The 115343-nt window shown below is 48.2% G+C and carries 101 protein-coding genes, 3 rRNA genes and 1 pseudogene (2 of these 105 cut by a window edge); 27 read left to right on the top strand and 78 right to left on the bottom strand.

Features of this window, described 5'->3' with window-relative positions; translation table 11 throughout:
- The 5 genes from MKX63_RS10020 to MKX63_RS10000 all read right to left on the bottom strand — a co-directional run.
- Positions 1-694: the 5' portion of a glycoside hydrolase family 88/105 protein gene (locus MKX63_RS10020; RefSeq protein WP_341016823.1), read on the bottom strand. It extends 416 nt beyond the left edge of the window; the window shows 694 of its 1110 coding nt (coding positions 1-694); the start codon lies at positions 692-694; its stop codon lies beyond the left edge, outside the window.
- 48 nt (positions 695-742) lie between these two features.
- Entirely contained in the window at positions 743-1618 is an 876-nt protein-coding gene (locus MKX63_RS10015) for a carbohydrate ABC transporter permease (protein ID WP_341016821.1), read from the bottom strand.
- Positions 1619-1639: 21 nt separating this feature from the next.
- Positions 1640-2608: an ABC transporter permease gene (locus MKX63_RS10010; protein WP_445321824.1), complete on the bottom strand. Its 969-nt coding sequence runs from the start codon at positions 2606-2608 to the stop codon at positions 1640-1642.
- A gap of 113 nt (positions 2609-2721) precedes the next feature.
- Positions 2722-4284 carry an extracellular solute-binding protein gene (locus MKX63_RS10005; RefSeq protein ID WP_341016819.1) on the bottom strand — a complete coding sequence of 521 codons (1563 nt, stop codon included), beginning with the start codon at positions 4282-4284 and terminating at the stop codon, positions 2722-2724.
- 717 nt (positions 4285-5001) lie between these two features.
- Entirely contained in the window at positions 5002-5262 is a 261-nt protein-coding gene (locus tag MKX63_RS10000; protein ID WP_341016818.1) for a hypothetical protein, read from the bottom strand.
- A gap of 92 nt (positions 5263-5354) precedes the next feature.
- Here MKX63_RS10000 and MKX63_RS09995 point away from each other — a divergent pair, with 92 nt between their 5' ends.
- Both MKX63_RS09995 and MKX63_RS09990 read left to right on the top strand, forming a co-directional pair.
- Positions 5355-5606, top strand: a complete 252-nt coding sequence (locus tag MKX63_RS09995; RefSeq protein ID WP_341016815.1) for a CopG family transcriptional regulator — start codon at positions 5355-5357, stop codon at positions 5604-5606.
- A gap of 140 nt (positions 5607-5746) precedes the next feature.
- Positions 5747-6019: a DUF6809 family protein gene (locus tag MKX63_RS09990; protein WP_341016814.1), complete on the top strand. Its 273-nt coding sequence runs from the start codon at positions 5747-5749 to the stop codon at positions 6017-6019.
- Between the two features lie 513 nt (positions 6020-6532).
- On the opposite strand, the gene MKX63_RS09985 is transcribed toward MKX63_RS09990, so the two are convergent.
- The gene (locus MKX63_RS09985; RefSeq protein ID WP_341016811.1) at positions 6533-6898 is read right to left on the bottom strand and encodes a hypothetical protein; all 366 of its coding nucleotides are present in this window, start codon (positions 6896-6898) and stop codon (positions 6533-6535) included.
- Positions 6899-7059: 161 nt separating this feature from the next.
- Between MKX63_RS09985 and MKX63_RS09980 the strand changes: the two genes are divergently transcribed.
- From MKX63_RS09980 to MKX63_RS09970, 3 genes are all read left to right on the top strand, one after another.
- Positions 7060-7320, top strand: coding sequence for a hypothetical protein (locus MKX63_RS09980; RefSeq protein WP_341016810.1), 261 nt, complete (start codon positions 7060-7062; stop codon positions 7318-7320).
- Between the two features lie 506 nt (positions 7321-7826).
- Positions 7827-8111 carry a hypothetical protein gene (locus tag MKX63_RS09975; protein ID WP_341016809.1) on the top strand — a complete coding sequence of 95 codons (285 nt, stop codon included), beginning with the start codon at positions 7827-7829 and terminating at the stop codon, positions 8109-8111.
- 142 nt (positions 8112-8253) lie between these two features.
- Positions 8254-8565, top strand: coding sequence for a Fic family protein (locus tag MKX63_RS09970; RefSeq protein WP_341016808.1), 312 nt, complete (start codon positions 8254-8256; stop codon positions 8563-8565).
- A gap of 321 nt (positions 8566-8886) precedes the next feature.
- Here the strand turns inward: MKX63_RS09970 and MKX63_RS09965 are convergent, their stop codons facing one another.
- From MKX63_RS09965 to MKX63_RS09935, 7 genes and pseudogenes are all read right to left on the bottom strand, one after another.
- Positions 8887-9246 carry a type II toxin-antitoxin system RelB/DinJ family antitoxin gene (locus MKX63_RS09965; protein WP_341016807.1) on the bottom strand — a complete coding sequence of 120 codons (360 nt, stop codon included), beginning with the start codon at positions 9244-9246 and terminating at the stop codon, positions 8887-8889.
- Positions 9247-9575: 329 nt separating this feature from the next.
- The gene (locus MKX63_RS09960) at positions 9576-9818 is read right to left on the bottom strand and encodes a hypothetical protein (RefSeq protein ID WP_341016806.1); all 243 of its coding nucleotides are present in this window, start codon (positions 9816-9818) and stop codon (positions 9576-9578) included.
- Entirely contained in the window at positions 9818-10642 is an 825-nt protein-coding gene (locus MKX63_RS09955; RefSeq protein ID WP_341018690.1) for a hypothetical protein, read from the bottom strand. The genes MKX63_RS09960 and MKX63_RS09955 overlap by 1 nt, the downstream gene beginning before the upstream one ends.
- 84 nt (positions 10643-10726) lie before the next feature.
- A pseudogene (locus MKX63_RS09950) lies at positions 10727-10825 on the bottom strand (hypothetical protein); the annotation flags it as partial.
- Positions 10826-11092: 267 nt separating this feature from the next.
- The gene (locus MKX63_RS09945; protein WP_341016805.1) at positions 11093-11482 is read right to left on the bottom strand and encodes a GNAT family N-acetyltransferase; all 390 of its coding nucleotides are present in this window, start codon (positions 11480-11482) and stop codon (positions 11093-11095) included.
- Positions 11483-11565: 83 nt separating this feature from the next.
- On the bottom strand, positions 11566-12483 hold the full coding sequence (locus MKX63_RS09940; RefSeq protein WP_341016804.1) for a DUF4037 domain-containing protein: 918 nt from the start codon (positions 12481-12483) through the stop codon (positions 11566-11568).
- Entirely contained in the window at positions 12405-13934 is a 1530-nt protein-coding gene (locus tag MKX63_RS09935) for an extracellular solute-binding protein (protein ID WP_341016802.1), read from the bottom strand. Before MKX63_RS09935 ends, MKX63_RS09940 begins: the two co-directional genes overlap by 79 nt.
- A gap of 185 nt (positions 13935-14119) precedes the next feature.
- Here MKX63_RS09935 and MKX63_RS09930 point away from each other — a divergent pair, with 185 nt between their 5' ends.
- Positions 14120-16459, top strand: a complete 2340-nt coding sequence (locus tag MKX63_RS09930) for an AraC family transcriptional regulator (RefSeq protein WP_341016801.1) — start codon at positions 14120-14122, stop codon at positions 16457-16459.
- Here MKX63_RS09930 and MKX63_RS09925 read toward each other — a convergent pair.
- The 4 genes from MKX63_RS09925 to MKX63_RS09910 all read right to left on the bottom strand — a co-directional run bounded on the left by MKX63_RS09925 (position 16434) and on the right by MKX63_RS09910 (position 20675).
- The gene (locus tag MKX63_RS09925; RefSeq protein ID WP_341016800.1) at positions 16434-17198 is read right to left on the bottom strand and encodes a hypothetical protein; all 765 of its coding nucleotides are present in this window, start codon (positions 17196-17198) and stop codon (positions 16434-16436) included. The genes MKX63_RS09930 and MKX63_RS09925 overlap by 26 nt on opposite strands.
- A gap of 66 nt (positions 17199-17264) precedes the next feature.
- Positions 17265-18020 (bottom strand): VOC family protein, encoded by a 756-nt coding sequence (locus MKX63_RS09920; protein ID WP_341016798.1) that lies wholly within the window; start codon positions 18018-18020, stop codon positions 17265-17267.
- Between the two features lie 130 nt (positions 18021-18150).
- A complete protein-coding gene (locus tag MKX63_RS09915) occupies positions 18151-19980 on the bottom strand; it encodes an APC family permease (RefSeq protein ID WP_341018592.1) in 1830 nt (609 codons plus the stop codon).
- Positions 19981-20258: 278 nt separating this feature from the next.
- Positions 20259-20675, bottom strand: coding sequence for a MarR family winged helix-turn-helix transcriptional regulator (locus MKX63_RS09910; RefSeq protein WP_341016797.1), 417 nt, complete (start codon positions 20673-20675; stop codon positions 20259-20261).
- Positions 20676-20807: 132 nt separating this feature from the next.
- On the opposite strand from MKX63_RS09910, the gene MKX63_RS09905 reads away from it, so the two are divergent.
- On the top strand, positions 20808-21281 hold the full coding sequence (locus MKX63_RS09905) for a DUF2798 domain-containing protein (protein WP_341016796.1): 474 nt from the start codon (positions 20808-20810) through the stop codon (positions 21279-21281).
- Between the two features lie 154 nt (positions 21282-21435).
- Here MKX63_RS09905 and MKX63_RS09900 read toward each other — a convergent pair whose 3' ends face one another.
- The 4 genes from MKX63_RS09900 to MKX63_RS09885 form a co-directional block, all read right to left on the bottom strand.
- Entirely contained in the window at positions 21436-22887 is a 1452-nt protein-coding gene (locus tag MKX63_RS09900) for a glycoside hydrolase family 32 protein (protein ID WP_341016795.1), read from the bottom strand.
- Positions 22888-22950: 63 nt separating this feature from the next.
- Positions 22951-24570 (bottom strand): extracellular solute-binding protein, encoded by a 1620-nt coding sequence (locus MKX63_RS09895; RefSeq protein ID WP_341016794.1) that lies wholly within the window; start codon positions 24568-24570, stop codon positions 22951-22953.
- Between the two features lie 18 nt (positions 24571-24588).
- On the bottom strand, positions 24589-25470 hold the full coding sequence (locus MKX63_RS09890) for a carbohydrate ABC transporter permease (RefSeq protein WP_341016792.1): 882 nt from the start codon (positions 25468-25470) through the stop codon (positions 24589-24591).
- A gap of 12 nt (positions 25471-25482) precedes the next feature.
- Positions 25483-26421, bottom strand: a complete 939-nt coding sequence (locus MKX63_RS09885; RefSeq protein ID WP_341018591.1) for an ABC transporter permease — start codon at positions 26419-26421, stop codon at positions 25483-25485.
- A gap of 335 nt (positions 26422-26756) precedes the next feature.
- On the opposite strand from MKX63_RS09885, the gene MKX63_RS09880 reads away from it, so the two are divergent.
- The 4 genes from MKX63_RS09880 (at position 26757) to MKX63_RS09865 (ending at position 29873) form a co-directional block, all read left to right on the top strand.
- A complete protein-coding gene (locus MKX63_RS09880) occupies positions 26757-27797 on the top strand; it encodes a LacI family DNA-binding transcriptional regulator (RefSeq protein ID WP_341016791.1) in 1041 nt (346 codons plus the stop codon).
- A 29-nt stretch (positions 27798-27826) separates the two neighbouring features.
- Entirely contained in the window at positions 27827-28786 is a 960-nt protein-coding gene (locus tag MKX63_RS09875; RefSeq protein ID WP_341018589.1) for a carbohydrate kinase family protein, read from the top strand.
- A gap of 257 nt (positions 28787-29043) precedes the next feature.
- Entirely contained in the window at positions 29044-29742 is a 699-nt protein-coding gene (locus tag MKX63_RS09870; protein ID WP_341016789.1) for a DUF6710 family protein, read from the top strand.
- A gap of 5 nt (positions 29743-29747) precedes the next feature.
- Complete coding sequence (locus tag MKX63_RS09865; protein WP_341016788.1) at positions 29748-29873, top strand: hypothetical protein; 126 nt, start codon at positions 29748-29750, stop codon at positions 29871-29873.
- 296 nt (positions 29874-30169) lie between these two features.
- On the opposite strand, the gene MKX63_RS09860 is transcribed toward MKX63_RS09865, so the two are convergent.
- A complete protein-coding gene (locus MKX63_RS09860) occupies positions 30170-31141 on the bottom strand; it encodes a LacI family DNA-binding transcriptional regulator (RefSeq protein WP_341016787.1) in 972 nt (323 codons plus the stop codon).
- Between the two features lie 139 nt (positions 31142-31280).
- On the opposite strand from MKX63_RS09860, the gene MKX63_RS09855 reads away from it, so the two are divergent.
- The 4 genes from MKX63_RS09855 to MKX63_RS09840 all read left to right on the top strand — a co-directional run bounded on the left by MKX63_RS09855 (position 31281) and on the right by MKX63_RS09840 (position 36851).
- A complete protein-coding gene (locus MKX63_RS09855; RefSeq protein ID WP_341016786.1) occupies positions 31281-32693 on the top strand; it encodes a glycoside hydrolase family 1 protein in 1413 nt (470 codons plus the stop codon).
- 562 nt (positions 32694-33255) lie between these two features.
- Entirely contained in the window at positions 33256-34728 is a 1473-nt protein-coding gene (locus tag MKX63_RS09850) for a hypothetical protein (protein ID WP_341016785.1), read from the top strand.
- Positions 34729-34743: 15 nt separating this feature from the next.
- Complete coding sequence (locus MKX63_RS09845; RefSeq protein WP_341016783.1) at positions 34744-35430, top strand: response regulator transcription factor; 687 nt, start codon at positions 34744-34746, stop codon at positions 35428-35430.
- Positions 35431-35432: 2 nt separating this feature from the next.
- Positions 35433-36851: a sensor histidine kinase gene (locus MKX63_RS09840; RefSeq protein WP_341016782.1), complete on the top strand. Its 1419-nt coding sequence runs from the start codon at positions 35433-35435 to the stop codon at positions 36849-36851.
- A 26-nt stretch (positions 36852-36877) separates the two neighbouring features.
- Here the strand turns inward: MKX63_RS09840 and MKX63_RS09835 are convergent, their stop codons facing one another.
- The 11 genes from MKX63_RS09835 to MKX63_RS09785 all read right to left on the bottom strand — a co-directional run bounded on the left by MKX63_RS09835 (position 36878) and on the right by MKX63_RS09785 (position 50017).
- Positions 36878-37351 (bottom strand): OsmC family protein, encoded by a 474-nt coding sequence (locus tag MKX63_RS09835; protein WP_341016781.1) that lies wholly within the window; start codon positions 37349-37351, stop codon positions 36878-36880.
- Positions 37352-37407: 56 nt separating this feature from the next.
- Entirely contained in the window at positions 37408-37992 is a 585-nt protein-coding gene (locus tag MKX63_RS09830; protein WP_341016780.1) for a DUF421 domain-containing protein, read from the bottom strand.
- Between the two features lie 72 nt (positions 37993-38064).
- Positions 38065-38862: a dihydrodipicolinate synthase family protein gene (locus MKX63_RS09825; RefSeq protein ID WP_341016779.1), complete on the bottom strand. Its 798-nt coding sequence runs from the start codon at positions 38860-38862 to the stop codon at positions 38065-38067.
- A gap of 29 nt (positions 38863-38891) precedes the next feature.
- On the bottom strand, positions 38892-39602 hold the full coding sequence (locus MKX63_RS09820; protein ID WP_341016778.1) for a type 1 glutamine amidotransferase: 711 nt from the start codon (positions 39600-39602) through the stop codon (positions 38892-38894).
- Positions 39603-39729: 127 nt separating this feature from the next.
- Positions 39730-40827 (bottom strand): hypothetical protein, encoded by a 1098-nt coding sequence (locus MKX63_RS09815; protein ID WP_341016777.1) that lies wholly within the window; start codon positions 40825-40827, stop codon positions 39730-39732.
- A 103-nt stretch (positions 40828-40930) separates the two neighbouring features.
- Positions 40931-42304 (bottom strand): sensor histidine kinase, encoded by a 1374-nt coding sequence (locus MKX63_RS09810; protein WP_341016776.1) that lies wholly within the window; start codon positions 42302-42304, stop codon positions 40931-40933.
- Between the two features lie 2 nt (positions 42305-42306).
- Positions 42307-42966, bottom strand: a complete 660-nt coding sequence (locus tag MKX63_RS09805) for a response regulator transcription factor (RefSeq protein WP_341016775.1) — start codon at positions 42964-42966, stop codon at positions 42307-42309.
- A 982-nt stretch (positions 42967-43948) separates the two neighbouring features.
- Positions 43949-44065: ribosomal RNA gene (rrf, locus tag MKX63_RS09800) — 5S ribosomal RNA — on the bottom strand.
- Between the two features lie 147 nt (positions 44066-44212).
- A 23S ribosomal RNA gene (locus MKX63_RS09795) occupies positions 44213-47138 on the bottom strand.
- A 236-nt stretch (positions 47139-47374) separates the two neighbouring features.
- Positions 47375-48935 (bottom strand): 16S ribosomal RNA (locus MKX63_RS09790).
- Together the 16S, 23S and 5S rRNA genes form the textbook arrangement of a ribosomal RNA operon.
- 197 nt (positions 48936-49132) lie before the next feature.
- Positions 49133-50017 (bottom strand): hypothetical protein, encoded by an 885-nt coding sequence (locus MKX63_RS09785; protein WP_341016774.1) that lies wholly within the window; start codon positions 50015-50017, stop codon positions 49133-49135.
- A 387-nt stretch (positions 50018-50404) separates the two neighbouring features.
- On the opposite strand from MKX63_RS09785, the gene MKX63_RS09780 reads away from it, so the two are divergent.
- Positions 50405-51718, top strand: coding sequence for a hemolysin family protein (locus tag MKX63_RS09780; RefSeq protein ID WP_341016772.1), 1314 nt, complete (start codon positions 50405-50407; stop codon positions 51716-51718).
- A gap of 49 nt (positions 51719-51767) precedes the next feature.
- Complete coding sequence (locus tag MKX63_RS09775) at positions 51768-52844, top strand: hemolysin family protein (RefSeq protein ID WP_341016771.1); 1077 nt, start codon at positions 51768-51770, stop codon at positions 52842-52844.
- 54 nt (positions 52845-52898) lie between these two features.
- On the opposite strand, the gene MKX63_RS09770 is transcribed toward MKX63_RS09775, so the two are convergent.
- Together MKX63_RS09770 and MKX63_RS09765 are read right to left on the bottom strand one after the other, a co-directional pair.
- On the bottom strand, positions 52899-53669 hold the full coding sequence (locus tag MKX63_RS09770; RefSeq protein ID WP_341016770.1) for a dioxygenase family protein: 771 nt from the start codon (positions 53667-53669) through the stop codon (positions 52899-52901).
- A gap of 13 nt (positions 53670-53682) precedes the next feature.
- Positions 53683-54336 (bottom strand): alpha/beta hydrolase, encoded by a 654-nt coding sequence (locus MKX63_RS09765; RefSeq protein ID WP_341016769.1) that lies wholly within the window; start codon positions 54334-54336, stop codon positions 53683-53685.
- Positions 54337-54495: 159 nt separating this feature from the next.
- Here MKX63_RS09765 and MKX63_RS09760 point away from each other — a divergent pair, with 159 nt between their 5' ends.
- On the top strand, positions 54496-55047 hold the full coding sequence (locus MKX63_RS09760) for a helix-turn-helix domain-containing protein (RefSeq protein WP_341016768.1): 552 nt from the start codon (positions 54496-54498) through the stop codon (positions 55045-55047).
- A gap of 50 nt (positions 55048-55097) precedes the next feature.
- Here the strand turns inward: MKX63_RS09760 and MKX63_RS09755 are convergent, their stop codons facing one another.
- The 5 genes from MKX63_RS09755 to MKX63_RS09735 form a co-directional block, all read right to left on the bottom strand.
- The gene (locus tag MKX63_RS09755; protein ID WP_341016766.1) at positions 55098-55826 is read right to left on the bottom strand and encodes a Type 1 glutamine amidotransferase-like domain-containing protein; all 729 of its coding nucleotides are present in this window, start codon (positions 55824-55826) and stop codon (positions 55098-55100) included.
- A 296-nt stretch (positions 55827-56122) separates the two neighbouring features.
- Positions 56123-57835, bottom strand: a complete 1713-nt coding sequence (locus MKX63_RS09750) for an NERD domain-containing protein (protein WP_341018587.1) — start codon at positions 57833-57835, stop codon at positions 56123-56125.
- A gap of 14 nt (positions 57836-57849) precedes the next feature.
- Positions 57850-62067 (bottom strand): sacsin N-terminal ATP-binding-like domain-containing protein, encoded by a 4218-nt coding sequence (locus MKX63_RS09745; protein WP_341016765.1) that lies wholly within the window; start codon positions 62065-62067, stop codon positions 57850-57852.
- A gap of 133 nt (positions 62068-62200) precedes the next feature.
- Positions 62201-63934, bottom strand: a complete 1734-nt coding sequence (locus MKX63_RS09740) for an ATP-dependent helicase (protein WP_341016764.1) — start codon at positions 63932-63934, stop codon at positions 62201-62203.
- Positions 63934-65790, bottom strand: a complete 1857-nt coding sequence (locus MKX63_RS09735; RefSeq protein ID WP_341016762.1) for an ATP-dependent nuclease — start codon at positions 65788-65790, stop codon at positions 63934-63936. The genes MKX63_RS09740 and MKX63_RS09735 overlap by 1 nt, the downstream gene beginning before the upstream one ends.
- A 276-nt stretch (positions 65791-66066) precedes the next feature.
- On the opposite strand from MKX63_RS09735, the gene MKX63_RS09730 reads away from it, so the two are divergent.
- Entirely contained in the window at positions 66067-67122 is a 1056-nt protein-coding gene (locus MKX63_RS09730) for a helix-turn-helix domain-containing protein (RefSeq protein WP_341016761.1), read from the top strand.
- 168 nt (positions 67123-67290) lie between these two features.
- Here the strand turns inward: MKX63_RS09730 and MKX63_RS09725 are convergent, their stop codons facing one another.
- Positions 67291-67869, bottom strand: coding sequence for a hypothetical protein (locus MKX63_RS09725; RefSeq protein WP_341016760.1), 579 nt, complete (start codon positions 67867-67869; stop codon positions 67291-67293).
- The gene (locus MKX63_RS09720; protein WP_341016759.1) at positions 67827-68153 is read right to left on the bottom strand and encodes a hypothetical protein; all 327 of its coding nucleotides are present in this window, start codon (positions 68151-68153) and stop codon (positions 67827-67829) included. Before MKX63_RS09720 ends, MKX63_RS09725 begins: the two co-directional genes overlap by 43 nt.
- A gap of 1165 nt (positions 68154-69318) precedes the next feature.
- Between MKX63_RS09720 and MKX63_RS09715 the strand changes: the two genes are divergently transcribed.
- Positions 69319-69792, top strand: coding sequence for a toll/interleukin-1 receptor domain-containing protein (locus tag MKX63_RS09715; protein ID WP_445323493.1), 474 nt, complete (start codon positions 69319-69321; stop codon positions 69790-69792).
- A 734-nt stretch (positions 69793-70526) separates the two neighbouring features.
- On the opposite strand, the gene MKX63_RS09710 is transcribed toward MKX63_RS09715, so the two are convergent.
- Both MKX63_RS09710 and MKX63_RS09705 read right to left on the bottom strand, forming a co-directional pair.
- Entirely contained in the window at positions 70527-71333 is an 807-nt protein-coding gene (locus tag MKX63_RS09710) for a TrmH family RNA methyltransferase (RefSeq protein ID WP_341016757.1), read from the bottom strand.
- 31 nt (positions 71334-71364) lie between these two features.
- Positions 71365-72024 (bottom strand): potassium channel family protein, encoded by a 660-nt coding sequence (locus MKX63_RS09705; protein WP_036700269.1) that lies wholly within the window; start codon positions 72022-72024, stop codon positions 71365-71367.
- A gap of 196 nt (positions 72025-72220) precedes the next feature.
- Between MKX63_RS09705 and MKX63_RS09700 the strand changes: the two genes are divergently transcribed.
- Complete coding sequence (locus tag MKX63_RS09700; RefSeq protein ID WP_036700271.1) at positions 72221-72457, top strand: small acid-soluble spore protein SspI; 237 nt, start codon at positions 72221-72223, stop codon at positions 72455-72457.
- A gap of 122 nt (positions 72458-72579) precedes the next feature.
- Here MKX63_RS09700 and MKX63_RS09695 read toward each other — a convergent pair whose 3' ends face one another.
- From MKX63_RS09695 to MKX63_RS09635, 13 genes are all read right to left on the bottom strand, one after another.
- Complete coding sequence (locus tag MKX63_RS09695; protein ID WP_340751756.1) at positions 72580-74166, bottom strand: peptide chain release factor 3; 1587 nt, start codon at positions 74164-74166, stop codon at positions 72580-72582.
- Between the two features lie 343 nt (positions 74167-74509).
- The gene (gene zwf / locus MKX63_RS09690) at positions 74510-76060 is read right to left on the bottom strand and encodes a glucose-6-phosphate dehydrogenase (protein ID WP_341016755.1); all 1551 of its coding nucleotides are present in this window, start codon (positions 76058-76060) and stop codon (positions 74510-74512) included.
- Positions 76061-76268: 208 nt separating this feature from the next.
- Complete coding sequence (locus tag MKX63_RS09685; RefSeq protein WP_341016753.1) at positions 76269-77075, bottom strand: YwmB family TATA-box binding protein; 807 nt, start codon at positions 77073-77075, stop codon at positions 76269-76271.
- 142 nt (positions 77076-77217) lie between these two features.
- Positions 77218-77877 (bottom strand): response regulator transcription factor, encoded by a 660-nt coding sequence (locus tag MKX63_RS09680; RefSeq protein ID WP_341016752.1) that lies wholly within the window; start codon positions 77875-77877, stop codon positions 77218-77220.
- Positions 77878-77892: 15 nt separating this feature from the next.
- A complete protein-coding gene (locus MKX63_RS09675; RefSeq protein ID WP_341016751.1) occupies positions 77893-78927 on the bottom strand; it encodes a sensor histidine kinase in 1035 nt (344 codons plus the stop codon).
- A gap of 39 nt (positions 78928-78966) precedes the next feature.
- The gene (gene liaF, locus MKX63_RS09670; protein WP_341016750.1) at positions 78967-79614 is read right to left on the bottom strand and encodes a cell wall-active antibiotics response protein LiaF; all 648 of its coding nucleotides are present in this window, start codon (positions 79612-79614) and stop codon (positions 78967-78969) included.
- Positions 79615-79837: 223 nt separating this feature from the next.
- Positions 79838-80545 carry a PspA/IM30 family protein gene (locus tag MKX63_RS09665; RefSeq protein ID WP_036700284.1) on the bottom strand — a complete coding sequence of 236 codons (708 nt, stop codon included), beginning with the start codon at positions 80543-80545 and terminating at the stop codon, positions 79838-79840.
- Positions 80546-80548: 3 nt separating this feature from the next.
- The gene (locus tag MKX63_RS09660; protein WP_341016749.1) at positions 80549-81028 is read right to left on the bottom strand and encodes a PspC domain-containing protein; all 480 of its coding nucleotides are present in this window, start codon (positions 81026-81028) and stop codon (positions 80549-80551) included.
- A 4-nt stretch (positions 81029-81032) separates the two neighbouring features.
- Entirely contained in the window at positions 81033-81710 is a 678-nt protein-coding gene (locus tag MKX63_RS09655) for a PspA/IM30 family protein (protein WP_341016747.1), read from the bottom strand.
- A 47-nt stretch (positions 81711-81757) separates the two neighbouring features.
- Positions 81758-82060, bottom strand: coding sequence for a LiaF transmembrane domain-containing protein (locus tag MKX63_RS09650; protein ID WP_341016746.1), 303 nt, complete (start codon positions 82058-82060; stop codon positions 81758-81760).
- Positions 82061-82303: 243 nt separating this feature from the next.
- Positions 82304-83257 carry a helix-turn-helix domain-containing protein gene (locus MKX63_RS09645; RefSeq protein ID WP_341016744.1) on the bottom strand — a complete coding sequence of 318 codons (954 nt, stop codon included), beginning with the start codon at positions 83255-83257 and terminating at the stop codon, positions 82304-82306.
- A gap of 28 nt (positions 83258-83285) precedes the next feature.
- Positions 83286-84257: an EamA family transporter gene (locus MKX63_RS09640; RefSeq protein WP_341016743.1), complete on the bottom strand. Its 972-nt coding sequence runs from the start codon at positions 84255-84257 to the stop codon at positions 83286-83288.
- Positions 84254-84859, bottom strand: coding sequence for a GbsR/MarR family transcriptional regulator (locus MKX63_RS09635; protein ID WP_341016742.1), 606 nt, complete (start codon positions 84857-84859; stop codon positions 84254-84256). Before MKX63_RS09635 ends, MKX63_RS09640 begins: the two co-directional genes overlap by 4 nt.
- Positions 84860-85082: 223 nt before the next feature.
- Here MKX63_RS09635 and MKX63_RS09630 point away from each other — a divergent pair, with 223 nt between their 5' ends.
- From MKX63_RS09630 to MKX63_RS09605, 6 genes are all read left to right on the top strand, one after another.
- The gene (locus tag MKX63_RS09630; RefSeq protein ID WP_341016741.1) at positions 85083-85964 is read left to right on the top strand and encodes a carbohydrate ABC transporter permease; all 882 of its coding nucleotides are present in this window, start codon (positions 85083-85085) and stop codon (positions 85962-85964) included.
- A gap of 36 nt (positions 85965-86000) precedes the next feature.
- Positions 86001-86843 (top strand): carbohydrate ABC transporter permease, encoded by an 843-nt coding sequence (locus MKX63_RS09625; RefSeq protein WP_341016740.1) that lies wholly within the window; start codon positions 86001-86003, stop codon positions 86841-86843.
- Between the two features lie 34 nt (positions 86844-86877).
- On the top strand, positions 86878-88227 hold the full coding sequence (locus MKX63_RS09620) for an ABC transporter substrate-binding protein (protein WP_341016739.1): 1350 nt from the start codon (positions 86878-86880) through the stop codon (positions 88225-88227).
- A gap of 118 nt (positions 88228-88345) precedes the next feature.
- Positions 88346-89293 carry an HAD family hydrolase gene (locus MKX63_RS09615; protein ID WP_341016738.1) on the top strand — a complete coding sequence of 316 codons (948 nt, stop codon included), beginning with the start codon at positions 88346-88348 and terminating at the stop codon, positions 89291-89293.
- Positions 89290-89631, top strand: coding sequence for a DMT family transporter (locus tag MKX63_RS09610; RefSeq protein ID WP_341016737.1), 342 nt, complete (start codon positions 89290-89292; stop codon positions 89629-89631). The genes MKX63_RS09615 and MKX63_RS09610 overlap by 4 nt, the downstream gene beginning before the upstream one ends.
- A gap of 39 nt (positions 89632-89670) precedes the next feature.
- A complete protein-coding gene (locus MKX63_RS09605; protein ID WP_341016736.1) occupies positions 89671-90597 on the top strand; it encodes a metallophosphoesterase family protein in 927 nt (308 codons plus the stop codon).
- A gap of 89 nt (positions 90598-90686) precedes the next feature.
- Here MKX63_RS09605 and MKX63_RS09600 read toward each other — a convergent pair whose 3' ends face one another.
- The 21 genes from MKX63_RS09600 to MKX63_RS09500 form a co-directional block, all read right to left on the bottom strand.
- Positions 90687-91514, bottom strand: a complete 828-nt coding sequence (locus MKX63_RS09600; RefSeq protein WP_445321873.1) for a MetQ/NlpA family ABC transporter substrate-binding protein — start codon at positions 91512-91514, stop codon at positions 90687-90689.
- 52 nt (positions 91515-91566) lie between these two features.
- The gene (locus MKX63_RS09595) at positions 91567-92229 is read right to left on the bottom strand and encodes a methionine ABC transporter permease (protein ID WP_209994116.1); all 663 of its coding nucleotides are present in this window, start codon (positions 92227-92229) and stop codon (positions 91567-91569) included.
- Positions 92222-92983, bottom strand: coding sequence for a methionine ABC transporter ATP-binding protein (locus tag MKX63_RS09590; RefSeq protein ID WP_341018585.1), 762 nt, complete (start codon positions 92981-92983; stop codon positions 92222-92224). The genes MKX63_RS09595 and MKX63_RS09590 overlap by 8 nt, the downstream gene beginning before the upstream one ends.
- A 443-nt stretch (positions 92984-93426) precedes the next feature.
- Positions 93427-94974 (bottom strand): response regulator transcription factor, encoded by a 1548-nt coding sequence (locus MKX63_RS09585; RefSeq protein WP_341016734.1) that lies wholly within the window; start codon positions 94972-94974, stop codon positions 93427-93429.
- Positions 94975-94977: 3 nt separating this feature from the next.
- The gene (locus MKX63_RS09580; protein WP_341016733.1) at positions 94978-96801 is read right to left on the bottom strand and encodes a cache domain-containing sensor histidine kinase; all 1824 of its coding nucleotides are present in this window, start codon (positions 96799-96801) and stop codon (positions 94978-94980) included.
- A gap of 86 nt (positions 96802-96887) precedes the next feature.
- The gene (locus MKX63_RS09575; RefSeq protein ID WP_341016732.1) at positions 96888-98435 is read right to left on the bottom strand and encodes a response regulator; all 1548 of its coding nucleotides are present in this window, start codon (positions 98433-98435) and stop codon (positions 96888-96890) included.
- Positions 98436-98899: 464 nt separating this feature from the next.
- The gene (locus MKX63_RS09570) at positions 98900-99139 is read right to left on the bottom strand and encodes a hypothetical protein (RefSeq protein ID WP_341016731.1); all 240 of its coding nucleotides are present in this window, start codon (positions 99137-99139) and stop codon (positions 98900-98902) included.
- Between the two features lie 247 nt (positions 99140-99386).
- Positions 99387-99944 (bottom strand): hypothetical protein, encoded by a 558-nt coding sequence (locus tag MKX63_RS09565; RefSeq protein WP_341016730.1) that lies wholly within the window; start codon positions 99942-99944, stop codon positions 99387-99389.
- The gene (locus MKX63_RS09560) at positions 99944-100192 is read right to left on the bottom strand and encodes a hypothetical protein (RefSeq protein ID WP_341016728.1); all 249 of its coding nucleotides are present in this window, start codon (positions 100190-100192) and stop codon (positions 99944-99946) included. Before MKX63_RS09560 ends, MKX63_RS09565 begins: the two co-directional genes overlap by 1 nt.
- A gap of 89 nt (positions 100193-100281) precedes the next feature.
- Positions 100282-100665: a hypothetical protein gene (locus MKX63_RS09555; protein WP_341016726.1), complete on the bottom strand. Its 384-nt coding sequence runs from the start codon at positions 100663-100665 to the stop codon at positions 100282-100284.
- 94 nt (positions 100666-100759) lie between these two features.
- Positions 100760-101113, bottom strand: a complete 354-nt coding sequence (locus tag MKX63_RS09550; protein WP_341016725.1) for a hypothetical protein — start codon at positions 101111-101113, stop codon at positions 100760-100762.
- A gap of 22 nt (positions 101114-101135) precedes the next feature.
- Entirely contained in the window at positions 101136-101783 is a 648-nt protein-coding gene (locus MKX63_RS09545; protein ID WP_341016724.1) for a hypothetical protein, read from the bottom strand.
- Positions 101784-101898: 115 nt separating this feature from the next.
- Complete coding sequence (locus MKX63_RS09540) at positions 101899-103134, bottom strand: IS110 family transposase (protein WP_341016722.1); 1236 nt, start codon at positions 103132-103134, stop codon at positions 101899-101901.
- A gap of 218 nt (positions 103135-103352) precedes the next feature.
- The gene (locus MKX63_RS09535; protein WP_341016721.1) at positions 103353-103637 is read right to left on the bottom strand and encodes a hypothetical protein; all 285 of its coding nucleotides are present in this window, start codon (positions 103635-103637) and stop codon (positions 103353-103355) included.
- A gap of 134 nt (positions 103638-103771) precedes the next feature.
- Entirely contained in the window at positions 103772-104677 is a 906-nt protein-coding gene (locus MKX63_RS09530; protein ID WP_341016720.1) for a hypothetical protein, read from the bottom strand.
- A 134-nt stretch (positions 104678-104811) separates the two neighbouring features.
- Positions 104812-105444: a helix-turn-helix domain-containing protein gene (locus tag MKX63_RS09525; protein ID WP_341016719.1), complete on the bottom strand. Its 633-nt coding sequence runs from the start codon at positions 105442-105444 to the stop codon at positions 104812-104814.
- 152 nt (positions 105445-105596) lie between these two features.
- On the bottom strand, positions 105597-105932 hold the full coding sequence (locus MKX63_RS09520; protein WP_341016718.1) for a hypothetical protein: 336 nt from the start codon (positions 105930-105932) through the stop codon (positions 105597-105599).
- A gap of 16 nt (positions 105933-105948) precedes the next feature.
- On the bottom strand, positions 105949-111297 hold the full coding sequence (locus tag MKX63_RS09515) for an RHS repeat domain-containing protein (protein WP_341016717.1): 5349 nt from the start codon (positions 111295-111297) through the stop codon (positions 105949-105951).
- Positions 111298-111592: 295 nt separating this feature from the next.
- Complete coding sequence (locus tag MKX63_RS09510; RefSeq protein WP_341016716.1) at positions 111593-112537, bottom strand: RHS repeat domain-containing protein; 945 nt, start codon at positions 112535-112537, stop codon at positions 111593-111595.
- Between the two features lie 279 nt (positions 112538-112816).
- Positions 112817-114109 (bottom strand): group II intron reverse transcriptase/maturase, encoded by a 1293-nt coding sequence (ltrA, locus tag MKX63_RS09505; RefSeq protein WP_341016714.1) that lies wholly within the window; start codon positions 114107-114109, stop codon positions 112817-112819.
- A gap of 642 nt (positions 114110-114751) precedes the next feature.
- A protein-coding gene (locus tag MKX63_RS09500; RefSeq protein WP_341016713.1) for an ADP-ribosylglycohydrolase family protein crosses the window boundary here: on the bottom strand, positions 114752-115343 show its end. The gene runs 812 nt beyond the window's last position; 592 of the gene's 1404 nt are visible here — the last part of the coding sequence; the start codon falls outside the window, past its right edge; its stop codon occupies positions 114752-114754.

The raw sequence follows: 115343 nt of genomic DNA, 5'->3' as shown, positions 1-115343 counted from the left end.
GGCCCGGATCAGTCGCCGGCAGTTCATCCAGGAACTGGGAGACGGCAAGCCCGTACCAGCCAAGTGAACGGCTCCAGAACTCCGGCGAGCAGCCGGTGGCGGGATTCGCCCACGGCATGCGGCGGCTCTCATCCCAGGCATGGTAGAGCAGGCCGGTCGCCTCGTCCTTCATATATTTGCGCATCAGGCGCTCCTGGTGCAGGACCTCGGCCCGCAAGGCATCGTCTCTATACGAATTCGCGTACTTCAGCGAGAACACCCCGGCCATGTACAGCCCGTCCAGCCACATCTGGTTCGGATATTTGTCCTTATGCCAGTACCCACCCTCTGAGGTGCGGTTCAGTGTCAGCAGCAGATGGCGCAGCTTGACCGCCGCCTCCCGGTATTTGCGCTTGCCGGTCCGTTCATACAGCGTGAAGAGCAGCAGCCCCGCCTGTACGGCATCCAGCTCATCCCGGGCAAAGTCGAAGTTCCCCTGCTCATCCACCAGATCATCCACATACTGCTTAATATACTCGATATAGCGGTCCTCCCGGAGCGTCTTCCACAGCAGCTCCATCCCGCACAGGAACACGCCCTGATGATAATGCCAGCGGTGCGCAGGCGGGAGCTCTCCCGCCTGATACGTATCCATCAGTGAATCACAGGCCTTTTGCGCCCATTCGATCGGTGTTTGCGGCAAACTGCCTATCATCGTAATACCCCTTTCATCTTGTCAGAATAGCCCGCCCGTCCCAAGGAATCAGCCCTTCATCGAGCCCAGCATCGCACCCTTGGCAAAATGCTTCTGCAGGAACGGATACACCATCAGAATCGGCAGCGTAGCGACCACGATAACGGCCATCTTGATCGTCTGATCCGGCGGCGGAACCGTACCGTCCAGTGTCGCACTGTGATCCATCCCGCTGGCCAGCACGACAATCTGCCGCAGCAGGACCTGTATCGGCCATTTAGCGCTGTTATCCAGATAGAGAATGGCGCTCATATACGTGTTCCAGTACGTTACGGCGTAGAACAGAGAGATCGTCGCAATCGCCGGTAACGACAGGGGCAGCACGATTTTGAACAGAATCCCGAAGTCATTGCAGCCGTCAATCTTGGCCGACTCCTCCAGCCCCTCCGGAATGTTCTGGAAAAAGTTCTTGAGGATAATCATATTAAACGCACTGATCGCAGAAGGAAGAATCAGCGCCGCATACGAATCGATCAGCCCCAGCTCCTTCACCACGAGGAACGTAGGAATCATTCCCCCGTGGAACAGCATCGTGAACACCACCAGGAAGTTGAACACCCGGCGGCCGTCCAGATCCTTACGGGAGAGACCGTAGGCCATCAGCGCCGTGATGAACATACTGAACAGCGTACCTACCAGTGTGACTCCAATCGATACCCCCAAGGCTCTGAAGATCGTATTTGTGGAGAAAATAAATTTGTACGCCTCCAGGCTCCACACCTTCGGAATCAGCACAAACTTGTTGGCGGCCAGCTCGGCGCTGGTCGTGAAGGAGCCGGCCACCACGTGGATGAACGGAAGCACCGTTACCAGCGCGATCAGGGCAAGCAGTATAAAGTTGACGGCAGAGAATAGTCTGCCGCTGAATGTACGGTCTTCTACCATTTAAATTCCTCCTGCGGCATTTTAATAAACGCCTTCTTCTCCTATTTTTTTGGACACCTTGTTGACGGTCATGACCATAATCAGGCCCACAATCGACTTGAAGAAGCCGATAGCTGTACTGTAGCTGAACTGCCCTTGCCGCAGACCGGCGGTGTAGACATACGTATCGATAATTTCCGCAACCTCGCGGTTCATGGAGTTGAGCAGCAGGTAGACATGCTCGAAGCCCAGATCGAGAACGGAACCGATTTTCAGAATAAACAGGGTGATGATCACTCCCCGGATGGCCGGAAGCGTAATATGCCAGACCTGTCTGAGCCGTCCGGCTCCATCCATGCGCGAAGCTTCATAGAGCCCCGGATCAATCGCCGCAATGGAAGCCAGATAGATAATCGTGCCCCAGCCTGCTTCCCGCCAGATGACCTGAAGGATATACATCGGCCGGAACCAGCCCGGACTCAGCAGGAAATTAATCTTGGCGAAGCCGAAGTATGCCAGCAGCTCGTTGATAATCCCCCCGTCCATCGTCACCATGACGAAGGAGATCGAGACGACGATAACCCAAGACATGAAGTGCGGCAGATACACCAGGGTCTGGAAGAATCTTTTGAAGAAGGTGCCTCTGAGTTCATTAAGCATCAGGGCCAGAATAATCGGAATCGGAAAATAAATCAGAATATTCATCCCGAACAGAATCAGCGTATTCGCCAAAATATTCAGGAAATCAGGCTCGGTGAACAGCCGGCTGAAATGCTTCATGCCCACCCATTCGCTGCCGGTAATCCCTTGGTAAGGCTTGTAATCCTGGAAGGAAATAATCAGTCCGTACATCGGCAAATACTTGAAGATAATGAAATACAGCACGCCGGGGATCAGCATGACATAGAGCAATTTGTTGCGCCACAGCCGCTTCTTCAGCTCACTGCTGCTCTTATATTTCTTCGGCATGGGTTCGGGAACTACGCGGGGCGGGGCGGTTACTTCCTGCATGATTCTCTTCCTTTCTCTGTAAATTATTCGGTAGTGGAAAAAAGGCTGCCGGAACGCTAACCCGGGGCAGCCCTCTTCCTGTTCAGTCCGCTGTTATAGCGGCTGTGTTTTGCTTATTTTTTGTACGCGGCATTATATTCTTCGATGATCTTCGCCCCGCCCCGGCTCTTCCAGTTCTCGACTTCCTTCTCGAAGCCGGCCTTATCCAGCTGACCGTACATATATTTGTAAGTGGCATCCGCAATAATCTGCTGCAGCTCTACGCCCTTGGACGTATAGGTTGCCGAATCGAGTGCCGCCGTAGGATCTGCGACCCCGTATTTCACGTTCTCCAGTACCAGCTCCTCTGCATGAATCCGGCCCGGCAGCACGTTCAAGCTCTGGTACATACCGTTCGTTTCGTATTCGCCGATGACGCTGTCCTTGAAGCCTTTGACTTCGCGTTCGATCAGCTCTTTATTGTCGGTTGCCTTGGCCTTGCCGTCCACGACGGTGTAGTGTGTGCCTTCAATACCCCAGTACATCAGGTTCGATACTTCAGGAGTCATCATGTAGTCGAAGAATTTCAGAATCTTCTTCAGCTCTGCTTCATCCTTCACCGCCGATTTCGGGAACAGCACTACGTTGTTATAGCCGGGAATCATCCACTGGGCGAATTTGCCGTCAGGTCCAGCCACCATGCTGTGCGTATCCAGTACGGCATCCGGCACGTTCTTGATCAGGTCCTTGTTCAGGGAATCGATGTCCTGCATCGAGCCGCCGATATACAGCCCCGCCTTACCGCTGGTGAACATATTGACCGCATCCGTCTTACTGGTTGCCGCGAAGTCCTGGTTCATGTAACCGCCTTCGCGCAGCTTTTTGAAGAAGTCCATGGTGTCGATGTATTGCGGAAAAGTGAACTCCGGCGCAAGCTGGCCGTCCTTCTCCGCCCAGTTGTTCGGCGTGCCGAACCAGGAGGAGACCGTCTTGAACGCACCGTACACCAGCTCATTGCGATCCACAACGCCGATGGTATCCTTTTTCCCGTTGCCGTCCGGATCTTGTTCGGTAAAAGCCTTGGCCATCGCGAACAATTCATCTGTGTTGGCCGGCGCCTTCAGACCCAGCTTATCCGCCCAGTCCTTGCGGTAAATAATCCCTTGGCGGGCCAGCGGACGGCCGATGTACAGGGTATACAGCTTGCCGTCTACCTTGGTGTTGTTCAGGATCTCCGGCTTCAGCTTGTTCAGGTTCGGGAATTCGCTGAGCAGCGGCCCGATCTCCCAGAACTGTCCGTCCTTGATCGCTTCCTTCATCTGCAGGAAGGTCGTCTGGTTCTTCAGGTACGTCACCTGCGGCAGGGAGCCGGTGGCGAACGAGGAGTTCAGCTTCTCTTCATACGTGTCAGCCGGGAAGAATTGATAAGTCAGCTTTGTATTCGTCAATTTCTCCACTTCATTCTTGATCGTATCGGGCGGAGTATCTGTCGTATTCAGCGGCAGCATAATCTTGATCTCTGTCGGCTTCTCCGGCTCTGCGGTGGCCGGGTCTGTGGTTGCGGTGGTGTTCGTCCCGGCGCTGGCGCCCGGGTCTGTGGTAGCTGCCGCCTCTTTGTTGTTGTTACCGCCGCAAGCGGACAACATGCTGAGTGTCAGCAGCGAGCTTAGGAGCAGGGTGAAGGATTTTTTCGTCATTCCTTTTTGACCTCCGTTTAACTTGTATTGGTTACAAGCCTCACATTACGCTCTGCACTGGATTACGAAAACAATCATTTGCTCATAAAAGCAGGCGGGGCGCGGGGGTGTGGGTTAATGATTATCGTGTGATGGGGGGATAGGCATTGAAAGCTACTGCGTGGGAGTGGCGGTGGCATGGCGGGCACGGGACTACGTGAGCTTACCGGGTGCGGCGGGGGGGGCGGGACTGTGTTGCGGGCGGGTGCGGCGGCGGGCGGGACTGCGTGAGCTTTGGACTTCCGGCCGCTGTTAGGTTTGGATTTCCTGATTCGGACCGCTAGTTGCGGTAGAAATCCAAACCTAAAGGCGGACGCTACCGCTCCTCCAGTTCCAAACCTCCCTCCGTCCCTTTCTGCCGCTCCAGGGGTGGGCCCTTTCAATGCATATCCTTGAAAGGGGGCAAAGGAAATAGCCCCGCTGCTTCGCGCGGCGGGGCCGTGTTGGGAGAAAACGCTGATTAGTCTGCTATTACTCAAAATCCTGCACAAATTACAACATTCCGCTCGTAAAACTAACCATAATCAAAAAATGTTGCAGAAAAGGCAGCATTCTTTCTCTTCTGACCCGCCCAAAGAGAAAATTCCTGCATTTCGTGCAAGATTCCCTTGTAGTGTCCTGATATGGGCAATTCAGAGATGCATTATCTGCAACATTTTAAGCGCATCTTCATGAGAACTACTTTCCTCTTACAGTTTTCTTTATATAACTCTTCGCTTCAGCCAAGGTTAATTGTGTAGATATAACGGATACGTTTAATTCTTCTTGAGTTGTTTCATTGTATAGTGATTTTTCACCCAATGAATCAAGATCTCCAATTAATTTGTTTCCTAAGGAAGGGAGTTTATTTTGAACCTCAATGATGGAAAAATAATTGTCTTCAGTCTGTACAGCAAAAAAACCTAACCGTCTATACTCTACATAGACTTGACCTCTCATTAACCCAATCCTCTCCCTTTACCATTATTCTTATCTTGTTCTGCACTTTTATTATTGTTAGCTTCATTTTTCGGCTGAAAAATAGATCAATCATGAAGGAACTCATTGACTTTTTGTTGCCACATAAATATACTTATCATGGACACAAAAAGTGGGGTGAAGCGATGTCGTCCAAAAAGATGGGCCGTCCACTATCTGACAATCCCAAAAGCGAATTGATCCGGGTACGTGTCGATCAAGAGATTTTAAGCAAGCTTGATGCTTGCACCGAAAAGCTCCAAACGACCCGTTCCGATGTTATCCGCAAGGGAATTGAAAAGGTGTTTGACGAGCTCCAAAAATAAAGAAGGAAGCAGCGTAAGTCCCGAGAAGAACACCGCTACTTCCTATCCCGCAACCGCTTGGATAAGCAGACTGCATAAATATCCTACCATGTGCAGGAATCTCATTCAAGCGGTGTGATGAACATAATGGGAGGACAAACATGAAAACAATTCTGGAAGCCCTGTACCATGGGAAGCTTCAACCCAATATGACTATTGTGCCGTCACATCCAGAATATCGTTTCGCATGCAAACAGGTGGCAGCAGAGACACAGCAATGGCGTGAACGGTTGGGTGAGGAAGTGTTTAGAGAGCTGGAGGAATATTTGGACTTGTGCGACAGCGTGAACAGCATGCATGTGGAAGCTGCCTTTCATCATGGGTTCAAGTTGGGAGCAAATCTATTAATTGAAGTAATGAGTAATCGGGCATGAGCCGCGAGGATATATCATTTGTATCTCAGATTAGTCCAAGAAGATCATTACCTCATGGTTAAATCTCTAGAATAAAGGGCTGGATAAAACCCAGCCCTAATCATCAAACCGTTCTAGGTTTTAACATTTCGCATATTGATGGGCTGAGATTAGGTAAAAATTCTCTAATTTAGAATACCATCCATCAGAACATCAAAACATTATTGATAATTAGATACTATAACCAAAGAGAAAGCTTAAATAGATCCAGGAACTGAAACTGTGCTTGAATTACCCGGTGCAAGGGTCAGCCACCCCTGATTTATTGTACGAATTCTTCCTGTCATCTTTGTCCGATAATATCCATCAGAAACATCAGTGAATTGTGCTTGATTTTCTTCAAAATTAGAGTATCCACCTTCGGTTAAGAAGAGCCTTGTCTCTCCGTTTGCCCATAAATGCAGAACTCTTTTGGAGCACCATATTAAGATCCACTTTTGACACTTGTGTATCTGGTTCGAAGGTTACCTTCCATCAAGAATAAACAGTACGATAAGTAGCGCTAATTGAAATATCAAGCCGCCCGTAGGAAACTGCACCAGCTTTTAAACTGTAACTTGGCTCATTGATTTTATCAGTGGTTTTGTTTTGGATAAGTTCAGATTCCTTATAAAAGTAGAGGGTTCTGGTTTCGCCGCCTTCAACAAATGTACCAGATGTTATAGTGGTCCTACCCTCTTCATCCACACTGTGATGAAGAGCTTCGCTAGAGTCCTTAGAAGTTGTTAAAGGCGCAAATTCACTTCCTGGATTTATCGTTCCGTTATTATCAGCAAAGACTGAAGACGAAATGGACAAAGTCAATATTAGTGAAAATAACACAGTAAACATCTTCTTCAAATCTACCACTCCTTGATTGAAATTTTAGATACTGGCCAGTAATCTCATTAAAGTATAGATTCCAATATATGGAATTACAAGAGATTTACGATTTTTTATTACAAAATTATATATTTTGTGCTAAATTATTCTTATAATTTCCACAGGAGGCTCTTCAAATTATGGACAATAAATTTCGCTTTTCGAGTAAAAAAATATACTTTTCCATATCAGATAATCTAGTATTAGTGATGGAAGCTTCCAAAAATAAAGAATACTCGCTTTCCGATGTTTGGGATTACACTACCCTATATTCATTAGATGTTGGTACCTCTTTTGAGGATTTCTATCATAAGAATGCTACTGAAGTTGGAGGTTACTTTTTTAAGGAATCAGATATAGAAGATATCTTTCGTTTAATTAAAAGTGAATCCCCTTGGTAAAGTTGAAATAATGCACTTACCCATATATCCGAATTTTACAACATACTTATTATAAAAAAGACTGGTTACGACGCATGGACAAGTTAGTGGAGTATAGCTTTGTTTATAAGACTATCGATTAATTCCGTTGCTCTTTGTCTCAGATCAACTTTCTTTAAGAGTAAAGAAACAAACTACTTAAATGGCTCTAAATTGATCTGAGAGGCATGTTTTGGTGACTTAAGTTGAACAATGAACGCTCCAAATTAAATAATCGACAGTCTATTTATGACTTGTTCAACACCGATTTGGCGGAACACTCAAACCCGATTTTTCGTTCAAGTTTTTTTCTACATATGGCACGATAAAAAGATGTCAATGATCCCAGCCTACTAAGCAAATTTCGCAAGTCGTGGCTTAATAGATATGAAGTTGCTCGATTTATTCATAGATGTAATCGACTACAATACAATTAGCTTTAAACCCTTGATATTGCTGAGTCTTAAAGTGTAAAAGGTGGAGTAATAGTGACTTACGTATTTGCATATAAACATTTCGACAACGCAAAAGACAGGTTAGTGTATCAGCCGAAAATAAATCCTTTTGATTATGAGATTCAGCAGCTTATTTTAGAAGCGGAGAGGAATATAGGTGCATTAGCAAGACTCGGCTTAAAAAGCCATCCTTTAACGTCCACTATTTTAATTAACTCTTTGGTTAAGACAGCTCATTTCACTACCAAAATCGAACAAAACAAACTGGAATTCAAAGAGGTTGAACAGCTTTATCAAAATTACAAAAAAATCCAATGACGATTAAACAAAAAGCTCACCTTAAATCCAACCCTTGACTTTTCAGATATGGATGAGTCTGTACCAAAGAAAATACAATATATTTTAATGAAAGAATTGACCGGTTATCCCGAAGGATATAGAAATATTCCAGTAGCTCCTCATGATGGTGATGGACATGTCACATGTCAGTTATCAGCCCCCAGCCTTTACTGAGGTTCCGCGTCTCATGCAGGCTTACTTCGCTTGGTTGTATACCAGCGTAACCGGATACAGTAACCCGTATGATACTACAAATGCTGATTTTAACAAAAAACTCCATCCACTCATCATTTCTGGGATAACTCACCATCTAATTGGCTATATCCATCCTTTTCCTGACGGTAATGGAAGAACCGCTCGTGCATTTTCTACCTTGGTCGGGTTGATTCATAGTGATTTAGCCACCATCAAGGATGCATTTAGTGTTGAGTAATTCTTCGATAAAAGAATTGAAGATTACTATGATACGCTGATGGAGGCCACACAAGGTAATTTAAAACCATTCATTGTTTTTTATCTGGAGTGCGTTAACGCATCACTTACGAAGGTTCTTAGACAACTGCAGCATTACGATAAAATCAAACATACTCGTGAATTGCTGGGCAAAGGACATGCCAAAACGATGTTTGAATGGATTAGCAGGATGGAGGATGGTGAGGTTTTCCATAGACAATTATTTGATAATACACTGGATGCCTCCTCCTCAAGTATTGCGAAGAATATTTCAAGACTTAAAGAATTGGGCGTAATTAAATCAGGCAGGGGCCGCGGAGAATATATCGTCTGTATCACGGATTAGTTCCATAGCTAAGCCCCACCGCTGAAGCGGCTTGGCCTTCTTTTGCATCAACAGCTCTATTCTGGGAATAGCACTTTGGATACGATATACTAAGCGGCTGGTGTCATCAATGCGACGACTCCATTTGACGTTGGACGGGTTATAGAAAGGATCAGTCTGAGTTGTGATTTCAAAAGGAATTCCACCTTGACGTAGTGACTGTCTAACAAAGATATTGATCGCCGTTGTCATGTTTAATCCCAAATCTGAAAAAAGCAATTCCGCTTCTTTTTTCAAGTCTTCATCAATGCAAATATTGATATTGGTTTGAGCCATTCTCAACACCTCTTTCGTTACTGAAAAATCCCACCACAACAATCTGTAGCAGGACTTTAAGTTGAGCTTATAGGATGATACTGTTCTAAGGGTTCGAGGAATTAATCAGCCTTCCCCGTGATTGAATAATGAAATTCCAGGAGAGCTAGGTACGTTTGGCCCTACAACAATTGGTACTAAAACAATGCTAAGAACCGTAAGAAGTATAACGACCCTTTTCTTCATGAGAATCTCCTCCCAAAATTAGTTAACCGTCACCATGAGTATATAAAGTTATGCCAGAGGAAATCGGTATGCTTGGTACTGTCACAATTGGTACGAAAATAATACTAAGAACCGTAAGAAGTATAACTGCCTTTTTCTTCATGAGAATTCCCTCCCAAAAGTAAAGTTTGATACTGTTCTTTTATCTCTTGACTGGCAATATTTCTAAACCTTTCAAATAGAGTTACACTTTCCAGTATATACTTCTCATTGTTTATCTGCTGGAAATTTTCTATTGTTTTTAACAACAAATCGAAACCTTTAGGATAATCGCCTTTGTGCAAATGGTAAAATGCAAGTTCATACATTAATGTAGCCCGCCGATCAAGTGCCAACTTCCGGTTACTTTATGCTTCTCTATATAGATTTTATATCGTTCAATAATTTCCTTTTCCCCGCTCCAAAGCCTTGCTAGACAAGTATTGGCTTCTGACCACTCCATAAACAGACTCTTCCAATGCTCAGCCTCATCCCCCTGCTCTCTCACCCATCTTAAATCAGCATAACGGCTTATGTAGCCCAAAGCTCCCTCATAGTTCCCAAGCTCATCACAAACATTCCCGCGCAACAAATCACTGTATGCAATGTAGAAAAACAGCGGTCTGCCGGGGAGCTTCGCGGGTTCTGTTGCTCTGTGTTCTTGCCGGACCTTAAGGTCATACTGTATTCTAGCCTTATGCCCCATCTTGGCAGCACATTCATCGACCTTGTCCCAGCGCTGTAAAGACCGGTATGTATTGGCGAGTTCCTTCAGTGCATCGAGCTGATCAACTTCATCAAGCCGTTCAACAAAAGGCTCAAATTGGTTCGCTGCCCACAGGTTCCGGTTTTGGTCATCGCTGAGTGAGATGGTAAACAGCCTGAAATGACATAGCGCCAACCGTTCGGAATGCTGGTAGCGTTCGGCTTCAGCAACAATCTCGTAGATAGCAGCAGCAGCTTCCTTTTTCCCGGCTTTGAAGAGTTCTTCTGCACTATCAAACAACAATGGAGCGTACATCAGATTGTCCATAATATGGCGGGCCAGGCGCTGAATACTGCCCAATTTGTTCAGGTCAGCACAGCGGAGCAATAGCGGTCCAATCCTTCTCCAGTCTGAGGAACCACGGATAATATAATCATCGATATACAAGTCATAGAAGTATCCTTTCTCCTGTCCCATAGCCTCGGTAATCCGATCTAGCTGCTGCATCGCAATAGGCCGGTGTCCGCGAAGAATATTGCTGAGTGTCCCCGAATGAAGCTGAGAACGCTTGGCAAATTCCGTAATCGATAATCCTTTCTGCCGCAAATACTCCTCCAGTTCCGATAACATCGTAGTCGTTGCCTGCAAATCCTAACCACCCTTCCTCTTTAATTTGTATTTATAGAATAAAATCCCTTTTATGTTATACAAAATATACCAGTGGTCGATTCATTAATCAAGTACTAATTATGTATTTTTCCTAAAATTTAAAATTTTGGCATTAAGGTTGCCACTATTGGTACAATGGCCATCCTGCTCAATTTCATGAATAGAGTTATGAATAGTTTCGGGCACAAAAAAAGACCTTGAGGATTCACTCAAGGCCTAGAAAAATGCTCACATCATATAACCCAAAATAATATCCCCGTTGTCCTCAAACTCCCCAGTCTCGGTGAATCCCACACTCTTATAGAGCTTATTAGCCGCTAGATTAATCGGGATATGCGATACCCTGATCTGTGTGCAATCCTCGCGGCTGCTCAGCATCTTAATTACCTCTTTAATTGCTGCTTTCCCATACCCTTTGCCCTGAAATCTTCCGTCAATCATAAATCTCAGAATCCAATAATAGCCGTCTGTATATCTCTCATTATCAAACAGAATAAATCCGACCATCTCTTCTTCATTGAAAATGCCGTAGGGTACAGAGGTAGGTTCGTTGGTCGCATGTACAAGTGAGTCGGCATTACTTGCCACCATGCCCAGTTGCCCGGCGCTTACGCTCAATTGAGTGCACTCCTGTTCCAAGTCAGGGGTTATCTTATGTAATTGAATATTCACAGTGTAATCAATCCTCCATAATGTCTGATCTAAAATGCACTAAAAATATGAAACGGTTTTTGAAAAATCATACTGTAGTTGTCAATACACTCTAATTCAATCGAATCATGCTTAATCATAAATTGCTTTATATTTTCATGGACTTTCATAAACTCTTTATAATCATCTTCTTCACAATGTGATGCAGCTATTTTATCAAGAGCATCTCTTAACCCAAAATCCTTTTGTAAATTAACTAATCCCGCTGATAACCATTTCGTTGGATAAAAATATTGATTATTTAGGACATATACCAGCCTGAGCATTGCTTCTATTGCTCTATATTGATAGATCCGTCCTTCAATTATATTGTTTCTTTTCAATGCTTCGCAGAAATTGTACTGTCCACTGTCATTAATTGTAACCCATAGACCACGAATAATCTTCTTTTTAATCTCATCCGGATAGCATTCAACCTTTTTTTGCGATAATGCCAATACTCCTCTTGGGTCCCACACTGGAATAGCTCTCATAATATTGTTTAACGCATAAGGATCAAACTCATTCCAGAATCTATCCATTTCATCATTCATAAGGAGATCAAATTTCCAATACGCTCCGCTAAACCCATAGGATACTCGTACTCCTTGATGCCAGTATGTTTCCCCTGTAAAAAGTTCTCTGATTCTTTGACGGATATCCCCATCAATATCCATGTCGATATAATAATCTAAATCAATATCCGATTGTTCATCACAGAATCCATATGCAACCGAACCTTCAATGAAAATCATCATATTATTGACAACCTGTTCAGAAATCAATCGGAGTTTAGGAAGTATTGCAGTTTCGAAATGTTCCTTACCCTTTCTTACAAACTCATTCTGCCTCACTCCTCCACCCCCCGCTCCCTCGCCGCCGCCTCCCCATACTCCTGAATAATCAGGCTGCCGCCGCTGGCGTTCCATTTCTCGACCTCTCCGGCGAAGCCGGCGGCGTCGATATTGCCGAGAATATAGTTGTAGGTGGCGTCTGTGATGATGGCGGAGAGCTCGGCGTTCTTCTCGTCATAGGTCGGCGAGGTTAGCGGCACCGTGGGATCATCGACCAGGAACTGCTCGTTATCCCGGCTGAGCTGGTCGGCCAGGGCGGTGAGCTGCTCCTTTTGTGCGACCTCCTTGATATGCGGGTTGCCTACATCGGCGATCATCAGGGAATTGAGCGGATTGACCTCATACACCCGCAGCTGGGATGTCTCTTCGGGAAGAATCACCTTCCCCTCCCCGTCCAGCTTATAGTGGCGGCCCTCGAAGCCGTAAGCCATCAGGTTGGCGACATCCTCATCCATTGTGCGGTCGAAGAATCCGAGCACCTGCTTCAGCTCCTGCTCGGTAGCAATGGCTTTACGTGAAAAGAGGTACAAGCCGTTGTACTTGGGTATGGACCATACCTTATATCCGTCCGGACCCTTAATCCGGTTAGTCAGCGTCAGCTCCGCCTTGGGGTTGATCACTTTGGCCTCAATGGATAGCCGCTGCACGTCCGTCATGCTCCCGATGAAAATCCCCGCCGTTCCCCGGATGAACTTGTCGCGCTGTACCTCTTTGCTGGTCAGGGCGAAATCCTGGTTAATGATCCCCTCCTTGTATAATTTGCGCATGAAATTCATCGTGTTCATATATTCAGGCGTGGCGAATTCCGGAATGAACTGTCCATCTTCAATTGTCCAGTTATTTGGCGTGCCGAAATAAGAGCTTAACGTCTTGAATACCCCGTACACCAGATCGTTACGGTCCACCAGCCCGAGGGTATCTGCCTTGCCGTTGCCGTCCGGGTCATTCATGGTGAACTGCCTCATCACCTCATACAGCTCCTCCAGTGTTCCGGGCGGACTGAGGTGCAGCTTCTCCAGCCAGTCCTTGCGGATAATAATGCCCTGCCGGGAGGCCGGTCTTTCCGTATAAAGGCCATAGATTCCGCCGTCCACCGAGGTCTGCTTAAGAATCGCCGCATTCAGCTGACTGAGATTTGGAAATTCCGCCAGATAGGGACCAATCTCCCAAAAAGCGCCGGAGCGGATCATATTCTTGACCGGATTATAATCGGTGAATTTCACGAACGTCACTTTGCCGAGGGAGCCGGTGGTCAGTGCGGTATTCATTTTGTCGGTGTAGACGCCCTCCGGCACCCAGGTAATATCGAGCTGAGTCCCGGTCAGTCTCTCAATCTCGTCGATCAGCTCCGCCGAAGGCGTCTGCGGAAAATGCAGCGGTGCCAGAATTGAGATCGGAGCCGGGGCACCCGCTGAATCGGAACGCTCAGACTCTCCCCCGCTGCAAGCGCTTAACATCATGAACGATAAGAACAGGATGAAGCACCCTGCCAGAGTATTCTTCCTGCCCGTTAACCGGTTGAACATTCCATAACCCCCTGAAGCGTATTATTTATCTGCTCTAGAAGCCTATCTATTGAATAATGTAGCTTATGTATGAATGATTAGAGAAAATGATTATTGCGGTACCAGATGATTATTGTTATTATCCTTCGTGATGCATACACTTAAGACAGTGATTTCCCTATTTCATGCAAAGGTGCTGAACTCTGTTGAAACGTCTTAGCTTTCTCAGTAAATTAACTATGTTTGCGTTCGCCATCAGCATCCTGCCGGTGCTGTTCATTGGCTCGTTCTCCTACTTCACATCCTCCAGCGAAATTCAAAAAAATGTTAACGAAAGCAAAAAGGAACTCATTTTACAAATCACCTCAAATGTAGAGCATAAGCTGAATACTGTCAACCAGACCTTGAACCAGGTCGTCAACTCTTCGGTGCTGAAGAAGGCGCTGAACAACCCGCTGAATGAAAACGATTTCATTTTATATAATGACATCCGCAATGAGATCCGTAATATGCAGTCCTTCGATACGCGGCTGGAGGATGTCATCCTGCTCAACCAGCGACAGAACTGGATGATTAAGAATTCCGGACTCTATCGGCTGAATGAATACCGCAATTACGAACAGCTCACTAACCTGATGAATGTGGAGGGCTCCTCCTCCTGGGTACTGAACCCCTCCTCCCTGTTCTACAGCGAAGAGAGCATTAATGTGACGGGCTGCAATTACAGCATCAGCCTGATTAAGAAGCTGCCGACGACCAAGCTGCAGAAATACGGACTGGCTCTGGCCAACATTCCGGCCTGCAGTCTTCAGGACTTCATTAATCCCAATATGCAGCCGCTGGACAGTATTATGGTGCTGGACAAAAGCGGACGGATTCTGCTGCATCCGGACCGCAAGCTGATCGGAGAGCCGGCCACAGCGGCCGGATTCACGGGTTTCCAGCAGATCGCCTCTGCCGCCGAGCCGTCGGGACAATTCAAGACCAAGCTTAATGAAGCCGATTATTCAATCACCTATATGCGTTCCCAGCTGAACGGCTGGATCTATCTGTCGGCCACCTCCATCAAGAGTCTGACCCGCGAATCGGGCAAAATCGGCACCTACACGGTATTCGTCTGCACGTTCATGCTGCTTTTGTCTGTGCTGCTGGCGTGGCTGGGCTCCCGGCGCATGTACACGCCTATCGAACGGCTGCTCACCCAGATTGGACTGCGCCGTCCAGGTCTGCGGGCAGGGCGTACGGATGAATTCCAGCTTATCGGCGAGCAGGTGCATTCCTTGTTCCAATCGAAGTCACAGCTGGAGAAGGAGGTCAGCCAGCATCTCGGACAGGTGCGGACCTTCTTTCTGATTCAGGCATTCGGAGGCAATCTGAGAAGACGCGAGCTGATGGAGGAGCTGGAGCAATACGGGTACGGCAAGCAAGTTGAGGAGTGGAAGACGATGGCTGTCATTACGCTGAGCATCGACTTCTCCGAGGAGAACAGCTATGAGAAAAAGGATCTCAATCTGCTGTTATTCGCTGCGCATAATATGACTCAGGAGCTCGTCTCTGCGCAGCACAGGCTAACCCCTGTGATGATGGGCCATGCCCTGACTGTCGTCATCGGCAGTGAGGATGAGAGCACGGAAGCTTTTCACCGGAGGCTCTATGCGCTTACGGAGAAGCTCCAGCAGGAGATTAACGGGGTCCTGAAGCTGCAGGTCAGCATTGGGCTGAGCCTGCCGTTTCATTCGATTGACAAAATGTCCATTGCCTACCGGGAGAGTCTGGAAGCACTAAAGCACCGGATTACTCTGGGCAAAGGCATCATTATCCAGTACGAGAATATTAACTCCGGCAAGCACTATCTTAATCTCAACTATCCGACCCACACGGAAAATGACCTGATGGATGCCATCAAGCTGGCGGACAGCGATAAGGCGAAGGAGCTGCTGCATAAGCTGTTCAAGTGTATTTTTGCATTGGGACTGTCGCCGCAGGAATATCAGATTCCACTGACCCGGCTGCTGAACAATACGCTCATTATGATGCAGGAATCGGGAATTACGCTGAATCAGATCTACCACGCGGGCGGCTCCCTGTTCGAGGAGCTGACCGATCTCCATATCGTGGCTGAGATTGAGGACTGGTTCTGGACCATCGTGATCCAGCCGGTTATCGTTATCTTCCACAGCAGGCAGAACGCCCAGTATCATAACATCTCCGAGAAGCTGATCGACATCGTCCAGCATGAGTATGACCAGGATCTGACGCTGGAGGAGTGTGCTTCGCGGCTGCATTATAACGCCAATTATATCAGCAGTGTGTTCCGCAAGGAAACGCAGTATTATTTCAGTGATTACCTGACCATGTACCGGTTCAAAATGGCCAAAAAATGGCTGGAGGAGACCGATATGCCCGTGAAGGATATCGCCTCCCGCCTGAGATACAACAATTCACAGAATTTCATCCGTTCCTTCCGCAAGCAGGAGGGGATGACCCCCGGCCAGTACCGGGACAGCTTCCACACGAAGCTTAGAGCGGTCCCGGGCGATGAGTAGGCGCCTTGCCTTCAGGCGGAGCCTTAAGCTTGCGAAGCTTTCTTTTTCTGATAAACCATGTTAGAAGTACAGCCAGAATAAGCAAGATAACGCCTGCTGTAATCGCAATATTCCTGATATCCGGTACATAGACGACCAGCCGGATCGGCTCGGAATCCGCAAGGGACACATGCCAGGTTAACGTGTTGCCGTCTTGCTCAGCCGCATTATTAGCCCCGTATAAATCATAGGGAATGGTCAATTTGAAATCGACGGAGAAGCTGCCCATAAGCAGCCGGACCAGAGACTTCGGAACATTCAAGCTGCCCAGACCGTCGATAATCTCATCGGAGTAGGCGTTCAGCTTCGGCTGGGCTACAACGTCGTATTTGGTATACAGCCACCTGTCACTCTGTCCTACTTCAGCCTCCACAATATCAAAGCCGCTGCTGCTGTTCTTCAATTCCTCCATGGAGGCGTAGGATTTCTGAAATTGGTATTCGGTGGATTTGCCGCTTGCTGTCTTCTTCAGCTCTATGCCTGCAGCTGCCAGCCGCTCAGAGAGCAGATCCTCCACCTTGCCGCTGACCAGCTTCTCTGCCCGGGCGTCCAGCATAAGACTGAAGGCCAGATCCAGGGAGCCGTCCTTCTTCACGGTCATATGAGCCGTGCCTTGCGCGCAGCCTGTAAGCAGCAGGACAAGCATGAGCATAATCAGTATTGCCTTGATTCTGGTACCGTTCAATCTGCGTTTCTTCAACCTCTGTCCCTCCATCCGCTGACTGTTGCTGGTGACTTAACCGTGTCTTGCCGGGCGAAGTCCCGCTCACTCTGAATTGCGGATCTGCAAATCGCCAACCCTCATTGTCTTGCCGGCGTGCTCTGCACGATTGCAGTCCATGAGCACTTCTACTCCGTATGTACTTGTACCCGATTCCCGGAACCGTATCACCTGTGAACCCAAATGAATGTTCAGAGTATCTCCCTGCTGCTCGCAATCAGGGAACAGGGCATGAATGATCTCCAAGTCCTCCAGCGTTAAGGTCCCCTCAACCGTCACCTCTGCAATCCCCACGATATCATTCTCTCTGCTATTCGGTACCATGTACTGCTCCATGAAATGCCTTGATTTCTCATCGTTCATCTGCTGCAGGAAGAACTGAAACGGCACTCCCTTGAAGGCAGGAAGATAGCTGTTACGCCAAGGCATCGTCCGGGTCAAAAGATTAAAAAACCAGCGGAATCGCAGCGGCTCCGGCGCGGTGATCTCGATATTCAGCGCCTTCAGCCTCTGATATGTCGCATCAATATCGTCTACTTCCAGAGCGAAGCCGACTAGCCCCCGGTGACCTTTCAGATAACGGGTAGTCCACTCGCTGATCCATCCGCCGCCGTCTCTGGTTTTGATTCGGACAAGCTCGAAGTATTCCCGGCCGATCCACAGATTGGATACCTTGAAGCCTCTTGTTCCCTTCCCCCATTTGGGCTTATACGGCAGTCCCATGGCCTCGATCTGCCTGATAACCTGTTTATCCTCCTGCACAGATGCATCCACATTAACAACAAGGTGATCAATTTTCAAGCTAACTCCGCTCCTGTCTGCTGATATCACTCAGAGTCAGCTTACCACATCCTTATAATTGGATAAAAGCACAGAAAGCCCCCAGCCTGCGGATATCCGTAAGCTGGAGGCTTCCCTGCGCATCATCCTGTTATTTTTTCAAATGATAAGGGACGGTAGTGATGATTACATTGCGCCGGTACAGCAGATGCGTGCGGATCAGCAGACTGGACTGGTTATGCAGAATATTATGCCAGCCCTTCTTCGGTATGAATTGAGGGACGATGACGGTAACCTGATAATTCGACTCGCTGGCCTTGCGCTGAACCGTATCAATGAACTTGGATAGTGGATGAATGATGCTGCGGTAAGGCGAATACAGCGTCACCAGCCGCACCTCCGGATGGAATTTCTTCCACTTCTCTTCGAAAATAGCGTCATCCTCCCGCTCGAACGGGATGTGGACAGCGATAATCTGCTGCGCGCCCAGCGACTTGGCGTACCGCAGGGAATTCTCCACCACATGGGTGATACCAGCCACCGGCAGGATGATGATATTCCCCTCAATCGCCAGCGGCGGCTCCCCGCAGGTGGTTACCCGCAATTGATCAGCCACCGATTCATAATGCTTGTAGATGCGGTAGAAGAACAGAATAATCAGCGGCAGGAAGACCAGCACCGGCCAGACCTGCGTGAATTTGGTCAGGAAGAACATCATGGTAACAACGAAGCTGATCAGCGCCCCAATCGCATTAATGATCAGCTTGGGCAGCCAGCCCTCCGGCCTGTGGCGGAGCCATTTGACGATCATGCCCGTCTGCGACAGAGTGAACGGGATGAATACCCCGACTGCATAGAGCGGAATAAGATGCTCCGTCCGCCCCTCAAAGGCAATAATCAGAATAATCGACAGGATGCCCAGACTGAGAATTCCGTTCGAGTACCCCAGCCGGTCGCCGCGCACGGTGAACATCCGGGGGATGAATTTATCCTTCGCCAGATTCACAGCCAGCAGCGGAAACGCGGAATACCCGGTGTTCGCCGCCAGAACCAGAATTAAGGCTGTCGTTCCCTGCACGACATAATACATGAAGCTACGGCCAAAGACATGCTCGGCAATATCGGACACCACCGTGACCTGTTCGCGCGGAGCAATGCCGTAATAATAGGCCAGGAAGACGATGCCTGAGAATAACAGTGCGAGCAGAATCCCCATCGCCGCCAAGGTTTTGGCTGCATTATTCGGTGCTGGTGCCTTGAAATTGGGAATCGCATTCGATATCGCCTCTACCCCCGTCAGCGCCGAGCTGCCCGAGGAGAACGCCCGCAGCAGCAGGAATAGGCTGATCCCGGCCACCGGCGTTCCCAGTGAGGAATGAAGCTCTGCCGGTACTCTTCCGGTCAGCACATTGAACAGCCCCAGCCCGATCATAATGAACATCGCCAGGACGAACAGATAGACCGGATACGCAAGGAAGGATGCCGACTCGGTGACCCCGCGCAGATTAAGTGTCGTGATCAGCAATACGAAGATGATGGCAATAAGCACATTGTAAGGATGCAGGCTCGGAAATGCTGAAGTGATTGCATCCGTTCCCGCAGAGACACTGACCGCTACGGTTAGTATATAATCGACGAGCAAGGAGCCCCCGGCAATCAGACCCGGATATTTGCCCAGATTCTCCTTGGATACGACATAAGCCCCGCCGCCCTGGGGATAGGCGAAGATGATCTGCCTATAGGAGAGTATCAGGGCCAGCAACAGCACCAATACCCCGCCTGCAATCGGAATGGAGTACCAGAATGCGGCTGTACTTACCGTGATCAGCACCAGCAGGATCTGCTCCGGACCATAAGCCACAGAGGACAAGGCGTCCGAGGACAGAATGGCCAGGGCCTTGGTTTTGTTAAGCTTCTGTTCTTCCAGCTGATTGGACTTCAGCGGCCGTCCGATCAGGAACCTTTTTACCGAAGACATCATCATCACTCACCGACTTTTTTTAAGTTATATTACCCCTGATGTACGAATACAATCTGGACCTTTAACTGGATACATACACTATTTTTGCTGCCGTTCGATACTACATTAATTCTTTTATCACCATCTGTATATATGCAGATATCCTAGACAAACACCAAACCATGAATAATAAATGTAATCCGCCGAAAGACACAGCAAAAAGGACCAAGCAGGCTTTCCGCTCCGTCCCATTTGCTTATTTCAGCTTTTTTTGCTATATTCAGCCATTTTCAGCCGTCTCAGAGCCAGTCCTGTATAAGCAGCGTCCGCAGCAGCTCCGCCTGCTCCCTGCCAATCCGGGCCGTGATTTCGTCCTCAATCTTCTGCTTGATCTCCAGCATACTCCGGCAAGCCGCTGTCCCCTTCGCAGTGAGCACGATAGGCTTGTCCCGGCTGTTCCCTTCCTTAACAGCTGTATTTACATAACCTTCGGCCAGCAGATGGTTGATCGTCTTCTGTGTCCCCTGGCGGGAAATGCTGATCAGTCTGCTGATCTCTGAAATGGATAGAATGCCGTGTTGCTCCAGCATCGCCAGAATATGCGTCTCCGTCTTATTCAGCGGCTCGCCGCTCATCTGGTTCACCTTGTCCCGCAGCACCTTATGCTTTTCGCTAATCATATCGACCAGATTCAATCCGCTTATGTATTCATTCATTTACAAGACCTCCATGATAGAAATGCAGTTGCGGTACCCCTTGCCCATATTGTCAACCAGGTTGACAATAATCCTTCCTGCTGCTACTATAAGTGAAGTTTGAAAAACCTACATTTAAGGGAGTTCTGTAACATGGGCAGTAACAAAAAAGAAGCTTTAATTTTCACCAGTATGATGTGTTTTTGCATGGTTGTCTTTATGTCTTTTTACAATGTGATTATAGCGAACGGATTCAACAGCAGACTGTTTATGGATGTGGCTGCGGGCTTGCTCCCGGCACTTGCCGTTGCCCTGTTCTGCGATATTGTGGTGGTAGGCAGAATTGCCAAAGGGCTGGCCTTCAAAATAGTGAAGCCGTCCGCACCCCAGATCCGCAAAGTACTGACGATCTCGTGCTTCATGGTCTGCGGCATGGTCATCCTCATGTCTCTATACGGCACACTAGCACACTTCGGATTCGGGGGCAACTTCTTCCGGCATTACTTCTCCATCCTGGGGCTTAATTTCATCTGCGCCCTGCCGCTCCAGCTGCTGGTGGCCGGTCCGCTGATCCGCTTCCTGTTCAGCCGGATGTTTCCGGTCCGTACAGCAGCACCGGGCATCTAAGGCTGACTGAAACCAGCTCCCCACATTCCCGTATACGTGCATGTCCGTGAGGCCATGGCTGCGGTGTTCCCGCCACACCAACAAGGGTGTTCCGCCAGCCATGATCTCACGGCTGTGCGGAACACCCTTGTCCCGGGTTCATCCTATTGATTATTTATTCCATGAAAGACAAGCGTCCCTCCCGCAGCCGTACACTGCCGCCCTTAGCATAAAAGCTCAGGCCCGAGCAGATGCCTCCGGGGAAGATCAGGCTGGTGATGGCGGCGAGGCCGTCATTAACGAATACCTCCACCGAACAGGTATCCAGCAGGATACGCAGGTTCTCCAGGCTGCCAATTCCTATGGCGTACTGGGGATCGGGGAATATCTCGGAGAAGCCGGTCTCGCCGGACTGATCTCTGCGCAGGGTGAAAGTACCTTCGGCAGCGGAATAGACGAGCTCGGTATACTCGGTAGCGGTATGATGAATAATAAGACCGAATTCTTCCGCTTCGTTGTCCGCAAGCGCAAGCCGCAGCTCCAGGGCTGAATCCTTGCACTTGATATCCTGGGGCTCGCCCGGTATCAGCAGCATCTCCGGCAATGTCCCAGACTCTGCCGCAAAGTAACGGTCAAGCTCCGCTACCGGATGCTGGCGGATCAAGGTCCTGCCTTCTGCATTCTGCAGCGTCAGCACCCGCGGAATCGTCATCGCGCCGCGCCAGCCCTGGCTTGGAATCTGATTGGCATATCGCCAATTATTCATCCAGCCGATGAAGATCCGCCGCCCGTCCGCTGCCGGAATACCCGAGAAGCTGACCCCGGCATAATTGTCTTTGCCGTAATCCAGCCAGCGGATATCGCTGTGCTCAGGCGTGAAGACGGAGCCGTCGAACCCGCCGACGAAATATTGCGTCCGCGAGCCATATCTCTGCCCGCTGTTATCACCGATGCTGACCAGCAGCACCCACTTGCTGTCTTCTGTCCCTTCCACCGGGAGCTGGAACAGGTCCGGGCATTCCCATACTGCATCATGCGATCCTGCACCCTCGCCGAATTCACTCTCCAGGCTCCACTCCCGCAGATCCGGCGAGGAGTAGAACGTGATCGTCTGATCCGTCGCCAGCACCATCATCCATTTCCCGTAGGCCTCGGACCAGAACACCTTCGGATCACGGAAGTCAGCCTTGGAAGGATGCGCCAGCACCGGGTTACCTGCATACTTGCTCCAGGTCCGGCCATTGTCATGACTGTAGGCCAGGCTCTGTCTCTGCACGGAAGGCGACGTCTCCGTCGGCTCCAGATGACTGGTATAGATGGCAACGATACCCGGCTTCTCCGGGAACAGTCCACTCGTGTTCTTCCAATCTACGACTGCGCTGCCGGAGAACGCATAGCCGTGATCGTCCGGATACAGCGCAATGTCCAGCTCCTCCCAGGTGATCAGGTCCTTACTTACAGCATGACCCCAGTGCATAGGCCCCCAGATGGAGGAATGCGGATGATACTGATAGAACAAATGATATTCCCCTTCGAAGTACACCAGTCCATTCGGATCATTCAGCCAATGCTGCCCCGGCGTAAAATGCAGCGCCGGCCTGTGTATGGTTCTCCCGATAATCTCCACTCCATTACCACCTTTATCTGTTTATAGGTTATCTGTTCTTCATGTGCTGCAGCTAGTGCAATCTCAGCCCTTGTTCTTAAGGTAGCTGTCATATCCGGCCTGCTTGATCTCCAGCCATTTGTCCAGCCCGAGTCTGGACAGCTCTGCCTGATAATCGTTCCATTCCTCTTCCACTTTACCTGTCTTGGTCCATTCCGCACGCTTGCGGTTGACATAAGCGAACAGGTCCGTCTCGATATTCGTGAGCGTCTTCTGATCCTCCAGCGAATAGAAGACACGCGGGAAGTTATTATCAGCCTTCATATAAGGTACAAGTCTCTCCTTCATGAGGTCCAGCCGCCAAGCGGCATCATCCGGCTTCGTGGTCACCTTACCGTAGTATTCATCCAGAATCGCCAGCGGTCCGCCGATGCTGGTCTTTTGGCGCAATTCAACCGGGGCCGCGCCTTCCAGCGGCAGATGCTTCAGCATTTTGGCCGATTCATCGTATTCAAAAATATTCTGCTGCGTCTCATCCCCATACGTTCCCCAGTTATCCTCCACCGACTGCTGCGGCTCATAGAGCTGGTCAATCCACTTGGCGGTAAGCTCCAGATTCTTATTCGAGCCTGTAATCACCATCCGTCCGCGGTCAAAGCCGAAGTTATTCGTCCGGGTCACATTAACCTCTCCGTCCGGCCCGGCAAGCGGCTGCATCAGATCATATTTATCATTGAAGCCGGTAATATTGGATTTATCCCACTGGAAGTAGACGCCGTAGCGTTCACTCTGCCCTTTGGCCAGATAGGTATTGTAATCCTGTTCGAACGCCTCTTCATCGATCAGATCGAGCGCATACAGCTCGTTCAGATACTTAATGCCCTCTTTATATCCGTCCTGGCCCGCGGTGAAGACCACTTTGCCGTCATTGGTAACCACCGTGTGATCGCCGTTATCCCCAGGACCGAACGAGCCGAACAGGAAGTTCATATCCTCATTGCTGTTATTCAGCACAAAAGACAGGGGAATCTCATCCTTCTGGCCGTTCCCGTTCGGGTCATCATTCTTGAAGGCGACCAGCACCTGCTTCAGTTCCTCCGTCGTGGTTGGCATAGCCAGTCCCAGCTTCTTCAGCCACTCCACATTGATCCACGGCATCCCGTTGACCGAATGAATGCTCTCCTTGCCGGAGCCCAGCTCCTCTATCCATGGAAAAGCATAGATATGCCCGTCCTGCGCGGTCATCATCGATTTGTACTCCGGCGCGGCAGCCAGCACCTTCTGCAGATTCGGCATGTATTTCTCAATCAGCTCCTCCAGCGGCACAATCGTTCCGTCCTTGCCCAGGGTCAGCAGATCATAATCCGAGTAAGCAGCGTCGATGATCGCATCCGGCAGGTCGCCGCTGGCTACAGCCAGATTTCTTTTCTCGATAAAAGCGTCGTTCGTGTAATTGGTGAAATCGATGTGGACCCCGGACTTCTCCTCCAGCCGCTTGTAGATCAGCTTCTCGTTCGGATCGGCAGGCGCCAGCGCGGAGCTCTGAGACATGAAATGCAGCGATACCTTCTCTTTAAGCGGCAGCGTCACGTTCTCCAGCTTATAATCCTTAGAGGCCGAGGAATTACCGTCTCCGCCGCCGCAGCCCGCAAGCACGGAAGCCGAGAGTGCCAGCACAGACAGGGTTTGCAATGATTTTTTCATATGAGATTCCCCCTATTATTATTTAATGGAGCCGACCATAGCACCCTTCTCGAAGTACTTCTGGAAGAACGGGTACATCACAATAAGCGGCAGGCTGGAGATGACGATCGAAGAATACTTGATCATTTCAGACAGCTTCTTCAGCTCCGCCTGGGCCAGTGCATCGGCAATCATGCCGGGCTGCACCTGATTCTGAATCAGGATCGAACGCAGCACCAGCTGCAGCGGGAACAGCCGCGAATCGTCCAGATAAATCATGGCATCGAAGTAGGAGTTCCACTGCCCCACGAAGGCATACAAGGCCAACACGAAGATAATGGGCTTCGACAACGGCAGGACAATCCGGAAAAAAATACCCAGATCCGAAGCCCCGTCAATACTCGCCGCCTGAAACAGCTCCTTGGGCAGACCCTGGAAATAGGTCTTCGCCAGAATAATATTGAACACGCTGATCGCCCCCGGCAGAATCACTGCCCACACCGTGTTCAGCATCCCCAGATCCTTCACGACCAGATAGGTCGGAATCAGACCGCCGCCGAAGAACATCGTAATCAGGAAGAAGATCATCACCGGCCGCTTCCCGGCCAGCCCCTCAATAGACAGCGGATACGCCGCGAAGACGGAGAAGAATACCGTAGCCAGCGCGAAGGCGGCAGAGTAGAACAAGGCGTTGAAGAAGCCGCGGATCATCGCGTCGTTGCTGAGAATCCGGACATAGCCTGTAATCGTCCAGTCCGACGGCGCAATAGCCAGCCCCTTCGTAATGAGCACATTCGGTGTTAAGAAGGAGGCCAGCACGACGTATACCAGCGGGAACAGAATGACCAGGATGAACAGGCCAAGCAATAGATAAGTGACAACAAGCAGAATCCGGTCCTTCCCGGAATATTGAATATCCATACTTTCCTCCTTTTAATACAGCCCTTCCCCTTCGTTCAGCCGCTTGACGACCGTATTGACGAAGACCAGCAGGATTACGTTAATGACGGAATTGAATAATCCGATAGCGGTGGAATAGGCATAATCGCCCGCCTGCAAACCCACCTTGTAGACATAGGTGGCAATAATCTCCGAGGCAGGAGTGTTGAGCGCTGTCTGCATCAGGAAGGCCTTCTCATAGCCGATGGACATGATGCCGCCTGCGGCAAGGATGAACAGCACGGCCATCACCGGCCGGAGCGCGGGCAGATCGATGTGGCGGATGCGCTTCAGCAGGGAAGCGCCGTCAATCGTCGCCGCATCATGAAGCTGCGGATCTACACCCGCCAGCGTAGCTACATAGATAATCGAGGACCAGCCTGCTGTCTGCCAGATGCCTGACAGAATATACACGCTGCGGAAGTAAGCAGGATCACTCATGAAGGACACCGGCTTCCCTGTAAAAGCAGTAATAAGCGCGTTCACCACCCCTGTCGGCGACAGAAAGACAAACAGCATCCCTGCGACAACCACGACCGAAATAAAGTTAGGCGCATACACAATCAGCTGGATGTTCTTCTTCAGCTTCGCGCTGCGGATCAGGTTCAGCATAAGCGCCAGCACAATCGGCACCGGAAAACCCAGAATCAGCCCGTAGGCGCTTAATTTAAGCGTGTTCATTAGAATATCGTAGAAATTCGGCGAGGAGAGGAACCGCTGGAAGTGCTCGAAGCCCACCCATGCGCTGCCCATGATGCCTTTGCGCGGGCTGAAATCCTTGAAGGCTATCATCGCGCCGTACATTGGAACGTATTTGAATATAACCGTGAGAATTACAGCTGGAGCCAAGAATAAATACAGGATATAATTCCGGCGCATATAGCTTAGCCACGACCTATGCCTGGTGAGCCCTGTTCTCCCGGGTTGAGCCATCGGATTTGCCAATCTTCTTCCCCCTTCTTAATTTTTTGCATTCGCCCCTAATGAATAGGTTTTCATTTTTACATTTGACCATGTTTTGCATTTACAATTTATCAGAGAATCTGACAAGAAGTCAATGCATTTTGTGCAAAAAAATAAATAAATTCGTGCATTATACGATGCAAATGTAACAAATACATATAAAACAAGCATTCACTAGTTATTATTCACTTGAATATGTAAATATAATTTGTGCATTTGTAAAATTACGTTGTCAATTTTGCTGATATGCTATATATTAGGTAACAGAGACTACAAATATGGGGAATTAAAGGTGGAACACAGTGATGAAGAAAGCCAAGGTCACCATTCAAGACATTGCCGATGCCCTGGGAATCTCCAGAAACACGGCCTCCAAGGCATTGAACGGCGCAGAGAGCGTTCCTCCAGAGACCCGGGAGAAGGTACTCAGCAAGGCCGCCGAGCTTAAATATAAACAATTCTCTTATATGGAGACCGCAGGCAGCCCCTCCGAGCAGCAGGGCAATATTGCCCTCCTGACCAGCAACCTGCCCAACAGCTCTCACTTCGGCTCCCAGCTGCTCAGCGGACTGGAGAAGCGCATCAGCACAGAGGGCTACACCCTGTCCATTTATTTTGTCCGGGAGAACGATATTAACGCCATGGCTCTGCCCGGTAATTTCGAGCCCTCTAATGTGGACGGGATTATCTGTATTGAAATGTTCAATACGGAGTACAGCGGGCTGATTACCGGCCTCGGTATCCCCACGATCTTCATCGACTGCGCGGCGGACATTGTCTACCCTGAGCTGAAGGCGGATCTCTTGCTCATGGAGAATGAACACAGCGTGTATGCGATGACCCGTAAGCTGATAGACCACGGTGTGCAGAGCTTCGGATTCGTCGGCGATTATAACCACTGCCGCAGCTTCCATGAGCGGTGGACCGGCTTCAACCGCGCCCTCTCCTCAGCCGGTATCCCGCTGGATCCCGAATCCTGCATTGTCGGCCAGGACAAGGATTACCTGCTGGAGGCGAACTGGATGGATCAGCAGCTGGAGGCGCTCGGCCAGTGGCCCTCCGCCTTCATCTGTGCGAATGACTTCATTGCCATCAGCGTGATGAAATCGCTTAAGAACAGAGGGGTCAAGGTACCCGAGCAGGTAGCGGTCTGCGGCTTCGATGACGCTTCGGAATCGCGGGTCATCGAGCCTCATCTCTCGACCGTACATATCTACAGCAGCCATATGGGGATTGTCTCGGCTGAGATGCTGCTCTCCAGAATCAAGGACCCGGCCCGGCCTTATCAGGTCACACATGTCGCCACTGACGTTCTATTCAGAGACTCTACTCCCGTTCCGAACTAATTCCGCAGGAGGTTACTATCGTGCAATCCATGAATACAGTCCTTTGTGTGGGCGAGCTGCTCATTGATTTCTTCTGCACCGAGGCGGACGTAAGCCTGACTGAAGGACGTCATTTCACCAAGCAGGCGGGCGGGGCACCAGCGAACGTAAGTGCAGCCATCGCCCGGCTCGGCGGTCACTCCGCCTTCCTCGGCAAGGTCGGAGCCGATCCCTTCGGCCTCTTCCTGAAGCAGACGCTGGAAGAACAGAGCGTAGACACCTCAATGCTGCTGCTTGATCCCGCAGCACCAACTACACTGGCTTTCGTCTCACGGTCAGCCAGCGGGGAACGCGATTTTGTGTTCCACCGCGGGGCAGACCAGCTGCTTAGGCTCGAAGAGCTTGACCGGGCAGCTGTACAGGACGCTTCCATGCTTCACTTCGGTTCGGCCACTGCCCTGCTCGCCGAACCCTTCCGCGAAGTGTATATAACGCTAATGGATGATGCGAAGGCGAATGGGCAATTCATCTCCTTCGACCCCAATTACCGGGGCGACCTGTGGGCCGGCCGGCAGGAGGAATTCATTACGCTGTCCAGAGACGGTATCTCCAAGGCCGATCTGGTGAAGGTCAGCGACGAGGAGCTGCAGCTGATTACAAGCCAAGCGGACTGCAATGCTGCCCTCGATCTGCTGCATGAATGGGGAGCCAGAGCAGTAGCTGTTACTCTAGGCAAAGATGGCACCCTCATCTCCTCCCCGGACTCCCGGTTGCTGGTCCCAAGCATTACCATAGAGTCCATCGATTCCACCGGTGCCGGCGATGCCTTCATCGGAGCACTGCTCTGCCGGATCAGCCAGCTGGCCCATCCGGCAGAGTTCACCCGCAGCGCGGAGCTGCAGCGGGACTTCGTCACCTTCGCCAACCGGGTGGGGGCGATCGTCTGCACCAAGATCGGGGCGATTGCTGCGCTGCCGACACTGGACGAGGTCCAGGAGTATGCCGGGTAAGCTCAGGAGCTTAGATGTATCGGTATCTGGTCTTGGTACCTTAGTATTACAAAAGGTGTTCCTTAGCCGTCTGATTGCAGACGGCCAGGGAACACCTTTTTGTGTAGTAAGCTTTATTGCTGCCAGGACCGGTGCCGGAGAACCGCTGTGGAGTCGCTGCTAAACCAATCTTTACCTGCTGTTTTCATCACAGACACAGGAGCTTGGCACGTAATATGATAAGCACAATATCATACGACTGAAGGAGCAGTAGGTGCATGAGTGCGAAACAAGAATTCGATAATCTCATGGCGTTTGCCAAGGATTTAATCAATGAGAATCTCGGCTTTTATTACGATATTAATTATGGCTACTTCCAGCCGGAGACCCACCCGGTTGTGGACTTCATCCGGCTGATCGGCAGACGTATCCAGAGCCAGCTTATGCTGATGCCCGCGCTCTACGGGGAGGTTAATCAGATGGAGCGGATGTTCTCGGACAACCTGTTCTTTGATGAATGGGCCGAGGTTACGCTGGATGGACGGAGCTTCCACTTCCTGATGCGGCAGATCGACAATAGCAGCAGGATCATCAACCTGGCACGTGACCTGGTCTTCCCCTCCCCCTGGGTTCCCCGCAAGCTGCGCGACAGCCTGATCCGCATCGGTGAAGGCACCCTGAACGGAAGCTGGCGGCAGGATAAGGATCATCAGGTTACCCTATGGCTTCCTCTCGGCATTTCCTTCGTGGAAGGCTCAGGCCATCACTCCATAACGGCGGGAATCGCCAAGGGCGAAGGGGAGCTCTACCCCACCTCAGTGTATGACATCAGTCTCATCTATGATCACGTGTACACCGACGGCAGGTATTACTACAGAACGCATGATCATTCGATCATCTCCGAGGTTCATTTCGTGGAATGTGCCGCCATCTTTGAGATCGGCCGGATCATGGCGGCGCAGAAGATTATTTTCTGAGGAACATGCTGCGGAAGGAGATCTTAACAGTGGCGGTGGGGATGATGATGGCGGTGACGATGGGTAGTGACGGTGGCGATGTGGTGGTGGTTATTCCGGAAATAATTGGATTCCCCACACTTGCTATGTAGTTATTAGCAAGCGAACCCTTCGGGACTCAGGTGCGCTTAATTGCCGCAACAAGCAGGACTTCACGAGGCTTGCGGACTCAGATGCAGCTATTTACTGAGCTTCAGCCGAATTCCGTCCAGCAATGTTGTGATAAACGCACTGGAGTCCTTTGCCCGGACAAACTACGCAGAATTCAGTAAATAAGCGCGCTGGAGTCCGCAACTCCTCCCCTTATCTCTTGGGATTATGGCCCATGTACTGAGCCAAATATTATTTTCTATGCATCCTCCTGTTAAATCGAACATTCTCGGCGTTTTTAAGTAGTAGTTCTCTCCACCAGCTGAAATTCCAGCGGCTCCTGCTCCGCCTCTCCCCCCTTCAGCTTACAGAGAATCAGATGCAGCGCATTCTGTGCCTGTGCAGCGATCGGATTATCAATCGAAGTGATCCCTAGCGTATGGGCCAGCTCCGTGTTGTCGAAGCCGACCACCGCCAGCTCCTCTGGCACCTTCACCTTCAGTCTTCGGGCTTCGCTCAGCACCCCTGCCGCGACCATATCATTGGCGCAGAGGATGGCATTCGGAGGCCCGCCTGGAATCATCAGCAGCCTGCGGATCAGCGCCTCACCCTGCCGGATGGAAAAGATCCCTGTATGCGACCATTCCGGGTTCACCTCCAGATGATAGTTGCGGGCAGCATCCCGGTAGGCCTGTATCCGCCCGGAGGTATTCATGCTGGCCGGCCGGCCCCAGGCATTGGCAATCCGCGTATACCCCTTTTCAATCAGATGTTCAAGCCCGAGCATATATCCGTCATATTGATTCATGGCTACACTCTGAATCTCAGGAAGCTCCATCCGCTGCCAGGAGACAATCGGCCCGTATTTGCAATAGGAGCCCAAGAGCGCCTGATCGTTAACGCAGGTACTGATGACGAGCGCATCGACTCTTTTGCGCCGCATATCCTCGAAGGCTTGCAGCTCTTTGGCCGGATCGCCACCGGAGGTATAGATAATCGTCTGATATCCGTGCCGGCTCGCAGTCTCCACGAAGCTGTTCAGGAAGGGCAGCATCACCTCGTTGATCCCCTCCGTCACCATCCCGATCTGCATGGTCTCCCCTCTGGACAAGGAGATGGCATTGCCGTTCGGCACATAGTCCAGCTCTTCCATGATCTTCAGAATGATCTCCCGCGTTGCCTGGCTCACATGGGGAGAACGATTCAGTACTCTCGATACCGTAGCTTTGGAGAATCCCGACAGTTTAGCGATTTGATCCAGATTCGACATGATGGCTCTCCTTACATAAATTTTCATCTTTATAATAATACTTGACATGTAACGCGTTACAGCATTTAGCATGGAATTATAGGACCTATGAACAGCTTACCATATCTGAATCCATAACTAATAAAAGGCGGGATTATCGATGAATACACCATTTCCTGAAGGCTTCCTGTGGGGCGGCGCAGTCGCTGCGAACCAATTGGAAGGCGCATACAACGAGGACGGAAAGGGCCTGTCCACCCAGGACGTAGCTCCACAAGGAATCAAGGGCCCCATCACCGAGGTGCCTACCGAGGATAATATGAAGCTGGTCGGCATCGACTTTTACCACCGGTACAAGGAAGATATCAAGCTTTTTGCCGAAATGGGCTTCAAGGTCTTCCGCACCTCGATCGCCTGGTCCCGGATCTTCCCGAACGGCGACGAGCTGGAGCCTAATGAGCAAGGCCTGCAATTCTACGACGACCTGTTCGATGAATGTCACAAATACGGTATCGAGCCGCTGGTGACCCTCTCCCACTACGAAACTCCGCTGCACTTGTCCAAGCAGTATGACGGCTGGGTGAACCGGCAATTAGTCGGTTTCTATGAACGGTATGCCCGAACGGTATTCACCCGCTACAAGGACAAAGTCAAGTATTGGCTGACCTTCAACGAGATCAACTCCATCCTGCACGAGCCGTTCATGAGCGGCGGGATCTATACACCTAAGGACAAGCTGAGCAAGCAGGATCTGTATCAGGCCATTCATCACGAGCTGGTTGCAAGTGCCGTTGCGGTCAAAATCGGACATGAGATCAACCCGCAGGCCCAGATCGGCTGTATGATTCTAAGCATGCCTACGTACCCGCTCACACCTAACCCGGACGATGTCATTGCGGCCATGAAGTCAGAGCATATGAACTATTTCTTCGGGGATGTGCATGCCAGAGGCGTGTACCCTGGATATATGAAACGTTACTTCAGAGAGAATGGCATTGAGATTCACATGGAGCCTGGAGATGCAGACATTCTTAAGCATACCGTTGACTTTATCTCATTCAGCTACTATGTGAGCATCTGTGAGACTGGAGATCCCAGCAAACGCACCCAGGAAGGCAACCTGTTCAGCGGAGCGGCCAATCCATACCTGAAGGCCTCCGAATGGGGCTGGCAGATCGACCCGCAGGGTCTGCGCTATGTACTCAATATGTTCTATGACCGTTACCAGAAGCCTCTGTTTATTGTGGAGAATGGACTCGGGGCCAAGGACGAGCTGATTACCGGCGAAGACGGCGTGCCGACCGTGAATGACAACTACCGGATCGAGTACCTGAATGACCATCTGGTGCAGGTTGGCGAAGCCATCGAGGACGGCGTTGAACTCATGGGCTACACTTCATGGGGCTGCATTGACCTGGTCAGTGCGTCAACCGCACAGCTCAGTAAGCGCTACGGCTTCATCTATGTGGACCGCCACGACGACAATACCGGAACCCTGGAGCGTTACCGCAAGAAATCCTTCCACTGGTACAAGGAGGTTATTGCTACCAACGGGCAGAGCCTGCGGCGCTGAGGCGAATAGAATAGCCATGACAATACAGGTTGTCCCGAAAAGCCTTACAAAGGCTGATTGGGACAGCCTTTTTTTGCATATGGAAAGATAACATCTTGCGTTCTTCATGGCTTCAGATACAGGCTGCAATGCCCATTCCGCCCAGCCTGGATTAGACTGTAGGAATGGTAGCGACAGCGGCCCATTCCGCCGTCTTTGCCTGCCCCTCCCCCGATAACTGAAGATATCAATTTCAGTTGAATACGCCATTAACAAAAAGCGGGAAGGAGCGGAGGGGAAATTTGGAACTGTAGGAGCGATAGCGCCCGCCTTTGTATACGGATTTCAACCGCAAACAGCGGCTTGAATCAAGAAATCTGTATACAACAGCGGCCGAAAGTCCAAATGTTCACCGCAGTCGACGAGTTTAAGCTTTGCGTTTCTGTCATTTCATCTCATATTCCATCTCATATTCCATCTCATATTTATATCTTCACTTATCCCCCTTTACCATTTTGAAACTAATTCCCCAAAAGGTTAGGATATACTAGCCACAGATGAATCCTAAGGAGCGTAACCTGTAATGAACAAATATACCTTCGGCCTTAGCAGCCTCTTATTCTTAAGCCTGATCGCCTCCGGCTGTGGCACCATGAAGACGCCGAGTGATCTGCTTCAAGCCCCGTCACAGGGGAGTAACGACGGCAATCTTACCGGAATCGTCCGATCCTTTCTACCGGCCAACGCGCATTTAACGGTACCCATCCACTCGGCATCCGGCAGTGCGATTCAATTACAGGACCTGGACAAGGATGGGCAGGAGGAACTCCTGGCTTTCTACAAAACAGACAAAACCGATTATGAAATCAACACCCTCCTCCTCACACAGCAGAACGGCAATTGGACCAAGCTGGCTAACCTTACCGGGGTGGGCAGCGAATTAAATGAAGTGTCCTTCACAGATGTTACCGGTGACGGAGCGGAGGAGCTGCTGCTCGGATACGGCGGCGGAGAGGGATTAAGCAAAGAGCTGGCGGTCTACAGCCTAAGCGGCGGCAAGCTGAACGAGCTGCTTAAGCAGCCTTACGACCAGCTGGTCCTTGGCGACCTGACCGGGAGCGGGCATACCGACATTGCCTTGCTTCAGAGCACCTACACCACGGATAACATCCGTGAGACACATCTCCTGCTGCTCCGGCTCAAGGACGGTACGCTGCAGACTTTATCCGACCAGAGGCTGGACGGTAATGTGATCGAAGCCCAGTTCGGCAAGGCATCCCCTACACGGGACGCAATCGTCATCGATGCCGCCATTGGCGCACATGCTTCCTATACTTCACTTCTGATTTGGGAAAAAGACAGATTTACTGATATACTGGCAACAGATGATTATCAGCGTAACGCGCTCGCTGCAAGCAAGGATCTGGTGCTGTCTCCGCCAGCTGTCTCTCCTGACCTGCTTGGCAGCAGCAGTATTGCAATCAAGGACTACCCGCAGTCCAGCCTGGATGTGAACAATGACGGGATCTTGGAGTTCGGCTTCCTGGTACCGCCTGCCGGTACGCAGAGCATGGCTCCCTTGGCGACCCCATTCATCACCAAATATTATCAGTGGGACGGACAGTCCCGCCTGACCTTTGTGCAGGAGCAGTTCGACCGCTGGGGCTTCAACTTCCATATTCCCAAGTCCTGGGCGGGCCAGACCCTGCTGGAGGTTCCGGGAGAATCACCGCAGCCATGGGAGAAACTCCAGTTCAGCTATAAGAATGCCGGATCTGCTGTGACGGCTCCGCTGCTTGAGCTTCGCCTGCTGACGAAGAAGGCCTGGGCTGCCGCAGAGGTCCAGCTGAAGGCTGAGAATAGAGAATATACGCTGCTGTATGAGCAAGGGATCTCTAATAATGACACGGAGCCTACCCTGTTCGTTGCCGTAATGCCCGCAGCGGATGCCGCCGGCAAGCTGCAAGGTGCCGATCTGCAGAATTATAATCAGCTGAAGCTGACACTGGATGAAGTCGTTCAGCTGGCCGGCACACCCCAGAAGCCCCGGCAATAAGAAGGAGAGCTGTTCATGAAAGTGCTGATACTGGAAGACGAGAAGCCGATCCGTGATCTGCTGTGCATCAACCTTAAACGGGCAGGCTTCGAGATCGCGGAGGCTTCTACCGGTGAAGAGGCGCTGAGCATTGCCCGGGAGCAGAGGGATTTCGACATCGCGATTCTCGACCTGATGCTGCCCGGACTCAGCGGGTTCGAGGTGTGTACGCTGCTGCGGGCACAGTTCCCCCGGCTGGGAATCATTATGCTCACCGCCAAAAGCCAGGAAATCGACAAGGTCATGGGCCTGGAATCCGGCGCAGACGACTATGTGGTCAAGCCCTTCAGTCCGGTGGAGCTGGTCGCCCGGGTGCGCTCGCTTTACCGCCGGATGTATCCTGGAGAAGCGCTGCCGCAAGAGAATCTCATCGAGCTTCCGCCTTTTATTCTGATGCTGGATGAACGGAAATTATTGAAGGACGGGCAGGATATCCCGCTGACCCCAACCGAGTTTATGATCGTTAAGCTGCTGATGGAGCAGCCGAACAAGGCCATGAACCGGGACGATATTCTAACCGCCGTATGGGGGCAGTACTTCATGGGGGATCTTAAAATTGTAGATGTGAATATCAGCCGAATCCGCCAGAAGATCGGACAGGAGTCCTCCGGGCCGCAGTTCCTTGAGACGGTGTGGGGATTCGGATATATTTGGAGGGGCTAATCGTGCTGAAGGGAATCAGGTCCAGACTTATCGTCTATATTACCCTTATGCTGCTCCTGATCGTGCTGCTGCTGGAGGGGGTGTTCATTGCCGCTGTCCACTACTATTATCTGGGCAGTGCGATGGAGACATTGAATACAAGGGCCACGACTTCAGCGACCTTTTTCAATAAGTATCTGGAGAGCTACAGCTTGAATGAACGGGCGCGTTATATTCTGGAGAATCTCTCCCCTGAGGAGAGCAGTAAGGTGGAAGTGCTGACTCCTGCCGGGCAAGTGGTCATTAATTCCTTCGGCTTCTCCAGTACAGAGCAGGTGAATACCCCTGATGTCAGAGCAGCTCTGTCCAGCGGCAAAGGAAGCTTTCAGAGCATCAAGCCGGTGAACGGGGAACGAATTATGGCGGTCTCTATCGCGCTGAAGGAGTCGGGGAGCACAATTGGCTTGCTGCGTTACTCGGTCTCGGCAGAGCCTTTATATCATGTTATTGTGCGGATCGCACTCAATGCAGCCGTCATCGGGCTGCTCGTCATTGGATTCGGCTTCATGCTCAGCCTGATTATCGCCAAACGGATCGTAGGGCCGATCCAGCAACTGACCGGGGTCGCCAAGGAAATGGCCACCGGTAATTTTGCCGTCCGGGCAGAGAGGCGGTATGACGATGAAGTCGGCACCCTTGCGGTAACGCTGAATTATATGTCGGAGGAAATTCTCAAGAGCGAGAAGCTCAAATATGATTTCATCTCCTCCGTCACCCATGAGCTGCGGACCCCGCTTACCTCCATCAAAGGCTGGGGGGAGACTCTGCTGGTCGGTGATTTGTCGGACAGGCAAGAGACGCTCCAGGGTCTTGAAGTCATGACCGGGGAGACAGACCGGCTGATCGGCCTGGTGGAGGATCTGCTCGACTTCTCCAAGTTCCAGGCCGGAGAGATCCGCATTGTACGCCAGCCATATGATCTCAGAGGCCTGCTGGAGGATCTGCTGCTGCAGTTCAGATACCGGGGACAGACGAAGCAGATTCGCCTATATGCCGACCTTCCCGATCAGCCGCTGCCGGTGGACGGTGATTTTAACCGGTTGAAGCAGGTCTTCGTCAATTTGTTGGATAATGCGTTCAAGTTCACCCCTGCGGGGGGTGAGATCCGTCTTACCGCAGTGCTGGAAGGTGAGCGGATAACCGTCACTGTTGCTGACAACGGCGAAGGCATCGAGGCTGCGGATCTGGCACAGCTTGGCACCAAATTCTTCAAAGGCCGCTCCCGTCAATCCGGCAGCGGCCTGGGCCTCGCCATCTGCAAAGAAATTATCGGGCTGCATGACGGGCAGCTGCGGATCGAGAGCGAATTCACCGAGGGAACCACGGTAATTGTAGAGCTGCCGCGCTACGAGGTGGAGCAGCATTTTGCCTCAACAGAGTAGCTCTAGCTTTGTATTCCGCTGTGCTTCTATGACTCTATCCGGGCTTGTCCGTTCTCACAAGCAATTTCCACTACTGGCTTAGCTTCTATAACGACGTTCCCGGCCACGGCTCTGGAGATCATGCATGAGACTTCAGCCTTATGTGCCAACCGCTCTGCCAGCTTGAGCTGCGCCGGTGTCGCATCAGCCTGAAGCAGAATGCTGGGCTTATGCACGATCCGCTCGTACGTAAACACATTATTCGTGACATCTACTGTCGCCTCAGACGCCAGAGTCAGCCCCTCTGGAACAATCTCCGAACGCTCCAGCATCGCGGCCAGGGTAATCAGGTAACAGGTCGCTGCTGCGCCCAGCAGCATCTCGTCCGGGTTCGTGCCGGTTCCCGGTCCGCCCATCTCCTGCGGAATCGATATGACCGTACGCAGTCCTCCTGCATCTATATGCCCTTCGCTGTTACGCCCTCCATTCCATACCGCCTTCAGGTGAAAAGGATGCTTCATCTCATTACTTCCTTTCTTTCTTTTCTGCTTAGCATAATTTACAGCCGTTCTTACCTCTACTGCAACTTAATCTCCTCAAAAAGCCCCGTCTGCGGATCAGGCTGATCCAGATATGCAGCCTCGTTCGCCGGACCGCTTCCGCCCAGATATTTAGCAAAGAGCGCCTCTACCTGAGCCATAGTGACCGGCTTTGCGGAATCCTGCAGTTCATATCCCAGCTGGCCGTTAGGCTCAATCGTCGCCGTTTTAACATCGCTGAGCCTGGAGATGCCCTGTCCCCGCAGGCTCATCTCCAGCTCATCGACGGTTAACCTCAGCTTCCTCAGATTCTTAGGCTGAAGCTGTCCCTCCGCAATAACAATAACCGCAGGCCCCTTAATCAGCCGCTCAAAAGCATTCCACCGTACCTGCAGCCATTCCACCACGATTAATACAGCAATGAAGACTGCTGCTGCCACTATGGTAATCAGGATACTGTGATCCGCTATCGGCTGCACAATAATGGTTCCTATCGAGATCATCGCGATCGTCGTTGGAATGGTCATTTGCGAGATAGATTTCCGTCCGGCAAGCCGAAGCACCAGCATTCCAACTACAATCAGGACCAGCGCCTTCCATATTTCACTCCAGATTTCATGCATAGCCAGGTCTCCTTTGATAGGGTTGATTCCAGCTATTTTTTGTCATTTAGGAGATTAATATTCATTGTAGGATTAGAGAAGGGGTGCCCGGCAGACACCCGCTTGAATGCCTATGCTGTTGTAATGCTGTTTGATGTTAATTAGGGCATGGCCGTTGAACACCCGGGAGACCCGCTCTTCGATGGGACCAGCCTCCACCTGTTCCTGCCGCAGCAGCCGCTCCACTGCGGCCTTGATCTCCCGGGGGTATATATTTCCAGCCACACTGGAGAGACCATTGCAAGGGCCTGAGTCGAAATTCTCCACAAGCTTCATATCCCCCGCAGCAAAAAGAATGAATTCCTCCGGGTACTCCACCCCCGCATGCCGCTGCAAATCGCCTGTTTCCTTATACCCTACAATGTTCGGATAACGGCGGATTAATGTGTACAACGACTCCGGGGTCAGATCGAATCCGGTTCTTCCCGGATTATTATAGAGAGCAACAGGCTTAGAGGTGTGACTAAGCAGCTCCTCCACATAAGCGATTGCCTGCTGCTGCGTAGGCCGGATGTAGGGCGGGAAGCCAATCATAATGGCATCCATCACCGATGTCTCCAGCGCCTGCACCAGCGTTACCGCGTCCCGGGTTCTGATAGCTGAAGCCCCGAAGACCAGCTCTATCCCTTGGAATCGCTGCTGATTGAAGTACTCAATGATCTCCAGTCTCTCCCCGATACTCATCGAATGCTGCTCACCGGTGCTTCCTGAGATAAGCAGCGATTCGATACCATTCTGCTTCTGGTAGGCGACAATGGCTTCGAATCCTTCTACATTCAGACCTTCATCCTTATGAAAAGGCGTAGGGATCGCTACATTTAATCTTTTCATATTACACTCCTTACTGTTAGTAGCTGTACTTAAGAAGTTCTGGACAAATACTTCTCTTCCATCGCATCCAGGAGTATGAACAGCAGGGTATTAGACGCTATTATTCGCTCTGCCTGATCTGTCATTTCGGACGGTGCTTGAATATACTCGCCAGGCTCCAGCTCTCCGGCACAATTTGTAATGATTTTGCGGATGCTGGATTCATTAACCTCCAGATGGAACTGCAGGCCGACTACATAATCCTCATATTCATAACACTGATGGGCACAGCCCAGGCTGGAAGCAAGCCTCCTCGCTCCGGCAGGCAGACTGAAGGTATCTCCATGCCAGTGAAACGGCACCCATTGCTCCGGGAACCCTTTGAAAAAGGCAGAAGCCTGCGCATCTCCCGTTAGCCTGACAGGGAACCAGCCGATCTCCTTCCACTTGTTAGGGTAGACCTCTCCGCCGATTTGTTCAGCAATAAGCTGCGCCCCCAGACAGATTCCCAGCGTCAGCTTATGCGAGTGGATCGCTTCTTTAATGAAGGCTTTCTCTGCCGTCATCCAAGAGTATAGTGCTTCATCATATACTCCCATCGGGCCGCCCATCACCACGAGCATATCGAAATCCCGGATAGCAGGCAGAGCCTGACTCTCATACAGCCGTGTTGTTGTTAGCTCATGCCCCTTGACCACTGCCCAACCTGAGATTTCCTCCGCCGCTTCAAACGGAACATGCTGCAAGCAATGAATTCTCATGCACTCCACCCGCTTTACATTTTTTATACGATCATCTTCTATCTACAATGTAACAAAAAATCCTGATGAATCAAGAAATACTTGATCATCAGGACAAATTCACTTCTATAACCGCTCAGCTTCCTGCTTATTTAGCCTTATCGGCAGGCTCATAGATCAGACAACGCAGCTGCTTACCCGGATAGCGTAATTCCGCATTATATTTGCTGCCGTCTTCCAGTAACACATCCACGGCTACCATTCCGCGTTTATTGTTTTTCTCGGTGTCCGTCAGATACGCCTTCACTATCTTTCTTTTCTCTCCCTGCTTGTCCTTTACAATCCGGGTGGCTTCCTTTATCCAGCTGTCATCCTTCTTCACGGCAGCCGCTGTTGCCGCATCGATAGGGGTTCTTTTAATAACAGAGTTAAAGGCTGTCGTATCTACCACCACCCCGGTGTCCGGATCAATCCGCACATCATATTGCCAGTATTCCTGGCCTTGTCCACGCAAAGTACGTGACTTATATGGAGCGGAGTGAACTGTCCAATAGGAAGGCCTGCCAAAATTATAGTCCGGTTGAATCAGCATAACATTTGTTTGCAGCTTGGATACATCGGCATCGAACAGCTTGCGCACACTTTCAGCTGCCCTCGCCTGTACTTCAGCCTGGCTGAATTTATCCGGTACGGCAACGGGAGGGGCAGTTATATTACGTTTGGAGGCCACAAGATTAAGCCGGTAGTACCAGTCAATCATTTGCAGCATCTCTTCATCCGTCCAGGTGTGCTCCGGTTGATGGTACGTATTGTTCTTTATATCGAAATACACCTCTCCTTGCCCCGCCTGTAGCGGCAATGGCTTCTGTGGCCGCACACCATCATACACATACTGATCCTCCAGCACCAGCCAGCGGTTGGTCTCCGCTTCGGTCATGTTCCGGCCTGAACTGTGGGGGTCACCCGGAAGCTCCATATAGTCGTAGATTTGCTGTATCTCTTCCTCTGTCATCTGCTCCAGCAGCAGATCATCATTTACGGTAGACACCGGCACGGCTGCCTCCACCTTCAGTACAGGAATAGCGTCTTCAGCCGGACTTGCCTTAGCATTTACCTGGGTCGCCGTACTGTACTTCGCGATGACTGCCGAGTTCGCCAGACTGGGGACAAGAAGTCCGCTGAATGCGAACATACCGCCTGAGCATAGAACAACTGCCATAGTAACAGACCACTTTTGCTTGTTCAATTGTATGACCTCCATCGGGATTCAGAATATGAACTCTTTCCATAGCTTAATCCCGGGATATTATAGAGTAGAGGAGCAGTTGTTATGGAGTTGTAAAATAGCTTCACAAAGTTGAGCTTAAAAAAAGGCGGATGCGCGTTCCCTTCCCGGGAGCAGATAGCAGCTCAATTCTGGCCTGATGCGCTTCAGCAATCTGGCGGCATAGAGACAGACCCAGACCTGCATGGCCATAGGCCCGCGAACGTGAAGGATCTGCACGGTAGAACGGCTCAAACGCCCGCCTGCTCTGCTCTTCTGTCATTCCGCTTCCGCTATCCTGTACTTCAAGCACCCCTTCTCCGTCCTGCTGATAGGCCAGCACACGGATCGTCTGCCCTGGCGGGGACACCGGAATTGCATTTTCGATCAGATTCACCAGTAAAGCCGCCAGAAGATCAGCATCTCCCCATAAGGCAGGAATGGAGCTATTCATCTCCAGCAGTAATCCGTTATCTGTCACCCTCTGTTGCTCAGTCTGGGCCACAGTGTCAAATAGCGAAGCTACGTCTACCTCTGCCAACACCAGCGGTTGATGCCGCAGAACGGACAGATCCAGCAGTTTAAAAGCCAGATTCTTCAACCTCACCGTCTCACTTAAGATATAATGGCCTGCCTTGATCTGATCCTCCCGGTCGATATTCGCCGTAGTCAGCAGCTCTGCGAATCCCTGCATACTGGTCAGCGGTGTCCGCAGCTCATGGGCCAGATTATCGACCATCCGCTGCTTGTCCTCGGCCATGTCCGATAGATCGGTAATCCGCTGCTCCACCACCGAGGCCATCCGGTTGAAGTTTACGGCCAGCTCCCCGAATTCATCCCTGCTGTTCAGCTCCACACGGTTGGAATAATCGCCTTCAGCAATCGTCTTCGTCGTCTCTGACAACAGCTTGAGCGGCTTGGTCAGATGCCGGATCAGAAGGTAGAGCAGCACCACAAGAAGCGGTCCCACAATCCAGTTAATCATTACAAAAAAACGGTTAAGCTCCTCCTGCTGGGCATACAGCTCGCTGATATCACGATTATAGGCCAGCTCCAGATGCTGATAGGGGGCCGGGAGCGGCATCGCTAACGTCATGATATGTGCTTCCAGTGCTGCACCCGTCTCTTTCTGACCGGAACTCCCCCCGTCCTCAATGGGATAGAGCAGCCTCCCATTCTCCCGCAGCTCTAATCCTATTCCCTGTTTGCGGTAATGCTGACCATAAGATTGAGCCACTCTCAACAACAGTGCCGGGTTGAGCGATACTCCTCTTGCCCGAATCGAATCCAGATTCTCATAGATATTATTCATAATTAGCAGCTGCTCGCTGGCCGCACGATTGCTCTCACTGGCCATGTTCAGCTGCCAGCTTTTTTTCATCACCATTACGACACTTACATCAAGGGCTGCTATAAAAAGAACCAGCACAGCAAGCAGAATCTTATGCCAGAACCGCATGGCTAGACCTGAACTTCCAGCCGGTAGCCCAGCTTGAACACGGTTTTGATCCGTTCTTCCCAGCCCAGCTTTTTACGCAGCTGCCGGATATGTACATCCACAGTACGGGTATCACCGGCATAATCATAGCCCCAAGCCAGCTCCAGCAGCTTCTCTCTGGAAAGAGCAATATTCCGGTTACGGATCAGCACTTCAAGCAGCTCGAATTCTCTGGCCGTCAGATCCACTGGCAGCTGATCCACCCAGACCTGACGCTCTGTGAACCGGACTTCAACCCCATCGCATATATAAGCAGAAGCGGCCTGCTCATTCCTCCGCAACACGACATTAATCCGGGCCAGCAGCTCCAGAATCTCAAAAGGCTTAATAATATAATCATCCGCCCCCAGCTCGAAGCCCCTGATCCGGTCAGAGAGTGCACCCCGGGCTGTAATCAGAATCACCGGAATCCGCAGTGGCGCAATCTGCTCCATCACCCCGAACCCGTCCAGACCGGGAAGCATGACATCCAAGAGAACCAGATCCGCACGTTCCTTCTCCAGCATGTCTGCTACCTCCGAGCCGCTATAGGCTTTGGCATACGTATGTCCCACCAGCTTAAGGTTCATAGTTATTAAATCATTAATCGCCTGTTCATCCTCAACAACAAGTATATGAGCCATCTGTAGAATATCCTCCTAACTTCTGTAGCCACGAGGTGACTGTTCATAGGTAACCTAATCTTAATCATACCAGATTCCATAACATCCATAACCTTTAAGCCGAACCTGACCTTACCCACCCACCTGCCAAAAAGTCCTGACGAATCAAGAACTGCTTGATCGTCAGGACTACTTTGTTCATAGTACATAAACTTCCCGTTTATTTTCTCATATCGGCGGGCTCATAAATGAGGTAACGCAGCCCAGTCCTTGTCCCCGCATGGTCCGCTCCTTGTAGGGTGAGAAACACACCCACTATTGGGGAGGAAAGCCAAATCACGGTTTTCGCAGACTAGTGGATATTTCCAGCTTGGACACATCCGCACCATAAAGCTTACGTACACTTTCAGCCGCACGCATGATAAATTCAGACTCGCTATACTTCTCAGGAAAAACAGGTTTGTCCGGATAGCGTAGAGAGGATACATAACCCTGCCGAAACGAATAACCCCCCGGCACATAACAGGACAACTATAGAAAAACAGACCACATTTTCTTATTCAATAGGATAACCTCATTAGGAATATAGTACTTTCTCTACCACTATCCTACTCTCAACATGTTATAAAATAGAGTAACAGTTGTTATGGAGTTGTAAAAAGTAACAGGACCGGCAATGACTCGATCCAGATTGGAACCAAGACGGCTTCTACAGCACGCAAATGGAAAAAAGTATCTTATTGCTTAAGTTTCCGACAGACGGACCGAAGCAAGTGGACAAACAACAACTATTTCTGCGTGCGAACTCTTCTTTGGCTGAAATCGAATCTATTAAGTGTTGTTTTTCCAACTCCTGTCCCTGCATCGGTCATTTGCTTATCAGCAAGTGGATAAAATCTAACTATCGGCCGTAACCGTTATATCGTTGCTTATCTGGCTGCGCCCAGGCTTCTCCGGAAAATACAAAAAGACCACTATCAGAAAATCAACAGTGGTCTTAAGTGCTTGGCAACGTCCTACTCTCCCAGGACCCTTCGGTCCAAGTACCATCGGCGCTGGAGGGCTTAACGGTCGTGTTCGGGATGGGTACGTGTGGAACCCCTCCGCTATCGCCACCAAACGGGCATTTGAATATCAAATGCTATTATTCAGGTCTCAGCATCGCCAAATGCTGAAAACAAATTTTCTTTACCGAGCTACTTGAGCTCCATAAATTACAATTTGATTCCTGAAAACTGAATCCGAAACAAATCTGCGTGATCGAAATTTGGATAAGCCCTCGACCGATTAGTATTGGTCAGCTCCATGCATTGCTGCACTTCCACCTCCAACCTATCTACCTCGTCGTCTTCAAGGGGTCTTACATACTGGGAAATCTCATCTTGAGGGGGGCTTCACGCTTAGATGCTTTCAGCGCTTATCCCGTCCGTACGTAGCTACTCAGCCATGCTCCTGGCGGAACAACTGATGCACCAGCGGTACGTCCATCCCGGTCCTCTCGTACTAAGGACAGCTCCTCTCAAATTTCCTGCGCCCACGACAGATAGGGACCGAACTGTCTCACGACGTTCTGAACCCAGCTCGCGTACCGCTTTAATGGGCGAACAGCCCAACCCTTGGGACCTACTTCAGCCCCAGGATGCGATGAGCCGACATCGAGGTGCCAAACCTCCCCGTCGATGTGGACTCTTGGGGGAGATAAGCCTGTTATCCCCAGGGTAGCTTTTATCCGTTGAGCGATGGCCCTTCCATGCGGTACCACCGGATCACTAAGTCCGACTTTCGTCCCTGCTCGACTTGTAGGTCTCGCAGTCAAGCTCCCTTATGCCTTTGCACTCTGCGAATGATTTCCAACCATTCTGAGGGAACCTTTGAACGCCTCCGTTACTCTTTAGGAGGCGACCGCCCCAGTCAAACTGCCCGCCTGACACGGTCCCCGTACCGGGTTACGGTACCAGGTTAGAACCTAGATACGATCAGGGTGGTATCCCAACGGCGCCTCCACAGAAGCTTGCGCTCCTGCTTCAACGGCTCCCACCTATCCTGTACAGATCGTACCCAAATTCAATATCAAGCTGCAGTAAAGCTCCATGGGGTCTTTCCGTCTTGTCGCGGGTAACCTGCATCTTCACAGGTATTAAAATTTCACCGGATCTCTCGTTGAGACAGCGCCCAAGTCGTTACGCCATTCGTGCGGGTCAGAATTTACCTGACAAGGAATTTCGCTACCTTAGGACCGTTATAGTTACGGCCGCCGTTTACTGGGGCTTCGGTTCACAGCTTCGGATTGCTCCTAACCGCTCCCCTTAACCTTCCAGCACCGGGCAGGCGTCAGCCCGTATACTTCGCCTTACGGCTTCGCACAGACCTGTGTTTTTGCTAAACAGTCGCTTGGGCCTTTTCACTGCGGCCCCCTCGGGCTATTCACCCTACCGAGGCACCCCTTCTCCCGAAGTTACGGGGTCATTTTGCCGAGTTCCTTAACGAGAGTTCTTCCGCGCGCCTTAGAATTCTCTTCTCGCCTACCTGTGTCGGTTTGCGGTACGGGCACCTTCTCCTGACTAGAGGCTTTTCTTGGCAGTGTGAGATCATGACCTTCGCTACTGTAATTTTCGCTCCCCATCACAGCCCAGCCTTACGGTGTGCGGATTTGCCTGCACACCAGCCTCACTGCTTAGACGGACATCCATCAGTCCGCGTCACTACCCTCCTGCGTCACCCCATCGCTCATAGCGGATTACGGTGGTACAGTAATTTCAAACTGTTGTCCTTCGACTACGCCTGTCGGCCTCGCCTTAGGTCCCGACTTACCCTGAGCGGACGAGCCTTCCTCAGGAAACCTTGGGCTTTCGGCGGATCAGATTCTCACTGATCTTTTCGTTACTCATACCGGCATTCTCACTTGTGTAGTGTCCAGCGCTCCTTACGGTACACCTTCAACCCCTACACAACGCTCCCCTACCCCAGATGCAAAGCATCTAGCCATAGCTTCGGTGGTGTGTTTAGCCCCGTTACATTTTCGGCGCAGAGTCACTCGACCAGTGAGCTATTACGCACTCTTTCAATGGTGGCTGCTTCTAAGCCAACATCCTGGTTGTCTGTGCAACTCCACATCCTTTCCCACTTAACACACACTTGGGGACCTTAGCTGATGGTCTGGGCTGTTTCCCTTTTGACAATGGATCTTAGCACTCACTGTCTGACTCCCGGCAAGAAGGTAATGGCATTCGGAGTTTGACTGAGCTTGGTAACCCTTGCGGGCCCCGCACCCAATCAGTGCTCTACCTCCACCACTCCATTCACCGAGGCTAGCCCTAAAGCTATTTCGGGGAGAACCAGCTATCTCCGAGTTCGATTGGAATTTCTCCGCTACCCCCACCTCATCCCCGCATTTTTCAACATGCGTGGGTTCGGGCCTCCAGTGCGTGTTACCGCACCTTCACCCTGGACAGGGGTAGATCACACGGTTTCGGGTCTACGTCCACATACTCAGTCGCCCTATTCAGACTCGCTTTCGCTGCGGCTCCGGCTTCTCACCTTAACCTTGCATGTTAAACGTAACTCGCCGGTTCATTCTACAAAAGGCACGCCATCATCCATAAAGAGGACTCTGACTTTTTGTAAGCACACGGTTTCAGGTTCTATTTCACTCCCCTTCCGGGGTGCTTTTCACCTTTCCCTCACGGTACTGTTTCACTATCGGTCGCCAGGTAGTATTTAGCCTTAGCAGATGGTCCTGCTGGATTCATACGGGGTTTCACGTGCCCCGCACTACTCGGGATCCGTCTCGGAGAGAATACCATTTCGGCTACAGGGCTTTTACCTCTATCGCGGGCCTTTCCAGACCTCTTCGCCTACCCTATTCCTTTGTAACTCCATGTGAGACGTCCCACAACCCCAAGAGGCAAGCCCCTTGGTTTAGGCTGTTCCGCGTTCGCTCGCCGCTACTGACGGAATCACTATTGTTTTCTCTTCCTCAGGGTACTTAGATGTTTCAGTTCCCCTGGTCTGCCTCTGCGTATCCTATGTATTCAGATACGAGTAACTGCGAATTACCACAGCTGGGTTTCCCCATTCGGACACCCCCGGATCAAAGCTTGCTTACAGCTCCCCGAGGCAGTTTCGTTGTTCGCCACGTCCTTCGTCGGCTCCTGGCGCCTAGGCATCCTCCGTGTGCTCTTAGTAGCTTAACCAATGTGTTTTCCGTTAGGAAAATCACTTAGCATCACTAAAATATTGAAACTTGTTTACACAAGTTCAGCTTAAAGGAATGTTCTAAAACGCAAATTCGTTTCGGTATCCAGTTTTCAAGGATCAAGTTTCTTGCGTGAGAGTTTGAGCTCTCAAAACTGACCAACGAGTGAGTAACTAGCCGACCGGCTAGATTTAAGATTTGAATGTTTCCGTTGCAGGAAACGATTCTCCATAGAAAGGAGGTGATCCAGCCGCACCTTCCGATACGGCTACCTTGTTACGACTTCACCCCAATCATCTACCCCACCTTCGGCGGCTGGCTCCCTTGCGGGTTACCCCACCGACTTCGGGTGTTGTAAACTCTCGTGGTGTGACGGGCGGTGTGTACAAGACCCGGGAACGTATTCACCGCGGCATGCTGATCCGCGATTACTAGCAATTCCGACTTCATGCAGGCGAGTTGCAGCCTGCAATCCGAACTGAGACCGGCTTTGCTGGGATTGGCTCCACCTCGCGGCTTCGCTTCCCGTTGTACCGGCCATTGTAGTACGTGTGTAGCCCAGGTCATAAGGGGCATGATGATTTGACGTCATCCCCACCTTCCTCCGGTTTGTCACCGGCAGTCACTCTAGAGTGCCCAGCTCAACCTGCTGGCAACTAAAGTCAAGGGTTGCGCTCGTTGCGGGACTTAACCCAACATCTCACGACACGAGCTGACGACAACCATGCACCACCTGTCTCAACTTTCCCCGAAGGGCACCTGATGCATCTCTGCTTCGTTAGTTGGATGTCAAGACCTGGTAAGGTTCTTCGCGTTGCTTCGAATTAAACCACATACTCCACTGCTTGTGCGGGTCCCCGTCAATTCCTTTGAGTTTCAGTCTTGCGACCGTACTCCCCAGGCGGAGTGCTTACTGTGTTAACTTCGGCACCAAGGGTATCGAAACCCCTAACACCTAGCACTCATCGTTTACGGCGTGGACTACCAGGGTATCTAATCCTGTTTGCTCCCCACGCTTTCGCGCCTCAGCGTCAGTTACAGCCCAGAAAGTCGCCTTCGCCACTGGTGTTCCTCCACATATCTACGCATTTCACCGCTACACGTGGAATTCCACTTTCCTCTTCTGTACTCAAGTCACCCAGTTTCCAGTGCGACCTCAGGTTGAGCCCAAGGTTTAAACACCAGACTTAAATAACCGCCTGCGCGCGCTTTACGCCCAATAATTCCGGACAACGCTTGCCCCCTACGTATTACCGCGGCTGCTGGCACGTAGTTAGCCGGGGCTTTCTTCTCAGGTACCGTCACTCCGGCAGCAGTTACTCTACCGGACGTTCTTCCCTGGCAACAGAGCTTTACGATCCGAAAACCTTCATCACTCACGCGGCGTTGCTCCGTCAGGCTTGCGCCCATTGCGGAAGATTCCCTACTGCTGCCTCCCGTAGGAGTCTGGGCCGTGTCTCAGTCCCAGTGTGGCCGTTCACCCTCTCAGGTCGGCTACGCATCGTCGCCTTGGTGGGCCGTTACCCCACCAACTAGCTAATGCGCCGCAGGCCCATCCCCAAGCAGCAGATTGCTCCGCCTTTCATTCTCTCCTCAGGAGAAGAAAGAAATTATCCGGTATTAGCTACCGTTTCCGGTAGTTATCCCAGCCTTGAGGGCAGGTTGCCTACGTGTTACTCACCCGTCCGCCGCTAAGTCTGAAAGGAAGCAAGCTTCCTCTCAAACTCCGCTCGACTTGCATGTATTAGGCACGCCGCCAGCGTTCGTCCTGAGCCAGGATCAAACTCTCCAAATTGGTATTTAGAAAGAGCGATTGCTCATTTTGAAACATCTGACGAGAATTGTTACATCCTCTAATTTGGATCTCACCGAAGTGATCTCCAGATACTCACTCGTTGTTCAGTTTTCAAAGATCAAGCTCGTTGTCAGCGCCGCTCACCGCGTCACCAGCAACTTTTATAATATAACATGGATCAAACAACTATGCAACTATTATTTCAAAAGTTTCTGCTGAAGCAATACCATCAGCTCTTCCGCAGTATCCCAAACCAGAGGACGTATCTCCTGAAGATGTATCCTTAACAGATCTGCCTCATCGCTTCTGACCGTCCAGATTACCGGAATGTTCAGCCCAAGCGCATAGCCCGCTGCCAGATACACCTCAGATGACTGGCCTGTGAGGTCCGCAATAACCAGCTTGCTGTCCGCCACAGACTCCAGGGAATTCGTAGCTTTGCTCCTGCTGGCAAGCAAACGGGGTAAATAGCCAAATTGCTCGATTTTGGCCCAAAGCTTGTCCTGCCATTCCGCCTGCAGCTTCTCATCATCCGGCAGAAGAACCAGGCATTGTTGTAAAATCCGGCCGCCTGCGATTGCAGCAGCTTCCTCCCACCCCATAGGGGTCAAAGAGAAGTTCATACCTTCCCGGACTAACAGCTCCTCATTTTGCAGCCTGTCAATAATATAGACCAGCTCCTGCAGATTGGGAGAGTACGTCAGATTGTAGCTGCGGGACAGGGGATGAATAACCACCGGCTCCCCAGGGCCACCGCAATGCCTATGCAGATACTGCAGCAGCCTGTTTCCTTTATCCTCAGCAGTTGCCGGAATACCCGGGGCATTCACAATCTCCTCCAGATCACTGAACGCAAGGACCACCTTCCCGCCACAATCCATTTTTTCGCGGATATAGCCTGAGATCAGATGCAGCATGTCCCGCTTCTGCTGGAACGAGAGCGCAAGAATCGATTCATAACTGTCTCTAAGCAAGCTGTAGCTTCCCCCAGGAGAGCAGGAGCAGTCGAAATATTGATCATACTCACCGTCTGCTGCAATGCGGACAATCTGATCGCAGAATGCACAATGTTTCTTTTGCATAACCATCACCTCTTCAGAATAGCAGTCTCCCTACCTTACCAAGAATGGATGGAAAAGTGGACCGGAAATTCCTTCCTCCCCATACAGCGCTTAGCGTTTCTTCACCTAATAGGTGCCGGCAAGCGGGCGGGACATCAGATGGGTCTCCGAATTCCGCAAAATGCAAACCATGACGTGAAACTGGATGGTTTACACGCTTTTATGTTATACTCCTTCGTATATTTAGGTGGGGAGGTGAACAATAAATGGGAAGGCGATTTTGCAAATGGATTGTGCTCATGAATTGATTCACTTCTCAAGCGGCTGTTCATGTCCATCGTTAAGTTCTATAGGATATGCAATCTAACCATAACTTGGAGGTGAATCCCTCTTCATGAGGGGGAAAGCTTGGACCTAATAACGATCACTAATTTAATTATTCTTGCCATATTAATTGTTTTAACCGCTTTTTTTGTAGCTTCGGAATTTGCGGCCGTCAAAATCCGCATGTCGCGCATTGAACAATTGATTGATGAAGGAAATAAGAAAGCCGTCATTGCCAAAAAGGTTGTCGGTAATTTGGACTATTATCTTTCCGCCTGCCAGCTTGGAATTACCGTTACAGCCCTTGGTCTGGGGGCGATCGGTAAACCAGCCGTGGAACGCATTCTTTACCCGGTCTTTGATTTCTTTAACTTGTCCGGCGCAACCGCTTCCGTTGCTTCCTATGCCATTGCGTTTATTTTTGTTACCTTCTTACACGTCGTTGTAGGTGAAATGGCACCCAAGACGCTGGCGATCCAGTTTTCTGAAAAGATGACGCTGCTGCTCTCTCCCCCACTGTACTGGTTCGGCAAAATTATGCATCCTTTTATCGTTGCCCTAAATGGAACTTCCCGGGTTATTCTGCGCCTGTTTGGAGTAAAACCCGCCGGACATGAAGATCATTATTCAGAAGAGGAGCTTCGGATCATTATGGCTCAAAGCTTCAAAGGCGGGGCGCTGAATGAAACAAAGCTGGAATATTTAGATAATGTATTTGCTTTTGATGAACGTATCGCCAAAGACATCATGATTCCAAGAACTGAAATGGTAGCTTTGGATTACGCAATGTCGTATGAAGAGATCATAAGTGTCATTGATTCCAATAATTATAGCCGTTACCCGGTCACCCAGGATGGAAACAAGGATATCATTCATGGTGTGGTGAACATCAAAAAAATGCTTCCCCACATTATCGCCGGCCGGGAGCGTCATCTGAAGGATTTTGTACGCAGCCTCCCCATTGTAGCGTCGACGACTCCTATTAAGGAAGCTATGCTCAAAATGCAGCAGGAACAGATGCATATGGCCATGGTTGCTGACGAATATGGAGGTACAGCCGGAATCCTGACCTTAGAGGATATTCTGGAGGAGCTTGTAGGCGAAATCCGCGACGAGTTTGACGCAGATGAACTTGCTGATATTCAGCTTATCGGCGAGCAGATCTATAGGATCAATGGACGTGTCTTGCTTGAAGAGATTGAACAGCAGTTTGGATTAGTCTTTGAGGACAGGGATGGCATAGATACTATCGGAGGCTGGATTCAATATAAGGCCGGCAATCCCGTGACCCCGGGGTATGAGCTTCAGGATGGCGGTCAACACTGGGTCATTACTGAAATGGATAACCTGCAGATCAAGCAGATTGTTCTTACGAGAGCAGTAGAGCAATCTTCATAGCGTATAATTATAACTTTTGGAGGTGAATCCCTCAGCCGGAGGGAAAAATTTGGACGGAGTCATTACATTAAACTTAATTCTGGTAGCTGTCTTTATTGGCCTTACCGCTTTCTTTGTAGGCGCTGAGTTCGCTATTCTCAAGGTACGTATGTCCCGGATTGATCAACTGATCACTGAAGGCAACAAGAAAGCGGTGACCGCCAAAATGGTTGCCCGCGATTTAGATTACTATCTATCCGCTTGTCAATTAGGGATTACAATAACCGCTTTGGTGCTCGGTGCGCTGGGTGAGCCTACCGTTGAACGGGTTTTGCATCCGCTCTTTGACCAAATGGGTGTTCCAGCCGCCTTGTCTACCGTCTTATCTTATCTGATCGCCTTGTCAATCATCACCTTCTTGCATGTAGTGATTGGAGAGCTTGCCCCCAAGACACTGGCGATTCAATTTGCTGAAAAGATGACCTTACTGCTTGCTCCTCCGCTCTATTGGTTCGGCAAAATCACCTATCCGTTCATCGTTGCCCTGAATGGATCTGCAAGACTGTTGCTCCGTATTTTTGGAGTGAAGCCTGCGGGGCATGAAACGGTGCACTCTGAAGAAGAGCTGAAGTGGATTGTGGACCAGAGCTTTGAGAGCGGAGAAATCAACAAGACGGAACTCATCTATTTGAATAACATCTTCGCTTTTGATGAACGCAGACTTAGTGAGATTATTGTGCCCATTGAAAAAGTGGTAACTGTACAAATGGGAATGCCCGTCGATAAGTTAATTGAAGTAGTGGGTGAGCATGACTACACCCGTTACCCCGTTGTAAGTCCAAATGAAAGCGAACCGTTTACGGGTTACATTAATACCAAAGAAATGTTGACCAGTATTGCAGCAGGACGAAGCGCGGACTGGCAAAAATTCGTGCACGAGATTCCAACATTTACGGAGACTGAGAACCTGCGGGATGTATTGTTGCGCATGCAGCACACCAGGGTCCATATGGCAAAAGTGACGGACAGCACCGGCAAGACTACCGGCATTGTGACCATGGAGGATCTTCTGGAAGAGATTGTTGGCGAGATTCGTGATGAGTCGTTGAATATCAATGTTCCTCCGCCTCAGAGAGAATTGAATTAAAGAAGCAGCATTTTACAAAAAAGGGCCTTTTCAAGGCCTTTTTTTGTATGCAGCTTAATTAAATTGCCAGCAGCTCAAGCTAAGGTTGCCATACTGATAACTCCGGTGAAGCAGCTGCGCATTACGCCCCGGGTCTCCCGCTCCCATAGCGATGAACAGCGGAATAAAGTGCTCACTCGTCGGGACCGCCATCTCCGCATAGGGAGCAAGCTCATCATATTGGAACAACGCTGCTGTATCCCACGCTTCCAGCTTCTCCTGAATCCAGTGATCGAACTGCTCGGCCCACCCGTTAACGTCCTCCGAATTCCAGTTCAACCTCCGCAGATTATGAACGGTTCCCCCGCTGGCGATAATAAGCACATCCTGTTCACGCAGCGCCGCCAGTGCCTTGCCGATCTCATACTGTTGTTCATTAGGCAGATCTCGATTCACAGACATCGCCACAACCGGAATGTCCGCCTCCGGATAGAGCAGCTTCAGCACTGCCCATGCGCCGTGATCGAGTCCTCTGGTCTCATTCCGTACACTCTCAATCCCGTGCGCAGTAAATAAATTCTGGATTTGATCCGCAAGCGCCCGGTCACTCTTCGCCGGATAAGTCATCTGGTACAGCTCGTCCTGGAATCCGCCGAAGTCATAAATGGTATCATACGTTGCCGCCGCGCCTATGGACTGCACGGATTCCTCCCAATGCGCTGAGAAAAGAACGATAGCTTTCGGTTTGGGCATATGGTCTTTGAACTCTTTTAACAGCTTGGTGTAGGCATTATCTTCAAGAACAATAGATGGAGCTCCGTGTGCAAAAAAATAGGAAGGCATCATCGACAATCACTCCTTATGAATGGGTTAATCCGGCATCCTGCTTGAGCCATTGCAGGAAATCGCGCTGGTTCTCTTCAGTTACGCCGTGGTCAGACGGATAGAGTCTGAAGGTCAACCGTTCGGTTTGCCCCTCCAGATAGGCGGCAGTCTCATGTCCAATGTGCACCGGGAACACCGAATCGTATTCACCATGCGAAGCGAAGACGGACACGTTCTTAAGGCTGCGGAGGTCATACTCCATTTTCACAAAATCAGGAATATATCCGTTCAGCGCGACAATACCCTTGAGCTGCTCGCCCATCGTAAGCGCAAGCGTCATGGACAGAATGGCCCCTTGGCTGAAGCCGAGCAAATAACGTCTGTCCGGATCGACCGGATACTGCTGCGTTGCATAGTGAATGAAGGCCTCAAGATCGCTGACAGCTTGGTCAAACATCTCACGGATGGGGTTGCCCAGGCTTTTCAAATCATAATATTGATACCCCGTACCCAGCGGCAGATTCCCGCGAACCCCGATAATAATGAACTCCTCAGCCAACGGTGCCACTAGACCGAACATATTGTGCTCATTAGAGCCCTTGCCGTGAAAAGTAAAGATCACCGGGTACCTCCTGCCTTGCAACAGCTTATCCGGTAAATGAACATCATATGAATATTTAGGATTCATCTTATTTTCCTCCATACTTAATATCCATAATTAAATATTAGTTATAATAATATATTTTCTATATGAGTAATTTATCGTAGTCTGCATTGACTTGTCAATAATAAAATTGTTAATATAAAAATAAGTTTAGTATTACAAATATTATTAAGGTGTGATCCCATGGATATCGGCGCTACAATACGGGCAATCCGCAAGCGGAAAAATATCACCATCGCGCAAATCTGCGACACTACCGGCCTCTCCCAAGGCTTCATGAGCCAGGTCGAAACCAATAAAACCTCGCCTTCGATTTCAACGCTGGAGAATATTGCACAGGCCCTAAAAGTGCCTTTAGCTTATTTGCTGTTAAAGAAAGAGGAGCGAATGCAGATTGTCCGCAAGGATGAACGGAGAATCACCACCAGCGGCGCAGCTAAGCTCAAGGTCGAGCACCTCAGTTCTACCCAGAACGTACGCATGTCTATCGTGGAGTTCCCTCCCGGTGCCATGATTGGGGATGCCCCCCATGCGCATGAAGGACAGGAGGTCCATATCGTCCTTAAAGGGACCATCTATGCACAGCAAGGGGAAGACGGCGCCGAATTTACCGAAGGTGATTCCTTTAGCTGGAATGCCTGCACCCCCCATTCCGTCAAAAATACGGGGGAAGACACCGCGATTGTGCTAATCTCCATCTACACAGAAAACGAAAACGGACAGGACGTCCTCTGAACAATCAAAAGCCCGTACTCTGGCCGGATAGGCGGAGTGCGGGCTTTTATTCACATATTCGCTATCTCATTATATTCAGCATGTTTCTCTATCTCCGTCACGATCATCTGCTGATTGATCTCTTGAATCCTATAGGCCTTGGCCTGTTCTCTGGAGGAGATCACTTTATATACGTCATCTTTATAAATAATGGCGCAGTGATTCTCAGTGGCTATGCCTGTTGTATCCATCCCCTTAACCATCTCCAAGAAATCTGCCTCACGGTTGTCTTCATTATAATGAGGACAGTGAATCCCTGGTAAGATCCCCATCGCCTTCAATTTGATATAAATCCTCTCTCCTGAAGTATCAAACGCCTCTGTATCACTATGACCGTATTCGTACCAGCAGATCGAACCCGCACTCATCCCTGACAACACAACCCCCGAGTCGTACGCTTTCTTCAGCAAAAGATCCACACCATGCTCCCGCCAGATATCAAGCATCATCCTCGTATTACCGCCACCCACATAGATTACATCGGCGGATAAAATCATGTCCTCTATTTCTTCTAGTGCATATGTATTTTTCGTCAGCAGCAAATACTTGACCTCACACCCTAACCGGTCACCGTACACTATTTGAAAAGAGTCACAATATCCTTCCGCATCCATGCTTGCTGTAGGAATGAACAATGCTTTGGGCTTCCTTTTATTCGTTAGATCTACAATCGTCTGATCGATGGCCAAAGTCTCCAATTCGCTAATCTCTCCTCCGCCAATCGCCACAATAATCCCCATCTCCATCACTCCTATTTATAATATGGAAGCAGAACAAGAATACAAAAAAGCCCCGGATGCATGACGTCTTATTCAGACAAACCGGGACTGACTCTGTTGTGGTAGTTATAAAGTGTGAGTTATAACATCAATTAAGACAAAAACAGCCTCAAACGGGCTGTTTTTATACCTTTTTTTCAATAGTCTATAACATGTAGTGACATAAACAATAAGCTTGTATATCATGATTTGATACAAACTTTATAAGTTTTATTAATGGTTCACTTGAGTTGATAATTTATCAAACATAAAAAATATTAATCAGTTTGAAAATAAGAACAGGTTTGTACTTTTCCGATTATAATGAGTAAAGACTTTGCACGACTTAAGCCAACATACATGTGCTCTCTATGTTCTTGAAAATCTATAGAGTCCATCCCCCATAAAAAAACTATCTCAGATTCTAAACCTTTAAATTTATTAACCGTTGTCACTAGTATCGAATTATTACTTCTTTGATCAATTTCTTTATATTGATGTCCTTTAGGGAGAGGATTTTTTTCAAGAGCCTGGATATACTCCCTTTTGTTTTTAGAATCAACGATTAATACAGCAATTTTACTTGACTCTATTTGCTCATCTAATAATAATTTTTGAATTCTTAAATGAATCTTTAAAGCTTGATTATTCATATTAACAGCATCTTCAAACTGTATTCCAATGCCATTTAAATTTGAGTGCTCGACAGGTTCACCTTGATAATATTTATATGAAGCCATATGAATTGGAATTGTATTTCTGCAATTTCTTAAAAGTGGGTATATTTCATCCTCGACTATTGGAAACGTACTTACTCGGGAATATAAATTCTGATTACCATCATAAAAGATATAAAATGGACTGGATTTTTCGTCAGATAGAATTAATTCAAGTGGTAGCCAGTATTCTTCTCTAAAGTCTTGACCTTCATCAACTACTATTGCCTCATATCTATCAGTGAGTGTATCTACTACAGCGCATGCGAGAGCATTAGGAAGTTGCACATCATATTCATCTTCTCCTGAATATGTTTTTTTTGCGTCCTCTAGAAAATCAACACCGCTCATTTCCTTAGCTTCTTTGATTTTAGAATAACATAGTTGATGAAAACTCATTACAGTTAGTCCATTGATATCTTTACATATTTCAGCCAAATGATCTGCAAGCGGACGATTGTAACATGTCAATAGTGTTGAAAATCCTTCCTTAGCTAATCGCTTCGCTTTCTCCACAGCAAGTATAGTTTTCCCAGTACCTGCACCACCACTAACTACAACACGACGTTTTTTTTTAAGTATATCCAACACCTTAACTTGTTCATTCGTTAAGAGTATCCTTGCTTCTTCCTCTTCCTTTAAACTTTTTGACAATAATGGTTTTACAGAGAATGATTTTGCAAAAATCCTTTTAAAAAGATCTATTCCTCTTTGTCCGATAGAAGTTGTTGTTGGATCATTATTAGTCCAAAAATCAATACATCCCTCTACCCACATTTTAATATCCACTAAATTATTATTTATGCCAATTAAAGCCGCAGGCATCTCTGGCCTTACTAGCAATTTGGAATCACTTAAGTCAGGGAAAAACACAGCATGTCCACATGTAACCTTTTTATTTCCAAGCATTTTCCACTCGTCAGTTTCATAAAGCTTAGAACGTATCGAGTATTTAGCTCTTAGAGCTTGCTTTATGGGATCTTTTATTAAATGCTTCTGTGCGTAACGATCGGTTGAGAACCATTGATTAGTTTCAGCATCAAAAGAAAGCCCACCGCCTTTCACTTCAATGCACAAATATCCAAAATCAGGATGTAAAATCACAAAATCAGTTTCTCCATCTTTTGCTTCATCATTTTCTCTTTTTAAAATCCAAGCTACTTGTGAGAATACATAGTAGCTATTAGGTAGTCCCTCTTTAAAGGCTTGATATAACTCAACCTCACCCTTTGAGTCAACCATAGAAAGTTGTGCTTCAGTTAAATCCGGTATCATCTTAGCCAAATCACTTATTCCTCCATAATATTCATTTTAGTTATATTAATAGGAATTCTTTTTTCTCCGCTTGCAAAATCAACAATTAAGAGTTTTAATTTTCCTTTGTTAATTTCTCCTTTTATAACCCCCAACCCGTGAGTGAAATGATTTATTTTAGCACCTGCTATAAACTTATCTAACAAATTATTTTTTTCTGCAATTGCTCTCCATCCATAATCCAATACATAATCTGTAATTTTATCATACGGATTCTGTATACGGTTAATGCGTACACATTGTTCGTCATCAACGAATTCGATAACGTATATCCAGAATTTTTCACCTAAATCTTTTGCTACTTTCATTTGTGATTTTGAAAGTATTACATCATAGTTGTTCCATTCTCCCATAAAACCATAAATTTTTATGTATCGATTTATTTCCTCAGTCTCATCACTATGTGAAATAATATCATAGGTTTCATCCACACCAGAAGGTTGTATTGGTCTACGCCCTGCCTTATCTTCGTAATCAAATGCAATTCTTTTGGTAGACAATTGGCATTGTAGTTTTCCAGCATTATCAATTCTTTGTGTCCCCCCCATCCTTGAATCGTTTGAAACATAGGAAATCAAACGTTTTTTTTGACTACTAAACCTAAAATCTTCAGGAAGTGTTACTGAGCTTGTAGAGACTTTATCATTAGGCTGGATTTCATTATAAGAAGTATTTGTATTGTACACCTCTGAGCTTTTCTCTCTACTGTAGTAATTTAACTTATTTTGGTTTTGATATTCGGAAGATATACTATCGTCCTCAAAATCTTCATCATTTTCATCAACTACTATTGATGACTCAAAATGGCTGTCTTCTTCAATTAGAGACTCAGTATCAGCAGAATAATGTTGATCTGTGGCAATATCATCATGTGTAAAATCTTCAATTAAATTAGATTCATATTCAATAACATCGTACCCTTTTGAGTTTAACCATCTTTCTATATCCGTAGTAGAAAGTTGCAGTATCAGGGCTATTTCCCTATCCTTACCCTCTATTTCAAAGAGAGAACTCAAAGAGCTACTTAGATTATACAGAGTCAATGGGTTATCGAACTGGCCTGCATAATACATTGAATTTGCATCTGCATCATACCATGAGTCAACACTTTGATTGTAAATTCTTCTGCCAGACTTATTAGTAAAAGAAATTGATAACGATTGAACTTTATAAAACTTCGCTTTAGTAATTTTGTTAATAATTCCATCTAGTGTCGCCATTGAATCTTCAGCTTTTATATTAGCAAAAAGTGTAGCAAAGTATTTTGCCCTTTTTTGTAATGAACTTATAAGTTCTACATCTTGTATCTTATCCGTAACGTCTAGTTGAAGATCATCCCTTTGGATAACTAGAATATCAAAAAAATCAAATAAAATTTCTTTATCTCTTAGAACCTCTGATATTTTAATAAAGTATTTAGAATTAGTAGGAGGTAGTTGCCCATCCACATCAAAAAAATAAAGTGATGATGTTGGTTGGAAAGTATTATCTGTTGCTAACAACTTTAAGGTATCAGTCGTTTTTCCCTTTTCATTCATAAGTCTATTACTTATAAGTTGCTTATATATAACCTCTATTTGTTTTAATGTATTATTATCGAATTGGCTACCTTCGATTTTTTTTAATAGACTTATACAATCTTGAATTGTAATAATAGTTTTAATTTTTAAAAATTCCTCTTGTTCCTTATTAAAACTTATTAATTCATGAACAACAGGAAAAAAATTCTTTACAATACTTTTTAGTGTCCCTGAATATAATTCAGTAGATTTATAACACTGTTTATTATTAGCAGGTATACTGGCATTGTTTCTAACAAAGTATTCAAAATAAGTAATTACAGCCTTCTCATTTATTCTTGTATAATAAGTAGTTTTTTTACAATTGGAGTGTATCTCATCCCAACCTTTTATTATCATTTTCCAAAATGAAATTGAAAAATTATAATTGTTAGTTTGTTCTAAATAATCAATGAAAACTGCATTCCTTAATCCATGCTGTCTACTTCCTATATACCCCCTAGTTATTCCGTCATAAAAACTACCATCATTGTCTATGTACTCAAAGTATGATTTTACTGATGGATATTTTTCAGTCATTCCTAACCTTTCAATAGTAGGTTCGATTTTAACACTTAATTTTTCTTTCACCCCCAACTTTATCAGCATCATCTTCCACTTACTTATTTCTAATTCCTTTTCCACATATTTATTAGTAATATATCTACCTTCTGGGAGTATCCCTTCTATTTTTAGTTCAGGACCATAAAAATCTGATAAATAACAATTTATAGGCAGTTCTAAATCCCCTTTATTTGTCATGAATTTTAATTTTCGCAAACTTCTGTAATCGTTATCAGCAAGTTTCCCTTGTTGATACACTTTAAATACAAATCTTCCTATTTGTATTGCATTATTAATATTTATAGAATTGTTCTGTATCATTTCATTAATTGATTTACGTATAACCTCAATATCTGAAGGTTCTCTTACTCCTAATTTTTTCAACCAATCTAATAATTCTTTATTGCTTTTTATACTTTCATACAACATTGAATTTATGCATTTTAAGCCAATTATATTATTAATCTCTTTTTCTCCTTCAGTAATCGGAAAATATAAATTCTCAGGGGACATTAATATATTACTATTAGTCAACAAAAATGCATTTATTTTCAGTAAGTTTGACCATTCAAATTTCAGTTTGTGAGAATCCTTTTCATATAAAAAATGAACAAGTTTTGTACAGAACTTTAAATCTGAAATGCATAACTCTATGAACGAACGAGTGGTGAAAACAGTACATAAATCTTTGATTTCAAATCTTTTAGCTCCTAAAGCAGATAATTTGCTTTGATTAATAATTTTACAATCAGCAACTTCATATTTATTATTGTAGTGTTTCGTTACAAGTCCAGGATCAAATTCATCACAATAACCCGTACTATCCAGAATACACTCACTAACCTTTAATAGACCATGTTTTATTTCTTGCTTAGGAATAAACGGTGTACTGGCAATTGCTTCAGCAAGTCCGTCATTATATGACTTTTTTAATACAGATGAACCTATGGATGTATAATTAGTTTTAATCAATTTTGTAAACTCATATTTAAACTTATTATTCTCTACCAATTCAGCTAACCAATTAATTTTACATACTGCTACTTGTTTGAAGATAAACCCATTCCAATCGTTTTCAAGAATTTGAGTTCTTTCTGCATTTGTTATAAAGTCTCCATTAATTAAAAAGGTAAACTCACTTTTAACCTTTGTTGGCAGATAACAATAAAATGAAGCATTAGTTATCTCTCTTATTTCTCCATTAAATATAGAAGCAGCAAATGAAATTTTTGTACTTGATGCATTTTTTAATTTATCTGGACATGTAGTAGGATCGAGGGACTTAATTTTTTCTTTTGTTTTTTCATCTACAGGGACAACAAAATCTTTGCATATCCAGCTACTTTCCATCTGTCCATTAACTAAAATATTCCTCATATTTTCGCTAACTTGTTCACGTTCGATCCGTAGCACCTCTGTATTATTATCTAAAAATGAAATTTTACTGACATTACGCAAAAAAAGCATTATTCGTGAATCTTTTAAGACTTCAAGTATATCCTTTCGAATTTTTTCTCTATTATTTATTGAAATTATCGTTGTAACATTTGATTTATTAATCTCAGCTTTTAGCTCATAATCTATGCTAGTACCTTCAACCCAGATAGGAATTATTTGCCATGGATAGTCATTTGTTTCCTTCCAAACATAATGATTTTTATCGAACTTAAAAGTGAAATTATTTGACATAATATAAACTTGGTCACAAGTACCAAAAACTGATTTAAAACCAATTCCCTTATACCCAGTTTTATCAAGATCTTTTGTTTTTCCGCTGTCTCCACTTCCAACATCTGATATCCCTCTAACGTCTTCTCTGGTAAAATGCTTTCCAGTATGGCTAAAGATTATATAGTTATTTAAAAGTTTTATTTGTACCTCTACACCGTTGTTGTCACTCTCTCTAGGGGAATCATCAGCATTCTGTATCAACTCAAAGATAAATCGATTTGCATCTCCGAAAACAGTTTTTGTTAGTATATTTAGAAGATTAGCCAATGACTTTGAAATACTATCATTTCTAAAAGTTTTTTCATTATATAATTCTTGTATAAACTTTTTCTCCTCCATAGATTTACCCCTACTCTCTATTATTTTCAATGAGATAAAAAATCGTTCTCATGACAACTATTTTTCCATATCTACTTGGAGCCAAAAAAGGGTATTGGTGAGACTTTCTCGACAAATATCAATTACTCCAATCTCATAAAAAAGCAGAAGCGCCCGACTCAGATAGATCCGGACACCAAATACACAAAAGTCTTCTAGCCCTAGTAAAAGCGACAAATCCAACCCGAGCATCTTCTTTGTCGTTAAGATTCATCCATTTTTGTAGTTCTTTTAGATCCTCAGCAATAACTAAGATAGAGGTTGCCTCTCTCCCCTTGGCACTGTGTATAGTTGATAAATAAGCATTATCTGCTTCATTAGGCTCTAAGATAATCTGTTCCATTACTTGCTGTGCAGTTATTTTTTTTGACTCTTTCTTCTGACTTGGCCAATCGTAATCAAGAATTTTTAGTTTAACGCCTATTTTCACTCCGAGATTCTTTTCGGAATAGTTCTTCATCTGCTCCTTTAAAGCCTTAAGAAAGCTTTCAATAGCCATTCCATTTAACTCTTGAGCATTCAGCCAAGCAAATATACCCACTAGTAGTTTCCTCCATAACAACCGATCATACTTGATATCAGATAAAGAAACGAAATTGGGATTTTTATTAAAGATAATTCGGGCCAAAGCCAACTCAACAGCTTCAATACTTTTGACATACTCATGAGATTTATTCAAAAGTACTGCCTTAAGTAATTGATTGATAATTTCATATCGCCTATAATCAATCTCCTTTAATTTATTGAGAAATGGAGATTGTTCGATCTCATGTTCACTGATTTTCTGTTGAATATCTATAAGCACTTCATGTTTCCTTGCCAGAATTAAAAATGGAATATGCTCTTTTTCTGAACCAACCTTTAACCTTATCTGATGAAAAGACTCTATTGCCTGCTTTATATCAATCTCTTCCTTGAGAAGAATAACATCCTGCTGTATGTCTGAGTTACTTCCGTTTGCTAATTGTTTTAAAGTGGATTTCTTATTATTAAAATCAACAATTGTCATTGTACTTCGAAAATTATTTGTAAGACTATATTTTTCAAACGCCTCGGGGTTACTCAGCCTACTTTCAAATATTGTTGGTTCCGCCCCTGTAAAACTAAATATCGATTGATTAGGGTCCCCAACAAAAAAGAGAGATGTTTTGGTTAGAAATTGGAATATTTGATCTTGGTAATACGTTACATCCTGATATTCATCAACTAAAATTGATGATAAGCGAGAAGTCAGCGCAACCTTAAGATGCGGAAAATTCAGTAGAAGTTGGTATGCGAAATAAATAGTATCTTGTTGGTCAATTTTATGGTCATCATGTATCGTTTTTTTTAACAAAGCCATCTCGTCTTTTGTTATTCTATTTGATCTAAAACTTCTCAATTCACCATTTCGATCATATCCTATTGATTCTAGAGCAATAAGATTATCATATATTTTAAATTTCCTTGAATCAGAGATTCGATTAACATAGTATTTTGAGAAGCCACGAGGTAGTAATTCATAAGGCCGTCCTATTTCTGAAAGCAAATAGCTATAAGGAGCTATCAGATACTCATTTAAAAAAGAGTGTATTGTTCCAATGAACGTACCCTGTGGTAATGAGAATCCAATTTCATTTTTAAGGCGATCAAGAATTTCATTTTTCGCAGCATTTGTATAAGTAATACAAGCAATATTAGAATTAGATTTACATGAGTTCTCACACAAATATATAAGTCGTTTAATTAATAATTTTGTTTTCCCACTTCCAGGACCTGCTGCTACAATTACACTCTGATTTACCGGCAGAGTAGCAATTTCTTCTCTAAGTTCTTTACAATCTTTCATTAGTCCTCCGAAAGAAAATCTAAAGTGTCTGATATATACTTTGGAATTTTAATTTCCTTACCAGCCATTAATTCATCAAGAACATATTGAGCCGCTTCTCCCTTAGTCTCAGCAATGATAAGGAATGCCTCTTTTTCAAATTCATGACCAGTCAATACTGATATTTGTTTTCTTTCTTCTTTTGTTCCTAATTCATAATGGGATATTAAATGCTTAAAAAAATCATGATTCTCAAGGATGAGGTCATATTCAAACGTTTTTAGATTTGTTTGAATGGAAACGTGAGGCAGTCCTTTAAAATCATCTATTAAGTTAATTGTTCGAGAACAAGCACTTGCAGGATTTTTCTGAGTCGGGAATACAGCGACTTTATGCTTCTCACCAGATATCGGATCAGTTACCTCTCGTTTTTCTGGGTCACTGTCGGTCAATACCGCACATTTTTGGTTAAGACCTGTTTTTCCGAAGAGATGCAAAAATGGTCTAAAAGCGACACCATCAACAGAAATAATGGACACCCCAAAGCCTTCTAATGATTTTACTGGCTCCGTTTCCCTTCTACCCTTATTCCAATATATCTCTGCCATCTTAGGTATTAGCATTCTTTCTGCAATACCCTCTACTAACAGAGTTTTGCGTCCATAAAATATATTTGACTTTGTAGCATCTAACCATCTTTCAAGGTGCCGCTTATATTTCTCAGCCTTTTCATCAAAGATAGTTCCTATTTGCTTGGAATAAATTATCTCAGACTCTTTATACATTAAAATTAGTGAGCTTAGATTCGCGGATGATGAAATATGAGTAGAATGTGAAGTTACAAGAATTTGGCCGGCTACAGCTTCAGTGAAGAAGTAATTACTTAAGTATCTTTGTAGATGGGTATGTAGATGTGCCTCTGGCTCTTCTACGGTCAAAATTGGAAATGTGTAATCAATACCCTTTTTATCTTTTCTATTAAAGTATTGTGCCAGTAAAAGACTAATATAGAGCAAGTTATTATACCCTAAACCGTTAGTCTCTACTGAATGGACGTTCCCATCATTTGGACCTATTAAAACTTTCAAGTTCTTTAGTAAATGCTCATAGCTACTTTCCGCCATTTGTATCTCTGTACGTTGGTGTAGATGACCAGTTATTTGTTTAAGATATTCATTAATTGCTTTTTGAGCCTTATTTATTTCACTGGATAACTTAATTTGTTTATTTAACTCTTGAGCTTTTGAGACCACTTCATCTTTATTTCTTTCGTCTTGTTCATAGGAACTAATAATTCTATGTAATTTACTAGAGGATCTACTCAATTCAGAAGTTGCATCTCTTAAGGCGTCAACACTTTCCAAAGTAAATCGTTGAAGCATCTGATGATCAAATATATCTGTGGTTTCTATTTCCCCCCCGAAAATAATCCATTCATATTGATCGAGAGGTATTTTTAAATTACTTATTGAAGTCGGTACAGACGGAGGTTTTTTGGTACAGTTACCTTTAGGCCTAAAAATGTAAGTGAGTCTTGCTTGTCCTGATTCCTTAGTTAGCCATTTGTAGGTCAGTGCCATTTCGTCTTCAGAGAATACCTCTGATAAAGTAGCCTCAATTTTTATTGATGGCCATACTCCCTGAATGACTAATCCATTATTAAAGTCTTCTTGGGTTAAGTGTCGCCGTTTCCAACCGTAATTAAAAATAAAAATTAGGGAAAGTGCATCAAGAACATTGGATTTACCTATATTATTTTCTCCTATAATGACCGATAGTCCGTTATTAAATTCAATTGAGAAATCCGAGAAAGATTTATAGTTTAAAATTCTTAGCTTTGATATGTACATATATAAGAACTCACCTACCAGTTCCACTTATTTACAATGCTCTATCACCATTATAAACGAAAGATAAGAATCTTTTGCCGAATTTTGTTATAAATATATGACCGTACGGAAATTAATTGATCCACTGCATTACTCTCTAAAATCCATACGAATAACTTGTCGTATTTCAAATAGGGTTTTTACTCTACATGAGCAATTTATAATTTTCTCAGCCCAATTTCCTCTCCTTAGACGAATAAATAGACATCTGTAACCCCCAAGTGCTGCGTGCTAAAATATAAGTATTAGCAGGAGGTGCGATAAATGCAAGATTCTATATCCATTGAGAAATACTTAACTAATTACATTGATGATTTTAAAATCATCAAAAAAATTAAGTCCTATTTTGAGAGGCACGATAATATTGGTGAAGAAATATTTCCTTACCTTGGAGAAAAGGAGCATAGTTGGTACTTCCCAAATCGCATTTTGAGCAAAGAGAGCTTTCTTAGGCGCATACCTTTTTATTTTCATCAACGACAAGACGATTTAGATCACCTGGGAGAACTAGAGGACTATGTAAGAGGGGTTTTCCAACTAAAAAATGGTGCTCAAATCCCCGAAAACATTGAACGCTTGTTCTTGACCTTGGAACATATGTACTATCATCATCATTTGGAATTAAATCAGATATTCAACTATCCAATTAAACAAAAAGGACTTGTAGGTGAGACGGGATTTTTATTTCAATGGACACATTATTTAGACCTCATCGAAGAACTCGATATATCAGATAAACTGCCTACACAGTTCATTACAGCTTATAATCACACCTTAGAAAAAAGCGGGCTTCAACCAATAATATATCCGTTATTTCTTTACTATGAGAATGGCTTTATTAGCCGCGAAAAACAAGAGTTCAAGGTTTACGGTACATTTCCATGTGATGAGTTTGGACAACCAATTCTTCGATGGATTGGAATTAAGATCAAAAATCAGATACGGGTGTGGGCTGAGTTAAATAGAACTTATACAGGAGAAATCCATATTGAAGCTGGACCAAGGACTGGAATATGGGGGTTGAATTGCTGGAATAATTCTGAAGATGGAACTGATTATTGGTATCCCTTGCACATAGGTCCGCAGCTTATGGAGTTTGATAACGAAGAGCTTAAAAGCATAAGAATCCGAGAAGGTTATACTCAAAAAGAGGTGGCTACCGCTATTGGAGCATCAATTCGCTCATATCAAAAATGGGAAGCCGGTGAAACTACTCCAGATAGTCATAATCTATTGAGGCTTCTAAACTTTTTGGATATCCAAGATCCATATGGTTTAGCCCGCTATTTGGATATTGAAGATGTAAAAATATTATCGTAAATTACTCTTCCGAAAAAAAAGTACTATTGGGATCGAAACCGATAGGGTTGACCTTGAATCGTCTCAGTAGTACATCTTGAATCGTTGGAACTTTAACTACTGTTCCAGAAAATCATGAGTATTGGATTAAGCCCAGTAAAAACTAAACCTTGATACACAGTTCTATATCTAATTCTTATTTTCCATGAGTTTATTATAGTAATTTGATAATTCATTCACACCCATTATTTCATAGTGTTTAATCCCCGTAACCCTTGCAACAGCGGACTTAGAAATAGCCATATCATGTTTTTTTAGATAGCTAATAGCATTTTTGATCTTCTTTTTTCGTTCCAATAAACTCAACTTCCTTGCTTGCTCATGAGATTTATCTACTCGTTTATTGATCCATAAAAACAATTCTGGGCTTTTTTCTTTTATCCAACTATAACTCCGATCCAATGATTTATATAAATCTCTAGTAGAAAAGGATTGTCCTATAACTGATTTTTCTGTTACAAATTTCCCAGCCACTTTCCGACACCTTGCAATTTCGTCAACTTCACTTTCTTTTAAATATTTTTTATTTGCTGCAATAATTACTTTGTTTATACCATAGTGATTAATTGATGCACGAGGAATAAAACTATACTTAACGAAACCTCCAATAGTACAAATTTGATTTGCTTTTTGGCAAACCTCAAGGCATTCCTTTAGTAATTTATTTATTTGGTGAAAGTTTTTGGATGAATAACATCGTATTCCCAACCTTTTTGGGCACCATATCTTTCGCAGTAATCATTACATTGACGAAACCTTTCACCCAGATCACCTGGCTCTTCTTTTATCTGATACAACAAAGGCTTGTAATCATTCCTGAATACAAGAACATCAGGAACATGTATCCAAAATTGTCTTTGCGAATTCAATTTTTTTAATGGAATTTTCACTTCAATAGGTTGAACATAATAACGTAGTGTTAAAGCATCAACCTCTAAAAAATAGTAAAAAAAACATTCATTTAAAGAATGATACTCCACCGTACACTTCATTTTTCTACTGTAGAAACTCCCGATAATATGTGGTTTCTGCCAACTAATTTTATTTTCTACTCTTCGCTTTGGGAAAATTCAACATCCTCTTGTTTCCAATCCTTGTTATTCCAAACTAACGGATCCAGATTGAATTACCTCCCTATTTTAACTTGTCATCAAATAACAATTATTCTTCATATCATTTCATTTAAATAAACAAAAAAAAGCGACACTTGCATATCATCAGCAAGTGTCGTCTTGGTAGTTTATCTTTTATATTAATAGATATTATTTACTATATTCTGTTTATTTAAAACTTTGCGAAGATCCAAAGATCATAAAGTAATAGACTGGATTTCTATATTCCACGCGACTTATCTTGCTTCCTTAGCGTCAGACCCCATAAAATCAGTTTTAGACTGACCTATGAAATTGAAACAGCGACTGCTATGGACAAGAGAACAGAGTTGGACACATCTGCGTGTAAACTCCTGATGGCCCTCATCTTTCTTGTTTAAAAGATTAGAAAAGGGATTCCTAATCTGGAATCCCTTTCTGCTTAGAGTGATCCGAATTGATGACCACAGCGTTCGCATTTATATGTATGACCTTTAACATGTACAGCTCTACCACCGCATTTTATACACTTGCGAAACATAACACATCATCCTTTCCAATCGTTTGGGATTACCTCCTGATTCTGTCCCACTAGTTTCGATGGGTAAAACGTATCCCCTTGAACCTAATTTGTCAACGGTATGAGAAGAAAAAATCAGAAAATAAATGTATTATTAGGTACCCCAGCTAATCTTGAGCTCATACCCTGATAGACTCTCAAGACAACAGTTACATGCACTCCATGATGGAAGGCAGGGCATCCCAAATCTTCTGTATTTTATTGGATGATGATATAATTTGTCAGAACTATTCATTCAATTAGGGAGGTAGAAACATGGCTAGATGCACAGCTCCAGTAAGGGGACATAGCTCAGCGAGTGCCGCAGACAACTGTCCAGCGTGCAGAGGGCGTTATGGCCGCTAAAGTAGTGGTGGCGGCTACAGTTCGTACTCGCCCTCATCTTACTCCTCGTCCCTGACAAGTGGGGGCGGCCGAAGCAGCTGAGGAGGTTCAGTCCGCAGTTCAAAACCGCGCTGGTCAGGAGCAGGTTCGTCTATATTGTACATGCTTGAAGAAGTTCGGGCACTCACACCAGTCCGCAACAGCGTCGAAAACCTGGCAAATCAGCCTGACCTTCGGGACGTCTTCCTCTGCCATGCGTGGGACGACCGGAAGGGGGCCGCCAAGGATCTGCACGATCTGCTTGAGTCACATGGTGTCTCCGTCTGGTTCAGCGAGAAAGACGTTAGCCTCGGTGTGCCGTTGCTTCGTGCCATCGACAAAGGCTTGGCGAAATCGCGAGTTGGGATTGTGCTGCTGACCCCTGCGTTGCTACGCCGCCTCCCAGCAGAGGGCATCGCCGACAAAGAACTTTCGGCACTCCTCGCGGGTGATCGGCTCGTTCCGATTGTGCACGAGACAACGTATGAAGCTCTCCGCGAAGTCAGCCCCTTGCTCGGATCGCGAAGCGGCCTGAACACTGCAGAAGAGCCAATGGCAGACGTCGCGGCCAAGCTCGTAGAGCTAGTCGCCCTCTAAGCTCTGTTGGTCTACCGAAGTTTGCTGTTTAGATGGGGCTACATGGACCTCGGTTACTTGGTGAACGCGGTTGTACCAATGTTTAAACCCAATGTAATTGCATTGGGTTTTTTCTTTGTCGGGAATGGAATAAAGTTTTCGGCAACCTACAGCTTCGAACTAACCTGCCGTTAGCTTAATGAAGCGCCCACCATTCTATACTTTATTTTCTTTGGACACCCAATCACCCTCACATCAAATTCTAATCTAAAATCAATGCCTTCCAGTTCCTCCCCCTTTAAAAATGTTTTGAAAAATTAATGGAGAATTTTTTAAAAAAGCTGATAAATCAGGGGTTACTTGATCATCAGGACTTAATTTACTGTGCCGAAAATCGTTACAAACCTATGCCAAACAATGTTCCAAATGTTGATAATATGCCTTAAACTAATAATTCTTGTAATTCATTCCTTTGCTTATATTATCACCGGTATCTCGCAGCGGCATGGATATCGATATTGCAAAGATAAAAACCTTAAAGAAGGGAATGTCCCAATTCATGTTATAAAAAACAATTCATTGTTCTTCACCTAAAATGCAATATAAGCATGATCAACTTTGATTTTATCTCATAAGAAGAAACAGCACTATACCCACCATTACAGTGTTCCTTAGGCTATTGTTATCTCATTCAGATCTTATAAACTGTCTCATTCAGTGCTATAACTTGTCTCATTTAATGTTATAACTCACAGTTATAAAGGTTGGTTAAGATAATTCCCCCGCTGCCGCATTCCCTCAAAAAGCAATATCGTCGCGGCCATCGCGGCGTTCAGCGATTCGGCGCGGCCGGCCATGGGGATGAGGATGCTTTTGTCGACTAGCCGGGCTGTCTCGGGCGAGATGCCTTGGCCTTCGCTGCCGATCAGCAGCCACTGGCTGCCGTGAAAATCATGGGTGTAGCAGGAATCCTCAGCCGTCAGCGAGGTGCTGACCAGCAGCGCCCCGCCCTCCCGTGCCTGCGGGAGTATGGTACTTAGCTCTCCCTCCACTACCGGGAGATGGAACATCGAGCCCATCGTGGACCGGATGGTCTTCGGGTTGAAGAGATCGGCGCAGCCCCGGCCGAGGATCACGCCGTCCGCGCCCGCCGCATCCGCGCTGCGGATGATGGTGCCTACATTGCCGGGGTCCTGGACCCCGTCCAGCACCACAACCAGGCTGTCCGGCTTCGACAGAATAGCCTCTAGGCCCTGTTGCTCCTTCCGCACAATGGCGAATACCGGCTGCGGGGTGCCCGTGCTGCTGCACTTGGCAACCACTGCCGCCGATACGCCGATGACCTCCATGCCCTGTATGGCCTGAAGCAGCGGCTTCAGCTCAGCCGGCATGCCTTTATCAAGATCAAAGGCCAGGCATTCCACATCTGCTTCCGCCTGCAGGGCCTCCTGCACCAGATGAATGCCTTCCACGATATATTTGCCGGACCGGTCACGGTGCTTCTTCTCCTGTAGTCCGGCCCATTCCTTCACCCGCGTGTTCTGCGGCGACATAATTTCCATAGGGTCCTACCTTTCTGTTGCTTACAGATTCCTATTGATAAGCCATTTCCAGCTTCGTCAGGTTATCCTTCCGTCCGACAATGACAAGGACATCACCATCGGTCAGACGGTCCTCCGCTCTGGGAGAGATATTCATTTCCTCGCCCTGACGGATCGCCATCACATTGCACCCATATTTGGCGCGTATATCAAGCTCCTGCAGGTTCTTACCCAGCATTGGCCCCGAGACCTTCATGTCGAGAATGCTGTACTCCGGTGACAGCTCGATGTAATCGAGGATGTTCGGAGAAGCGAGATGATGCGCCACGCGCATCCCCATGTCCCGCTCCGGGTAGATCACCTTATCTGCTCCGATTTTGCCCAGTACCTTGCCGTGCAGCTCACTTTTGGCTTTGGCGATAATGGCAGGTACGCCCAGATCCTTCAGGATCAGCGTTGTCAGAATGCTGGCCTGAATATCTTCACCGATGGCGACTACCACCACATCGAAGTTACGGATGCCCAGCGCACGCAGCGCCTCTTCATCCGTGGAGTCCGCAGATACGGCATGGGTCACAATATTGGAGATTTCCTGGGTGCGCTGTTCATCCGCATCAATGGCCAGCACCTCATAGCCCATCCCGCTGAGCGCTTTGGCCACACTTGAGCCGAAGCGGCCCATGCCGATGATCGCATACTGTTTTTTTGCCATTAAGCCTTGTCCCTCCCGCACATATAATACATCTCACACAGTATAGCATAAGCCGTTATAAACTTGAATGTTCAGCGCTCCCGCAGGGCACCTTATAAGAAGGCTGCTTATACCTGACTAAGCTCCTGCTTTCGAAGTCAGTTGTGCGATGCTGATTCAGGAAGCAGATGCTCACAAAACTTTAAGGAGGCCGATTATGCCAGTCACCCTTGATTTGCGCCAGGCCATCATTCACAAGGTGCACGGCCAGTCCGAAGAAGGTCTGCGGGAGGTCATTGAGAATTCCGTAGACGGGCCGGAAGCCGCGCTTCCCGGACTGGGTGTCGTCTTTGAGATGATCTGGAAGGACCTCGACCCTGCGAAGCAGGACCGGGTTCTCTCTATGCTGCACAGACATCTGGACAAGCTTACCCCAGGGTCCATCACCTCCTAGAGGAGGCCCATCCCGCCAAAAACCTCCGCACCCCACCGTGCAGCTGCACGGGTGGAGGCGGAGGTTTTTTATAGCCTAATCATGCATATGCTAAACTAAGCATCTTACTTCTATAACACCCATCAAGGAGCAGTCTCCAGGAACTTCGCGGTCGGATTCTTCTCCATCGCGGTCCGCATGGCGTATTCGTTCTCGAACAGCACTACGTAATTGCCCTTCTTGTCCGTAACCAGAGTGGAGTTGATCCGGAACTTGCTGGCATCCGGCTTGTTCTCATCCACGATCCAGCGTGCGAACTGGTAGCTCATACGCTGCAGCTGCACATCCACGCCATATTCACCCTTCATACGGTACTCGAACACCTCGAACTGCAGCTGTCCGACTACACCCAGCAGAATATCATCGAAGTTGACGGTACGGAACACCTGGATCATGCCCTCTTCGGTCAGCTGGTCAATCCCCTTTTGGAATTGCTTCGATTTCAGTGCATTCTTGATGGTGACTTTGGAGAAAATCTCCGGCGAGAAGGTCGGTAGCTCATCGAATTCGATATCTCCAGCCTGACTGAGCGTATCGCCAATCCGGAAAATGCCCGGGTCGAACAGGCCGATAATATCCCCCGGATATGCCTCTTCCACAATGTCCCGGTCTTGGGCAAGGAACTGCTGCGGCTGGGACAGCTTGATGTCTTTGCCGGCACGTACATGCTTCACACTCATTCCGCGCTCGAACTTGCCGGACACGATACGCAGGAACGCGATACGGTCACGGTGTGCGGGATTCATGTTCGCCTGAATTTTGAATACATAGCCGGTGAATTTCTCATTCGTCGGTTCTACAGAGCCCGCTGTACTGCGGCGCGGTTCAGGCTTCGGCGCAAGCTCCAGGAAATTATCCAGGAACGTCTGCACACCGAAGTTGTTGATCGCACTGCCGAAGAATACCGGAGTAATCTCCCCGCGCAGCACCTTCTCATAGTCAAAAGGATCGCCCGCTACATCCAGCAGCTCCAGATCCGCGCATAGCTGATCATGCAGGTACTCCCCCGCCATCTCACGGATAATCGGGTCGCGGTAGCTCTCTACCTTCTGTACTTTAATTACGGAATGGTCATCGCCCTGGAACAGCTCGACCTGATTCTTCATCCGGTCATAGACACCGCACAGCTCACGGCCCATCCCAATCGGCCAGTTCATCGGCACCGAGCGGATGCCCAGCACATTCTCCAGCTCCTCCATCAGATCAAACGGGCTGCGGCCTTCGCGGTCCAGCTTATTAATGAAGGTGAAGATCGGAATGCCGCGCTTCGCGCAGACCTGGAACAGCTTGATGGTCTGTGTCTCCACACCCTTGGCTACGTCGATCAGCATGACCGCACTGTCAGCCGCAGTGAGCGTACGATAGGTGTCTTCACTGAAATCCTGGTGACCCGGAGTATCCAGAATGTTCACCCGGTGGTCCAGGTAATCAAATTGCATTACGGAGGACGTTACCGAGATTCCGCGCTGCTTCTCAATTTCCATCCAGTCACTGGTGGCGTGCTTGCTCGCCTTACGGGCTTTGACTGTACCTGCCAGACGGATGGCGCCTCCGAAGAGCAGCAGTTTCTCGGTCAGTGTAGTTTTCCCCGCATCCGGGTGGGAAATAATCGCAAAGGTTCTGCGTTTGTCGACTTCACTCTGAAGCTTATGGTCCGTTGCTTTATTCATTGCACATATCCCTTCATCTATAAATTCATGCTTACTTCTGCCTCAATTCCCGGATCGGTCAAATCGGTCTGCTATTCATGGATTCAGATCCTTTCTTATAAAAATCAACAAAATTCAACGTCTATTTCTTGAACGTAACGTTTACCATGTATAGGATCATCTATAGCGCTAGGCTTAGAAATCTTTATATTGAAAGCATCCTTCTCAGTATAGCAAAATCCGGCAGAGATTATCTACAAAAAAGCGCCTGTAGTGAAATATCTTATATTATAAATTCATGATCCAGCAAAAAATCCCCCTGCAGCGGAATGCAGGAGGATCTGTAGCCATTCTTCTTCAGGGACTAGCGGTTAACCTGCCAGACCACATTGTCTTCATCCTGGCCGTTGACCGGCCACCAGTGGAAGCCTTCTCCGGCAAGCAGCTGGTCGGCTTCAACCGGACCCCACGAGCCTGCAGGATAGGAAGCCAAGTCGTTGCTCTCTTCCTTCCACGCCTTGGCAATCCGGTCCACGAAGGACCAGGCCGAGGACACTTCATCCCAGCGGGTGAAGTAGGTGGAATCGCCGCGTGCAGCATCATGCAGCAGACGCTCATAAGCCTCCGGCGAGTTAATGCCGATCATGCAGCTCTGGCAGAAATCCATGGCCAGCGGCTGAATCTCGGATTCCGAGCCCGGCTTCTTCGCATTGATCTTCACATAGATGCCTTCCATCGGATTGACGCGGATGACGAGCAGGTTCGGCTCAAGCTTGTGCTTCTGGCCCAAGTAGACATTGGTCGGCATTCCTTTGAATTCTACAACCACTTCCGTGGTCTTCACAGGCAGGCGTTTGCCGGTGCGGATATAGAAAGGAACTCCAGCCCAGCGGAAGTTATCGACGAACACACGGGCTGCGAAATACGTTTCTGTATTCGATTCCGGGTCCACTTTGTCTTCCTGGCGGTAAGCCGGAAGCGTCTTGCCCTTGTAGAGACCTTGCGTGTATTGGCCGCGGACTACGTTCTCACGGACCTCATCAGCAGTAGCATAAGGACGCAGCGAACGAAGAACCTTCACCTTCTCATCACGGATATCTTCAGCCAGGAGACGGCTAGGCGGTTCCATAGCAATCATCGTCAGCAGCTGCAAAATATGGTTCTGGCCCATATCGCGCAGCGCCCCCGCATGATCGTAATACCCGCCGCGTTCTTCGACACCCACCGTCTCGCCGAGTGTAATCTGAATGTTGGCAATATGCTTGTTATTCCATAACGGCTCGAAGAAGGCATTGGCGAACCGGATCACTTCAATGTTCTGAACCATTTCCTTGCCCAGGTAGTGGTCAATCCGGTAAATCTCCTCTTCCTTGAAGACCTGGCGGATCTGTTCGTTCAGTTCCTCAGCGGATTCGAGATTGTAGCCGAACGGCTTCTCGATGACCAGTCGGTTCCAGCCTCTGGCCTGCAGCATCCCGCCTGCCTTGAGGTTGAAGGATACGCTGCCGAACAGCTCAGGCGCAAGCGCCAGATAGAACATGCGGTTGCCCGGAATATGGAACTTCTCTTCCAGCCGCTCCGTCTGCTCATTCAGCTCACGGAAGCCGTCAATATTATTGATGTCGAGTGACTTGTATTCAAAATGCTGTACGAACTCATTCCATTCCGCAGCATCTCCTGCCTGATACCGGCAGAACTCGCGGATGGATTCCTTCACATCTGCCCGGAATTCATCCTGGGTACGGGGACGCCGAGCCACGCCAACTACCGCAAAATCATGAGTCAGCTTGCCTTCACGGTACAAACTGTAAATCGCCGGAAAAAGCTTACGCCGCGCCAGATCTCCGGTTGCCCCGAAGATAAAGAATACAGCACCGGGTGTATGCAGTGCATCAAGGGTTTGATTTTCAGCCATGGCTCCTCATCTCTCTGTATGTAATATAGTTGACATTCATTCTCATCGCCTGGTATGAAACCACATACGACTATAGGCGTGATGTCATTTTATCATAATTGCACGGAGGATGCCATCACATTCCTGACAGTTTCTCTCGGGATTTCGCACTTTTCCATTACTCTTTCTTATGCCTTCAGCGGATTATGCTTATATTATGTCATTTACCTCAGTATTCGATTGTAATTAATGGCATTCCAAGGGTAATCCGGTTCTCGTCCGTGTTGACGTTCTTGTGAACTGCGAGCTGGAGGGCCAGGGCGTGGTTACCGCTGCTGACCATGCGCTGAAGACCCGGCACACTATAAGAATGGCTGGATGTAGAGACGTCAGCGTAGCTCTCCTCTGCCTGAATTCCGGGAAGCTCTGCGGCCAGTAACTGCTCCGCAGCAAGGAGTGCTGCCTGCGTTCCGCCCTGCGCCTTCGCTGGTGCCTGCAGCGAAGCATTCCACTCCGCAGCAATTCCCGCCTGGAGCATCGCCTCTCCTGCATCCGCCGCTGCGTCCGGCAGCTCCGGGGAGCCCAGAAGATCCGCCGTCTCCAGCGTAACAATACAATAGCTGCGTCCGCCGCCAAGCTCACTCCAGAACAGGGTCAGCTGTGTGCCGCCGCTGAGCTGCGTCGCAGAACGCCAAGCCCGGTGTCCTTCATCATCTGCGCTGCTAATTTCACCGAGCCCTAGCCGGTTGCTAAGGCTCTGTACCGCAGCCTCAGCAGCCTCTTCGCCGCTATATTCCCCCTGCCATTTCAATACGAGCCGGAGCGGCGCGCCGGGAGCGGAGGCCTCTCCGCCCAGTGAGGTCAGCAGAGCCAGGGATTCCCGAAGCTCTCCAGCAATTGTAGAAGCAACAGCATTCTTCTGTACACCGCTTACTCCTGCGGGCTCTGCGCTGCGGAATCCGCTCAACAGCAGCAGCGCACAGATCCCCGCCAGCACCAACACCAGTATCCCCTTGCTCCGCCCTTTATTCCCCACTTCGCATCTCCCTCTCAACCCGTTCTAGTAATCTACTAGACAGGTTATCCAATTTCAGAGAAAGATATACGAGCGAAGGCAAAAACACTTCCAAGATCATCCGGGCGGACTCACTTGAAAGTGCTCTATCGCTAGACCGGCCCTATTCCGCCAGTCCATTCTTATATGCATAAATAGCCGCCTGGGTCCGGTCTTCAACGCCCAGCTTGGCAAGAATATTCGTGACATGGAATTTCACCGTCTTGATTCCGATAATTAATTGATCGGCAATGTCCTGGTTGGACTTGCCTTGAGCTAACAGCTTCAGTACTTCCATCTCACGTTCCGTAAGCTCTTTGTAGGCAGGTGACTCACCTCTTGCATTGGAACGGAAGCGGTTCATCATCTTGGAGGCTACCTGCGACTCCAGCACCGACTGGCCTCTTGCAGCTGCCCGGATCGCATCTGCGACTTCGCTGGCCCGTGAGGTCTTAAGCAGGTAACTGAAGGCTCCGGCTTCAATCACCGGGTACATCTTCTCATCATCCAAATAACTGGTCAACACAATAACCTTACAATCCGGGTACAGCTTCAGCAGCTGTCTGGTCGTCTCAATTCCGTCCATGCCGTCCATTACCAGATCCATAAGCACCACATCCGGCGTATACTCCTGGGCCAGACGGATGCCCTCCTCGCCGCTTCCCGCTTCCCCGACGACCTCAATGCCATCCTCGGTGCCGAGCACCGCAGCAAGCCCGATCCGGACCATCTCATGATCGTCTACAAGCAGGACCTTGATTGCATCATCTTCTTCTATCTCCATCGTTACACCTGCCCCCTATTCATTGACTACCGGTACGGTAATATCGATCCGCAAGCCTTTGCCGGGAGCGGTGATGAACTGGATCGAGCCCCCGATCTCAGTAATCCGCTCCTGCATATTCGACAGACCGTAGGAGGTCTGCTTGCTGTCATCCATCTCGAAGCCGATTCCATCATCGCGCAGCGTCAGCCGGACCGTATCCCCCCGGCGGTGCAGGCGGATCTCCATCTTCTCCGCTTTGGCATGGCGGAGCGTATTCGAGATAGCCTCCTGCACAATACGGAACAAATGGTTCTCCACGCCCTTCAGCAGCTCTACACCCTGATCCATCTCGAACACAATATCAATCGGCACCTTGATCTTCAGTTCCTTAATCAGCTCCTGCAGACCTTCCTCCAGCCCCTTGCCTTCCAGATAGACCGGTCTTAGATGCAGCAGCAGTGCCCTCATCTCCGACTGGGCTACGGCTGACATCTCCTCGATCAGTGCGATTTGCCGCTGTGCCTTGTCAAAGTCCTTCTCCAGCGTCCGGCCCACGGCCGTTGCTGTCATTGAGATGGCGAACAGCTGCTGCGATACCGCATCATGCAGCTCCCGTGCCAGCCGCTGCCGCTCCTCTATGATTGCCGTAACCCTGGCCTGCTCAGCAAGCTTCGCGTTATTGGTCGAGAGCCGCTGCAGCGTATTCACCTGATTCTCCCACTTGCCGCTGATCCGCCCGAGCTGTTCCCCGAGCCGCCCCAGCTCATCATTGCCGAGGTCAGGCATGGCCGGGGTGAGATTGCCTTTCTCCCAGGCGACCAGGGTGGCCCGCAGTAATTCCAGCTTGCGCTTGCTGCGGAAGCCCTGATAGAATCCGTACCCGATCCCAAAAGCCATAGGAAGCAGAATTAGCGTCAATCCTGTCCTTACGCCAATCCGCCAGTCCTCGAATGGCCGTAATAAGCCATATGTATACATAATATATGTAATAACGAGCAGCATGAACAAAGAGAACAGAGCTCCCTCACCCATACTTCGCGTTACCATGTTACTGCTTTTTTTGTCCATGCCGGGAGCTCTCCTTTCTCTCTTGGCTCTAACATACTCTTAAGGGAAGCGTACGTCCAGATCCCCCATCAGATAAGAAATGTTAAATTTCACTTTATGCTCGCAGCTGTCATAGTTGGGTGACTTCCAGTTCAGCCGGTTCAGCATCCCCGTATCGCGGTTACTGCCGGACTCAATCGAGCCGAACAGCACAAATGCCTCAATCTCTACCCCGTAATCCTCAGACAGCAGAATATCCACATCACCAAAAATCCCCTGATACAGCATAATCGTCTCCTGCTCTTCCGCCATGGCCAGGGAAAGATCCACATCCACCTCACCCAGCACATGCCAGGCGCTCAGGCTGCGCATCACCCAAGGCGAGAGATCCCAGTCGAACCGGGAAGAAAAGCTTTGCTTCTGCACAAACCCCGCCTTGCGCTGCATTCTTTTCGATTTGACAAAGAACATCCCCAGCGAAACCAGGCAAATGCCAAGCACCAGCAGCAAATGATCCAGCAGCAGCAGCACCGCTCCGACTCCCATAAGCTTATAGCCTTGCTTGACCCTGCCCGACGTCGTCCGGTAGATTCCCAGCAGCAGGAACAGGAGTGCGACAATGGAGAAGAAGCCGATCCATTTGCCAAACATCATCAAGCAGCCTACACCAATCAATCCGATGGCAATCAACCGGTTCCGTTTATCCATTTCCGCACCTCCTAAGAGTTTTGCAAAGCAAAACTGACTTCGTAAGCATTAGCTGAGTTTTGCAAAGCAAAACTGACTTCGTAAGCATTGGCTGAGTTTTGCGAAGCACTACATCTTCAGCCTGCTGCATCCGCTACAAAAGCCATACCGGTATGGAGAATCCATACCGTATGGCTTTACCTTGATCAGCATATCATATCCGGCTGCTCTTTAGGAACAGGGATTATTGTTCTTTTTTATTCAAAGGAGGGGCTGCAGGAGTTGAGTTCAGCTTGTTCTTAAGTGCCGCAAGCTGCTCCTCTACCTTCAGTTCCTTCTCAGGATCTACCGGCTTAGCATATGCGGTTGCCGAAGGGCTATACGGAGCGCGCATCACATCTGCTTCCGCTTCGAGCTGCATGATCTTTTCTTCCATGCGGTGGAATCCAAGGGAGGCACTTCCGCTTTCAATGGAATGTACGCTGCTGATCTGGGACATTTGCTTCTTGGCCTTAGCCATTTGAGCGCGGGATACCAGTTCATTGCGTTTGTTGCGCATCTTGTAGAACTCATCCTTCATATCATGCAGCTGCTGCACCAATTCCTTGGCTTGCACTTCAGCCTGTGCGTGAAGCTCGCCATACTCGGTAAACTTCTGGTCGAAGTAGATTTTCTCTTCCAGCAGCTTACGGGTTACTTCCTCCTGCCCGTTCTTCAGCGCAAGCTCAGCCTGTGCCCCGCGTTGTCCGGCTACCTTGGCAGCTTCGTCCACACGCTGTTTCATACGGCGTTCATTAGCCATCTGCTTCGCTACAGTTACTTCAGCCTCATGAATCTCAGCCTCCATATCGCGCAGATACTGATTCAGCATCACAATCGGGTCCTCTACCTTATCCAACATATCGTTTACCGACGCCTTAGTCATATCTTTAATCCGTTTGAATACTCCCATAATTTACACTTCTCCCTTCTCGTATTTAGCAAGTTTTTGTTTGAGCTCTTCCACTTCTTTTTGCAGTGCCTTCTTCTCGATATCCTTCATCATGGCATCCAGGCCAGAATCGGGAGCTGCGTGAGCACTTGCCTTGTCATAGCCGGGATTGTAGCCCGGCTGTCCGCCATAGGGGCCATATCCCTGAGGTCCTTGGTGCGGAGCCTGTGGTCCGCGGCCATATTCAGGTCCGCCGGAGTAAGGTCCGCCGTACGGGCCACCCGGCGCGCCGGGTCCGGGACCGAAGGGATTGTACTGGTTAGGTTCCTTGGCAATCACCATTGCCGCGATAAAGTATACGAGGATCGTAGCTCCGCCGCTAAATGGAATACTGATCACCAGCAGAATCCGGAACAGGGTAGAGTCAATGCCGAGTGTCTCGGACAATCCGCCTGCCAGCCCTGTCATTACTTTGTCTCTTGTTGAACGATACAATCGGGTCATACTACTACTCCTTTCTGCCATCATTGTTCAGCTTCTCCTTTAGGCGGGCCATTTCTCTTTCGAGTACGGTTGCCACGGTCTCTCCGGCCTGCACCGCATATTCCTGTCCCATCCGGCGCAAGTCGCTCAGGCTTTTGGCTTCAAGCTCCCAGTCGGACATTTTGTCTTCCAGACGGCCGAACATTTTGGGAACATCTCCGCCGCCATAAGCACCCGCTCTTTGATTCATGCGTTGCTGCAACCGCAGCGACTCCATCCGTGCTGCATAGAACTGGCGTTTACTGTATACCGTCTGATACTCCATTTTGAGCTCGTTCAGCTGGGATTCCAGTTCGAAGAGTGATTGCTGGCTCGTCTCCAGCAGCCCGCTGTATTGCTCCAGCTTTTCCTCGTGGATAATTTTCTCCTGCAATGCCAGCTTGGCCAGATGATCTTCGCCTGCCTTGAGTGCGAGTAGCGCCTGCTCTTCACGTTTGTTCCTCATAGCGGTAGCCTGATTCACCTGCTGCTGCAATTGCTTCGTATGAGAAGCGTACTGCTGGTACAGCCGTTCGGCCTCCCCAATCTCTTCACGGGTTGAATGTAGAAATTGATCAATCAGCTTCACCGGATCCTGGCTCTGCTCCAGGCGTTCATTCAAGTTGGCTACGGTGATGTCCCTCATTCTGCGAAAAACACTCATGATTTCCTGCTCCCTCCCTGCTTCTTAATAAGTATGGACTATGTGTATTAGTATGTTCTGCTTTGTTTGCCTCTGAGTACCGAGATGCCCCACACTACCAGAGCAATACCCAGCAGCGGACCGATAATCCAGGAAAGCTTGGAGATCAGGGACATGACACCGATGAACAGCACCACCCAGCCGATAATCTTGCGGCCGCTCTTAATTCCGTAGTATCCGAGCGCAACCAGCACTGCCGGGAACAGGATACCGAAGATTCCTGAAATCAAGTGGGGCAGAATGCCAAGCAGCATTACCGCTCCGATTACAATCAGCGCAATCGCAAGTCCGTTACCTTTATTTCTTTGCATTTGTTATCACCGCCTTTCGCTGCTCTCTCTTTCTTATACCCTTATTCTAGGGCAATCCCGCATCTTTCAAAACAGACTGTGGACGGTTTTATGTACTGGACCTTAGTCGGGGATGGTTGCAGGACTTGGGCGTCTGGGCGATGCCTGTCGGCCGAAAAGCTCTATACACATGGGATAAAAGCATACCAAAAAGCCGGATGCTCTGTTAGAGTACCGGCTGTTGATGAGTACAGGATAAGGTCGTTATTTGTTGAAGACTTGCGCAGCAAGGCTATCCAGAATTTCCTCACTGAGAAACGGGGCGAGGGGCAGTAGCGCTTTAACGCCTTCTTTTGTAGAAATAGCTACTGCAAGTTGGTCCAGCATCTCATCACTAATAAATGGAGCGAGGGATACCAGTGCCTCCGAACCTTCCTGCATCAAGACAGTCTCAGCAAGTTCATCCACCATCTCATCACTAATAAATGGGGCGAATTCCACCAGTGCCTTCAGACCTTCTGCGGCATATACCAGCTTGGCCAGCTCGTCCAGTCTTTCATCACTAACGAATGGAGCAAATTCCACCAGTGCCTTCAGACCCTCTGCGGCGTATACCAGCTTGGCCAGCTCATCCAGCATCTCATCACTAACGAATGGAGCGAATTCCACCAGTGCCTTCAGACCCTCTGCGGCATATACCAGCTTGGCCAGCTCGTCCATTACTTCCTCACTGACAAACGGGGCCAGCTTCAGCAGGGGCTCCATCCCTTCCCTTTCAAACACCTGCTTGGCGCATGAATCGAGAGTCTCCTCGCTCAGGAATGGCGCAAGTGCCAGCAGATCCTCTACAGCGGCCCCGTCCTTCACATGCTCAAATGCCTCACCAATCTGCTCATTATGAAGAATTGGCGCAAGATCTGAGAGCTCTTGAGCCGTTCCTTCCCCCCGCTCAAAATAATCTGTGCCGCCATGCTCCAGTACACTCCCGATTATGCGGGAGCCCTGTCCTTGTTCTTCCCCAAGGATCTCATCGATCCCCACGCCAAAGATTTCTGCCAGCTGCGGAAGCTTGGAGATGTCCGGCATACTGTTGCCTCGCTCCCAATTACTCACCGCCTGATAACTGATGCCCAGCTGGTCCGCAAGCCCCATTTGAGTCAGACCGGCCAGACCTCTTAATCTAACGATATTCCGGCCCACTTTCAACATATCAAACATACTCATCACTCCTTCGGCTAAGATGCTCTCAGTCTAGCGGCCGCTGCTGCGGTTGTATATCAAGCGCTGCTTGAGTTGCCGCCGGCTGTGGCTTACTTCGGAAAAGAGTCACCAAAACCACGGCCCCGATAATGATCACGGCAGCGATCAGGGTGTTCAGGGTAAGCTGTTCGCCTACCAGCGCCCAGCCAAGCAGCACAGCGACTACCGGATTAACGAAGGCATATGTGGAGACGAGGGTAGCGTCAGCATTCTTAAGCAGCCAGATATAGGCTGTATAGCCGACAATGGAGCCGAAGGTGATCAGATAGGCCAGAGCCAGGTAAGATCGCATAGAAATGCCGGAGATATGAAGTGTGGACCAATCGCCGGTAAAATAAGAGAATATCACCAGCAGCGCGCCTCCTGTCAGCATCTGCGCCGCTGTCGCCATCAAGGGTGAGCCCGGCATGGCCGCGTTTCGGGAGTACATCGACCCCACTGCCCAGCTTATAGAAGCTGCCAGCACGGTAATAATTCCGAACAGATCAGTAGCGCTCCCCGTCTCCCCCTTCCCCGGTTGGAAGACCAATACAGCGATGCCGAGCAGTCCAAGTGCGATTCCTGCAATGACTCCGGTATTCGGCCGTTTGCCGCCGCGTCCAAGCCAGCCCATCAGCATCATCCAGACAGGCACTGCCGCCACAATGAGCGAAGCGATGGAGGAAGCGACCCTTTGCTCTGCCCAGGCTACAACCCCGTTGCCCCCAAGCAGCAGCAAGGCACCAACAATTGTTGAGGCGCGCCATTCACGCTTTACCGGACGCTTCGCTCCGCTTAATCTGGCTATGATATAAAGGACCACACCTGCCGTGAAAAAGCGGACCCCCGCCATCAGAAAAGGCGGCATCGTCTCGATGGCAATCTTCATGCCGACATAGGTGCCTCCCCAGAATAAATACACAAATAAGAGCGCAATTCCCACTACATACACTGAATTAGCCTGTGATTTGTTCTTCATAAGGTATTCTCCTTTTCTTCCTTAAGACCATTGCTGTTCGTCTTACTCTCCGGCAGTCCGCCGCCAAAAATGCTCCCCTCCGCAAGCCCCGACACGAACCGCTGCAGCCAGGCATAGTACTCGGCCGCATGCTCCAGCTTCTCCAGATCTCTGAGGCAGGCTTGTCGCTCCTCTTCGGGTGTGTCTGCTGCATGGGCCAGTGCCTTGAGGCCCGGGACCCCGGCTGCCATCGCTTCCTGCATCACATCGATCTCCCGCTGAAGCTTCAGGGTGAAGAAGTTCCGGAAGGCCTCGAAGAAGTCTGTCTCCGCTGCATACAGCTCCTTCCGCTCACGCTTCTCCGGTAGCTTCGTAACCATCCGGGAGGCGATCAGGGAGCGGACTCCGTAGCTCATGTTGCTTTTACTCATATTCATGACCTGCTTCATTTCCTCCAGCGTCATCGGCTTGTCCTCGAAGAACATCACCCCGTACAGCTGTCCGAAGGAATAATTCGCTCCATATAAATCCATGGTCTGGGCTATGGCATCGATCACCGGGCCGAGCAGCTGCTCCCGGGGCGAACGGTGCGTATGTTCCTCGCCGAATGCGGCCTGCTTCATCAGGTGGCACCTCATTTTCACATAGAATCGTTCTCTCTACACTACACAATACCGCAGCTATACGGTAATCATCCTACAAATTTTACACAAAATCCGACCGGGTTTTACCCCCGCTTGACCACAAGGCTGGCTCATGAGTGTACAATTTTTTTTGAACAGAGGAGCTGTCCTCTGCATTATACCGCATCAACCAATATGGATGAAATGGAGAATATGGACGAAAATGACACGTTCAAAGTTAATCAGCGGCCTCAGGCCCGTGCTGTTCACTCTGCCGGCCATGATCCCGTTCGCCGTGTTCTGGCTTGCGCCACTGCTGTATGTGCTGTATCTCAGCTTCACGGAATGGGATTTCATGAGCCCGGAGAAAACCTTTGTCGGCTGGGAGAATTATACCGATCTGCTCAGCAACCCGGCTTTTTACAAAGCGCTTAGGGTGACCGTACTCTTCTGCCTCGGCAGTGTGCTGCCGGTGATCCTGCTCGGATTGGGGCTGGCCCTAATAATGAACAAAAAGCTAAAAGGATCGGCACTATATCAAGTGCTGCTGTTCTCGCCTTGGGTGACGCCAACCGTCGCTGTGTCTATCGTTTGGTCCTGGATCTATCAGCCTGAAGCGGGACTTGCGAATGCGGTGCTTAACTTCTTCGGCCTGGACTCCATCGGCTGGCTGCAGGACCCCAAATGGGCATTAACCGGTGTCCTGCTGGTCACGATCTGGAAGTCGGTAGGCTGGGCAATGATCTTTTATCTGGTGGCCCTGCGCAATGTGCCTTCCGATCTGCTGGAAGCCGGGGAATTGGACGGGGCAAGCCCGGTGCAGAAGTTCCTGCGGATTACATGGCCGCTGATCTCACCGACCACTCTTTTCTTATTCGTGGTACAGCTAGTCTCGGCACTTCAGGCCTATGACCAGATTAATGTGCTGACCCAGGGCGGCCCGTCCGGCTCCACCCGTACTCTGCTCTATCTATATTATCAGTCTGCCTTCGAATCGTTCCAGATTGGAGAGGCTTCTTCCGTAGCTGTCGTTCTGGTCTTGATCTGCATGCTGCTGTCGGTCCTCTCTTTCGGGATCAGCAAACGGACCACTCATTATCAATAGAAGCTATCTCATCCACTCCTAAGGAGGTCTCACCGCTTGCCTATATTCTCACGTATCAGCGGGCTGGTCCATCAGATTTTTTTCGCCGCGCTTGCTCTTCTGATGGCCTTCCCGTTCTATTGGATGGTTACGAGTGCCCTCAAGACCAATGATGAAATCTGGCGTTCCCCGCCCACCCTCTGGCCTGAGGTGCCGCTGTGGGGCAACTTCGCCGCTGCCTGGAACGAGGCGCCGTTCGCCAGATATATGGGTAACAGTATCTTCGTCGCTGTCTCCATTGTCCTCCTGCAATCGATCAATTCCGGGATGATGGCTTATGCGCTGACGCATATGAAATTCCGCCTGAAGGGCGTTTTTGCCGGAGTGATTCTGTTCGGTTATATGGTTCCTGCAACGGCAGTCTACCTGCCCGGCTATCTGGTCCTCTCTGAGCTGCACTTGCTGAACTCCTATGCGGGCCTGATTCTCTCCAACTGTGTGAGCATCTTCTCGATCTTCCTGATCAGGCAGGCCTTCCTTCAAGTCTCGCATGAGCTGGTGGAGGCCGGTGAAGTAGACGGTGCTTCGCATATGCGGATTCTCTGGACGATCCTTGTACCGGTCACAAGATCCTCATTCGCCGTGCTGGCGCTGATCACCTTCATTGACCAATACAACAATTACTTCTGGCCGATGCTCATTACGAAGGACCCCAGCCTGCAGCTGGTCTCGGCCGGTCTGCGCAGCTTCTTCGTGGAAGGAGGTGCTTACGGACTGAAATGGCCGCTCATCATGGCCGCCAGCGCCTTCACAATTGCCCCGCTGCTGCTAGTCTTCCTGCTGGCGCAGAAAACGATAATGCAAAGTGTCAACATGACTGCAGGCTCAAGCAAAGGCTAACACCCAAACTTCCATACCCAAGAGGAGAATGATGATGAACGTTTTCAAAAAAGTATCTGCAGTATCCCTGATCGCCGGACTCTCCGTACTCACTGCTTGCGGCGGAAATGCCGCTCCCGGCAATGCAGCCACAGCAGGCGGAGCAGCCTCCGAAGTCCCTGTTGCCAATGCTGCTCCGGCAGGAGGCGCACCAGTCACGATTGAATTCTGGTATGGGCTCGGCGGCAAGCTGGGTGAAAACATGGAATCGCTAATTCAGAAATTCAACGCCTCCCAGCAGGAGGTTGTTGTCAAGGGGATCGTGCAGGGGGATTATACAGAGACCGAACAGAAGCTTCAGGCCGCGATTGCTGCCGGGCAGGTCCCGGCGGTGGTTCTCTCCTCCAATATCGCTTGGGCGCGCAAGGGTTATTACGCCCCGATGGATGAGCTGATTGCCGGGCAGCCGGACTTCAATAAAGAGGATTTCGTCCAGACCTTCCTGAACCAGGGCCAGGTGGACGGCAAGCAGTATTTCCTCCCGATGTATGGATCGACCCAGGTGATGTACTACCGTAAGGATGCTTTTGCGAAAAGCGGCATAGACGCCAGCCAGATTAAGACCTGGGAAGACCTCGCTGCGGCCGCGAAAAAGATGACCGTCTCCGAAGGCGGCAAAACCACCTTCTACGGCTGGGAACCGATGTGGGGCTCCGGCAATATGATTGATGCCGCTCTCAGCAAAGGGGGCAGTATTCTTAGTGAGGACGGCACCAAGGTCACGATTGATTCCCCGGAGTGGATCGACACCTGGGAGTTCTTCCGCAAAGCCATTCATGAGGATAAGACCATGCGTATCCATTCCGGCGGACAAGGCTGGGAGTACTGGTACAAGACGATTGATGATGTGATGAAAGGCCAGGCGGCCGGATACACCGGCTCCAGCGGCGACCAGGGCGACCTCGATTTCAGCGTCGTCTCCGCTATGGAGCAACCAGGCTGGGCCGGAGCCGGCGAAGGCAAACCTGTCGCCGGGGCGAGTATGGCCGGTATTCCTGCCCAAGCCGGAGACGCCGAGAAGCAGGCAGCGATGAAATGGCTGACCTACTTCACAAGCTCCGAGAATACGGCTTTCTGGTCCATAAACACCGGATATATTAGCGTACGCCAGTCCGCCCTGCAAGATCCGGCCTTCGTTGCCTTCAGTGAGAGCAACCCGCAGATCAAGATTCCTTTGCAGCAGGCGGCTCATGCTTCCGCTCCGTTCCAGGACCCGACCGGCGGCAAGATTAACGATGCGCTTAAGATCGCTGCGGACAAGGTGCAGATTGAAAATATTCCGGCAGCCGAGGCGCTGAAGGAAGCGCAGCAGACAGCTCAGGCAGCACTGGATAAGCTGAAATAGAACGTTATGCCGGTATGCAGATATGCAGGACAGATAGACCGCCGTCTGATTAAGGCGGTGGTCTATATCTGAACAGGGAAGCTTCACTACTGTTCTACTAATAAAAGGGGGACGCTGCATGATTGAGCTTAATACTCCGCAAGGAAACTATCCCGTATCGGCCATCCTGTTCGACAAGGATGGAACATTGCTGCAGTTCGTATCCCTCTGGGGAAGCTGGGGCGAGTGCTTCCTGGACCAGTTCGCCCGGAGGCTTGAACAGCGCGGCCTGAGCTTTCCTGAGCTGCACCGGTCCTCTCTGCTGGGAACGGTTCATGATGCCGCAGGGAGAATCACCGATTACGACCGTAACGGCCCGCTCGCCATGGGCACAATGAGCGATCTGTATGCCATACTATCCTGGCAGGGCTATACTCTTGGCCTATCCTGGGCCGAAGCGGTTGAACTGGTGGACGCCTGCCGGAATGCAGCGGATGCGATGCTGGAGCAGAGCCGTCCGGTCCGCCCGCTCCCCGGGCTGGTGCCCTTTCTGGACGCATGCGCTTCCCAGGGCATACCTATGGCCGTAGTGACTGCCGATGAAACTGCGGCAGCCGAGAGTCATCTGCGCTGGCTGGGCATCCGCCAGTATTTCACCGCTGTGATCGGCACCGATCAGGTGGAGCGGGGCAAGCCCTTCCCCGACATGGCGCTGCTTGCCTGCGGGCGGCTGGGGGTATCTCCGGCTGAAGCCGCCGTGATCGGCGATACGAACGGAGATATGCGGATGGCTGCGGCTGCGGGCGCTGCCGTAGCCATTGGGATTGCCGGCGGAGTCACCGCCGGGCTGGCGGCTTCAGCTGCGGCGGAAGGACTGGCCGCAAATGCGGGCAGGAACGGGCAGGCGGCAAGCCGGGTTACTGCGGCGGCATCTGCCGCAAGCGGGTCGGGTGATGCGCACGGAGCGGCTGATGTGGGCCGAAGCGGGCTGACGGCAGACATGCAGGCTGACGGGGTTCTTTTGCCGGATGCAGATTGTGTCGTGTCCTCTTATGCTGAGCTTGGCGTACGAAGGATAGCACGATGAAGGCCGAAGGGGCTTTGGCCTGGGTATTTCTTGCCTTGGCTATTGTCTTCGAGCTGTCCGGTACGGTCTCCATGAAGCTGTCTCATGGCCTCACCCGGCCCTGGCCCTCGGTGCTGATGTTCGTATTCTACGGAATCAGCTTCACCTCGCTGAGTGTCGCACTCACCTCCATCAAGGTTGGAGTCGCTTATGCCGTATGGTCCGGGGCGGGTATCCTCCTGATTTCTCTGGCGGGGGCTTTGTTTTTCGAAGAGCGGCTGACGGGTCCCTCCCTCCTGTGGGTGACTGTAATTGTAGCCGGGATTGTTGGCTTGAACATTAGTGCCAAGGGGCATTAATCTGACTAATAAAATATTTCAAGGAGGCTTCACTTGCCTATGAATACATCCGCCACACCCGGCGTGACTGAACCGCTGTTGACGTTCCAGATTATTACTGACACCCATGTCACGTCCAATCCCGAGCATGAGTACAATCAGAACTTCGGACGGGCACTTGAGGACATAGCGGGACATGCCCAAGGCAGCAGCGGGATCATGCACATTGGAGATATTACGAACAATGGCTTCCCGGAGGAGTATGAGGAAGTCCAGCGTATTCTTGAACAGCATCAGGCCTCACTGCCGCAGATTCGTTACACCCTGGGCAACCATGACGTCGGCCTCGGACATTGGGAATCCCGCCTTGCGATGTATACTTCCCGCATGGGGATGCCAGGTCCTTATCATGATCACTGGATCGGCGGGTATCATTTCATCTTCCTGGGAACTGAGGAAGGGCTGCAGACGTTCTGCAATCTATCCGCTGAACAGCTGCAGTGGCTGGACCGCAAGCTTGGGGAATGTGCACCGGACAAACCGGAGCCTGACGGGCAAATGCAGCCGCACCCGGAACAGGCTCACCTGCCGGATCAGCCCGTATTCCTCTTCCTGCACCAGCCGTTGAAGGATACGGTAGCCGGTTCTCTGGAATCTCAGGAATGGTACGGGGTAACTCAGGATCAGGAGCTGCGCACTATTCTGTTGCAGCACCCCCAGACCCTGCTGTTCACCGGGCATACCCACTGGGAGCTGGAGGTCAGCAACACGATGGTTCCCGGCAACGGACAGACGGCTACGATGTTCAACGCTGCTTCGGTAGCCTACCTCTGGACGGATGCGGATGAACACAAGAACGGCAGCCAAGGCTATTATATAGAAGTCTATGCTGATAAAGTGCTTGTGCGGGGACGGGATTTTACAACGGGGACCTGGATTGAAGCTGCGCAATATGAGGTATCGTATCCTGTTAGCGCTCTACTGTAAGTTAGGGAATCATTGATGTTCTACTCACAATAAAAAGCTGCCCCAATCAGCCATTTGATGGCTTTTGGGACAGCTTTTTCGTTTATCAACTATTTAAAAGCAGGCAACGCGATGTCCGCGTAATTATCCTCCAGGAACTTCTTCACTTCCGGGCCGCTGATCGCCTTCGCCAGCTTCTGGATGGCCTCGGAATCCTTGTTGTCCTCACGGGCAACGAGGGTAATGGTGAAGGCTGAATCTTCACGCTCGGTGATCAGCGCATCCTTCTTCGGAGTCAGACCCAGCGGGCTCGCGTAGGCTGGCGTCATCGCTACCAGATCCGCATCATCCAGCATCCGGGCCAGCATCAGCAGATCGACCTCCTCGAACTTATAGTTCTTCGGATTGGCGGTAATATCGGCTTGCGTAGCCTGAATCCCTATGCCATCCTTCAGCGTAATCAATCCGGCATCTGCGAACATTTGCAGGGAGCGTCCAATGTTGGACGGATCATTCGCCATCACGAGCGTTGCTCCCTCCGGCAGATCGGCAATGTTCTTGAAGCGCTTGGAGTACCCGCCGTAGATGGCATCATACACAGGCTGAACGGGCACCAGCTTTGCACCTTTGCTGGCATTGAACTGCTCCATGTAAGGGACATGCTGGAAGAAGTTCGCATCCACCTCTTTGTTCGCCAGCGCTTCGTTCGGCTGCACGTTATCAGACAGCACAACAACCTCCATGTCTACGCCTTCTTCCTTCAGAATAGGCTTCACAATATCGAGGATATCCGTCATTGGCGGAATCAGCGAGGCTACCTTGATCTTCACAGGCCCGGTGCTGGTAGCTGCCGGTGTCTCTTCAGCTTCTTTGTTGTTGCCGCAGCCTGCCAGCGCAAGCGTCAATACAAGCAGTACCAGTGCAAACGTGGTGGTCATTCTTCCTGTTCTTTTCATGATCTCTCTTAAGCCCCCATTATTGTATAGTATTCTAGCGTTTGTCGAGCAGTCTGGCTATCGTGCTTCCCGTGAATTGAATCAGCTGCACCAGTACAATCATCACGAGAATGGCGTAGATCATCACTTCTGTCTCGAAGCGCTGATACCCGTAACGGATGGCGAAATCGCCCACGCCGCCGCCGCCGACAACCCCCATTACGGTTGAAAAAGAAATGAAGCTGATCGTAGATGCAGTAAGTCCCAGCACCAGCCCTGAACGGGCCTCTACATATAGAAACTTGAAAATCATTCCCGGCTTCGAGGCCCCCATCGACAATGCCGCCTCAATCGTTCCCCGCGGAACCTCCAGTAGTGACTGCTCCACCAGCCGCGAGTAATACGCAATTGCAACGATGGATAGCGGCACCGTGGCCGCCAGTGTACCGATCGCCGTACCCACAACCAGACGGGTGAACGGAATCAGCGCCACCACCAGCAGCAGGAACGGAAAGGAACGGACGACATTGACGATGCTGTTCAGCACTAGAGACAGTCCTCTATTCTCATATAATTGGCCTTTGCGGCAAAAATACAGCAGCGTCCCCAGCGGAAGGCCCAGCAGCAGTGCAGCACCTATGGAAATACCGACCATAACAAAGGTCTCTCCGATAGACTGCCACATCTGATCCTGGTATTTCAGCATGCTCTCAAACATGGGTGGCCCCCGTTCTGCCCGTGATCCGCTCCCGGAAGGAGCCTGAATGCGTTCCCGGCGGGAGGAAGCCGCCCTCCCCGCGGGAGAAGGAATCTACGATCCGTCCGCCCTCCATGACAGATACCTCGGAACAGATGCTCCGCACGACATCCAGTTCATGGGTAACGATCACAATCGTTACGCCCAGAGAAGCATTGATATGGCGCAGCACCTCCAGAATATCCGCCGTGGTGCCCGGATCAAGCGCAGATGTAGGCTCATCGCACAGCAGCAGCTTCGGATTGTTCGCCAGTGCGCGGGCAATTGCTACCCGCTGGCGCTGTCCGCCGCTGAGCTGGGCCGGATATTGCCCGGCTTTGTCCGCCAGGCCTACGAATTGCAGACATTCCTCCACCCGCTTCATCCGCCCTGCACGCGGTACTCCAGCTAGCTCAAGAGAAATCGCCACATTCCGGCTGACAGTGGCATTGCCGATCAGATTGAAATGCTGAAAGATCATCCCGATTCTCTGCCGCTGCCGGCGCAGCTCCTTGTCCGGCAGCTCCGTAAGCCGCTGCCCGTCAACTATAACCGTTCCTTCATCCGGCCGCTCCAGCAGATTAATCAGCCGCAGGAGCGTGGATTTGCCCGCGCCGCTGGCGCCAATAATACCATGAATGGCACCCGCCTGTACTTCAAGCGATACCTGATCGACAGCCGTATAAGGGCCGTCCTTCAGAGCGAAGCTCTTGCTAACCTGACTCAGCGAAAGAATATAAAGCCCCCCTACAGACTGCCTGGACATGCTCCCTGAACCTCAGGACTTATTGTACTATAATTATTTAAAATCTGTTTCATTAAAAATCTCTTTAAATAATAAGGTATTTCTTCTGCTGTGTCATCATTTTTTTCAAAATGCTTGCTAACTCCTTGGAAGAGCAGAGCATTATAAGGATGCTCGTGGCTCTATGGGATTATTCAGATCTAGTTATCCGGTGTCGGCCGTTGCCCGGACATACCGATAAATGCGCTAAGCTTGAACGGTTCATTCTTTCCTCCATTGTTAGCTGAATTTGAATCCATTGCTGTTGTCTCCTTAGCCCCCCCATAAAGCACCTACATAGTGTGCTGTCTTTATTTTGTATGCACTTACACAATTAAATTATAGAGGTAAACATCCGCCTAAATACTACCGCACTAAAGTGTCCCCCGAGAATTTTAGAATTTGGCATTCCGGTACTCATTCGGGCCCACATGCAGCTCCTTCTCGAACCGTTTCAGAAACTGTCCGTAATTGGCATAACCGACACGTTCAGCAATTTCCGATAGCTTCAGCCTGCTCCCGCGCAGGAGCTCTGCGGCCGCTTGAATCCGCAGATGATGCAGCTGCTCATTGAAGGTCATCCCGTTCTTCTTAATCAATAGCTGCCCCAGGTATACCGGATGCAGGAAGAAAATCTCGGCCAACTTCTGAATGCTCAGGCTCTCCTGATAATGCTCTCCGATGTATTGATTGATCTCCCGGACAATCCCATGCGATTTATAGTTCTGTTCACGCACCAGCAGATCTATGGCCTTTCCGCCGTAGGACAATAAGCGGCTGAGCAGCCCGCTCAGCGGGGTCATCGCCTGCTGAATCTCTGATACCTCAACACCCGAGGCCATCCCGCCCTCTTCGCTTGCGGCTTCTGCCCCGGGTGCGAGTTCGAAGATCCTGTACATGAGGTGGATGCCGAATTTGCGCACCACCTCCGGCGCCACCTGCTGTTCCCGGAAGCTGCGGGCCGCCGCCTCCAATGCCTCGCGGTAGCCGTCCGCGTCCAGAAGATTCACGCTACTCAGTAAAGCATCCGTCAGCCCGATATGGTCATAGTGATAACTGAAGGGCTTGCCCTGCACCCCACTGTAAGCCAGCACCCCAGCCTGCTCCGGCTCGTAAAAGAAATGCAGCAGAGTCTCTTTGGCCCGGCCATAACTACCCTCTATGGAGAACAAGGAGTCCTCCGGGGTTCCCAGCGCAATATGGACATTCCCTCCACCGTACTCGCGCAGCAGGATGTCCAGCACTTCAGCTATGCCGCCAGCGTCCCCGCTGCCTGCTGTCATCCCGTGCACGATCCCGAGCAATCCCGCCTCCAGATCAATCGTTATCAATGCTTTATATCCGGCCAGCAGAGAGACTGTGCGGCTCCTCACCTCTGTGTACAGCTCCGGGACCGTATGGATCAGGCAAACATTCCAGGAAAGGATTCCCTTCGAGCCGGGCAGAGTCTCCAGCCATTCCATAAGCTCGGGTTCTCCCTTTTTACCATATAACAGCCCTTTGATTAAGGTTGCCGCCTCTTCCCCGGAAGCTGTCTCATGGATTCTTCTCCGGTTCGTCTCCTGTTCCAGCTCCAGGCGGATCTCCCGCAGCTCCTCGGTAGCCTCCTCCGGGAAGACCGGCTTCAGCAGATAGTGATTAATTCCGTAGCTGATAGCCGTGCGGGCATATTCGAACTCACTATAGCCGCTCAGAATGACGAACTTCGTCGAATCCTTCCCCTCCTGCCGCCACTCCCCGATCATCTCCAGACCATTCATCAGCGGCATATGGATATCGGTAATGACCAGATCCGGCTGAAGCTGCTTCATCATCTGCAGCCCTTCCCGGCCGTTGCCGCAGGTTCCGCACAGCTCGAAGCCCAGCTCCTGCCAATCGATCCACATCTCCATACCTTCCAGAGCGCTAGGCTCATCATCGATTAGCAGCACTTTATATTTCATCGTCTATACCTCTCTTTCCGGGGAATAATTCTGTTCAAGCAGCTTCAGGGGAATGCCAATAGTCACTACGGTTCCCTGATCCGGCGTGCTGGATATCTCGAAGCGCACCTGATCTGCGTAATTCAGCTCCAGCCTGCGGTATACATTGCGAATCCCGATGTGGGTGCCCGAGTAATCCTCCTTACGCACCGCGAACATCAGCTCCTTCAGCTTCTCCGGCTCCATGCCCTTACCATTGTCAGATACTGTAATCTGCAGCCTGTTTTCCAGCACGGCCGCAGCCACCTTGATTACCCCCAGCCCCTCAATCGTCTGCAGGCCGTGCTTGCAGGAATTCTCGACCAGCGGCTGCATGCTCAGCTTCGGTATTTTATAATCCAGGGACTGCTCATCGATCTCAAAGGTATAATCGAATTTATCCCTGAACCTGAATTTCTCAATCCTCAGATACATGTCGATAAATGCAATCTCCTCGCGCACCGGCACCAGATCCTCCTTCCAGCTCAGCAGTCTGCGCAGCAGCTTCGACAAGCTTTTCACAATATCGGTGACATCGTTATATTGGTTCTTGGTACAGACCACCAGAATCGCATTCAGCGTGTTGAACAGGAAGTGGGGGTTCATCTGGCTTTGCAGGAAATTCAGCTCCGCCCTGACGCGCTCCATCTCCAGGTTCTTGCTTTGGATCTCCAGCTTGTACACGTCATTGATCAGGGAGTGAATTCTGGAGGTCATCCGGTTAAAATTGTGGATTAGCCTGCCGATCTCATCCCGGCCCTCATCGATAGCAATCAGCTCAAATTTCTCGTTCGTCACCTTCTGCATATGCCGGGCCAGGCGTTTCACCCGGTAATTATAGGAGCGCAACATGATGTAGATGAATATGCTGGTCAACAGAGTAAGCGTGGTCGCCAGCCCCGCTGCGTACAGCCGGATATCGAGAACCGCCTGGGAGATCCGCTCTCCTTGCGTAATTCCGATAATCCGCCAGCCTTTGAGATAATTCGCCGCCCCTACAGCCATCACCCGCACCCCCTCGCTCTCGTCCTGGCTGTCGCCCCACTGATCAAATACCGGATAGGGATTATCCGTAACGTGCTGATAACCGCTGTCCGCTGACATCACAATCTTGTTCTCCCCATTAATCAGATATAGGTTCAGGTAATCCCGTTCACGGACGATAATGTCATAGATCTCACTGATGTCCAGATCAATCCGCAGCACCTTCTCATAATTGTTCAGATTAGGGTAATTGTCCATGGTCTTGATAATGCTGAGCGTAGGGATGGACGAGACCAGATTTTGCTCCTCCGTTGTCCGGTAAGCCGCAACATATATTTGGGTGGTGGCCTTCTTCGCCTGCCGGTACCAGTCACTGTACCATACTTTATTGTTCGTCACCTGGTAATTGCCCCCGGATACAACTGTCTGGTTATTCGTGTAAATACTGATTCGTTCCAGCTGATTATTGACAGGCATATAGCTGTTCAACCGGTCTCTGAGCTGTTCGTTGAACATGCTGTAGAACTCGATAGAATCCGTATAAGTCCGGTCCAGCATCTCGTACAGGTTCTTATCCGCAGCCAGCGTGTAGCCGACAGAGACCCCCCCTTCAATAAAATCATGAATGTCCTTCCGCGCCCGTTCCATGGAAATCTCCAGATTCTGCTGTTCCCGCGATTTGATGAGATCTGTAATCCGCTCCAGAAATACCAGATTCAGCACCATGATCGGCAGGAGCACACCCACAATGTAGATAAGATAGAACTTGTAGCTTAGCGGAATATCATTGACGATGGTGCCGAATTTAATCCGTTTTGTCGTCATCCCACACACACCCGGCTTTCTTGTAATTTCGGGGTCTCCGCAAAGGTTCTGAGTAACCTTCGAAGCCAAAGCCTCGATTTGCGGGGTTAACTAGATTTATTCTTATGGGCATTCTTGTACACCGAAGGTGATGAACCCACCTTATTCTTGAACTTGTCGATGAAATAATCCGTATTGGCAAAGCCTACCTGCACCGCGATATCCGATATCTTGAGCTGTGTGCGCTTGAGCAGGCTCTTGGCTGCTTCGATCCGCTTCTCATTCAGATAATCGCTGAAGCTGCGCCCCGTCTCCTTGCGGAACAGCTGGCCCAGATAAGCCGAATTCATATGAAACTGCCGGGCGAGATCCTGGAGCTGCAGCTTGCTGCGGAATTCCAGATCGACGTATTGAATCACATTATAGATCGTGTTCCCCTCGTTATTAGCCCGTAGCTCGGTGAGGTACGCCGCCGTCTCCAGGCAGAGCCGGTCCACATACAGACTGAGCTTGTAATAATCCGCGAGTCCGCCCAGGTTGCCATACTCCTTATGCATCGCACACATGATCTGGTCGGGATCTCCCTGCATCTCGGTAATGCTCCGGCATAAGGTCATCTCCAGATGGGCTACCTCGGCCTGTGCAGCTTCAATGCTCACCCTCTTGGCAGTCATAGCTGCGAAGGCTTCCCTGGCAGCGGCCAGGATTCTCTCCGCCACGCCTTCTTTCACTTCATCCAGCACACGCGTAAAGTGCCCGTCAACGAATTCGGGAGACAAGCGGGTGGTACGCAAATCGTTGTAGTAGAAAATCCCGCCCCGCTCCTTCCGGTACTTAAGCCCCCAGACCTCAAGCGTCTGGGTGTACAGCTCCTGGATGGAGCGCAGGCCGCTTCCCCGGCCGCTGATCATTACAGCCACCGGCACCCCCAGCTTCTCTGACTGCACCTTCTGTACCTGGGAGGCGGCCGCCTCCAGCGCTTCCGGGGACAGTCCGGCTGAGCGAACCAGGAGTCCGGCCCTTCCGGACGGGTCGTGGAACACATAGCCCAGGTGCTCCGGGAAGCCTTCGGTATCCCCTTCGTTCAAGCTCACTGTGCCTGAACCTGAGATGGCAGCAGCAAGAATGCATTGCAGCTCTGTATCAGGCTGAAGCCCCAGCAGACCGGAGGCGGCATGTTCCAGTTCCTCACTCCAATCCCCCTGAACACATCGGCTGATCAGATTATGTACCAGGATGTTGCGCTTCTTCTGCCCCTCCAATCTGGAAGCGGTTTCATTTTGGATAATAGTACGGATCTTCCCCAGCAGTTCCTCAATCTCCTCATCATCCACCGGCTTCAGCAGATAGCCGTCCACTTTATGACGCAGCGCGATCCGGGCATAGTTGAAATCGTCATACCCGCTCAGGATCACGAACCGGGGCGGCGGGTCCACCGTCTCCTTCACCGCCCCAATCAGCTCCAGGCCGCTCATCACCGGAAGATTAATATCCGTCAGCAGCAGATCCGGCCTGTGCTCCCGGATCAGCCGCAGCGCATCACCGGCGCTAAGCGCTTCGGCACATACCTCGAATCCGGATTTCTCCCAGTCCACCATCGTCCTGAGTCCTTCCAGAACCCAAGGTTCATCGTCTACAATCATGACTTTTAGCATGAGCTCACCCACCTCAATCATCTAAATTTGGTAAGTAATAGAATTACAAGTAATGCTAACATACAAGTTTAAGGTTGTGAATGTTAACTTAAAACTCAGAGCGTGGCCGTCCCTGCGGTGAACATTTGGACTTCCGGCCGCTGCCGTAATTGGATTTCCTTATGGGGAACGCTCCTCTTGGTAGAAATCCAAATACAGCCTATGCTTACGATGCGAGCTTTCCTTCGAAAAGCTTTCAGGCGGTCGCTACCGCTCCTACAGCTCCAAATTTCCCCTCCGCTTCTTTTTGCTTTTTGTTTATTTCTTCAGTTCTTCTTATCTACACTTACTCATTAAAAACAGGGAAGACCGCAGCCATTATCGTAAGGTTGTGGTCTTCCCTGTTCTTTTCAGCAATTAGATTTATCGTGCACTGGATATTGATTAGGCAGCACTATAGATCGATTCATACGGTACCAAACCCATTATTCAGTTTCTACCACGAATCTTTTTATTACTGTATCTCCATCAAATACATAAATTCTTTCACAATTCGCACATTTCCAAACCTCATATTTCGGGGTTGGTATAGTAACTGGGTCAATTAAATCTCCCAGATTTATAATGCCATCCCATTCTTTATCTGTATACACTCTTAGTTCAACATCATTAGGGGATAAAGAATTGGATAAAGTTACACCACATTTACATTGTAACCTCGCCATAGACCTCTCTCCTTTAGGATATTAGCAAATTCCTTCATTGGTCCAAATTTCAACTTTATCGGGAATTGTTCCGTTAGTATCATCATTCCAAAAAAAATACATTTTTCAGGTTAATAAACAGTGAATTTCTAAGTAAACATAGATTCAAAGCGTTTGTCTAAGTTATCACTCATTAAAGTCAGTTAGACTGCCTCCGCCTGAGTGAGCAGCTTTTGGACGTCTGTTTCCGCGGACTTCTATCCTTTATTTATCCTTTTTCGCTATCTAAAACATTAACAATCGTTTCTTTCATAATAGATACATTCCGATCTTTTAGTGTTAAAAGCTTAATAAGAACTTGTATGGCTTTTCTAAAGCTCACTGAACTTGAACCTACAGATCCATGAGCCCCTATGCATATATATATCTTGCCAGATGGTACCTCAGTAGTCATATCTTCAGATAAATCTCTTATTTCTCTTAACATAGCATCTACATATTCTTCGGGTATCCCAAGTCTTACCACTTCGGGTTGCATGGCAATTACTTCATGAATAATGTCACCTTTTTCATAACCTATTTCAACTTCCACCTCTAAATTATCTTGAACTGATGGATAATAGGAAAGTCCAACAAATCCATAGTTACTTACCATTCGAGCGGCTATGATAAGTTCAGCAGTAATTGAACATGGAGCTACACCTAATGTGTTTGAAGCAAAGACTTCCATCTTTTTTTCTCTTGATGGATACGGGGCAATTGGAAACTCATCCACCCAAACTCTTCCACTTCTACATTTACCTAAATCATCCAATTTAATTTGCATTATTTATTCAACCCCCAAAATTCTTTCCAACTACTGTTAAACCACTGTGATAATGCTTCTACTACTTCAGGATGGTAGACAGTAAACTCTGATACATTATACTTTGCAAAAGCAGCCTCATGAGCAGCTTTATAATCCATTCCTGCTGCCATCATTGTCGATTCAGCAACCCCATGTAAGTAAAAGCTAGCATCTGCACCGGTTAATTTATCTCCGTTTGCTAGAGCCTTTTCTAATCTTTGTAACATCATTTTATTCCCATCAAAATCGTCAAAGTTAGCAAGATGTGTTTTAACTATATTTAATCCCTTTTGTGAAACTATGATTGAATTTCCTTCTATTTACCAAATGCTCCCGCTTTTCCTACATACTCCGAGAAATAAGCTCCTGTGCTAACCGATTTACTAGCACCAGAGGCTGCTCTAATTTCAAGAGCCCAAGCAAGCTCTGGTCCCAATCCAACTAGTCCATCAATAAAAGAATTACATCCAAACCAATTACAGAAATCCCCCACTTTGTTATCCACTACGTTTGCAGCACGGTTTGTAGCATTATCTAGTGCTTTATACCAGCTAGGTTTTGGGGCGGCACCATCCATTAATCCGCCTCCACCTCCCCCAAAATCATATGCTTTAGCTGCATGTCCCGTTGGATCAATATAAATCAACGGATTATTATGCACGTAAGTATACAAATTCTGCGTCAGAGGATTGTCAATCAACTACTGAAACTTTATTTTCCCCTGCAGAGGGAAAGGTAAAAAAGACCTTGAAGAATGATCTCCTCAAGATCTTTTTTAGAATTACTTCAGCTCTTTAGTATAGTTTACTAAAAGGCAGTTCAAACATATCTAATTCATTTTCAACAACCTTAATTTTAAATGCTACTACAAAATAACGCTTGTCATTTGATGATAGAACTATGATATTTTCAAGTCTCACACCCTTATCAATTTTCCCTTTGATATAAAGAAGATCCTCATTCGTTGCTTCTTCAATTTTTAAATTTTTAAGGATATATGGTAATTCTACATAAGTAACATCAGTAAAAATAATGTCAATATTCTTAGCGTTATCAGCGCTTTTAATGCTTCTTACTAGTAATTCTCCATGACTAATGTGATAATACCAAAGTTTAAAGACTCTACTGCTATCAAATGTTTTGAACATGTTTTCGTCTGCCTCCCATATATTACTCAAATGGATTAGGAACTTTTTTCCCATTCTCATACCACGTAATTCTTCCCCATACTTGAGGATTTGACTTAATTTGAAGTAACTCCCAATCAGTTGCTCCCCCCGCCCCTCTAGCTGCCCTTGATACAGAAGCCCATGGACTATCTATGCCTGTAAGATTAAATTCTATCTTCACATTTGCATTATTCAGTCGTTCTAATACAGTTACTTTCCAATCCTGGTCGAAGTGTTTCCAAGTCTTCGCTCCTTGACCAGCTGCAAAATCGTCTAGATAATCCCTAAGTCCTAAAGCAAATTTTTCAGACTTGCCCAAATCATTAACTACTCGCTCAACTTTCAAAGCTTTTTTTGCACTGCTTATTAATGCTTTTACATTAGACGCTACTTTGATAGCACCATTCTCCACAAGTAAAAAGTTTCTTTTTACAAACTCTGATGCGGCTGCTCCTCTTACATCCATAGAGTATCTTCCGTCACCCATAATTTGCGTTAATTCAAACTGATTCATATCTGAAAAATGCTTAAATTCCAAACCATCGCCACTTGAACCACCATCTGAACCAATGCTGTCAGCGCCTCTTGTCATTATATGACCAGTTGGATCACTATAAATCAATGGATTATTTACTACATACGTATACAAATTCAAACTCAACGGATTTGTAATCTGCCCCTCATACGTATCCTAGTTTATAAAGCGGCACTTTGAATAAAGATGGTGGCAACTGAGAATGAAATCCCAGCTACCACCCATTTTATCATCCCGCCTGTTGTACAGGTGTATTAGGCATCACGTAGGCTGACTTTTTCTTCATCATGACGTAGATGATATTTACCAGCTTCCTCATTAAGCACACAATCGCTTGCTGTTTCGTCTTCCCCTCTGCTATCTTTCGCTCATAATAAGCATGAAAATAGGCATTCTTTGGCTCCCTCTTGGTACGGGTGACACCAATCTGACGAATCGCAAGGCTTTTGATAATATCATGCAATACCCGATTACCTTGCTTACTCTTGAAGTTTCGTGACTTGTTTCCTGAACCTACAATTACAGGTGCAATGCCAGCGAATCGGGCAAGTTTATCGGAGGAAGAGAATCGGTGAATATCGCCAATCTCTGCCACAAGCTGCGCTGCTGTCACCACATGGATCCCTGTCATAGATTCAAGCTGGAAACCAAGCTGCTGCATCAAATGCTCAATCTTACCCTCGATACTGACCAATTGTTCTTGAAAAAACCGAGCGGATTCCACCTGACTCACCACAACTGAATCTCTTGAATCCTGAAAATCCCGATACGTTTCTCCATCTGCGTCGATCAGAGTAAGAATTTGATTTGCCTTCTTATGAGACAATCCATTGTTGCTGTGCTTTCTCAAGAAGGCAGCAAGGGCTTCCTCAGACATGTCCTCCAAAGTATAGGGTGAAGGGTAGGTTTCCCAGAAGGCAAGCGCCGTTTTCCCCTCTACTTCAGAGAAGAACTTTTTGTAACTGGGATAGGAATAGCTAATCTGCTGATGCATCTTTTTTACCGCTTCCGTTAAAATCTTAGACAACCATTTGCGCTGTGTCACAAGCTGGCTAATTGCCCAGAACAGATCAACGGGCTGGGCATCCGGCAGACGCTCCAACTCGTCTCTGAGCACCTTGGCAACACATTCCGCATCCCAGCTATCCGACTTCTGAACAGTCACATGGCTCTTTCGTCTGGCGTTAGCGAGTTTTGCATTCACTTCCTTCACCCAGCAACGATTGTCTTTCAGATACACGGCAAGCCCTCTGCCGTAACCTCCAACATCCTCCAGTCCATAGACAACGGACAAGCCCTTCTTGATGTACTTTTTTAATTCTTTAAGCAGCAAGGGAAAGGCAGACGGCTTGTTATCGAATTTTAGTTCCCCTAGTTTCTTGCTCCAGCAGTCAATAATGACGGCTGTATGATGTTGTTTATGCAGGTCAACTCCTACATAGATTAGATTCTGCTGTTCAATCATTTTCTTTTGCTCCCTCTGTATTTGAATGGTTATTAATGGATTCGATTCGTTACATTCAAGAATCTTTGCTGTCCTTATCGCTTGATCTGTATGTATCCAGCCCATTAGTAACCACTCAAACGAGTGGCGAAAACATTAGGGATAAACAAGTTTGCATCCTCAGTTCGAGCGGTCGATGCCGCAAAGATACGTTAGCAATCTCTTGTTTTCGATAATGCTTAGAAAGCTGTAAGTTTTAACATCCCAGCAACATGTGACTTCTCCAGACGTACATAAAGCAGGTCTAGCCGCAGTTCTTCTGTGTATTCGTGAATCTTATCTATAATTCTCTCCGCTGTCGGTAAGTCAATTTCCGCAGCTTGTTCATGTGTAATTTGAAAAATGGCATTTTCGTAAGCGGTAGTGGTTCGGAGACTTGTTAGAAGTTGATCTTCTTGCTCCACCAGCGATTCATACTTCTCATGTAATATCGTCACAAGCACATCTATCGTAATGGTGAACATTTTCCGGAAGGTAGGGGTTGAAATCTCTTTATTTTCAAGTACAATAGAGACTATGTTATTTTTATTTCATCCAGCATGTTGGACTTTTTATCGTTATCGGCAAAATAACGTGTCCGTCGGTGAGGATGTGTCTTCTAGCTATTTATAGCAAGACGATCTAGGCAGTTCCCTTGGGGGATTGCTATTTTTTTTGCCAAGTTTTTGCGATTGGCATACGTAGATGATGTATAAAGCTGCCTTAATACGGATTCATCAAACATGCTTTGCAGTAGTTGGAAACCAAGAACAGTTTCGATCTTGGATATGTTCTCTCTGTTCTCCATTAGCCAAGACAAATCCATATCGCTGACTTCCTCTGGATACTCAATCTGTACAAGTGTCCTCTCCATCGTGTAGTCAAAGAATAGTTTTTGGAGTAATTCTACTGCCTTTTTCGTTGGCGAGAATCTTCTCAGATCATTGTCATTAGGTCGGACTTCTAGTCGAAGGATACCTTTAGAACGTTCAATAATCTCGTTTGATTCTTCTTCCTTTCGAGTCTGCTTATGCTTATCATAAAACATAATTCTGCTGCTCTTGTTCCGGTATTCAACGGTCTGTTCTTGGTTGTACGCTATTGTATTCTTGTAAGCAAGCTGCTGCCTACTTAGCATCCGTACATATTCACTGACCTTCTTACCTACTTGAAAATTGCAACAGACATCACATCGGCTTATTATCCATTCAGAGTGTGGAAGATACACATCAAAGAGCTGGAGCAGCCTGTCTTGCAATTGTTCAAAGAACAAGGGGATATCTGCTTCTGTGAGCATCGTAACGTTGTCTCCATATAGAAACTTCGGCATGGATACTTGTACCGTGAGTGTTTGGCTACCCTCGATATACTTCATGTATGGCAACTTTTCACCTTTAAACGTATAGCTTGTGTTCAATGCACCTGTTTCTTTGCTATAGAATGTAGTTAAATTAGAGCTATGTTGATTCAATATAGCTGGATCAATAGGAATAGGTTTTGCTTTCAGTATGATAGTGTCAAACATATGAAACCTTCTTTCACTTCTAGTAGTCTAAAATATTGGATGTGATTGGAGATGTTATAAGAATGAGAACACACGGCTGGAGTCCGGCAATTGTTCAACTCGTGTCTATCTTTTTCATCGTGTTCACCACCTCATTAAGGTTTAATTCCTGTTTCTTCAAACAGCTTGTCAAGCTTCTCAAAGAACTGTTTCTGTTCGTATTTAGCATAATCGGGATGTACTCCCCATTCGTTATCCCGGTGAACGAGATAATATAAGACCAGTTCCAATGCTGTCTTTTTATTACGATTCTGTTCTTGGATTACCGCAACTGCATCTTCTAAAAGGTTGAAATCTGCGCCTTCGTTGATTGGATCAGCATTCAGCAAGGAACTTACCTGTTCGATCAATCTTTCTCTTTTTTGTCCTGCTTGAACATACTCAAGAAGGCTAAAATTCTGCGAATAGTGCTGTGTTGTAGTGTACTCGTTTCCGTCATCATCAACGCTTATAATTTCGATTTCCTCATGTTCATCTGTTTTGGTTAAGTAAACCATAAAAATTTCCGACTTTTCAGATGGAAGCAACTCCTTCTGGAATAGGGTCTTATCCTCGATCCCAAATAACTCAGACAATTGCTCAAGACGTGGTTCGGGTATCTTCCGTCTTTCCTTGATCCAGTCCTGAAATGTTTGTTTGGAAACCCCGATGGCTTCTGCTACCGATTTGTACTCCATGTGAAACGTATCAGCTATAAATTGTAATCCAATCATCTCAATCACCGCCATACTAAGTATGCCTTTCGAGATTTATTATATATCGCCATACTCGGAATGTCAAATGTTAAGTCAAAAGAAAAACCACACGGAGTCGGAACTCCCTGTGGTTTAATCTTAATAGAATACTTATTTCACTTATTTGAACTGCATTTTTTGAATTATTATTCTATATTTAAATTAAAAAATTCATAAAGATTCTTATCATCAATAGGCTTTAAGCTTTCAAAATATTTTTGTCCATATAACTTTCTAACAACAAATTCAATCTCCTCTTTAGTTACATCCTTTACTAAAACTAGATTAGGTTCTACTGAATAATACCCGTATGTCTCTACTTCTAGTTCATAATCCTGTTGAAGCCTTATTATATCATAGACCTTTATGTTAAATAACTTGTTCTGCACTACGATATAAACATCATTTCTATACCCCTTGCTATTTCCCTCAAACTCTGCAAGTTCTGTATCATCTAAAAAAAGGACTTTGATGTTATCCATACATTTTTCCTCGATTCTAATTTGTTGGTGAGACTACTATTTGATTTAATAACTTTTGATATTGGTCAACATTCATATTGTAGGAAGGAACTATTTCGTAATGTTCAGCTCGTTTTCCACGTTGAATAATAGTCAATCCCTCTGGTAAACTATCAATTCGATAAGCACCACCAAATCTTACTAAAGTTCCCGGTTCAACATCTAGTGAAACTCCATGTGTCATTTTAACAAAGCCAGTAGATGGGTCTATTTTGATCTCATTTGATTTCAACTGAAATGAATTACCACCACGAAAAACATTTACTTTAGAGTTCCCATAATTGACGGTAACCCCTCCACCTCCACCTCCAAATATGGAGCCCGCAGCCATTGCTCCAACTGTCAAAGCAATTGTGTCAGTCTTATCATCTTTTCCGTACATGAAGTAGTAGTCTAATTCAGCAACGGCCCATTTAGCCTTACTGTAATCGCCACCTCTATTAGCCATTGCTAACCCAAATAGAAACTCAAATTGGTTTCGAGTCATCCCACCCGAGTCATCACCATAGAATCCATACTTGTATTCTTTAATTAATGATTTTAGAATTTTTGCCTGAGTAGCTGCGTCCACTGATCGAGCTGAGATAACTTGATCAGTAGCATCTGTATGAGACAAATTGCCAAGCGTATTACCACTTGAAGCTCCTCCTGCATCTGTGTAATGCCCTGTAGGATCACTATAAATCAATGGGTTATTATGCACATACGTATACAGATTCTGACTCAACGGATTTGTAATCTGCCCCTCGTACGTATCCTCATTTAAAAACCGTCCCATACTCGGGTCATAGTACCGTGCTCGCAGGTAATACAGTCCCGTTTCCTCATCATAGACTTCCCCCGTATACTTGAAGGAATTAGAGGTTTTCTCCACCTGACTAGTGATATTTCCCCACTCATCATAGGCGTAGTTATTCATGACTGTTCCGCTAGTATCGACAATCTGCACCACGTCACCATGGCCGTTGTACAAGTAGTAATAATCCTTAGTCGATTTTTTATCTTTCTTCACTAACACCCGGTCACCACGAACAAAATTAGCTTGCTCGACAAACTGACCGTTCACAATTTTCTCTTCCGATATGACTTGACCCTGGAAATTGTAGTTGACCTGGGTCTGGGTATTGTCCTTGGTCTTTATAGATCGCATTCCATCGGCATAGTACTGGAAGCTGGTACTGGCACCGCCTTTGGTAACACTCGTTAAAGTATTCTGCAGATCATACGTGTAGCTGGTATCCGCAGAATCCAGACTCACGGTGCTCGTATCCGATAATGTGAGCCGGTTGCCCCGCACATCATACGTATACGTCGTTTGGCCACCGTCTGGGCGGCTGATCGAGACCAGCCGGTTTAGCGCATCGTAGCCATAATTCGTTGTTTGAGCACCGCCTCCGTTACGCGATTCACTGACAGCGACCCGGTTTCCGTTGTTGTCATAGCTGTAACTGTAGGCAGTGAGCACGAAGTTTCCTTTGGTGTTGGTCATCCGCTCCGTCCAGCCCAGTGACGGGTTGTAGGTATATTCTGTCTTCAGTGTGCTGCCATCCGTCAGGGTCGGATAGGTGATCGACTTCACTTGATCATTGCCGAAATAGGTGTACTGCGCATTAGCCGATGCTGCCCCAGTCACTGCTGCACTTCCGTTGGTCTGTACCTGGGTCACCCGTGACTGCTGATACGTATAGTTGGTGAAAAAGCTCATATACTGGTCGCTAATCTGTGTCATTCTTCCCAGCACATCCACCTGATTGCCAATCGATACGTAGTGGCTTCCGGAGCGCCCATAGATCGAACGAACTTGTCCCAAGCTATCCCTCTTTATCGTCTGGTAAGCCGTCTCCGCCTGATTGAGCAGTGTTTGGATCGTCTGCTTTCGCGGACTTCCATCCCCTGTGATCATGACGGTCTCCAGCTTTTGGTCTACATTGTTAATCTTCCCTTGTATCGTGCTCTTCTTCAGTTGACCCGCTTCATCATAGGCATACGCAAAGCTGCTGCCATTGCGGTCGGTTTTAGCCGCTAACTGCCCCGAGCTGTTATAGGTATAGCTCTCGTTTTGGGATGCTGCATCCTGCTTCACGCTGAGCAAGCCCAATTCGTTATACGTTTTGCTGTTCAGCACCTGGGGAGTCCCATTTTTAGCTTGGATTGTCACCAGTGACAATTGCCCATGACCATCATAGCTATAGCGGGTCGTCTGATTCAACGCATCCTTCAAGGCAATTAACCGGCCTAGGGCATCGTATTGATAACTGGTGGTCACCCCATCCTCATTCAGATTACGATTCGGATCGGTGTATCCCGTCACCTGCCCAGCAATGTTGTAACGATAGGATTCGCTGATGGGCTGCTGCTTCGTCGGCCAGTCTTTATAAGTGGAGGCAGATAACTTATTCCCCCAGGGGTCGTAGCTCTCCTGAACATAGTTCAGGGACTGGCCAGTGGCCTGATCCTGAATATAACTGGTCGCGGTACGTGATTTGAGATCATAGTCGCTGACCATTACATCCCCGCTCGGTGTCGTGGCCCGATTCTGCCGGCCCCAGGCATCGTAGCTGGCGGTCAGTGTATTTCCTGCGGGATCGATGGAATAGACAGGACGTCCCTGATCATCATAATGATATTGGGTAAACACCCAATTGCTCACGTTCTCATCATAATGCTCTTCCAGTAAGGCGAGACCTAATCCGTTATACAACACATTCGCATAGGTTTTCATGCTCGTGCCATGGGTGATGTTGTTGACCGTGGTAATAGAATCCACCTTTAAGACCTGTGTGCCTGCATTTGTCGCATCGAAATTAGGAGAGCTCTGGTTATAGTAGTTGTAATCTACGACCTTCTGAACCCGTTCACTCTTGGCGTTGTTTATTTCAGGATAGGTTTCTTTTTTTAATCGCCCTACAGCATCGTATTCATAGGCAACAGTCTGGTTGTTGGCCTCGGTTTTGTGAATGACCTGGCCATTGTCTTTATTGTAGAGCATTTTGGTGGTGACAGCTTTTTCGTCAGCGGTCCCGATATTGAACCATTGCTGCTGCTCTGTAGGATACGCATAGTTGTTCTCACTACCATACCGCACCACCGATTTAGACACCAAACGAGCGTCCGCCCAAATGTCAGCTGTTGCATGTTCAATCTTCCCTTGTCCGTCGATATATCCGTAAGTATAAGATGTCTGCTCATTCTTAGCATTAATTACCGTTGCCGGGCGTCCCTGCGCAGTATACGTGTAGGACTCTACCAACGGATTCGCATCGCTTTCGTTCTGGTATTTGGATACAGAAGCCAGAAACCGGTAGGCAGGTTCATACTGATAGCTAGTGGTGTAGTGCTGTTTCAGATTCGGATTATTCCATTGCTCGGCCGTTAGCGGCTCCGTTTGGCTCTGAACCTGGCCCCAATTGGTATAGGTTGTCTCGGTATACAGATGTTTCGCCGAGGCGTCACTGTCCTGCACGGCATATTCCGAAATCGTTGTCCGTGTGGGAGACTGGGTAAACAACCCGTGGAACGCTGTATTTTCGGTTATTTTCCTCTCTCCGTTACCGGCAACCGTCTCTGAACGAAGGACTCTGCCTTCTTTGTCAAATGTATGTGTCGTACTTAGCCCGTTACTTGGTGTACTACTCATCACCGCGGATGTGGTACTGTAACGGAAATCATCCGGCAAATGACCTGGATACTGCTCTGGGGTATTCCCCGTATAGTCTCCAGTGTAGGTATACCGGAGTTGCTGATAGGCCTTTCCTCCCATATAGTCACTTCTAGACGTCGCCCGGAATTCTCCAAACGAATCAGAATTACTCATATGCCGGCTTACATATTCATAATTATACTTCGTGCTGGAATGCGGGTAGTTGACTTCACTTAGTAGGGCCTCAAAGTTAAATCCGTTATACGGGATTAGCGTCAGTTGATTATCATAGTTGAAATACGTGCTTTCTCCTATTGAATTTGTAATGCTAGAGAGAACCGGCTGATACACTTTAATCGCTGGCGCAAAATTTTTCGGGACATCCACAGCTACTCTGCCTTTGGTGAGAATGACCTTCTGAACTTCTTTCGTCCCGTTCATCACCCGGAGGGTAACCCGTTCTCCGTTAAAGGGTTCTTCGTGAAGATTATACTCATAGGTGAAGAGAACCATGCGCCCCAGCGTGTCGGTAATCGAAGACAAGCGACCATTATCAGCATCCGAATACTTGAAAGTGATCGTGTTGCCGAACCTGTCTTTAATGCCAAGCAACTCGCCTCTAGAAGAGAAATACTCCCGTTTCATATCCGAATATTCCATGTAATACCTTGATTCGTCTTGCCCGTTATTGAACTGGCCGGAGTACCTGGATTCAAAGATAATCCGTCTATCTTTTCCTTTGTAGTTAATCAAATTGCTGTAATTGGAGAGTTCATCGCCCTGTTGCCCGATGGCATAGACACTGCCATTTCCGTCATGATAGAAGCTTTGATTCTCTCCCATTTGAACGTATGGGAACTGGAAGGACCACCCATTCCCTAACTCGGGAGTCGCGTATTCATATACGGACTCCCACATCTGCCAGTGATTGCTATAGTAGCTTCTATAGACAAAAGGAGTCCCCTGATTAGAGTTGTACATCAGTCCCACATTCAAATCCAGTCCATCCACGCCTGGCAAATGAAGCAGACTTTCTTTCCTCGTCACACTTCCCGCCACAGGATCAATGGTTTCACTGGAGGTATTACGGTCACTGAATTGTGGTTTTTGGACCTGATTGATTTGCGCCTCTATGGCTCCTCTATCAATCACACCCGAGACTGCCGCATCAAATGCGGTAATCGACATCACCGATAAAGGATCTGCACTGAAATTCATCTCCGTCTTTGATGGCTCATAGACTGAGGAACGCACTGTGAATCTTCCAATCGCTTCCTGCTGCAGTAGATTTGGGTCGTATACATCTTCTCCAACTGTAGGAACATGGAGCGTCTGCATTTCCTGATCAAGTGTGGCTTGAATGTCTTCCCAGGATGCTTGTTTATCCTGCTTCCATCTCAACAGTTCGATAGCCGTCCACTTCGTCTGCCCCATCACCAGCAAGTTCAGCCAGTACACATCAATCTTGGAGGCTCCCGCTTGAACAAGTTGTTCAATATCTGCTTGTTTCAAGTCTAGATCCTCATTATCAGGTACACTCGACAAGATCCCCTTAGCCTTCATACCTGTCAGGGCCGGTTGCAACCGTTCTTTCTTCTGAAGAATCTTCTTCTTCAATTGAGTTACAGGCAGCAGGTTGATATCATAAGCATCTTGAGTTACAGAAACAACCTCGTCTGCAATCAAGGGCTGGGAGGGTGCATTCCTTTGGGCTCCTGGTGTTATTGTCGGCTCAGGACTTTGGGGCAGGAATAGATCGGAGGGTCCTGAGGGTACTGGAGAGGGAGAAGGACTGCTTTTAACCAATTCCGCTGTGCTTCTGGATGCAGTTGTCATAGCAGGGTTAGCTGACGCCTTCCCCATAAGGTTAGGAAATCCGCTAAATAGTATAGCCAAGGATAGGACATAAATGAATAAAGATTTTGCTTTTTGGTTACTATTCACTCTACAACTCCCCTGTTCATATAAGATCAAAGCTTATTTAAGTCCAAGAACCCGGATCGGTGGGATCTTCATAAAATACTTTAAAATTTCGTACCCAGATCGTTTGCTCACCCAGCATGTTCTCAACGACCACCTTGAGGGTATATTCCAATGTTTTCCCGACGTATCTTATATCAGCTGGTGGTTTAGGAACTGTGACCTGAAAACCAGAGTTCTTATCGCCATACTGGGGGTAGACGTTATAGACATCCAATCTTGAATTACGATTTATGGTTCCTGAGTATTTTATCGAGTCATCAATATAAACAGAAATGCTCTTAACAGGCGCCATATCCAAATACCAGCCTGATATTACAAATTGATTATCAGGATGCGTATTACGTACACTTCCATAAAGAACCAATCTTGCTCCTTCTGTCGGTGAATCCAAATACCCTATTGGGGACAATTTTTTGTAATTAACCGTTTTTTCATAATAGGTCTCGACTCCACGTGTGTCCCTAATAACAACCTTAATATTAAATGACTGTGTTATGTTAGGAAGCACGGTATCGAAGTGATAGCCTGAATTGTGATTAGAAAATTGAGGATATGAATTGTAAACATCTTCTCTACTATCTCCGTAAGTTGCTGTCCCCTTATATTCATTGTTAATGAACACTTTGATACTCTCCACTCCATTGTCACTAAGGTACCATCCTTTCACATGCACATAAGGGGAGCTTATTTCGGTGGTAGCTGGAGAATCCAAATAGCCGAGAATCTGTACAGGCACCTTTTTGAGCAAATTGCCGTTTCGGTCATATTGATAAGAAATAGTTGTACCATCTTTCGACATAAAAGTAACAATTCTTCCGTTGACATCATAAACATATGTACCAGATGGGCTAAAACTCACAGCCTCTGCAATAGAACTTGCAGTACAAATACTCAACAGAACTGTTAATAAAGTAAAAATGTACACCTTCAACTTATTAGTCATTTAACAGGCCCCCTTTTTTAAGTAAATTTTAATCTGAATTTAATATTATTTTAATAAAAGCCTTTATTTTCGCATCATACAACAAAAATCAACATTTGGAAATAAATATATTTAGGCAAAATCTATTAAGAAAAAACTACTGATAGGTTGGCAAGATTGCAGCCTTTGAATACTAAACTAGAGTAAAGGGCTGGTATGACCCAGCCCCTCCTCATCAAACCGTACGTGAGGTTTTCCCTCATACGGCTTTCCGATGTTTGTCATTCATGGGCATGCAGATTACAATAGCGTTTTTAGTCCACACTTATTGGCCATATACTTAACCTCCGGGAATGAACTCATCCATCTCCTCTGTTGTCTCTTCTTTGCATACCACCGGGTAAATCGCTGCAAAATATACCAATCCAGCTTGGCTAACCTCTTTTGGCTGTAGTTCGTGTAATAATAATTTCTCCATCCCTGTATCTTGGGATTGAGCCATTCCACGTGTTCCTCAAACGATTTCCAGCGCATGCCAGGCGGTGCTAACCTGTCCTTGACCACGCCTCGGATGCGTTCCTCTGCCTTCTTCGTTAGCCACTGCTGGGTGGTATAGTACACCTTCCCTTGAGAAGTTTCTGCTTTCGTTTTTCGGTGGTGCATTCCTAAGAAGTCGAAGCCTTCGTCTCCTGTCCACAGACCTACAATGCGGGTTTTGGTCGGATGTAGTGTGAGCTCTAGACGTTCCATAATGGTGCGGATGAGTTCATACGCATGTTCTGCATCCTTTTTCGTTTTACAGACCACAACGAAGTCGTCTGCATACCTCGTCAGTTCTCCCAACGTACTTCCGTGTTTCTCCCATAACCGGTCAAAGGTGTTCAAATAGATATTCGCCAGCAGTGGCGAAATGACGCCCCCCTGGGGTGTCCCTAAATCGGAGCGCCGTACGTTTCCTTCTTCCATCACTCCCGCATGAAGCCACTTTCGGATGAGCTTCAAGATCCGCCTGTCATTGATACGCATCTGTACCAGTTTCATGAGCTTCTCCTGATTTATATGGTCGAAGTAACCTTGGATATCGACGTCGACTACCCAATTTCCCTTGCGGTTGCAGGCTTTCCGGATTCGCTCCAACGCTCCTTTCGCGCTTCGTTTCGGACGAAATCCGTAGGAGACTTCTTTAAAATCGGCTTCAAAGATGGGTTCAATCACCAGTTTAGTTGCCATCTGTATCACTCGGTCGCGCACCGTAGGGATGCCTAGCGGTCTTGGCTTCCCGTCTTTCTTCGGGATATAGTGCCGCCGTACGGGCTGCGGATGGTAGCTGCCTTCTTTCAGTTCTCGCTCACAACTTTTGAGAAATCTCGTCAATCCTTGTTTCTCGATTTCAGAGAGCGTTACGGCATCTACTCCCGCGGCTCCCTTATTCGCTTTCACCCGTTTCCAGGCTTCGCCTAGCACATCCCACCGGTAGACTTTGTCGTACAAGGCATGGAATTTACGCTTGATGTTCTCCTTGGCCGCATGACCTAGCTTTTCTTGGAGTTCTTGAACTTTTTCCTTGGGTGTCGTTAGCCGCTTGGCATTCACTCACTCGTACCTCCTCCAAAAGCGTAAACAAAGCAGGGCTTCTTCCCTCCCTAAGGTTATGTTGTCCTTAGGTTCTTCGGTACTATAAGCCCCTCGGACTCCCTTCCCACAGACGGTTCACTTCGTCTTCTGGACTTATAGAGCGTCTCTTTACGGGGTTCCTTAAAAAAAAAAAAATTTCTTCCGTGTGGGGGAGGGTCTCCCCAGTTCACTGCATTATCTTTCAATCCATGCCGTTCCCATTACGCCGGAGGATTCTTCACTGCTGTTCCAAGTTCTGTACAGTTTCCTTGGCCTTCGTCTATTGTCTCGAGACTCGGCTCCCTCTGTTCCCCTTCGCAGGGCCCTTTTGACGACGCGGCAGGATTCACTTCATGTTGCGGCCTGGATTGTTGCTCGCCCGGTCTCTGACCGGTACTTTCGTCGATGCGCTTTTACACACAGATTTCGCCATGTGCAAGCATCCTAGCTACAAAGGTGGCTTGGTCCCTCCTGTGGTTGGACTTTCACCAACTAGATAATGCGTGCCTCTGGGCGCGCAAACAACAAAAAAGCCGCCCAACCGCAGCGGATGTTTTCCTCTGAAAACATCCGCTGCGAGGCGGCCTCATAAAAAGCGCTCACATATCATTAGTATCTGTATTATCCCTGTTTCTTGTCTCCCAGCTCCGCCCGCAGCTTCAGGAACACCTGATAGCTGCGCTCCGCGACCTCAGAAATGGCGATCGGGTGGAAGCCCGGCAGATCCGCATACAGCAGGTCGTTCAGCGGTGCAGTCCAGTTGACCGGCAGCTTGGCAGCCCCCAGCTTCGCTCCCATAATAGAACCAACGGTGGCCCCGTTGCAGTCGGTATCCATTCCGGCGGATACGGAGGTGACCACCGCTTTCTCGAAGTCATCGCCGCCATAGATCAGCGAGGCGGCCACAATGGCCGCGTTGTTGTTGGTATGCACCGGGTCGTAATGGCTGAACTCATTCCAGAGGGTGCTGACCAGTTCACGCTCACTGCCGGACTGCTGTGCAATTTCTACGCCCCGCAGCACGTCCTTAGCCAGTCTGCTCGTCTGCGGAATCTCACTCAGGCCGATCTGCACAATCTCTTGGTTGCTGAGGCCTGCGAACGCCGCTGAAATCATTGCGGCGTTGAACATCTCGCCGTAGATTCCATTCTTCACATGCGAGAAGGAAGCATCCCGCCAGCCCAGCTCTGCCGCCAGCTCGGGATGTCCTGCC

Source organism: Paenibacillus sp. FSL R7-0179 (genome assembly GCF_038002265.1).
Lineage (GTDB): Bacteria > Bacillota > Bacilli > Paenibacillales > Paenibacillaceae > Paenibacillus_AQ.
This window is presented reverse-complemented; position numbering and strand designations above follow the sequence as displayed.

Excerpts from the sequence above, each read along its gene's own strand:
- MKX63_RS10015 (WP_341016821.1), bottom strand. The coding sequence starts at position 1,618 with ATGGTAGAAGACCGTACATTCAGCGGCAGACTATTCTCTGCCGTCAAC.
- MKX63_RS10010 (WP_445321824.1), bottom strand. The coding sequence starts at position 2,608 with ATGCAGGAAGTAACCGCCCCGCCCCGCGTAGTTCCCGAACCCATGCCG.
- MKX63_RS10005 (WP_341016819.1), bottom strand. The coding sequence starts at position 4,284 with ATGACGAAAAAATCCTTCACCCTGCTCCTAAGCTCGCTGCTGACACTC.
- MKX63_RS10000 (WP_341016818.1), bottom strand. The coding sequence starts at position 5,262 with ATGAGAGGTCAAGTCTATGTAGAGTATAGACGGTTAGGTTTTTTTGCT.
- MKX63_RS09995 (WP_341016815.1), top strand. The coding sequence starts at position 5,355 with ATGAAGGAACTCATTGACTTTTTGTTGCCACATAAATATACTTATCAT.
- MKX63_RS09990 (WP_341016814.1), top strand. The coding sequence starts at position 5,747 with ATGAAAACAATTCTGGAAGCCCTGTACCATGGGAAGCTTCAACCCAAT.
- MKX63_RS09980 (WP_341016810.1), top strand. The coding sequence starts at position 7,060 with ATGGACAATAAATTTCGCTTTTCGAGTAAAAAAATATACTTTTCCATA.
- MKX63_RS09970 (WP_341016808.1), top strand. The coding sequence starts at position 8,254 with ATGATGGTGATGGACATGTCACATGTCAGTTATCAGCCCCCAGCCTTT.
- MKX63_RS09965 (WP_341016807.1), bottom strand. The coding sequence starts at position 9,246 with ATGGCTCAAACCAATATCAATATTTGCATTGATGAAGACTTGAAAAAA.
- MKX63_RS09960 (WP_341016806.1), bottom strand. The coding sequence starts at position 9,818 with ATGTATGAACTTGCATTTTACCATTTGCACAAAGGCGATTATCCTAAA.
- MKX63_RS09940 (WP_341016804.1), bottom strand. The coding sequence starts at position 12,483 with ATGGAACGCCAGCGGCGGCAGCCTGATTATTCAGGAGTATGGGGAGGC.
- MKX63_RS09935 (WP_341016802.1), bottom strand. The coding sequence starts at position 13,934 with ATGTTCAACCGGTTAACGGGCAGGAAGAATACTCTGGCAGGGTGCTTC.
- MKX63_RS09915 (WP_341018592.1), bottom strand. The coding sequence starts at position 19,980 with ATGATGTCTTCGGTAAAAAGGTTCCTGATCGGACGGCCGCTGAAGTCC.
- MKX63_RS09910 (WP_341016797.1), bottom strand. The coding sequence starts at position 20,675 with ATGAATGAATACATAAGCGGATTGAATCTGGTCGATATGATTAGCGAA.
- MKX63_RS09905 (WP_341016796.1), top strand. The coding sequence starts at position 20,808 with ATGGGCAGTAACAAAAAAGAAGCTTTAATTTTCACCAGTATGATGTGT.
- MKX63_RS09895 (WP_341016794.1), bottom strand. The coding sequence starts at position 24,570 with ATGAAAAAATCATTGCAAACCCTGTCTGTGCTGGCACTCTCGGCTTCC.
- MKX63_RS09890 (WP_341016792.1), bottom strand. The coding sequence starts at position 25,470 with ATGGATATTCAATATTCCGGGAAGGACCGGATTCTGCTTGTTGTCACT.
- MKX63_RS09885 (WP_341018591.1), bottom strand. The coding sequence starts at position 26,421 with ATGGCTCAACCCGGGAGAACAGGGCTCACCAGGCATAGGTCGTGGCTA.
- MKX63_RS09880 (WP_341016791.1), top strand. The coding sequence starts at position 26,757 with ATGAAGAAAGCCAAGGTCACCATTCAAGACATTGCCGATGCCCTGGGA.
- MKX63_RS09875 (WP_341018589.1), top strand. The coding sequence starts at position 27,827 with ATGAATACAGTCCTTTGTGTGGGCGAGCTGCTCATTGATTTCTTCTGC.
- MKX63_RS09870 (WP_341016789.1), top strand. The coding sequence starts at position 29,044 with ATGAGTGCGAAACAAGAATTCGATAATCTCATGGCGTTTGCCAAGGAT.
- MKX63_RS09865 (WP_341016788.1), top strand. The coding sequence starts at position 29,748 with ATGCTGCGGAAGGAGATCTTAACAGTGGCGGTGGGGATGATGATGGCG.
- MKX63_RS09860 (WP_341016787.1), bottom strand. The coding sequence starts at position 31,141 with ATGTCGAATCTGGATCAAATCGCTAAACTGTCGGGATTCTCCAAAGCT.
- MKX63_RS09855 (WP_341016786.1), top strand. The coding sequence starts at position 31,281 with ATGAATACACCATTTCCTGAAGGCTTCCTGTGGGGCGGCGCAGTCGCT.
- MKX63_RS09850 (WP_341016785.1), top strand. The coding sequence starts at position 33,256 with ATGAACAAATATACCTTCGGCCTTAGCAGCCTCTTATTCTTAAGCCTG.
- MKX63_RS09845 (WP_341016783.1), top strand. The coding sequence starts at position 34,744 with ATGAAAGTGCTGATACTGGAAGACGAGAAGCCGATCCGTGATCTGCTG.
- MKX63_RS09835 (WP_341016781.1), bottom strand. The coding sequence starts at position 37,351 with ATGAAGCATCCTTTTCACCTGAAGGCGGTATGGAATGGAGGGCGTAAC.
- MKX63_RS09830 (WP_341016780.1), bottom strand. The coding sequence starts at position 37,992 with ATGCATGAAATCTGGAGTGAAATATGGAAGGCGCTGGTCCTGATTGTA.
- MKX63_RS09825 (WP_341016779.1), bottom strand. The coding sequence starts at position 38,862 with ATGAAAAGATTAAATGTAGCGATCCCTACGCCTTTTCATAAGGATGAA.
- MKX63_RS09820 (WP_341016778.1), bottom strand. The coding sequence starts at position 39,602 with ATGAGAATTCATTGCTTGCAGCATGTTCCGTTTGAAGCGGCGGAGGAA.
- MKX63_RS09810 (WP_341016776.1), bottom strand. The coding sequence starts at position 42,304 with ATGCGGTTCTGGCATAAGATTCTGCTTGCTGTGCTGGTTCTTTTTATA.
- MKX63_RS09805 (WP_341016775.1), bottom strand. The coding sequence starts at position 42,966 with ATGGCTCATATACTTGTTGTTGAGGATGAACAGGCGATTAATGATTTA.
- MKX63_RS09785 (WP_341016774.1), bottom strand. The coding sequence starts at position 50,017 with ATGCAAAAGAAACATTGTGCATTCTGCGATCAGATTGTCCGCATTGCA.
- MKX63_RS09770 (WP_341016770.1), bottom strand. The coding sequence starts at position 53,669 with ATGATGCCTTCCTATTTTTTTGCACACGGAGCTCCATCTATTGTTCTT.
- MKX63_RS09765 (WP_341016769.1), bottom strand. The coding sequence starts at position 54,336 with ATGAATCCTAAATATTCATATGATGTTCATTTACCGGATAAGCTGTTG.
- MKX63_RS09760 (WP_341016768.1), top strand. The coding sequence starts at position 54,496 with ATGGATATCGGCGCTACAATACGGGCAATCCGCAAGCGGAAAAATATC.
- MKX63_RS09755 (WP_341016766.1), bottom strand. The coding sequence starts at position 55,826 with ATGGGGATTATTGTGGCGATTGGCGGAGGAGAGATTAGCGAATTGGAG.
- MKX63_RS09750 (WP_341018587.1), bottom strand. The coding sequence starts at position 57,835 with ATGATACCGGATTTAACTGAAGCACAACTTTCTATGGTTGACTCAAAG.
- MKX63_RS09745 (WP_341016765.1), bottom strand. The coding sequence starts at position 62,067 with ATGGAGGAGAAAAAGTTTATACAAGAATTATATAATGAAAAAACTTTT.
- MKX63_RS09740 (WP_341016764.1), bottom strand. The coding sequence starts at position 63,934 with ATGAAAGATTGTAAAGAACTTAGAGAAGAAATTGCTACTCTGCCGGTA.
- MKX63_RS09730 (WP_341016761.1), top strand. The coding sequence starts at position 66,067 with ATGCAAGATTCTATATCCATTGAGAAATACTTAACTAATTACATTGAT.
- MKX63_RS09720 (WP_341016759.1), bottom strand. The coding sequence starts at position 68,153 with ATGAAGTGTACGGTGGAGTATCATTCTTTAAATGAATGTTTTTTTTAC.
- MKX63_RS09715 (WP_445323493.1), top strand. The coding sequence starts at position 69,319 with ATGCTTGAAGAAGTTCGGGCACTCACACCAGTCCGCAACAGCGTCGAA.
- MKX63_RS09710 (WP_341016757.1), bottom strand. The coding sequence starts at position 71,333 with ATGGAAATTATGTCGCCGCAGAACACGCGGGTGAAGGAATGGGCCGGA.
- MKX63_RS09705 (WP_036700269.1), bottom strand. The coding sequence starts at position 72,024 with ATGGCAAAAAAACAGTATGCGATCATCGGCATGGGCCGCTTCGGCTCA.
- MKX63_RS09700 (WP_036700271.1), top strand. The coding sequence starts at position 72,221 with ATGCCAGTCACCCTTGATTTGCGCCAGGCCATCATTCACAAGGTGCAC.
- MKX63_RS09695 (WP_340751756.1), bottom strand. The coding sequence starts at position 74,166 with ATGAATAAAGCAACGGACCATAAGCTTCAGAGTGAAGTCGACAAACGC.
- zwf (WP_341016755.1), bottom strand. The coding sequence starts at position 76,060 with ATGGCTGAAAATCAAACCCTTGATGCACTGCATACACCCGGTGCTGTA.
- MKX63_RS09680 (WP_341016752.1), bottom strand. The coding sequence starts at position 77,877 with ATGGAGATAGAAGAAGATGATGCAATCAAGGTCCTGCTTGTAGACGAT.
- MKX63_RS09675 (WP_341016751.1), bottom strand. The coding sequence starts at position 78,927 with ATGGACAAAAAAAGCAGTAACATGGTAACGCGAAGTATGGGTGAGGGA.
- liaF (WP_341016750.1), bottom strand. The coding sequence starts at position 79,614 with ATGGATAAACGGAACCGGTTGATTGCCATCGGATTGATTGGTGTAGGC.
- MKX63_RS09665 (WP_036700284.1), bottom strand. The coding sequence starts at position 80,545 with ATGGGAGTATTCAAACGGATTAAAGATATGACTAAGGCGTCGGTAAAC.
- MKX63_RS09660 (WP_341016749.1), bottom strand. The coding sequence starts at position 81,028 with ATGACCCGATTGTATCGTTCAACAAGAGACAAAGTAATGACAGGGCTG.
- MKX63_RS09655 (WP_341016747.1), bottom strand. The coding sequence starts at position 81,710 with ATGAGTGTTTTTCGCAGAATGAGGGACATCACCGTAGCCAACTTGAAT.
- MKX63_RS09650 (WP_341016746.1), bottom strand. The coding sequence starts at position 82,060 with ATGCAAAGAAATAAAGGTAACGGACTTGCGATTGCGCTGATTGTAATC.
- MKX63_RS09645 (WP_341016744.1), bottom strand. The coding sequence starts at position 83,257 with ATGTTTGATATGTTGAAAGTGGGCCGGAATATCGTTAGATTAAGAGGT.
- MKX63_RS09640 (WP_341016743.1), bottom strand. The coding sequence starts at position 84,257 with ATGAAGAACAAATCACAGGCTAATTCAGTGTATGTAGTGGGAATTGCG.
- MKX63_RS09635 (WP_341016742.1), bottom strand. The coding sequence starts at position 84,859 with ATGAAGCAGGCCGCATTCGGCGAGGAACATACGCACCGTTCGCCCCGG.
- MKX63_RS09630 (WP_341016741.1), top strand. The coding sequence starts at position 85,083 with ATGACACGTTCAAAGTTAATCAGCGGCCTCAGGCCCGTGCTGTTCACT.
- MKX63_RS09620 (WP_341016739.1), top strand. The coding sequence starts at position 86,878 with ATGAACGTTTTCAAAAAAGTATCTGCAGTATCCCTGATCGCCGGACTC.
- MKX63_RS09615 (WP_341016738.1), top strand. The coding sequence starts at position 88,346 with ATGATTGAGCTTAATACTCCGCAAGGAAACTATCCCGTATCGGCCATC.
- MKX63_RS09610 (WP_341016737.1), top strand. The coding sequence starts at position 89,290 with ATGAAGGCCGAAGGGGCTTTGGCCTGGGTATTTCTTGCCTTGGCTATT.
- MKX63_RS09605 (WP_341016736.1), top strand. The coding sequence starts at position 89,671 with ATGAATACATCCGCCACACCCGGCGTGACTGAACCGCTGTTGACGTTC.
- MKX63_RS09600 (WP_445321873.1), bottom strand. The coding sequence starts at position 91,514 with ATGACCACCACGTTTGCACTGGTACTGCTTGTATTGACGCTTGCGCTG.
- MKX63_RS09595 (WP_209994116.1), bottom strand. The coding sequence starts at position 92,229 with ATGTTTGAGAGCATGCTGAAATACCAGGATCAGATGTGGCAGTCTATC.
- MKX63_RS09585 (WP_341016734.1), bottom strand. The coding sequence starts at position 94,974 with ATGAAATATAAAGTGCTGCTAATCGATGATGAGCCTAGCGCTCTGGAA.
- MKX63_RS09580 (WP_341016733.1), bottom strand. The coding sequence starts at position 96,801 with ATGACGACAAAACGGATTAAATTCGGCACCATCGTCAATGATATTCCG.
- MKX63_RS09575 (WP_341016732.1), bottom strand. The coding sequence starts at position 98,435 with ATGCTAAAAGTCATGATTGTAGACGATGAACCTTGGGTTCTGGAAGGA.
- MKX63_RS09570 (WP_341016731.1), bottom strand. The coding sequence starts at position 99,139 with ATGGCGAGGTTACAATGTAAATGTGGTGTAACTTTATCCAATTCTTTA.
- MKX63_RS09565 (WP_341016730.1), bottom strand. The coding sequence starts at position 99,944 with ATGCAAATTAAATTGGATGATTTAGGTAAATGTAGAAGTGGAAGAGTT.
- MKX63_RS09560 (WP_341016728.1), bottom strand. The coding sequence starts at position 100,192 with ATGTTACAAAGATTAGAAAAGGCTCTAGCAAACGGAGATAAATTAACC.
- MKX63_RS09550 (WP_341016725.1), bottom strand. The coding sequence starts at position 101,113 with ATGTTCAAAACATTTGATAGCAGTAGAGTCTTTAAACTTTGGTATTAT.
- MKX63_RS09540 (WP_341016722.1), bottom strand. The coding sequence starts at position 103,134 with ATGATTGAACAGCAGAATCTAATCTATGTAGGAGTTGACCTGCATAAA.
- MKX63_RS09535 (WP_341016721.1), bottom strand. The coding sequence starts at position 103,637 with ATGTTCACCATTACGATAGATGTGCTTGTGACGATATTACATGAGAAG.
- MKX63_RS09530 (WP_341016720.1), bottom strand. The coding sequence starts at position 104,677 with ATGTTTGACACTATCATACTGAAAGCAAAACCTATTCCTATTGATCCA.
- MKX63_RS09525 (WP_341016719.1), bottom strand. The coding sequence starts at position 105,444 with ATGGCGGTGATTGAGATGATTGGATTACAATTTATAGCTGATACGTTT.
- MKX63_RS09520 (WP_341016718.1), bottom strand. The coding sequence starts at position 105,932 with ATGGATAACATCAAAGTCCTTTTTTTAGATGATACAGAACTTGCAGAG.
- MKX63_RS09510 (WP_341016716.1), bottom strand. The coding sequence starts at position 112,537 with ATGACTAATAAGTTGAAGGTGTACATTTTTACTTTATTAACAGTTCTG.